Below are 106405 nucleotides of genomic sequence, written 5' to 3'. Positions count from 1 at the left end.
TCGGCAGAAGAAAACTCCACGGCAGTAAATGGTTTCAGATTTGAGCAGTGCGGATCCGGAGCGAGCACGCCCCGGCAATCTCGTGGCATGCTTGCGTCGGCACATGCAAAGGGGACTAAACTGTTACGGCTTTTTCCGCTTTTTCGATTTTTATCGTCTGCGAAAGTTGAGATGTATAAGGATATTTTTCAGCCGCGGGCGTTACTGCGCACGCTCACCCTTCTTTTCTCTGCAAGCGGGATGTTCCACCGGCAATGAAAAATTGAAGGTTGTCCCCTCATCCTCATTTGAAACGAACCAGACTTCACCTTTCAAATACTTCTCGCCAAACAATTTCATGCTGTAGGTGCCGATGCCGCGCCCTTCCCCTTTGGTAGAAAAGGAGCGCTGAAATAACTGCAACTGAACCGATTGCGGAATATGACCGGGGTTATGGACACTAAAGATGACCCGCGACGGTTCGTCCTGGTAACAGGCGAGGCGGATTTCATCGCCCGATGATGTTGCTTCGAGGGCATTCTTCAGCATATTGCCGAGCACCCGCAACAGCAGCGTCCGGTCGGTCAACATCCCGACGATTTCCGAACGTATGTCGACGACAACCTTGCGGTCTTGCCACTGCGCATGTTCACAAAACATCTTCATGGTATCGCCAAGTACCGTCAGCGATTCGATGATTGCAATGTTGAGCGACAGTTCACCTCTTTCCGCCTGCAACAGCCGTCGGTGCGCGGCAATTTCTTCGCACAGTTCCTTGCCCGAAGTCTGAATAATTTTACAATATTCCGCCAGCACAGCGGTATCCTTGACCTCATTGAGAACTTCCGAATAACACATGATGATGTTCAGATGGTTATTGAGATCATGGAAAAAGGTCTGTTCCAGCGCCTCGCGTCTTTTTTTGTCGCTGATGTCATAAAGGCTGAAGACGGTGAAGTTCTTGCCCGAATGTTGATAGGGACTCGCCTGGACGCGAAACTCATAAGCCTCACCGTCCCTGGTCAAGAGTCGGCATTCGTGCCCGGCCGTCGGGGTCTGGCCCTGAAATTCAAGGAGCGTTCTCAGCGCGCCACATTCCTGGCAGTGTGCCGAACTACCACAACCGCCGACGTTACGGTCGGAGTTGACGCAGCCGAAAAGTTCGCCAGGACGTTTGCCGAGGATATCGTCATCACTCGTCACACCGAGCAGGGTGAGCAACCGCCGATTGCTGAAAACAATCTGTCTTTGCTGATTGAGGATCAAAACGATGCAAGGGACAATTTCAGTCAATCGGCTGGAAAATTCGGCATTGGCCAACAGCTCGGCATCGGCGCAGATGCTTTCTATGTCGGCCCGCGCAGTCAGGTCGACCCGGCTTTCTGCTACATTCATCTCAATCTCCATAAGTGCAGCGTTGAACTAAGGGCGGTAAAAGCTCAAATCTGACTCATCGGCGGCAGAGGTGTCAAGACTTTTTCGACCGAAACGTGCCGGTAAGGTTAGCGGTACGAGTGACGGAAACGGGGAAGTTTGCCCCCAACTCTGAATACATTTTGCCAAGTCCGGGCAGACGGTGGTACTATTCATTGCATTCTCCTCGCAGCTGGGTAACGATGCAACGGTACCTTGAGCATCCGGCGTTGCATGACACACTTCTCGTCAAGCGGACTTTGCCGCAAGAGCTTTCAATGATGACGATGACACCCAAAGTCAAATACTGGATTTTTCTGTTCGGGATTACATTGATCCTTTTTGGGGTCATTCTCGGAGCCTTTTATAGTTCGTGGATTTTGCTCGACGCTGAGGAACAGTCTTTGGTCGGGGAACTTTCGGGAAAACTGTTGCGCTTTCCGATTCTCGCCGCATTTCTCCTGGTGTTCCTGATCGGCGGTATGGTCAGCCTGCTTTTTCGTCACTACATTATCCCGATCCTTCAGCTCGGTGAAGAAACCCGCCTGATTTCCGTTGCCAACCCCGGTTACCGCATCAAACCGCGCGGAGCCAAAGAACTCCAGCATCTGACAGCGATCATCAATGAATCAGCCGTCGCCTTCGAAGTCCTGCAAGCGGAAGTCAAAGCCAAGATCGATCGTGGCCGTGCGCAACTGCATGCCGAACGGAACCGTCTGGCGGCGTTGATGACAGAATTGCCCAACGGCGTACTGGTGTGCAACAAGGACGGGCAGGTGCTGCTCTACAATCCGCAGGCGCAGAAACTGTTACAGCAACCTGATAAATTGATCGGGCTGGGGCGTTCGGTCTTTGCCGTAATCGATCGGGAAGCCATTGTTCATGCGCTGAGCACCCTGCAGCAGAATATCGCGAATGAGCAGCAGAATCCGGTCACGACCTTCATGCTGTCGATACGTGACGGTCTCTGTCTGCGGATCATCATGGTTCCGGTCTTTACCGAAGGGGAGATCCGCGAGATTTCCGGTTTTGTCCTCACCCTGGAGAATATGACCCATCAGCTTGATTTGGAGTTGCGCCGCGATTCCATGATACAGACGTTAACCGAATCGATGCGCTTTTCGACCCAGGAAATTCGTGAAGCGATTTCCAGTATCCTGCGGCGGCCAGATATGCCGCCGGAAGAACTGGGCGCGCGGCGTAAAGTCATCGATCGGGCGTCGCTGGCGATCGAGGATCAACTTGAACAGGCACGCAGCGAATATCTGCAAAGCATCCTCGGCGAAACGGCCATCGATGAGGTTCTCGGCGACTACCTGATTGAAATGCTGTCCCGGCAGTTTCGCGGGCGGTTGCGGGTCGATGTCCACACCCAGGTCGATCCGGAACTCTGGTTTCGCGTCGACAGCTTCGCCCTTACCCAAGGGCTGGCGCAATTGGCGAACTGCCTGCAAAGCTGCTCACCCCTGACGGGGGTCAAGCTCGCGCTGGCCGCACGGGGCGAACGCGAGGCTGAACTCAGCATCTTCTGGATCAACTGCCTGCTCGCCGAAGAGACGGTACGCGACTGGCAGTCACGCCCCTTGATCAGTGATGCCCGTGGCCGCCTGGTGTCGATCGGCGAGCTGTTGACCAACAGCGGCGGCACGATCGATATTCTGCTCGACGAAGCCGCCAGTTGCCGTGGGGTTTGTGTCACTTTGCCGCAAGCCGTGCACGACAGCGGTCGGGTGACCGTGGGACGCGGCCCGGAACAACGCCCGGTGAATTACGAGTTCGATCTCTTTCAGGCTGAAACCTGGAAGGAGTACGGGCAGCGACCGCTACGCAAATTGACGTTTGTGGTGTTCGATACCGAGACCACCGGGCTCAACCCGTCCCAGGGGGATGAAATCATCCAGATCGGCGCGGTACGGATCGTCAATGGCCGCATCCTGCATAACGAGAATATCGATCAATTGGTCGATCCACAGCGCCACGTTCCGGCGCAGTCGGTGGCGGTGCACGGCATTCCACCGGAAGCGCTGCGTGGTCAGCCGACGATCGACAAAGTGTTGCCAATCTTTTATTATTTTTGCGAAGATTCTGTGCTGATCGCGCATAACGCGGCGTTCGATATGCGTTTGCTGGAACTGAAGGAGGAGCTGACCGGCATCAAGTTTGACCATCCGGTCCTCGACACCATGCTCCTCGGCTGGGCAGTACAACCGAATCAGGACTCCCAGTCCCTCGACGAAATGGCTCGCCGTCTCAATGTTGAAGTGATCGGTCGCCACACCGCGCTGGGGGACGCACTGGTCACCGCTGAAATTTTCGTCCGTCTTTTGCCCCTGCTCGAAGAACGGGGGATCTTCACTCTTGAGGATGCCATGCAGGCATCACTCAAATCTCCGCTGGCGCGCCTTACCTACTGACGCGCGCCTTTTCCTCCCGCAGCTCAAGCGTATCGTTAAATCCTGATAAAATCTGTTATAGTTTACTTGAACGTTATTACCAACAGTGTGACGCGTGTTGCGTTTTTCCGGAAAGGAGATAGCGATGGACAGATATCTTGCGGGTGGTTTGTTTCTGGCGGTGTTTTTCACCACGCCCGCTGCCGCAGCACTCAAGGTTTTTTCAATTGCCGAAGGAACGTTTGTCATGAGCGAAAAAGTCGTCAAAAGCGAGCAGGAGTGGCGGGCGCAACTGAGCCCGGCGCAGTACCACATCTTACGCGAAAAAGGGACGGAAAAGGCCTTTTCGGGGGCGTATCATGCGCAGCACGAGGAGGGGATTTATCGTTGCGCCGGGTGTGGTCTTGATCTGTTCAGTGCCACACAGAAATATGATTCCGGGACCGGCTGGCCGAGCTATTATGCCCCGGTCGCTGCCGAGAACGTCCGTTTTGCGGAAGATCGCAAGTTTTTCATGGTGCGCACCGAAGTTCTTTGTGCCCGCTGTGACGGCCATCTCGGTCATGTCTTCGGTGACGGACCGGCACCAACCGGAAAACGCTACTGTATTAACGCGGCAGCGTTGACTTTTGTGCCGACACCACGTTGAGTGTCTGTCGCGAAAAGCGAGGTGATCGTTTCACCATCATCTTTCTGCCAGCCATGGAGCACAACAAGGTGCATGTTTTCTCCGCAGGTGAAAGATAAAATATCGTTTAGCGGATAATCAAATTAGGTAATTCGTCAGTGTCGTCTGTTTTGATCGGAAAATGTTCGGCAAGAAGGTCGCCGCACGTTTCAATCGCGGCACAGAGCGCCGCGCACGTTTCCCCGCGATGAATGCCGGCAACGATGGTCTGCACGATCCCGTCCCAGGCGTGAGCCGGAACCACAGCGTTGATGCCGCGATCCGCCAGAACCTGAACGCGACGTTCAAACAGGGAAACAAGGATGAGGATACCGGTTTCATCGCGGGTGCGATGGAGGCCATGTTCAAGAAAAGCAATTGCCGCCATTTCTTCGACTTCCGCGCTGATTTCCTGCGGAAGAACAAGGCGACGACGCAGTGCCGGGAGGTGACGGATCAGCCCTTTGAAGGGGAAATAGCCAAGGGCAAAGAGCCACAGGAAATGCCAGAGCGATTCACCCAAAAAAGCCCAACTGAGGGTGACCGCGGTCGCTAGTGAAAAGAGTCCCGCGCCAAGAATTTCGGCGCGCGGGTAGGTGTAGGATTCAGCGACCACCAGCGGCACAATTTCGCCACTGGTCCGTTTCTCGACTCGCTGGACAGTCGTCTCGATCCGTTCTTGTTCTGCGCGGGTGAAGAAATCTTTTGCTGTCATGATACGAAACCTTTGTCCTTGTGGTTCGTCGGTTGCAAATGCAAGAGGATCTTTCCGACCGATGTTCTCACCAGCCGCCGGAGGCACCGCCGCCGCCGAACCCGCCGCCACCGCCGCTGAAACCACCACCGCCGCCAAAGCCGCCGCCAAAGCCGCCGCCACCGAAACCACCACCCATCCACACGCCGCTGTGACGTCCCCGCCGTCCGCCTCGCCCGCCGCCAAGCAACAGCAAACCGGGCCCGAGAAAGAGGAGCAGAGCCAATGTCCCCCACGGGTTGCGTTTTTTCTTCTGCGCCGCTTTTCCGCTCCCCTGGTATTCACCGCGCACCGCTTCGGCCATACTCGTCACCCCGGCGATGACACCACTCTCAAAATCTCCGGCCTTGAAGTAAGGGGTGATTTCCAGATCAACGATGCGTCCGGCGAGCAGGTCGGTAAGCTTTCCTTCGAGTCCATAGCCGACCTCGATCCGTAGCTGGCGCTCGGCCTTGGCAATCAGCAGCAAGGCACCGTTATCTTTATCCTTTTGTCCGATCTGCCACTTCTCGGCAACGCGCAGACTGTATTCATACAGCGCTTCACCTTCGAGGGATGGAATCGTCAGCACCACCAGTTGGGTCGAGTCACTTGCCTCGAAAGTGCGCAGAAAACGCTCAATCTTCAGCTCCGTTGCTGGAGAAATCAGCTCTGCAAGGTCGTTCACATAGCCGCTATGCGGCGGTACATCAAGGGCCACCGCCGCGAGCGGCACGAGCAGGAAGAGGCCAGCTGACAACAGCGCGTTTCGGGTGAAACGACGCAGCTCCATTTAAAACTTCACCGCAGGCGCTGTTTCGGCCCCTGCCGTCGCCTTGAACGGTTCCTTGCGTTCCAGATGGAGCAGGAAATTATTGGTCAGGTTGTTGGGAAAGGAGCGGATGAAACTGTTAAAGGTTTGCACCGCCTGGTTGTAGCGCTGGCGAGCAACGTTGATCCGGTTTTCAGTCCCTTCAAGCTGGTGTTGCAGATCGAGGAAATTCTGGTTGGCTTTCAGGTCGGGGTAGCGCTCGGCCACCACCAATAGCCGCGAGAGGGCTCCGGAAAGAGCGCCTTGCGCCTGCTGAAACTGCTGCATCTTCGCCGGATCGGAAAGGTCACCCGGATTGATCTGGGTTTGACCGACACTGGCGCGCGCCGTGGTAACCGATTGCAACGTCTCCTGCTCGTGCGCGGCATACCCCTTGACCGTTTCGACCAGATTGGGAATCAGGTCAGCGCGGCGCTGGTAGGTCGCTTCAACATTGGCCCAGGCCGCAAAAACACCCTCCTCGTTCTTCTGGATCTGATTGTAACCGCAGCCGCCAAGGGCGGGCAAGATAACGAGGACGGCGAGCACTAACATGGACAGGCGTTTCAACATGGCGTGATGGCTCCTTCAGGAAAGAAATAGCTCAAGGGAATGATCGATGAAAGGCACCGCTGACAGAGGTCAGTATAGTCACCCCGCCGTGGATTGTAAAGCGGTCTCCCCGGAGGAAAACTTTTCCAGCGTCCGATCTTTCTCTTCCCACAGCTGGTAGATCCAGCTCTGGAGCAGACCGCGAAACTCCTTGTCACTGCCGTAGTTACGTCCGCGCAGCTCCGGCGGAATCTCCCGCTGATTAATGTGTACGCTGACCTGACCGTAATCGCCGCGCAGCAGAGCCAGCATCCCCGGCACTTTCCCCTGGTAGTGGATCGTCAAGTCCACCAGGGAATGGAGTTCTTTCCCCATCACGTCAAGCACCAGTCCGGTGCCGGCCACCTTCGGCTTGAGCAGGTGTGTGAAGGGGGAGTTTTGTTGCTGATGCTTTTCTGCGGTGAAGCGGGTGCCCTCCATAAAATTGAAGATCGCTACCGGTCGGTCGCGAAATTTACGGCAGGCGTTGTGGGCAGTTTCCAGATCTTTGCCGAGTTTTTTCGGATTTTTTTTCAGCTGTTCCCGGTTGTAACGTTTCATGAAAGGGAAATCGAGCGCCCACCAGCACAGCCCGACTACCGGCACCCAGAGCAGTTCCTGTTTGAGAAAAAACTTCATCTGTGGCAGCTGTCGGTTGAGCAACGACTGGACAATAAAGATGTCCGCCCACGCCTGATGATTGCAGGTCACCAGGCACCAGCGATCCTTGCACAGGGGCGCTCCATGATAGCTGACCTTTTCGGGGCCGCGCAGCCACAGGCGGTTGCCGCTGATCCAGGCGCACTGAATGGTGTCAAGGACATGATTGCAAGCGGTGCGCCAGCTGTGCAGTGGAATCAGCAGCTTGAGCAAGGCGAAGAAAAATAACGGCACGCAGATCACAGCAGTATTGAGGACCAGCAGCAGTCCGGCAAACAGACCACGAAGGTAAGAAAGCGTCTTTAGCATGTCACGACAACCTGTCGAGGATAGCCGGGTGGAACCCGCTATGTGCCTCAGTTGAGCGGTTTTTTGCGGACTTCCAGTAATTCAACGTCAAAGTGCAAATCTTTCCCCGCCAGGGGGTGGTTGCCGTCAATCGTCACGGTTTCATCTGACAAACCGGTAATCAGAACCAGAAAAGGGTGCCCTTCTTCCGGCGTCACTTCGAGCTGATGCCCGACCAGCAACGTGACTTCGGCAGGGATAAGGGCGCGATCCACTTCCTCGACCAGCGCGGACTTATGCACCCCGTAGGCCTCTTCCGGAGGGATGGCAAGAGTCTTTTTTTCGCCCTGAAACATGTCGCACACGCCACGTTCAAACCCGGCGATGACTTCGCCTTTGCCAATCTGGAAGAGTAGCGGACGGTCTTCGGGGGATTTATCAAAGATGGTACCGTCGGTCAGTTTTCCGACATAGTGAACCTTGACGGTATCCCCCTCTACAGCTCTAATCATCGGTCAGATCCTTTCTCCCTGAAAGCGGCTTGCCGCTCACCATGCAGGGGCAGCGCAAATTTCTCCCGTTGATACCGTTTTCTGGCGATACTGTCAACCTCTGCCAGATTTTTATTTTAGTGTAGATACGACAAAACCCGCCAGAGCGGGTTTTGTCAGCCAAGATGGATTGAACTCAGTCATTGACGTGCAGTACCGATTGTTGTTTGCCAAGGCAGAGCGGACAGCGAAATACCCTGGTGTCGTGCCACCAGGGCTCGGGTCCCCAGTAGTGCGGGTTTTCAATGCAGTCAAGATGTTCTACAGCGTTAAAGTTGACGGCTGTGTCACATTGAGAACAGAATAACCAAACTTTTCCCGCTGCACAGGTTTGTAAAAATTCGCCAGGATTACCCATCGGTCTCTCTGCTGCTTATTTTGTCAGCCAGTCCGCCAGATTACGGGCCAGTTGCAGGTTATTGCCGGTCAGGTAGCGATTCTGAAAAATCGCGTCATCACCGAAGACGAGGAACTCGCCCGCGCCGATCCGGCCTGAAATGACCACGGCAAAGCTCTGCCGGACATCCTGGGCGTCAAATTGGCCGCTGCGGTTCAGATCGACCCAGGCCTGCGGCCCGGTTTCCGCTTCGGCGCGCGTATTACCGCCGACCGGCAACAGCGGCCATGAGCCGTAAAGATCGAACCATTCAATGGCGGAGAATACCGGATGCGTTCCCAACTGTGCGACTGAAAAGTTCAGCGGGTTGCCGTCAAGCAGCGCCTCATTTTCACGCACCACGCCGTTAGCGACATTCACGCCAAGACGCTCCAGCAGGTGCGCCGCAGGCGGTCCGATATGGAGCATGATGGCCAGACGACCACCCTTTTCAACAAACTTGAAGAGCGTTTCCACTTCGGCATCACTGTAGGGGGAAAACGGACCGGAGATCACCAGTGCCCGTGCTGTGGACAGGGCGGCATCGTCAAACGGGGCTCTTTGTGCGCGCGGCACACCGCGACCGGCCTCATCAAACAGCCGGGCAAACGTTGACAGGTCAAGATCACCTTTACCGGCAATAGTGAACATTTGCCCGTGCCCCTGATCAAATAAAACCTGGGGTTGCGCGGCGCTGACCGGTGTGGTCAGGGAAAAGAGGAGTGTGCCAAGAAGAAGGGTTGCGTGCAGGGTGCGGAAGAAATATAGCATAAAAGTGCCTCCATGTGGATGAATGTTTCTGTATGTGAGATATATAACCGGACAAGTTATAAATGTCCAGTAAAAAGAGGCCGACCAATAAAGTCAGCAGGATCAAAGGTGATGGCGTCGCAAAAAATCCGCCCAGCTGCGTTACGCTGCTTTTTCAGGACCTCGACCTGCCTGATGTAGGTCTTCGCCCCTGAAAAACCATCAGGCATTGTAGGACTAAATTTTTGCTTAGCCATCCCATGAGTTTTTTTGAGGACATCAAAGTTAAGTTGGTAGTGATGTCTTCCCTGGGTTTGAGCAGAAAAAAAGAGCGGGCCTGTACAGCCCGCTCGGTATGCTGAATTTTCAATCAACCGATCAGTCCATCGAATAACCGATGCGGAACCCACCCCAATGGCGCCCCTTGACATAGACCGGGGCAGAGATATCCCACATTTTTTCTCCGGTATCGCGGTGATAAACCTGAGTGAGGATCTCCTCCTTATTTTGTGCCGCCTTGATTCCGACCGGATCGTTAAAGATCCGTTTGGTCCGGTTTGCCAACACATCTTTGGCGCGGTCGCCAGTCAACGGCTGTGTAAATTTTGAATTATGGGTCGGCAGATAACCGTTGCGATCAACCAGGACGGCGTAGACCACATGGTCATCCTTCAGGTAGGCATCCTCAATATCCTGAATCATCTTATCGAGAAACGTGTCGTAACGGGTGTGATACTTTTGCGGATCGGTATGCGGAATCGGCTGATAGTCTGCATCAAACAGATCCTCGATCCGGAACCGTCCTGAATCGATCGCTTGCTCAAGAATCCGCTGCATGACTGTCGCCCCGCCGGCGGCGGCGACCGTCCCTTTGTCCTGGATATCGGTCTCCATCAGGTCGCGTAACGACTCAGCCAGCAGGAGCAACTCGTTTGTTGCCCGCTCCGTCTCCTGGGCTCCGGTGGCCACCTGGGTCGCGACGTCACGCACCTCAAAAATTGTTTCCGCCATCTGCTCACAGGCGGTGGTCTGCTGCTGGGTTGACAGCTTGATTTCACTTGCCGCGCTGGCGGTATCGTGGACCATCTGGGTAATCCGCGCCAGTTCCTCGGCAACATTCGTCACCAGATTGCTGGCCCGGTCAACATCCTTGGTGCCGTCTTCGGTCAACATGATGGTCGCGTTCGTTGCTTTCTGGATTTGTTCGATCAGTCCTTTGATCTGGGTCGTCGCGTCGGCGGTGCGTTCCGCCAGACGTTTAACTTCGTTGGCGACAATAGAGAAGCGCTTGCCTGCTTCCCCGGCTCCGGCGGCTTCGATTGCCGCATTCAGTGACAACAGATTGGTCTGATCGGAAATCTCATCAATAATGTCGACGATGCCACCGATTTTCTGGGAGTTTTCACCGAGCTGCAGCATCGCTGTGGCGATTGCCTGTACCTGATGTTTAAGCTGGTTCATGCCGTCGATGGCATTTTCCGTCGCCACCGTTCCGTTGAGACTGACGGAGGAGGTCTGTTCCGCCAACGCTTCGACGCGCAGAGCATTGTCGGCGACTTGCTTGGCGGTAATCGCGATTTCTTCGGAGGTTGTTGTTGCCTGCTGCACGGCACTGGACTGTTCTGTCGCGCCGGAAGCTTGCTGCGTCGAAATCGCCATCATCTCGTTCGCCCCCGAGGAGAGTTGCTGGATCGCTTCCTTGACGCGCTCGAAAAGACGATTGCTCTTTTCGATTTCCCCCTCAAGGTTTCTGACAATGACCTGCGTCATCTGGTTGAACGATCGTGACAGCTGACCAACCTCGTCAAGTGATGAAATCTCGATGGTCTCACCGAACTGTCCGGTGGCGAACTTGTCGGCAATCATTGTCAGTCGCTTGAGCGGGCGGGTAAATTGCGCGACCACCAGGTAAATCGTCAGCGCGGCGATGAGCAGCATGGCGAGCATGGTCAAGGCAATATCATCGCGCAGGGCGTCGATCGCCAGTTCGGTTTGCTGCATCGAGAAACCGATGCGGAACGCCCCCCAGTGTTGGCCACGAACATAGACCGGTGCGGAAACATCCCACATTTTTTCACCGGTATCACGCTGATAGATTTGCAGCAGGTAGCTGTTGCCATCCTCATTGTTGTAACGCGCTGCTTTCAATCCGACCGGGTCATCGAACATCCGCTTGGTGCGATTGCCGACAACATCTTTCTTCTTGTCGCCCGTCAATGGCTGCGAATATCGGGAGTTGTGCGTTGGCAGATAACCGTTGACGTCGACCAGGACTGCGAAAACAACCATCGAATCTTTTTCGACAAAAGTGTCTTCAAAAGGCAGAATGGTCGTGTCGAACAATTGGTCATAGTCGGTTGAAAATTTGGGGGGGTCGGCATTGGCCAACGGACCACTTTCTATTTTTTGATAGTTGGTATCGAACAGCTCCTCTGTGGACAACCGCTTCGTCTCCAGAAACGATTCCAGATAACCTTCCAGCCCCTTTGCACCGACCATCGCCATCGAACTGGCCTTGACCAGCAGTTCCTTTTCAAGTGCCTGAGCGCGCCGTTGCACGATCAGGTAAGAGGAAACCGCCATAATGATCGCCAGGACAAAAATCAGGGCGATAACAATTTTTGCGGACATCCTCCGTTGAATAATTTTCAGCATATAAACCTCCGCACGCCGGGAAAACCCGCAACGTGAACAATGGGAATATTTAACTTTCGGCGAGATTATAAAACATAGTTTTAGGAAATGCAATTACCATCATGCTGAAAAGCCGCATTCCGGTCGCCCGCCAGCTGGCGGGCGACCGGAATCTTTCCCTTTTGTTCTAAACCCTGCTAAGCTAACATCCGCAGAAAATCATCTGTCTGGACGGAATCGGCATGACGAAACTCGGTCTCATCTACCTGCTGCTGATCGGCGCGATCTATCTGGTCTGCTGGCGTAAATCTCCTGATAAAACCATCTCCAGCCTGCGCACCGGAGCGACCGCACTGGTGAAGTTGCTCCCTTTGTTGCTGGCGATCTTCGCGCTGGTCGGACTGCTCCAGGAATTTGTTCCCCAGCGGTTGATTGAGGAACAGCTCGGCGCTACCGGCGGCTGGCACTCGGTATTGATCGGCGGCGGTCTTGGCGCTATTGCCATGGGACCGCCGGTCGCGGCATTCCCCCTGGCCGGGTCTTTGCTGAACGCGGGAGCCCTGCCGGCAGCGGTTGCGGCCTTTATTGTCGCCTGGGTTTCGGTCGGCATCATTTCTTTGCCGTTCGAGATCACCATCTTCGGTGTCCGCTATGCCTTGCTGCGCAACGGCCTGACTTTTCTGACCGCGCTGCTGATCGGTTGGCTGATCGGGATGGTGATATGAAGCGGGGCCGCCAGCGCCCGGCACTGACCCTTGGTGCATCGGTGCGCGCCCACTGGTTGCCGTTTCTGACCGGTATCCTCTATCTGGGCGCATTGCTGTACGCTCCGCAGCGTGCGCTGCGCGCCCTGACCTCGGGGGGGACGTTGCTGCTGTCGGTGGCGCTGATCATTGTCGCGGTGATCGGCCTGATCGGCCTGCTTCAGGTCTGGATCAGCAAGGACGCTGTTGCGCGTCTGCTCGGTACGGACAGCGGCTGGATGGCGCTGTTGCTTTCGGCTTTTTGCGGTATGATCCTGATCGGGCCCCCGTATCTGATCTTTCCGTTGTTACAAGCGATCCGCAAGGCGGGTGCCCGCTGGGCAGTGATCACGACGGTTCTCTCGACGTACGCCGTCAAGTTGCAGATGATTCCGCTGGAAAGCAGCTTTCTCGGCTGGCGTTTTTCTTTGGCCCGGTCATTATTAACCGTCGCGCTGGCCATTCCGCTGGGACTGTTGATTGAAGCGTTGATGGAGAAAACTCCGAGAACAGCTGTCAAGGCTGAATAAACCGGTAAACCATGCCGCTTCGAGAGCCTGCGCGAAAAAACTTGTGCACAGTAAGCGGCTGGTGTGGTTTGACTTTTACATTCTCCTGATCCGAAATCAATTCACAACAGGAGCTTTTTGTGCCAGCATCGGAAGGATTATGGATCCGCTGAACTTCATTGATACGCATGTCCATCTTGACCGCTGTCAAGGTGACCTGGCAGCGGCTCGTGCCGCCGGAACCGGGCGGTTTGTCGTGCCTGGGGTAACGGCTTCCCGCTGGGCAAAGCTTGATGCTCTGGCACGCCAACACCGTGATGTATCCCTCGCTTTTGGGCTGCATCCCCAGGCGGCAGCGGAATGGAGTCCGGCGATTGCACACCGCCTGACGGAGTTGTTGCAACGACCGCAAACAATTGCGGTCGGAGAGATCGGTCTTGATGCTGAAGCCACGACGTCAACTGCGTTGCAGGAAGAGGTTTTTTGTGTGCAACTGCGGTTGGCGATCAACTTGCGACTGCCGGTCCTGATTCACTGCCGACACCGCAGCGGCCGGATCATCGAAATTTTGACGGAGGAAGGGGCCGAGCGGGTCGGAGGAATCATGCATGCCTTTAGCGGCAGTATTGAAAGCGCACGGCGATTGATCAAGCTCGGGTTTGCCCTCGGCATCGGTGGAGTGTTGACCTGGCCGAACGCCCGGCGGGTTGCAACAGTGGTTGAAATTGTGCCGGATGAAGCGCTGGTGCTTGAAACCGATGCGCCCGATCTCGCGCCTTATCCCCATCGTGGAACCCCGAATCGCCCGGAATATCTGCCGCTGATTGCGGCGCGACTGGCGGTACTGCGTGACTGGAGCCTGGCGCAGACCGCCCGGACGACAACGGCCAATGCCCGCCGCGTTTTACGCCTTGAACACTGAAGGGGAGAAAGCTGGATGACCGATCAACACAGTTTGTCACGGATGCGTCTCTTGACCGGCAAAGAGGGCTTGGCGCAATTACAGGCAGCCTCGGTGGCGGTTTTCGGTATTGGCGGCGTTGGCAGTTACGCTGTCGAGGCGCTGGCCCGCGCCGGGATCGGCAACTTGCAGCTGGTCGATTTCGATGACATCTGCATCACCAACATCAATCGGCAGATTCATGCCTTGTACAACACGATCGGTCGCGCCAAGGTCGAGGTCATGGCGGAACGTTGTCGGGAAATTAATCCGGCGATCAATGTTGTTGCGCGCAAAGCGTTTTATTCCGCTGAAACCGCGGCGGAATTATTGCATCAACGATTTGATTATGTGCTCGACTGCATCGATCACATTACGGCCAAACTCCACCTGATTGCGACCTGCAAGGGCCGCGACTTGCCGATCATTGCTTCGATGGGAGCGGCCAACAAGTTTGATCCGACGGCGATCAAGGTTGCTGATCTGGCGGACACCACCCGCTGTCGCCTGGCGCGAATCATGCGCCGCGAACTGCGCAGGCGCGGGATTGAGTCGGGCGTCCGGGTCGTCTATTCGACAGAAGAATTCCGTCCCTTGGGCAGCGAACCTTCCGCCTGTGGCACGGATTGTGTCTGTCCCAACCGGGAAGAACAGGTCTGGAATTGCGCTGATCGACGCGTGATTCTCGGCAGTTCTTCCTGGGTTCCGCCGATCTTCGGACTGACGATGGCCGGGGCGGTGGTAACCGCGCTCCTCGGCGAGAACGTGCCGTGACGTCTGCCCTGTTATGGCAGGCACCGCTGCTGGTGGTCGTCGGCGCAGTGGCCGGATGTCTCAACGTGATCGCCGGGGGGGGCTCGTTGTTGACTCTTCCGGTGCTGATTTTTCTCGGTCTGCCGGGGGCAACCGCCAACGGGACCAATCGGATCGCAATCTTTTGCCAAAATATTTTTGCGATCAACACCTTTCGCCTGCGCGGGGTGTTCCCGCTCCGCCTGGCGCTGTGGTGTACTTTTCCGGCGTTGGTCGGCAGCTACATTGGAGCCCAGCTGGCGGTCGATATCAGTGATGAGCTGTTCCGTCAAGTGCTGGGTGTCATTATGATCGGCGTGCTGCTCCTGACGACGTTTGATCCGATGAAGCGCTGGAGAACCATCGCCCAGGAGCTGACCCCGCTGCGCTACACGGTCCTCTTTGTGACTTTCTTCGGGGTCGGCATTTATGGTGGTTTTGTGCAGGCCGGAGTCGGCTTTCTGATTATCTCCGCCCTTTTGGTACATGGCCTCGATCTGGTCGAAATCAATGCGATCAAGGTCATCGTGATCTTTGCTTTTACCAGCGTTGCCCTGGTTATTTTCATTGTGCATGGCCAGATCGATTACTCTCTCGGCCTGTCGCTGGCGGTCGGCAATTCGTTCGGTGGCTGGCTTGGTACGCACTTGTCGGTGAGCAAAGGGCACAGCTGGATTCAGCGCGTGGTGAGTGTTACGGTACTGGTCTTCGCCGCCAGGTTGTTACTGGGATAGGTGACTAAAAATGTTATAGTTGATTCTTTTTTTGCAGTAATCTGGTAGAATTGAGGCAGGTTGAATGAACTGAGAATTGACAGTCACTGAAATTTTATGCAAAGGAGAATACCATGCCACAAGAATTCAATATGCAGACGGCGCTCAAAAATGCGGCCCAGACCGAAAAAAATGTGATGGATTTTTACCTTCGGGCGACGCAAATCGTCACCGATCCCGGTGCCAAGAAGGTCTTTTCAACCCTTGCCCGGGAGGAGCGCGAACATGCCGCAAGTTTTTTTCATCTTTGCGCGGGCGAGCTGGGGACTTTCGATGAATTTATCTCCGCACCCTCGGCCAGGCTGGTGATCCACGAAGAACTGGAAACAGTGCTTGATCAAGATGTTCATGAACGACGCGCCATGGAACTGGCACTGCGTGAAGAGGAGGATCTGGCCAGGCAGCTGGAATTTACCGCTTCCCACATTGTCGATCCTGGCGTGCGGCAGGTCTTTGATCGCATGGCAAAAGAGACCCGCAACCATTACGCAATTATCGAATCGGAATATGCCCGCATGATGGGGATGGTCCACGAAACAGATATTGATACGTTTGTCAGGGAGTAGTGAACGATGAAATATCGGTTGTTGTGGAGCGTGCTGTTGAGTGCGTTGTTTGTTTGTCCCGTGATCGCCGCTGAGCCAAGCCGGACCGAGTTTGATGCGGTGGTTGCCGAGCGTTGCGTCAAATGTCATCCACGCGAGCGCATTGATGCGGCGATCTCCAGAGGTGATAACTGGGCGGAGATTGAGAAAAAGATGCTTCGTTTTGGCGCGGTCATTAATCCTCGCGATAGCGAGGTGATGGGGGTTTTCTGGAAGAAGCCGGTTCAACCTCGGGGCAAATAATTTCGTTTTAACCATCCGTTTCACGAGGGCCGGTCATAATCGGCCCTCGTGATTTTTTGTCCGGGGGAGCCGACGCTTGTGCTACAATCGCCGTCAAAATTGCGTCTGCAACATTCAACAGGAGGGGATCATGCGTGGAATCAAGGACTGGCCGGAGAATGAACGCCCACGGGAAAAGTTGCTCCGCTTTGGTGCAAACACCCTCAGTGAAGCAGAATTGCTGGCGTTGATCCTGCGCACCGGTGATGCCGTAAGTGGCAACAGCGCGCTGGATCTGGCTCGCCAGCTGCTCCATCAATTCGGCTCATTGAGAGGTTTGGGCCAGGCCAGTTCCGGTGATTTGTGCAAGATACGCGGTATTGGCCCGGCCAAAGCAGCGGAATTACTGGCAGTTTTTCAGTTAGCGCGGCGGTTCGCTTCTGCCCCGTTACAACCCGGCGCACGCTTTTCCAGCTCGGCTGAAGTTTTCCACCACTACCATGAGATCGTGCGTGAGGCACGACAGGAATCGTTCTACACCCTGTTGCTTGACAGCAAAAACCGCGTTATTCGCGAAGTGCATATTTCACAAGGGAGCCTGAATGCCAGCATTGTGCATCCACGCGAAGTGTTCGCTCCGGCTGTGCGCGAATCGGCGGCAGCCATCCTGCTGGTCCATAATCACCCGTCGGGGGACCCGACGCCAAGCCGCGAAGATATCGAAATCACCACCCGCCTGCGCCAGGCGGGGGAATTAATGGGCGTTCGCGTTCTCGACCATATAATTATCGGCAGCGGTACCTATGTCAGTTTTGCCGATCGGGGACTGCTGGTTTAGCCCCCGCGACAACGAACAAACGGGAAGATAGATAAGACTTGGCTTCTTTAACAAAAAATAAACCCGAATTACTCGCCCCTGCCGGGAACCTGGAAGCCTTTTTTGCGGCGATGGAAGCTGGTGCGGACGCGGTGTATTGTGGACTGAAGGACTTCTCCGCACGCGCCAAAGCCAAGAATATCAATTTTACTGATCTTGGTGGAATGCTGAATTATGCTCACCGTCGGCAGCGGAAAATTTATGTTACCCTCAACACGCTGGTCAAGGAGCGCGAACTCCCGCAACTGATCGATACCCTTGCCACCCTTGTGGAGCTTGGTGTTGATGCGGTGATTCTTCAGGATCTCGCCGTCTGGCGTCTGGCCCGTGAATATTTCCCGGAACTTGAATTGCACGCCTCAACCCAGCTGACAATCCACAATGTCGCCGGGGTGCGGATGCTCGAAGAGTTGAAATTCACGCGCGGCGTGTTGGCGCGCGAACTGAGTCTCGCTGAAATTACGGCGATCCGCGCGGCCACAACGTTGGAACTGGAACACTTTGTTCACGGGGCGCTCTGTTTCTCCTTTTCCGGTCAATGTTTCTTTTCTTCCTGGCTCGGTGGCAAAAGCGGTAATCGGGGGCGCTGCACGCAGCCCTGCAGGCGCCGTTATCGGGATCGTCAACGTGACGGCTACTATTTCTCCCCCAACGATCTTTCCGTCATTGACCTGCTTCCTGAATTGACAAACGCCGGGATTTGCAGTCTCAAGATTGAAGGGCGGATGAAGAGTGCCGAGTACGTTTATAATGTTGTCGGAGCTTATCGCCGTGTTCTTGATGCCCGGCCCGCTGACCGTAACGCAGAACTCACTCGCGCCAAAGGGCAGTTACGCGATTCGTTCGGTCGTCCGCCAACCAAAGGATTTTTGCCCGCCGGTGAAGGACGCGATATCGTCGTGCCACAGGTCAAGGGAGCAACCGGGCGCTATCTCGGGGATGTTGCCGGTGTAAACGGCAAAACGATTCAGTTCAAAACGCGTGACATCCTCCAGGTTGGTGACCGGATTCGCGTACAACCGCGATCTGATCAGGCGGGGACAGCGTTTACTGTGAAGCAGATCCAGTCCGGCAAACGTTCCGTCGCCACCGCCGCCACCCAATCAATCGTCAGTGTCCCCTCTCCCTTTGGTGACAAGTTCAAGGTTGGGGACGCCGTTTTTAAAGTCTCCTCGCGGGAGGCGTTTACGCTGAGCGATGCGGCCTGCCGCCGACAGCTGGCCGCAGCAGGAGCGGTTCCGTTAAGGCTGAAGTTAAATGCCTTGTTGCACGGTGACCGGCTGCATTTGGCAGCGGAATTGCCGGGGGTTGCTCTGGAACGTGAATATCCGCTCGCCACTGTTCCGGCAGCGGAAAGCCCGCTGACGGTGGAAATTTTATCCAAAGTCTTCGCAAAAACCGGCACACACCCCTGGACCCTGGAGTGTTTGACGACAGAGGAACTGCCGACAGTGATCGCTCCCCTCAGTCGGCTGAATGAGATCCGGCGGGATTTTTACGCCGAGCTCGGCACCCTGGTGAAAAACTGCCGGGAGGGGCTGGGTCGCCGCCGCCGGGAGCAGGCGCGGGCGGCGTTACTCCCCTTTGCGAATGGCTGGCAACGAGGCGATTCTGCGTTGGTCGTGGCTATCGAACGGGCACAGGATTTGCGAATTCTCGCTGACCTTGCCGTGGACGAAGTTTTGCTGCCGCTGACTACGGCTAATGTCGATGAACTGGATAAAGCCGGACGCTGGCGGCGGGGGAGCGAAAACAGGATCATCTGGGATCTTCCATTTATCCTCATTGGAGAACGCTGGGATGAATGCCGGGGACTGGTGGAGGAACTTCATACCCGGGGCTTTCGCCGTTTTCGGCTGAATAATCTCGGCCACTTCCCACTCTTTGCAGGATTGCACGGGTTGCGTCTCGCTGGCGGTTATCGTCTATTTACGCTCAACAGCCAGTCCGCCGCAGCCTGGCGTGAACTGGGACTGGTCGATGTCACCCTGTATCTGGAAGATGATCGTGAAAATATCACCGAACTGTTAAGCCGACCGCTGGAACTGAATACGGAGATAACCGTCTATGGAAATGTCCCGCTGTTGACTTCCCGGATTCCCGTGCCGCGTAAAAATGCCGGTCAACCACTGCTATCTGACCGGGGAGAAGGGTATCAGGTTACCGTTCGTCAAGGATTGACGATCGTCCGCCCGGAGGTTGATTTCTCGCTGCTCGGCCACCTGGGACAATTGCGTGCCCTCGGTTGCCAACGTTTTGTCATTGAACTCGGGCATCTCGGCGCATTTTCTCCCGTCGCCAAAAAAATCCTTGACGCCTACCGTCACGATCGACCGGTTCCGCAAACCTCGCTGTTCAATTTTGAACTGGGGATGGAATAGCTTCGTCATCAAGCCTGACGGAGATTTCTTTAACGCCACGCACAACCCTTAGCCCCTGCCCAGCCTTTTCCCGCCGATCTTGAATTAAACAGGTTTTATGGTTAACTGTTATTCAGATAGTTGGAGAAAGAGGTGTGATTATGACGATGCAACCTTTTCACGATCAGGACGTCGTTACCCGCTTGATTTCCTTTTGTCATCGGGATGTTGCAACGGCCTGGATGATGTTTGATCGTTTGATTGCCCATCGCGATCCCTACGTTGACCTGCCGGGCGGCGGTGTCGCCCTGACGGAAGAACAACTCGATGAATTTGTCGAGCGCTTCAATAGCGAGATAGAACCGCACTATTGGAATGCAAAACGGCGCAAGAACTGATGCTCTCTGTTTTCCGCTGGCGAGCCCTGGTTTTACGGCAGGACGAAGCTCTCGGTGCGATTGCGTCCCAGCGCTTTAGCTTGGTAAAGAGCCCGGTCAGCGAAAGAAAGTAACTCTTTGGGATAGCTGGGCAGGTGCGCGAGTCGTGAGGCAACGCCGATACTGCAAGTCAACTGGATTCTGGTCGCACCATATCTGAAAACGTGTTCGGCAATGACATTGCGTAACATTTCTGCAAAAGTTACCGTTCCATCCAGAGAAGTATTGGTCAGCAGGATCGCAAATTCCTCCCCACCGTAGCGCGCGACGAAGTCACTGCTACGGGTGCGATGCAGCAACAACTCACCAAATTCCCGCAAAATACTGTCACCGCACGGGTGACCGTGGGTGTCATTGACTTTTTTAAAAAAATCAAGATCAATAATCAAACAGCCGAGATCTGTGCCATCGCGTCGAGCGAGCAGAAAGTCGCGTTGCAGCATCAGGTGAAAGTGGCGGTGATTGTAGAGTCCGGTCAGGCCATCACGGGTTGCTTTTTCTTTCAATGCCTGGTTGAGCTGCTGTAACTCATCCGTTCGACCAAGAAGCCTTTTTTCGGCAGCACGGCGCATTTCCACCTCGGCACGAGTCCGGCGCAGAGCCAGTTGATGGGTGCTGATTGCTTCCATCAAACTGGTGACATCCTGAATGGAGAAGAGGGCGTAATTGCCATCGCCAGCCGGAAGTGCGGCGATCGTCGTCTGAAATACGCGCAATTTGTTACCGGGCAACGGTGCTGCAAAAAAATGGGGGTGTAATTGCGCCGAGAATGTTTCCGGGAGTCCGTTGGTCAAAACCGACGTGATGCGTGCATGGTATTTGTTGGCAAGTAAGTGGGGAAAATGATCGAAGAGGCTGGTGCCGACGATGGTGTTGCGGGAAATATCGGTCCAGATTTCCAGACAGCGATTCCAGAAGAGGACGGTGTAGTTGCGGTCGAGAACTAATTGGCCGATGGGTACATGATCGAGCATTAAGAAATGTATGTCACGGAAGCGATCGCCAGCCATACCGGGTCAGGAAGCTCCAAGGATGTTGTCGATAGAGTCAAGCAATGCGTCGAAAGAGCCCACCTCGAAGAAAATATAAATGTTCCCGTCAATCTGTTTGTTGCTGGCCAGAAAGTGAGTTTGAATCAACAGAATCGAATATTCGGTGGTCGTATCCGGGGCACGCAACAGATCTTTAATATGCCCTTCGAGATAATTTGGCAGCGAGTATTCAAACGCTTGCTCCAGCAGGTTGCCGATCGAACCGATGACGGCGTTAATCACGATATTACCGACTTCGCTGAGCGTTCCAGCCATCACGGCATTCATCTGCAGCGCATCTTCGTCACTACCCGTTAAGGCGCTAACCAGATTGATGGCGCTCTGCGGTGGGAAGAGCAGGGCGGCAGTCCCGGCAAACGACCCTTCAAAGTTCAAGCGGACACAGGCAACCTGTTCGCTGCCAAGCGATGTTGACTGAAGATCAATGTGTTCCGGATGAAGAATCAATACCGCAGGAACATCAAGCTCAATGTGGGTCTCAAGGAGTTCATTCAGTGATGCCGCCGCTCGTCCGACACCGACATTGACAATTTCTTTCAGCGCATCAAGTTGTGCGTCGTTCGGTACTCGCATCGGTCAAGCCCTTTCTACAGATCAGACAGTTTGGCAACTTCCTCTAAAAGTTTTTCTTTCATGACCGGTTTGTAGAGAAACCCTCTGGCTCCCAGCTCCAGACATTGTTGACGTTTGCTGTCCTGAATGTCAGCGGTCAATACCAGTGTCGGTATCATGCTGCCACGTTCCTTGAGTGCGGCCAGAAAAGCGATACCATCAAGGTTCGGCATCAACAGGTCGGTAATAATGAAATCAGGCCGGTGTTTATCGACTGCGGCCAGGCCCTCAATGCCATCTGTGGCCTCAACAAGGTCATACCCCGCCTCGCGCAGAGGCTTGCAGGTGTGCAAACGAGAGAAGAGTGAATCATCAACAACAAGAATTTTCATCATGACACCAATAATATTCTCCAGGCAAGGCGATGCTTGTGCAAAAATGCATGAAATGGTTTGGATAGCACGGTTATGGAAATGCGCACCCTGGCGAACATACCACAATTCGCGTAAAACCAGAGAGCAGTTTTTAAGCCACCACCACTAAAAATATTTAAGCAGACAAAGCTAATCAGGCCGAAAATGAGTGCCAGCTTACCTGAAACTCGTTAAAACCGCGAATATTCTCGGACGTTTGCAGTCCTGTCTTCAACTGTATTTCTTGCTGGATTGGCACCTCTTCAGGGGAACAACTATCTGATTACACATGGTTTTTGTGTGTCAGTTTTTTGTTGCGCTATGATTTGATTATGGTATTATTCTTCGTCATTTTAACTAGGATTAATGGGCTGAATATGATATATCCACACTAATTTATTGTGCCAATGCTGGCATAGTCAGTTCAGTTTTCCGGACATTTTTTATTTGACGAGCTGACAAGGTCTGTTCTTGGAATTTCGGGCATTTCCGCTAATTCCCGCGACTGTTATTCATATTGAATATATGTATTTTCAATTTCTAACTAAAGGAGATCGTTTGATGAGGATGACCCGGTTGCTTGTTGCGCTATGTATTCCATTTTTGTTGAGTTCTCAGGCACTGGCCGGTCAGCATCTTGCTGCCGGGGCCGAGACCTGCCTTGAATGTCATGGTGATGTGGTTTCTGCTGAGGAGTTCGCGGCTTCGGTTCACGGTTCCAATGGCTGTGTTGCCTGTCACGTTGAACTGATAAATGTTGAGCTGCACCAGGAGGGTGAATTGATGCCCGGCCCGGTGAAGTGCGTGCGTTGCCACAAGAAAGAGACGGCGGAGCACTACTCAAGCGTGCACATGTTGAACGAAATCGGTTGCGCCACCTGCCACGCAACGATTCATTCCCAGCAGCCATGGAAGGGCGACAAACGAATCGCCAGCGCAAAATGCGCCGAATGCCATGATGGGGTGTCCGAGGAGTATCAGCAATCCATTCACGGGAAAGCTGTCAGCGGGGGGAACTTTGATTCAGCGGCCTGCCTCGATTGCCATAACCTTCACGACATCAAAGAAATCGGCAATGCCCAGGACCATCGGGTCCGTGCTTTTCACACGGATGTTTGCCAGAAATGTCATGCTGATGAAAAGTTGATGAAAAAGAATGGCGTTTACGACATCGCGTTTGAAACTTACCTGAAAAGTTACCACGGCAAAAACTTTGAACTCGGTTATCCTGAGCTGGTGGCCGGTTGCGCCGATTGTCACACCGCGCACTCCATTCTTCCGCATAGCGATCCAAAATCAAGCCTCAACGCGGAAAACCTGGTTGCGATCTGTGGCACGTGCCACGAAAATTCCTCTGCTCAATTTATCAAGTTCTACCCGCACGGAGAAATGACCGACAAGGCCAACTATCCGCTCCTTTACTACACCTATGTTTCAATGACCGGGTTGTTGGTGGGGACCTTTGCTGTTTTCTGGATTCATACCTTGTTGTGGATGTTCCGTGGTTTTGTCGAGAACCGTGAAAAGAAAGTGGCCCTCATTGCCGGGCACTGTCACTCCCTTCCTGACGGCCACAAAATCTATCGCCGTTTCACCAAATTACATATTTTCCTCCATCTGCTGGTCATCACCAGCTTCCTGCTGTTGTCACTGACCGGGATCCCGCTCAAATTCGCCGAGCAGGAATGGGCTACGGTCATGATGAATTTTTACGGCGGAGCGCCGGTTGCGGCCTTCTTGCACCGCGTCGGTGCGGTGATCACCTTCGCCTACTTTTTTGCCGCGATAGCGATGAGCATCAAGTTCCTTTTTTACCGACTCGAATCGGTAGCGGACTTCTTCAGACGCCTGTTCGGGCCTGAATCGCTTTGTCCCAACTTGCGTGACGTCCGTGACGTCACGGCCATGATTCGCTGGTTCATGTTCATCGGGCCAAAACCGACCTTCGATCGCTGGACCTACTGGGAAAAATTCGACTTCCTCGCCGTCTTCTGGGGGATGTTTGCCATCGGTGGGTCGGGGTTGATGCTCTGGTTTCCGGAGTTTTTCGGGATGTTCCTGCCCGGTTGGGTTTTCAACGTCGCCACAATCATCCATTCGGACGAAGCCCTGCTGGCGACCGGCTTCATCTTCACCGTCCACTTCTTTAATACTCACGGACGCCCCGAAAAGTTCCCGATGGACTTTGTTATCTTTAATGGCGAACTGCCGAAGGAAGAGTTCGTTGAAGAACGCGGCGATCAGTGGAAACGTTATGAGGAGCAGGGCATTCTTGAACAGTATGCCAAGGAAAAACCGAGCGGTGTCGTTTACGACTTTGTCTTGAAGGGCTTTGGTTTTGCGGCGTTGTTCACCGGGATTGCCCTGCTGATCTTGATGATTTATGCCTTCACTGCCGGCGGACATCATTTCTAGCCTGCGGCAAATGTTGTTATGACTCTGCGGGGGCTACCGAACGGTAGCCCCTTCTTTTTCGCAATCGTTATTGTTGGGGTACCATGAAAGACAAGGAACTGCTCTTTTCAGTCGCCGCAATTGTCGTGTATATTGTCGGTGGAGTTGGAACGTTTTGTGGTATCGCTCTGATTCTGCTGATGAAAGGCAAAGATCTGTGGGGATGGGGTGAAGGACATACCATCGGTTATTTGCTGGTTTGCGTCGGACTCTGTCTGACAATTTTAGGGGTTTTAATCATGCGTATATTACGCAACAGAGTTTAGCCCCCGTTTATTGCGATTCCTGTCCGTGCAACAACCAATTAAACAGGCCGTCAGCCTTTGAGCGGGGCATGCGACGCATTCCTTTTGACTCCTTGACGATCGCAGAAGTTTATTGACAGCCCACCTTGTGCAGTGTTAGCATCCGTTCGTTTTAAGAAAAACTCCTTATAAATTAGATAATTATAATTTTATACTTACTTCCGAAATCCCGCTTCAGAAAATAATTTTAAAGAGGAGAAAATCAAGATGGCGACAACACTCAGCGATATTCCGAAGGCCTTTATCAAGGGCATTGCTCATAGCCGCATTGCCTTACTGGGAGCGATGATTGTAACCGTTATTGCTCCATTTCTGATTGGCGCAGTGCTTTATGATCTGATTCTGCACATTGAAAATCCGTATGTTGCCGGGGCGATTTACATGATCCTCGGTCCTGGCTTTATCGGCGGACTGGTTCTTATTCTGCTCGGACTGTTTTTCTCCAAAGGGCAGGAAGACGTCAAGCTTTTCACCTTGGCCTACTTTCGTGACAAGCTCGCCGACGAAACCGGTTACGAAAAAATTCGCAAACTGGTCTTCCTGGGGGTCTTCCTGACCGGGGTAAACCTGTTCATCGTCAGTCTTTTGGCCTACAGCGGCTACCATTACATGGAATCGAATGCCTTTTGCGGCGAGGTCTGCCATGTGCCGATGACCCCGGAGTACACCGCTTACCAAAATTCGTCTCATTCGCGTGTGCACTGCGTTGAGTGCCATATCGGCTCCGGCGCTTCCTGGTTTGTAAAATCCAAAATTTCTGGTGTCCGGCAACTCTACGCCGTGGTTGCAGATACTTTTGCCCGCCCGATTGAAACTCCGGTTCATGGCTTGCGCCCGGCGCGAGACACCTGTGAGCAATGTCATCGCCCGGAAAAATTTCTGGGCGACAAGCTGGTGATCAAGGACAAGTTTCTTCTTGACGAGAACAACACCCATGTTAAAACTGTCCTCCTCATGAAGGTCGGCAGTGCTGGCGACCAAGCCGCCAAATCGCACGGTATCCACTGGCACGTCGCCCCGGAAAATGAAATCACCTACAAAGCCGCTGACTGGCAGCGAACGATCATTCCTGAAGTTTCACAGCGCACCGAAATGGGCAAACTGGTAACTTATCGCTCTCCCGAAGCGGACGAACAACTGGCCGCAGCGACCCATCTGCAAGAACGAACAATGGATTGTATGGATTGTCATAACCGTCCGAGTCACGTCTTTTTACCGGCAGACAAAGCGATTGACGAGATGCTCCTGAGCAAGGATATTCCGAACTCTCTGCCCTTTATCAAACAACAGGCGATGCAGATTGTCACGAACAAGGAATTTGCTACCCAGGATGAGGCGCGCACAGCGATTGCTAACGGGCTGACCGAGTTCTACAAGAAAAATTATGCCGCTATCTACGCCAATGATCGGGCCAAAGTTGACCAGGCGATTGCCGGGGTGCAGGCAGCTTATCAGCAGAATGTCTTCCCGGAGATGGGTGTGCAGTGGGAATCCTATGCAAGTAATATCGGGCATGCCAATGATCTCGGTTGCTTCCGTTGTCACAATGAAGAGCACGAAGCGCCAAGTGGTGAGGTGATCTCGATGAATTGCGATACCTGTCACACCATTCTTGCCGAGGAGGAGGAAAATCCGGAAATTCTCCGCACTTTGCTGGGCAAATAAAGGGATAACGCAATTCCGGTAGATAAAGTGAAGGCCCTGCTGTCGCAGCGAACAGCAGGGCCTTTTACTAAGTTGAAACTGGCGGTGAGTGTCTACAAACAGCCTACTCCTGCGACGCGGGAAGCGGGAGCAATCGGGAGGAATGATCGACCAGGGGCTCGCGTTCGTCAAGCCAGAGATTCAATTTGGTGAATGTTACCGGTTTGTGCAGGATCTTGCAGCCGAGGCGATCGGCCTGTTCCAGCTCGGAAAGATCAAGGTGAGCTGACATGACCGCACAATTTCCAGGAGGAATTTTGCATTTGATGTGCACAAGGTGTTCGATAAAATCGAGTCCTTTACAACCAGGCAGATTTTGATCGATGACCAGAAAGTTGGCGCAGAGCTCATTGCCAATGCAGTAGCATTCGCCATGACAGAGAACCGGACAGCTATCGGTACTCGCGGCAACGGAAGTCTCATGCCCGCGCTCATGAAGAGCGATTGACAAAGTCGCGCGGATGCTCTGTTCGTCATCGATGATCAGCGTTCGGTTCGGCATCATTGCCTCAATTCAATACGGTACGGACGATGGCTAAAAGCTGTTCCGGGCGAAATGGCTTGACGATCCAACCTGACGCACCGGCGCGTTTGCCCTCATCCTTGATGTGTTGTTGAGATTCGGTTGTCAGCATCACAATGGGCATAAAGCGGTTGCCCGGTTGGCTGCGAACCTTCCTGATCAGGCTGACCCCGTCCATATTCGGCATATTGAGATCTGTCACCACCATGTCAACGGGATTGATGGCCATTTTTTCCAGGGCATCAATCCCGTCAATCGCTTCAACAACGTCATACCCGGCGGCGCTCAATGTCTTGCGCAAAATCTGGCGAACAACCGATGAATCATCAACGGTCATAACACGCTTTGACATATCATCTCCTTTTTCTGTCTGTTTTTGGAATCATTCCACGCACAACATTCTGAAGTTGTTGACGACGAAAAAGTTTAGCCAGGCAGCAAGTGATCCCGAGGGACTTTGCCTCGACAAGATTTTCCGCGGTGAAACAACAGCTAACCAGCGCGACCGGCACTTGCATCCAACGCTGATCTTTGCGTAATAAACGAACCAGCTCCACACCATTCATAACCGGCATGCTGTAATCGGTGAGAATCCCGTCGACGCAATGCTGATCGAGTATTCGCAGCGCCTCGGCAGCTGATGATGCTTCGAATATATCATCGTTGGTCGACATCGCCGCCAGCGTCAAGCTGATCAGTTTTCGTGTCGGCGCGTCATCATCCACGACAAGAATTTTTTTCCCTTTTGACATTTATTCCCTTTTTCAAAGCAACTTGTCCCCTGAGAATATTCCGTTTACAATATCTGTACCAATGCAATTTTTCAAAAATTAAGTAATGATAACATCAAGTTAAGTACCATAGGAACGCGGCCCTTGGCAATCTCCACCTGGCGTTGGCACGCTTCACCAACACAAGAGTGTGCCACTTTGAACAATGGCACACTCTTGCGCCAGGTCGCTTTGGTCGAGGTCGGATAGCAGACCGGTGGGATCGTCATATTCTCATTATGAAAGGTAACCGGCATGTTAATGAACGGGGAGAATTTCTACAGGGGAGGGTTGGGTCGTTAAACAGAGGTTATGTGGATGCGATTCAACCACTCTTCCGGTCGGCGAGCAGATGTAAATAAGCGCTTGCCAATTCCTCCGGGTTGGATATTCGCAACTGGCGAGCGAACTCAATGATAAATCCGCGCAGGTAGACAGGTGCGGGCAACCGTTCGTCGCGTTGCATTTCGATATTTGTCAGATGATCGGGCCCAATTTTTGATTTCACTGCAATGCTCTGCAAAGATACTCCGTCAATTTCGCGGCATTCACGCAAAAAGGCGGCGGGGGAGACCCCGGAGCCACACTCCCAGTGTCGCGCGTCACCCCGTGGTACAGCTGGTTCAGCCTGATTCCTGTCGGTCAAATGTTCTGTCAGCACCAGATAAAACTCTTCTATTTCTGCCAGTTCGCGCAGCCGCTCCTCTTTATTCAATAGCGAGTAAGTCGCCAAACCGTCGGTGCTGTAGAGTAACTTAAGCTCACGATAGGCTTGGGCGACAGCGGCGAAGCCCGCCGTTGGTGGCAAGTTGAAATAACGAAAGGCCTCGTCGATCCGGGATTTAACTGTCATTCCTCATGCTCCCCATGACGATCTTTAAGCAACCGTAACACGATCCCTTCAAGAGCGGTCGCAAAAGGGCAACCGGGGTGGACATCACACACGGGGCGACGCTGTTGCACCGCACTCAGTACACGTTCGTCGGTACGAATATCTCCCAGAAAATCCGCGGTGAGTCCCAAATGGCGCTGACATGCCAGCGTGATCTGTCGCCCGAGACGCAGATCCTCGGCACTGTTGGCGTGGTTGACGATGATCCGTGGCTGGAGCCGCCGCGTCAGCCGCGCCGCCTCGACGGTCAATGCAGTGTCAATATGTGCCAGCTCGTTGAGCAGATCCCACGCGGAGCGCCGCCCGCGTCGGACATCCTCGTCAAGCCCCCGAGGGAGCAGGTGGTCGACATTCAGCCGCTTCAGCGTGCGCGTGATTTTGCGGTACAGAACAGCTTTAAGCAAGTGGTAAGCATTCTCAATGGAGGTCGGAGTTGGCATCATCACCAACAAGGTCTGATCCGCAGCGGCGAGAAAATCGAGGGTCGTAAAGGTGCTTCCCGCCCCCAGATCGATCAGTACATAGTCAAAATCAACCAGGCTGAGGTGGCGCAACAATTTGGCTTTCTGGGCCGCGTAGGGATTTGCCATATCCATTAAAGCGTTGGCACCGCTGATCAGGGACAGTCTGGCAAAGGGGGTCGAAACAATGGTGTCTGAAAGCTCAGCCACATTTCTGGTCAGAAAATCAGTCAGCGTCGGAGTCGGTCGATCAACCCCGAGCAGCGTGTGCAGGTTTGCGCCCCCCAGGTCTGCATCAAGCAGCAATACCCGCTTGCCATGCCGCGCCAGTAATACCGCAAGGTTGGTCAGAATCACCGACTTGCCCACCCCGCCCTTGCCGCTGGCGATCGCCATGATCTCCGCGCGCTTTGCTGATACTGGATCGTTCATGGGTTGCCGACTCTGTTCTTTTTCATTGCAAACAACCGCTACACTCGGGAATCCGCTACCGACGTTTCGTCGCGGACAATCATCACCAGCCCCTGTTCTTGCCCGGACAGGGTCGTCAGTGCCGTCACCGATAAACTCAGAATCCTGTGATCGGCGGCGGCGTTCAGCTCGTAGCGATAGATTTCAGTTTCGCCACGGGCCGCGATCAACTGTTCGAAACGTTTCAGGTAGCCACAATCAGCCTCCGTCAACTCCGCCAACGATTTACCAAGTACCGCTGCGTTACTACCAAAGATGCGATGCGCCGCCGCATTGATTTCGACCACCTGCAGCTCCTGGTTAAAGATGACGATGCCATCATTGACACAACGAAAAACGGCTTCCATCCGCAAACGGAACGTCTCTTTCTGATCGATTACCAACTTGTGTTCAAGCGCCGTCACCGCAACCCGCAGCAGCTCCTGCTGTCTGACCGGTTTAGGAATGTAATCAAATGCGCCGCAACGCACGGCCTCCGCAGCCGTTTCCACCTGGGGGGCGCCGGTAATCATCACCACCGGACAGTTGGGATCTATTTCCTTGACGCGGCGCAGAACTTCCAGCCCGTTGTCGCGGCCCAGGAGGATGTCGAGAAAAAGTAAATCAAAACGATCAGTTTCAAGCGTTTTCATACATTCGGCCAACGATGCCGCAGTGGCAACCTGATATCCCGCATCGCTCAAAAAAGCATCGAATGTAAAGCGAATGTTCTCCTCGTCATCAACTATCAGAATTTTCTGTACCATGCATAACCTCCCTTGCCGCACCAGACATTAGACTTATGAATAGAATCGGAATATGATGATCATTTAACATCATACGTCATAGAAATGAAACTCTCAACGGGGATATTCTTGTCAGAAAATCAATTTCCCTTACAAATTGACCTGATGGCCCTGATAATGTAGTCTTTTTTAAGACTCACCAGCAACTGCGGCTTGAAACCGCTCACCTGAAGTGTAAGCTTATGCCCTCAATTAAACTGGCCTTGTTAATGCGGCCCTTTGAAGATTTTTTTAAACGTCAGGTGTCAGGCGGAATCGTCTTGATTGCCGCAACCCTGCTGGCTCTCTTGCTTGCCAATTCTCCCTGGTCGGCAACGTTCCACCACTTCTGGGAAACCAGTCTTGCCGTCGGCGGAAAATCGTTCGGTCTGACCAAGTCACTCCATCACTGGATCAATGACGGTCTGATGGCCGTCTTTTTTTTCGTTGTCGGACTGGAAATCAAACGTGAATTCCTCGCTGGCGAATTGGCCAGCGCGCGCAAGGCCGCACTCCCGATCGCTGCCGCAGTGGGGGGAATGCTGGTTCCTGCGGCTATCTATGTGATATTTAATTGGCAGCAACCAGCGATGCATGGTTGGGGGGTGCCGATGGCAACAGATATCGCTTTTGCCCTCGGCGTCATTGCCTTGCTCGGCAAGCGTATCCCCCGTTCACTGGCGATTTTTCTGACCGCCCTGGCTATCGTTGACGACCTCGGTGCAGTTCTGGTGATTGCGCTTTTCTATACCAGCGAACTTTCCTGGTTGATGCTGGGTATCGGCGCCGCCCTTTTTGTCGTTTTGTGCAGTGGCAATCGTCTCGGCATTCAGCACCCCAACTTTTATTCCCTGGTCGGTTTTTGCCTCTGGGTAGCGCTGCTGAAGTCGGGAGTTCACGCTTCAATCGCCGGAATCTTGATCGGTGCAACAATCCCGGTCAAACCCCGGCATGAACATAAAGAATTTGTTCATCGCGCGGAACAGTTAATGGAACGTTACAAAACTTACGACGCGGGGACGGGTCCGTTTTATGATGACGAGCGGTTGGGAACCTTGCTGGCGTTGGAGCACAGCTGCCATGACGCCATGAGTCCGTTGCAACGGATGGAACATGCCATGAATCCCTGGGTTATCTTTGGCGTGATGCCGGTGTTCGCTCTCGCCAATGCCGGCATTACGCTCGATCTGTCGGGTTTGAGTAAATTCTTTATTGACCCGGTAACCCTCGGTATCCTTTGCGGGCTGATGATCGGTAAACCACTGGGGATTTTGTCCTTTGCGTGGCTAGCGGTCCGGCTGAAGCTCTGTGACTTGCCGCAGGGTAGCACCTGGAAGGGAATTTTTGGCATCGGCATTCTCGGCGGGATCGGCTTCACCATGTCGATGTTCATCTCAAACCTGGCATTTCTCAGCCCGGAGACAATCCTCAGCGCCAAGGTCGGGATCTTCGCCGCATCGTTGCTGGCTGGCGTAACTGGCTATGCTTTTCTTGCCACGAACGGCAAAAGAAGTGACAACTGAAATGTAGCGCAGCTCTTTACGCCGGAATTTTAATCTTGCGCTCTGGGGGCGGTAGCTTTGCGCCTTCTGCGTCGCCGTCGGGGGGGGCGCGTCGCGCCGGGCTCTGTGGGCGTTCCCTCGGGGGTGTGTGTTGCAACGGTGGCTTGTTGCCAGGCGCTGACAATTTCTGTTTCGACCCCGGTGGTCATGCTGAAAAGCATATAGAGACGGAGGGCTTCGGCGGTGAAGGGGTTACGCAAAAAACGGTTTTCGCCACGCTGACCACGCCCTTGTGCCAAGCGATAATACCCCACCAGCAATTCACGCGCCTGATGGCGGATGCCGTTGGCGATATGAAAATAAGCACAGTGCGGGGTTAACAGCTGTCCGGCGAGCTTCGCCGCAGCGGCAACGGAATGTGCCTCCAACGCGTTACATCGGGCGCGGAAACGGGTCAGAAAGAGGAGCGCCAGAGCGGCCCCTTCAGCAACCGGCTCGGTCGCGGGGCGTCGATCAAGCTGCTCAAAGAGGGCATAGGTTGTTTCATCCCCGTCATAACCATTCAGCAACGGCCCAAGGAGGCCGCATCCGGCAGCGCCCCGTAGCACTTTACCCGCGACCCGGTGCCGAATCAGTTCCAGCAACTCATCCCTGATCCGTGCGGGCGCGGCGGTTTCGATCAATGTTGCCTGTTCACGCAAGGCCGCCTGGGCACGCGGGCCAAGGGTAAAGTCGAGGCGGGCGGCAAACTCCAGGGCGCGCAGCATCCGCACCGGGTCCTCTGCAAAACGTACCCAGGGGTCACCAATTACCCGCAATTTCCGGTCAGCCAGGTCTTGTAACCCGCCGGTGTAATCGATCAGACTGAAGTCAGCAATATCATAAAAGAGGGCGTTGATGGTGAAATCGCGACGGAATGCGTCTTCAGCGGGGGTCCCGAAGACATTTTCGGCGGCGTGACGATGTTCGCTCTCATCGTCGGGGAGGTCGGCGGCGGTCGCTTCGCGGCGAAAGGTCGCCACCTCAATCAGATTCCCCCCGGCAAAACGGATGTGCGCCAGCCGAAAACGGCGCCCGACCAGAAAACAGTTGCGAAACAGTTTTTTTACCTGATTCGGCGTGGCATCGGTGGCAACATCGAAGTCCTTCGGCTGACGACCAAGGAGCAGGTCGCGCACACAGCCGCCGACCAGCAGCGCCCGATAGCCGTGACGATTCAGCCGATAAAGCACCTTGAGGGTGTCGTCGTCGATCTGCTGCCGGGAAATGTTGTGCTCGGAGCGCGGCACAATCACCGGGGGGCTAGCGATTCCAGCGGTGCTATCAACCATCAAACTGCCCGTTGCCGTTCCCTCTGCGAATGACCGTAAGGCTAAAATTCAACAAAGCTTTTCAACCGTTTGGCGCGACTGGGATGGCGCAGTTTACGCAGCGCCTTGGCTTCTATCTGGCGGATACGCTCCCGGGTAACCGCAAAATCCTGCCCAACCTCCTCAAGGGTGTGATCCGATTTCTCGCCGATGCCGAAACGCATCCGCAGCACTTTTTCCTCACGGGGGGTCAGCGTTGACAGCACGCTGGCCGTCTGTTCTGAAAGGTTCCCTTTGATCACTGCTTCGACGGGTGAGATGACGCCCTTATCTTCAATAAAGTCACCCAGTGAGGAATCTTCCTCCTCCCCGATCGGGGTTTCAAGACTGATCGGCTCCTTGGCAATCTTCAGTACCCGCCGTACTTTTTCCAGGGGCAACTCCATCCGTTCGGCAATTTCTTCCGGGGTCGGCTCGTGACCGAGCTCCTGCACCAGTTGGCGACTGGTACGAATCAGTTTGTTGATCGTCTCAATCATGTGTACCGGAATGCGAATAGTCCGCGCCTGGTCGGCGATCGCGCGGGTTATTGCCTGCCGGATCCACCACGTGGCGTAGGTCGAAAATTTGTACCCGCGCTGATACTCAAACTTGTCAACGGCCTTCATCAGACCGATATTCCCCTCCTGAATCAGATCGAGAAACTGAAGGCCGCGATTGGTGTATTTTTTGGCAATAGACACCACCAGCCGCAAATTCGCTTCGACCAGCTCCGATTTCGCCTGTTTCGCTTTCCACTCCCCCTTGTGCACTTCCTTAAGTGATTCGAGCAGCTCTTCCGGTGCAAACCCGGACTCTTCCTCAATCCGCTTGAACTTGCGTTGCGCACTCTTTAAACGTTTTTCGATGACCAGCAATGCATCGACCGTTGTTTTATGTTTTGCGGCAACCTGTCCTGCTTCGTCTTCATTTTTTCGCATGCGCCGTAACAAGCGGCGGATCTCCTTGTGCGGCAGGTCGAGTTCATTTTCACATGCCCGGTTTTCCGCCATGGCGCGCTTGACCAGCTCAGACAACTCCTTGAGCCGATCGACAATCTTGGCGACCTGAAAATCCTTGAGCCGGATTTGTCGCATCAATTCGGAAATCTGTGCTTTGAGCCCCTTGCTCTCTTCGAGCAGTGCGCCCTTGCGCTGGACGTCACCTTCATTGGCAAGTTCCCCGCGCAACGCGGTAAATCGTTCGTCAAGGGTTTTTATCTGATCGATCAACGCAGTGATACGCTGACGCTGTTTTTCTTCCTGCTCGCTACCTTCTTCTTCTTCATAATCCTTGGTAATTTCGGCGACGCGGATTTGATCGCGTGCCAGTCGTTCGCCGAGCTGGATGATTTCTTTGAACGCAATCGGCGTGCGAATCATAACGCTGGTCACCAGTACTTCGCCTTCTTCGATCCGCTTGGCGATTTCAACTTCTCCCTCGCGCGTCAGCAGGGCCACCTGCCCCATTTCACGCAAGTACATCCGCACCGGGTCACTGGTGCGACCGAGTGTCCCGGCATCGTGTTCTTCGTCTTCGTCGTTATCGTCGTGCTTGTCCAGGCTATCTTCGAGCGACCGCTCCTTGAGCAAAATACCCTTCTGCTCCGAATCAACGATTTCAATATCCATCTCGCCGAACATGGTCATAACATCATCAAGCTGTTCCGTTGAAACCATATCGGCAGGCAGGACGTCATTAACCTCATCATAAGTGAGATAGCCCTTTTCCTTGCCGAGATCGATCAATTGCTGGACTTCTTCGGTGCTGGTTTTTTTCGACATGCCGCGTCTTCTCCTCGTGATTTCCGCGTCCGGAAACCGATATAATAAATTTATGCAAACGGCTCAGTCTGCCGTTTCAACTTATCGTTTTTCAAGCAACGACTGATTTCCTGCTGTTCACGCTGTAATTCCATCAGCCGCTCCGCATCCCCCGTATTGAGATTCTTTAGCTGTTCCTTCACGTCATTCAACCGTTGCCGCAAGCGGTATTTTTCTGCCGCATGCCGACAGTCGGCGATGAGCGCATCACGATCGCAATCGGCGACACTCTCCTCAAGTATTAGAATACCTGATAATAACTCTGTTTGCTCAGGAGTCAAGCGATCTTGCAGGCGCTGCTCATCAAAGTTATCGGCATCTGCAGATGCGGCGGCAACCAGGGCCAGAGAGCGATATGGCTCCATGAAAAACAAATTTTCCACCCCCACGGCAAATAATTTGCGTCGCATATCGACGTCAGTCAGCAGCAGACACAGCAGCCACTCCTGCGCCCGTGCCGTTGCGTCGCGCGGGGGTACCACCACCGGACGGGCCTTGAGCGGAGGGGAAACGGTTCGGGAGGACGCTACCGCTGAACGTGCTGGGCTACCGCGTCGACCGAGCTTGCTGTGCAGAAACCGCTCGTCAAGCCCGCTCCGGTCTGCCAACTGACGCAGATAAAGTTGTTGTTCAACGTCACTCGTCAGCAGCTTGATTTTGGCAATGACCGCTTCCACTGCCCGCGCTTTTGCTTCCACGTCGTCGCCACCGGCACCGAACTGCGTGGCAATAAAGTAGTCGAGCGCCGGAACGGCTTGAGCCAGCTGGGCACGTAGCGCATCCGCTCCCCGTTCCTGTAAAAATGAGTCTGGATCAGCATTGTCCGGCAAGGTTGCCACCATCACCGGAAGCCCCCCCGGAAAGAGCGCATCCATTGCCCGAAAGGTTGCCTGTTGTCCCGCTTTGTCTTGATCGAAAAGCAGCACCACCCGCTCCGTATAACGTTTCAGCAGGCGCGCATGATCTGGAGTCAACGCTGTCCCGCAGGTGGCCAGGGCATGACCAAGTCCGGAGCGATTGAGAGCCAGCTGATCGAAATAGCCTTCGACAATAATGACCTCGCCGGTTCGTCGCATCGCCTCTTTGCTCTGGAACAGTCCGAACAGCACGCGCCCTTTGGAGTAGACCGGAGACTCGGGCGAATTGATATATTTTGGCAACGTATCATTGAGCACCCGACCACCAAAGGCGACCACTTTGCCCGTCACGTCGAGAATCGGGAAGAGTAAACGCCCCCGAAACAGATCGTAATCGCCCCGTCCTTCTTTGCCGGGACGGATCAACCCGAGCTGACGGGAAATCCGGGGATCAAACTTGCGCGTGGCCAGATGCCGGGCGAGCATTTCCCATTGCTCCGGAGCATAGCCGAGACGATAGCTTTCAGCGGCGGCCCGGTCGTACCCGCGAGCCTTGAGATAACGGCGCGCCGGTTCCCCCTCGGGCGCATTAAGGAGCAGGTGCTGATAAAAGTTGCACGCCTCTTCATTGACCAGATCAAACAGTTCGCGTTCCTTGCGCCGTGCGATTTCAGCAGGGGTCGCCTCTTCCTGCTCAACCTCTATGCCGACTTGCTCACCGAGGCGGCGAATCGCTTCCGGGAAAGTTAACCCCTCCATCCGCATCAGGAACGTAAAGACGTTGCCCCCCACACCACAACCAAAACAATGAAAGATCTGGCGCGGGGCATTGACATTGAACGACGGCGTTTTTTCACCATGAAACGGACACAGCCCCTGGTGATTTGCTCCCGAGCGTTTGAGGGGCAGATAGGAGGAAATCAGCTCGACAATATCAACCCGCTCACGGATTTCCTGAATTTTGCTTTCAGCGATCCGTCCGCTCATCCGTTGCTTAGCTCCGCAATTGTGATATTATTGCCGCCCGCCTCGACCGGTGCCGCGTAAAAAGAGGTCACACTCCGATGTGCGGAAAGTTGCTCACGCACAACCTTGCGCAGGATCCCTTCGCCCGCCCCGTGAACGATCTCAACAACGCTGTTACCACTTTGCAACGCATCGTCCAGAAATCGTTCCAGGCGCGGCAACGCCTCGTCGACACGCAGCCCGACCAGCAGCAGCCGGGTCGCGTGAATATCGCGTTCGATCCGGCTTTGCACTCGCGGTGGCGCGGTGGTGCCGGTAAAACGTCGCGGTTCAAACTGGCGCAACGCGGCTAAAGGTTGGCGTATCTTTTTACCCCCTATCGAGAGTTCGACCATTTCTCCACTGATGCTGACCACCACACCTTCGACGTTCAACGCCGAAACCAGCAGGCGTTCACCGGTGACCACGGCGCGCGGCTTGCGTCCCCGTGGCACACGGTTCGCTGGTTGCGGCAGAGCGTCTTCGATCTTGCGCAAGGCGTTTGTTAATTCGGTCCGCTGCGCCGCAGCGACCGTCTGCGTAGCGGCGTTGCGCAACAGGGACCGTAAATCCTTTTCCGCTTTGTGGACCGCGTTCTGCCCCTGCTCGCGCGCTTGCGCCAAAATTTCTCGTCGTTGTGCTTCCAGTTCGGTCAGCAACTGGTGCCGTTTGTCCCGTTCCCGTTGTGCCGCCGCGCGCAACTTGCGGGTTTCCTCGACATCCTCGGCCAGCGTTTTTTGCAGGGCATGTAACCGCTCAAGCAAGTGCTGACTTTCGCGCTCATCGCGATGGAGATAGGTTGCCGCGTGATCGAGTAGTGCCGCTGGCAGTCCCAGCCGCGCCGCAATCACAAAAGCACTGCTCGCGCCCGGAACACCGTAATTCAATCGATAGGTTGGGACCAGCGTCTCGGCATCGAAATCGACGGCGGCGTTTTCGACGGCGTCATGCAGCAGGGCGTAACTCTTGACCATCTGCAAGTGTGTGGTGGCAATGGTACGCGCTCCCAATTCACGCAGACGATCGAGGGTTGCCAGCGCCAACGCCCCCCCTTCAGCCGGATCGGTGCCGGTGCCGACTTCATCGAGCAGCACCAAGGTCTCGGCATCAGCGGTAGCGAGGATTTCCCGTAAGCGCACCAAGTGCCCGGAAAAGGTCGACACGTGTTCTTCAATACTCTGTTCATCGCCGATATCGGCAAAAACACGTCTGAACGGGTAGATGCGACTCTCTGCCGCACAGGGGATCGGTAGTCCGGCCTGCACCATCAGAGTCAGCAGCCCCGCCGTTTTCAGTGCTACTGTTTTCCCGCCGGTATTTGGCCCGCTGATAATCAACGCCGCCCCGGCAGCGGTCAACAGCAGATCGACCGGAATAACCGGTGTGCTCCGCAGCGAACAGTCGGGGTTGAAAATCAGCAGGGGATGACGCGCTCGCTTCAATTCAAGCAGCGGTTGCGTTGCCAGCTGTGGTGTCATGCACCCGGCCCGACGTGAAAATTCGCCGCAGGCACTACGCAGATCAAGGTGCGCCAGCAACTGTTGGTTACGCCGCAGCGCCTCTTCTGAATCGTGTACAGCGGTGGTCAAACGTAACAGGATCCGGTCAATTTCGCGCTGTTCGGCGCGCTGCAGGTGGTGTAATTCGTTATTCAGCGCCAGCGTTCCGGCCGGTTCGATAAACAGCGTCTGACCACTCGCTGACTCGTCATGGACAAAACCTTTCAGGTGCCCCCGAAAATCCGCTTTGACCGGTACCACATAACGCCCGTTACGCTCGGTAATCAGGCGTTCCTGAAAGATTGGCGCCAGCTTGTCCGAACTCAGCAACTGGTCAAGGGTCTGGCGGATCCGGCCCCGTAGCGCAATCATCTTGCGCCGGATTTTGTCCAGTTCAAAAGAGGCGCTGTCTTTAATGTCCCCACCCTCGGCAAAACACGCGTCCAGGTCTTCCCGTAACGGTTTGAGCCCCTCAAGTTGAGTGGCTAACGCCGTCAAGCGCGGACTTTTGTCTCCGTCGTTAAAAAAGCGCCGCAGTGCCACCGCCGTTCGCAAACTGTCGCGCACGCCGAGCAGATCGTCCGGGCGCAGACAACTGCCGTCGGCCCGGGCACGCACCAACGTCGGCTGTAGATCACCGCAGCCACCAAGAGGAGGGCGACCGTAGAGTGCCAGTACTGCGACCATCTCCGCGCACTCCGCCAGCGCCTCTGCAATCGCCGCTTGATCGGGCAGCGGTGCCAGTTGCGCTACCCGTCCCTGCCCGAGGGGGGTCAAACAGAAGCCAGCCAGAATTGTCCGCAGCTTGGAAAATTCCAGAACTTCAAAGCTCGTCATACTCATGTATTTTTAATCAATGCGTTATTTCTGACGGCGCTTCGGCCATGGGCAAACATCTTGCCCCCAAGCTCGATAAAGGGTGGCGCCAGTTGCGACGCTTTCAGCATCTCTGGCACCGGTTGTGGTGCCGGTTTGAGGGTCAGGGCATAGAGTACCATCGCGAGCAGAACCACCCCTTGAGTCAACCCAAAAAAACCGCCCAAAACCCGATTGGCACCCCCCAGAAAAAGGAGTCTGATCAATTTTGAAAAAACAGAACCAAAAACCGAAAAGAGCAGCATGGCAGTGCTGAAAATCGTCACAAATGCCACGGCAGTTGCCATCTGGGGTGACAGTGCGAGGAGCTCACCGACAAGTTCTGCTAATGGTGGATGATAATGATAAGCCAGCAGTGCCCCTCCCACCAGCCCGAGCAGAGAACATATTTCCTTGAGCACGCCACGTAACAACCCCTTGGCCAGAAAGGCCGCAAGGATCACAAGAATGCCACTATCGAGAAGATTCACGCCCGGCTATGCTCCTGTCGCGGTTGGTCAGGATGTCAGTTGTGCCTTGACCATCTCGCTGACCACCCGGCCATCGGCCCGCCCGACAGTCTGGGGTGCGACCAGCTTCATCACCGCCCCCATGTCACGCAGCGATGTTGCACCGCTGGCGGCAATCGCCTGAATAACCAGTTCCCGCAACGCATTCGCGTCGAGTTGCGCCGGCAAAAACTCCTGGATTACGAGCAACTCGGCTTCTTCCTTTTCCGCCATTTCAACCCGGTCGTTGTCACGGAAAACCTGCGCTGACTCGCGTCGTTGTTTCATCAGGGTAGAAAGAACGCTGATAACATCGCTGTCACTCAGTTCTCCGCCTGTCTCGATTTCCTTGTTCTTGATCGCAGTCCGCATCATCCGAATGGTATCGAGTCGCAGCTGGGCTTTCGCCTTCATCGCCAACTTCATTTCGGTGACGAGTCGTTCCGGTATCGTTGCCACGTGTTCCTCCTTCAATCATGTGAACATGAGATCGCTCTTTTCAATACCATCAACACGAAGAGGGCGACCGATGACCGGCGCCCTTTTTAACTGAACAAAAAATTATAAAGAGAGTGTCAAATTAACACAAACTATTTTTTTCGCGCACCCTTTTCGGCGATTCCGGAGAGACCAAAGCGGCGGCGTAACTCATCACACACCGTTTCCGGCTGCAGATCGTAGTAGCCCAGCAGCACCAGACAATGAAAAAACAGGTCTGCCATTTCGTAAACCACTTCGCCGCGTTCGCCGCCCTTCCCGGCAATCGCAACCTCGGTGGCTTCTTCACCAATTTTACTGAGAATTTTATCGAGTCCCCTGGCATACAACGAGGCGACGTAGGAATCATCGCTTGCCGCCGCCTTGCGCTGCTGAATCACCGCGTATAGCGCGGCGAGGATATCTTCCCGACTCTGTTCATCGCTCATGACATGCTTCCGTTCATTTCGTTTCACTCACAACCGGGCGGGCCGCGACACCGTGCTGGAGCAGATATTCCTTACATTCACCGATCGTATATTCACGAAAATGAAAGATGCTCGCTGCCAGGGCGGCACTCGCGCCCCCCTCGACCAACCCTTCACGAATATGCTCCAGGTTGCCAACTCCCCCCGAAGCGATTACCGGGATTTCAACCGCATCGCTGACCGCGCGGGTCAGCAGGATATCATAACCATCCCTGGTTCCATCGCAATCCATCGACGTCAGCAGGATCTCGCCACAGCCGTAGCTCTCCATCCGTGTTGCCCACTCAAGTACATCAATCCCGGTGGCGTTACGGCCGCCATGGGTATACACCTCCCAGGCTTGCGGCGCGGAGTTTTTCACCCGGCGCGCATCGATGGCAACCACGATACATTGGGAGCCAAAGCGTTCGGCGGCCTCGCGAACGAATTCGGGGCGTTGCACTGCCGCCGTATTGATCGACACCTTGTCCGCTCCGGCGTTGAGCAGGTTGCGGATATCGGCGATCTCGCGTACCCCGCCGCCGACGGTCAACGGCATGAAAACGCGCTCAGCAGTCCGAGCCACCACGTCGAGGATGATGCTGCGCTTGTCACTGGAGGCGGTGATGTCAAGAAAGGTCAGCTCGTCAGCCCCCTGGGCGCAATACGCCTCAGCGGCCTCGACCGGATCACCGGCGTCGCGCAGGCCGACAAAGTTGACCCCCTTGACGACACGGCCGTCCTTGACGTCAAGGCAGGGGATAATTCGTTTGGTCAGCATGTTATTTTTCCCTGGTTAACGCCACGGCTTCGCGCAGATTAATCGCCCCGGAATAAATCGCCTTGCCGGCAATCACCCCGCTGACGCCGGACGATTCGATCGCCATCAGGTGGCGAATATCATCGAGGCTCGACAGCCCCCCTGAGGCGATGACCGGGATGTTGATCGCTTCGGCCAAGGCCCTGGTCGCCGCGATATTCGGCCCCTGCATCATGCCGTCACGGGCAATGTCGGTGTAGATGATTGCCTCAACGCCGAACCCTTCCATCTCCCTGGCCATGTCGGTGGCCCGTTTGGTGGTGACGTCGGCCCAGCCGCGCACCGCCACCAGACCGTCTTTGGCATCGATACCGACCACGATCCGACCGGGAAACTTGCGGCAGGCAGCTGCGACCAGTGCCGGGTTTTCCTTGGCGATGGTGCCGAGAATGACCCGCTTGATGCCGAGTTTGAGGTAAGCCTCAATCGTCGCCATGTCGCGAATGCCGCCGCCGAGTTCAGCCGGAATATCGATCGCTTTGACAATCGCTTCGATCGCCGCCTTGTTCTTCGGCACCCCGGCGAACGCCCCGTCGAGATCGACGATATGGAGCAGCTCCCCCCCTTGCTCCTGCCAGATACACGCCTGAGCCGCCGGGTCATCGTGGTAGACGGTATCTTTATCCATCAGCCCCTGCTCCAGGCGGACGCAGCGCCCTCCCTTGAGATCGATCGCGGGTAAAATAATCACTTATAACTCTCCGAAATTCTGAAAAATTTTCAGTCCAACCGTCTGGCTCTTTTCAGGATGAAACTGGGTCGCCATGATATTATCGCGCCACAGCGAGGCGCAGAAATCGATTGCGCCGTAACGGCAACTGGCGGCGACATCCTGCGGATTTTCCGCCGCGCAATAATAGGAATGCACAAAATAGACGAAACTGCCATCGTCAACCCCATTAAGCAGCGGGGACGGGCGGCGGAGCTGAATATTATTCCATCCCATATGCGGCACTTTGAGTCGTTCGCCGTTTTCCACCATCCGCGCCGGGAAACGCACCACCTTGCCGGGGATCAGACCCAGCCCCTGATGACAGCCGAATTCCTCGCTTTCATCAAAAAGCATCTGCATGCCGACACAGATACCGAGCAACGGCTTCCCCGCCGCAACATGTGTCAGCAGCGGAGCTACGAACCCACCGGCGCGCAGATTATGAATGCAGTCACGAAACGCCCCGACGCCGGGGAGCACCACCTTGTCGGCGGTCGCGATAGCGGCGGGATCGGCACTGACGCGTACGGCGCAGCCCAGTTTCTCGAACGCCTTGGCGACGCTGCGCAGGTTCCCCATTTCGTAATCAATAATCGTGATCATGATCGCCTATTCCAGCTTACCCTTGGTTGACAATACTCCGCTAATCCGCGGGTCGATGCTGGTTGCCTCGTCGAGAGCCCGGCCAAACGCCTTGAAAATCCCTTCGATGATGTGGTGCAGGTTGTCACCGTAAGCCAGGTTGACGTGAATGTTCGCCCCGGAGTGATTGCAGAACGCAACAAAAAATTCCTCGACCAGTTCGGTGTCAAACTCGCCAACCTTGGCCTTGGGAAGATCAACATTAAAGACCAGAAACGGACGCCCCGAAAAATCGATAATGACGGAGGCCAGCGCCTCATGCATCGGCATCGTTGCCCGACCGAAACGCTTCACCCCGGTTTTGTCGCCGAGCGCCTGTTTGAACGCCTCGCCGAGGACGATGCCGAGATCTTCGACGGTGTGATGGGCATCGATTTCGACATCCCCGCTCGCCTTGACCGACAGATCAAAAAAGCCGTGCCGTGCCAGCGCTGCAAGCATGTGATTGAAAAAATGCACCGGGGTCTCGATATGATGCAAACCGGAACCGTCCAGTTTCAACCCGATACTGATATTGGTCTCTTTGGTTTCGCGAGTAACTGTTGCGGTTCGTGGCATAGTCGATCTCTCCTTTTAGCTCAAACTCTTTTTTACAATTTCAGCTGAGGCAGAATCTGTTACAGCGACTATTTCATCAAGCCGGATCGACACCGACTTGCCGTGCGCTTCCAGCCCTTCAAGCGCGGCGATGCGAATGATCGGCTCGCCGAGCCGCTGCAAACCGGCCTGACTGAACGAAACGATACTCGACTTCTTGACGAAATCATCGAGGGACAGCGGCGAAAAGAAGCGTGCGGTGCCACCGGTCGGCAAGGTATGATTCGGTCCGGCGAGATAATCACCAGCGGCTTCGGGGGTATAGTGGCCCATGAAAATCGCCCCGGCATGACGGATCCGGGGGAGCAGCCCAAAGGGATCGGCGACCGCCAGTTCAAGATGTTCCGGTGCCAGCCGATTGGAAAAATCAACCGCCTCGGCCAGATCCCGCGCGATGATGATCGCCCCGTAATTGTCGATCGACTGGCGGGCGATTGTCTCGCGAGACAATTCGCGGAGTTGCACTTCGACCTCCTGCTGCACCGCACTTGCCAGCGCGGTATCGGTGGTGATCAGGATTGACGAAGCCAGCTCGTCATGCTCCGCCTGTGACAACAGATCGGCGGCGATATGCGCCGGATTGCCGCTGCCGTCGTTAATTACCAGAATTTCGCTCGGGCCGGCGATCATGTCGATATCGACCTGCCCGAAAACCAGTTGTTTGGCGGTGGCGACATAAATATTTCCCGGGCCGGTGATCTTGTCGACCCGGGGGATCGTCGCTGTGCCGTAGGCCAGCGCCGCGATGGCCTGCGCTCCACCGATCTTGAAGATGCGATCGACGCCAGCAATCCGCGCCGCCGCCAGCACATGGGGATTGACGTTGCCGTCCGGCATCGGTACCACCATGATCACTTCGTCCACCCCGGCGACCTTGGCCGGGACGGCATTCATCAGCACCGAGGAGGGATAGGTGGCTTTCCCGCCGGGGACGTAAATGCCGACCCGGTCGAGGGGACGCACCAGTTGACCGACCAACACATCCTCTTCGTCAGTCGAGAGCCAGGTTTCCTGCTTCTGTTTGCGATGGTAGGCACCGATACGCGCGGCGGCCAGTTCCAGATCGGCGTAGGCCTGCGGCTCAAGCTGCGCACAAGCGTGTTCGATCTCGGCGGCAGTCACTTCGACGCTGGCGGCGGTCACTGTTAACCGATCAAACCTGGCGGTCAGCTCAAACACCGCTGCGTCACCGCGCTGTCGCACAGCGGCGATGATCGCCTTGACCGTTTCTTCGACGCCCGTCGGCGCAGTTGCGCCGCGCGCCTCAATGATTGCAAAAGTGCGCGCGAAATCATCATCACTGAAATTGAGAATGCGCATCATCTTTTTCGCCTCCTCGCCAAGGGATTAAACGGAAATGCGGGTTTCGTTGCCAACGACTCTTTCAAGCCCTTCGATAATTCCGAGCACCCGGCGATGTTTGGTTTTGAGACTGGCGCGGTTGACGATCAGGTGGGTGGTGATCTCGGCAATCGTCTCAACCTCGACCATGCCGTTTTCGCGCAACGTCACCCCGGTCGAGACCAGATCGACAATCCGTTCCGCCAGACCGACCAGCGGCGCCAGTTCAATTGAGCCGTAGAGTTTGATCAGCTCAACCTGCACCCCTTTGGCGGCAAAGTAGCGTTCGGTAATATGCGGATATTTGGTCGCGACACGAATATTCGACCAGTTGGCCGGGTCGTCTCCCTTGCGCAGTTCCGCCGGTTCGGCAACGACCAACCGGCAGTAACCGAATTTAAGATCGAGCGGCTCGTACAGATCTTTCCCCTGCTCCAGCAGGGTATCCTTGCCGACCACGCCGATATCAGCGCAGCCATATTCAACGTAGGTCGGCACGTCGGTCGCGCGCACCGCCATGAAACGATATCTATCGACACTGTTTTCAAAGACCAGCTTGCGACTTTCCTCACTGAACTCGGGACAGATGACGCCGATCTCCGCCAGCATCTCCATCGTGTCGCGCATGATCCGCCCCTTCGGCAGAGCAAAAGTAATGTAGTCACTCATTTTTCAACCTTTTATTTTCAGCGACCCGGCGAATATCCGCACCGAGGCCCTGCAACTTTTCTTCGATCCGTTCGTAGCCGCGATCCAGATGATAGATACGCGAAATTTCAGTCGTATTATCCGCTGCCAACCCGGCCAGAATCAGGCTGGCGCTGGCACGCAGATCGGTCGCCATGACCGGCGCACCGAGCAGTTCGCGCACCCCGCGCACCGTCGCACAGCGGCCATCGATGGAAATATTCGCTCCCATCCGTTGCAGCTCGCAGACGTGCATGAAGCGATTTTCGAACACCGTCTCGGTAATTGTGCTCGTCCCCCCGGCCAAACTCATCAGTGCCATAAACTGCGCCTGCATGTCGGTTGGAAAGCCGGGATGAGGCAAGGTTTTGATATTGACCGGCTCAAGCTGCTGCGGTCCGCGCACCCTTACGCCGTCTGCGACCAGCTCGACATTGACCCCCGCCTGGTGCAGCTTGCTGACCAGCGCGTCCTGATGTTCCAGGGTGCAGCCGCGCAGCAGGATATTGCCCCCGGTGATCGCTGCGGCAATCATAAATGTTCCCGCCTCAATCCGGTCGGGCATCACCTGATAATCGAGGGGTGCCAGGGCATCGACCCCCTGAATGTGAATTTTATCACTGCCATCCCCTTCGATCACCGCGCCCATATCGCGCAGTGCGTTAGCCAGGTCAACAATCTCCGGCTCACACGCGGCATTTTCGAGGATCGTTTCCCCCTGCGCGAGGGTCGCCGTCATCAGCAGATTTTCTGTCGCGCCAACCGACGGCATGTCAAGATAGATCGGTGCTCCGCGCAGTTGCGTCGCCTTGGCCTCGACATAGCCATGATCAAGGGTGATTTCCGCGCCGAGGGCTTCCAGCCCCTTCAGGTGCAGATTAATCGGTCGTGCACCGATGGCGCATCCTCCCGGCAGACTGACCCGCGCTCGACCGAAACGGGCCAGCAACGGGCCCAACGCCAGCACCGAGGCGCGCATTGTCCGTACCAGTTCGTACGGCGCTTCGAGGCTCGCAATCGCACCGGCATCGATCTCCAGACTGTTCCGGTCAGCGACAATCTGGGCACCGAAACCGGTCAGCAATTTCTCCACGGTATCGATATCGCGCAGCTGCGGCACATTGCGCAGACGATGGATGCCGGAGGCCAGCAACGTCGCGAAAAGCAGGGGCAAGGCAGAATTTTTTGCACCGCTGATGGCCACCTCCCCGGTCAATGGCCGCCCGCCGTGAATAACTATTTTATCCATTGCACCCTAGTCAAGACAACATCCTGAAATTTCAGTACCGCGATCACTCCCCACCCGGCCACCTATGACCCGGTCAATCCCGGCATAATCAGCACGCATAAAAATATCGGTAAAACCGGCGGCGGTGAACAGTTCGCGTACTGCCGCGGCCTGATCAATCCCGATCTCGACCAGCAGCCAGCCGCCAAAGTTGAGCCGGGCAGGGGCCTGACGGGTCAACGCCCGATACGCATCCAAACCATCCTCGCCCCCGTCGAGAGCCCGGCGGGGCTCAAAATCACGCACCTCCGGCATTAAACCGGCCAGATCGCCACAGCGGATATAGGGCGGATTGGAAACGATCAGATCGAAGCATCCTGCCGCGAGTTGAAATAAATCCCCTTCGGCAAACGCGATCCGCCCGCTGACCGCATGCCGTTCCGCATTGTCCCGCGCGACAGCGAGTGCCGCCGGATCAATATCGATCGCAGTGAAGGACGCTGCGGGACGTTCATGGGCAAGCGCAATCGCAATCGCACCGCTGCCGGTGCCGATATCAAGGCAGTTCCCGCTGGCCGGCAAACGCTGCAACGCTTCTTCTACTAACACCTCGGTGTCGCTGCGCGGAACCAGCACCGCCGGGGTCACCCGCAACGGCAACGACCAGAACTCCGTTTCACCAAGGATATACTGTAATGGCTCGCGCGCCGCGCGGCGGCGCACCAGTTCCCGGTAAGTATCAAGTTCCGCCACCGTTACCGGTCGTTCAAAATTGAGATAGAGGCCAACCCGATCAAGCTTCAGCACCTGACCCAGTAAAAGTTCGGCGTCGCGACGTCCCCCGGCAATGCCGCGCCCGTCCAGATAGCTCGCGGTCGATTTCAGCAGATTCAAAAGCGTCCAGGTTTCGACCAAACCTACTCCCCCTGCTGGCGACTCAATGCTGCGGCTTGATAATGTGTCGCCAGCGCATCGAGGACTTCACCAAGGCTGCCCTGCATGATCTGGTCAAGCTTGTAGAGCGTCAAACCGATGCGATGATCGGTACATCGCCCCTGCGGGAAATTGTAGGTCCGGATGCGCTCGCTGCGGTCGCCACTGCCGACCTGACTTTTGCGATCTGCCGCAGTCGCTGCATCCTGCTCCGCCTGCATCTGCTCGAAGAGCCGTGATTTCAGCACTTTAAGCGCTTGAGCCTTGTTTTTGTGCTGTGACTTCCCATCCTGACAACTAACCACCAGCCCGGACGGCAGATGGGTAATCCGAATCGCCGACTCGGTCTTGTTGACGTGCTGCCCCCCCGACCCGGAGGAACGGAAAACATCAATCCGCAAGTCTGTCATTTCAATGTCGACATCAACATCTTCGGCTTCCGGCAAGACCGCCACGGTACAGGCAGAGGTGTGAATGCGCCCCTGGGTTTCGGTCTCGGGAACCCGCTGCACCCGATGGGTTCCGCTTTCGTATTTCAGGCGTGAGTAGACCCGCACCCCGCTGATCATCGCGATCACTTCCTTGTATCCGCCGGCATCGGCCTCGGAGGTACTTAAGATCTCGACTTTCCAGCGCCGGGTCTCAGCGTAGCGCGAATACATGCGAAACAGATCCGCTGCAAAAAGGGCCGCTTCTTCACCGCCGGTGCCCGCACGGATTTCGAGGATAATATTCTTTTCGTCGTTGGGATCGGTCGGCAAAAGGAGCAATTTGAGGTGTTCTTCGAGCTCCGCCTTGCGTGCCTCCAGCCCCGGCAGTTCCAGTTGCGCCAGCTCGCGCATCTCGGCGTCGCTCTCTTTGAGCAGTTCACGGTTGCCATCGATATCAGCACAAACCTTGCGGTAACGGGCGTAGACCTCGACCATTTCCGCCAGATTGGCGTGTTCCCTGGTCAGTTCGCGAAATTTCTGCTGATTGGCGACCGCCGTCGGATCAGACAACAGCCCCTCCACTTCACGGAACCGATCAACGACTTCTTCCAGTTTGGTAAACATAGATAGACAGGGGCACCAGCACAGCGCAAATGTTAGAGTTTCGAAAATTCCTGGCGTACGGCACCGATTTCACCGCAAGTCATCGTCCCTTCGGGACAGGCACCACGCAAGCAACCTGGTCCCGCCTGGCCGAAAAGCAACGGCGCGACCGGACGGACCGCTCGCAACATCTCAATCGCCAGTGCACGAATCTCCCACTGTGCCCGGCGACAACAACGAAGCGAGAAAAAATGCAGCAGTTCGCGACCATTCATGCTGATCACGATCTTGGTCGCAGCCGCATTTGGCAACACAAAACGGGCATCCTCCGCCGGGATATCCGCCGCCAGCAGTTCCGTGTAAACCGTGTGGATCTCGTCGAGCAGCCGGTGATAACGCTCCGCCAGTTCTGGCCGGGCATTGATGGTCTCCGGGGTGACGGCCTCAAAGCGCTCCTGGTGGGCAACGTAACGCTGACTCTGCTGGGAATATGAGGCAATCCGGTGGCGAACCAACTGGTGGGAGCAGGCACGACTGATCCCTTCGGCCCCGAAGGAAAACGTCGCGTGTTCAAGAACCGAAAGATGCCCGAGCTCAACAATCTTGCGTAACAGAACTTCGCGGTCGTTGCGACTTTTGGCGAGCAATTGATCGATGGAGGAGGCAGAATAACACAGCCGTGCGGCGGCGGCAACCACCTGTTCCGGATCGGGGGTATGGGTCAGCAGCTGAACACGCATCGGATTCCGTCGCTTACGACCGATCCGGCCTGAGCCCGGACCGGGAGAGAGTGCTGCAAAAAAGAAACGGCCATTGCGGCCGTTTCTCGCGCGTGCCTAGTTTTTTGCGTACTTCTTGCGGAAGCGTTCGATCCGGCCAGCGGTATCGAGCAACTTTTGCTTGCCGGTGTAAAACGGGTGGCAGGCGGAACAAACTTCAGTCGTAATCCCATCCATCTTGGTCGAACGAGTGGTAAATGTTTCACCGCAGTGACACTTGACAGTGATTTCCTCATATTTCGGGTGAATTTCCGGTTTCATGATCATTGCTCCTTGCGGTCTGGCTTGGCACAGACCTTAAGTTGGTATCGTCAAGTGCGGACAAATAGCATTTATGTCCGCTTTATGCAAGATTTTTCTTGTTCCCCTATTATTGATTCATCGAGTCAAAAAACTCCTGATTGCTTTTGGTTTCAGAGAGCTTGTCGAGCAGAAACTCCATGCCGTCAACGGCGTTCATCGACGAAAGAATTTTACGCAACAACCAGATCCGTTGCAGGGAGGTCTGATCGAGGAGGAGTTCCTCACGGCGGGTCCCCGATTTATTGATGTCGATCGCGGGGAAGGTTCGCTTGTCGACCAGCCGCCGATCAAGTTGCAATTCCATATTGCCGGTGCCCTTGAATTCCTCAAAGATAACTTCGTCCATCTTGCTGCCGGTATCGATCAGCGCCGTCGCGATAATCGTCAGGCTGCCCCCCTCTTCGATATTACGCGCGGCACCGAAAAAGCGCTTCGGTTTGTGCAGGGCATTTGAATCGACCCCGCCGGAAAGAATCTTGCCGGAAGGGGGCACGACCGTATTATACGCCCGCGCCAGACGCGTGATGGAATCGAGCAGAATCACCACGTCGCGCTTGTGCTCGACCAGCCGCCGCGCTTTTTCGATAACCATCTCGGCCACCTGGACGTGGCGTGAAGCCGGTTCGTCAAAGGTCGAGGAGATCACTTCGCCGTTGACGTTACGCTGCATGTCGGTGACTTCTTCCGGGCGCTCGTCAATCAGCAGGACGATCAGATAAATTTCAGGGTGATTGGCGGTTATCGAGTTGGCAATGTTCTGCATCAGCATCGTCTTGCCGGTGCGTGGTGGCGCAACGATCAGCGCGCGTTGCCCTTTGCCGACCGGCGTTGCCAGGTCGATGACCCGGGCGGACAGATTGTCGGCTGTCGTTTCGAGGATAATTCGTTCTTCGGGATAAAGGGGCGTCAGATTGTCAAACAGGGTCTTGCGTCGTGCCACCGCCGGGTCCTCGTAGTTAACCTCGGACACCTTGAGCAGGGCAAAGTAACGCTCCCCTTCCTTGGGCGGACGGATTTGCCCGGACACCGTATCGCCGGTGCGCAGGTTGAAACGCCGAATCTGCGACGGAGAGACGTAGATATCGTCAGGACCGGGGAGATAGTTGGCATCGGGAGCGCGTAAAAAGCCGAAACCGTCAGGGAGGATTTCCAGCACTCCTTCACCCGAAATTTCGCCGTTCTTGGCCGAAGCGTTGAGGATCGAAAAAATCAGATCCTGCTTGCGCATCCCCGAGGTTCCCTCAACCTTGAGGCTGATGGCCAGTTCCGCCAGTTCCGTCGCTTTTTTCTCTTTCAGTTCTTTCAGGTTCATTCCTGCTCCTTGGTCATCACAGCATCCCGCGCACCGCAAAACGGCATCACGCAAATGACATGACAATATGCCCGGCACCGCCGAACATCGCTAATTCACTTATGTATTTGTCAAACTTTGGTAGTTTTCCTGCTCGATTTGATTTCGGGTATTTAGAAGTTCACTATGGGGTTAACGCGCGTTTACGCGTTGCTCATTGTCACTCGCTTTTCCGGATATTGATTGTCAGATTTTGTGAAAGGGTCTCGTACGTAGGCTTGAAATGTTGTAGCTTCAGCTTTTATGTACCTGCTTTAACAGGCTGTGTCAACTGCTATTGTCGTTTTTTCTTCCTTTTGCCAGAAAAAGCGGCATCCACCGGGGGCGCGTGAATGCCGCTTTTGAAAAATGTCTACTGGGCCGTAGCAGGGGCCACCGGAAGACTCTGCAACTGACCGCCCGGCTTTAATGCACTGGTTAATCGGTCGAACAGCTCCCGGTAACGGCGCGAATAATTGGTGCCACCAAAAATTACCCGATCCGGTTCGGTCAACAGGCGATTGATCCCGTCGACAGAGATATCCTCGATATCAACCCGCGTTGCCAGATTATAATAGGCTTTGTCAAAGTTGGGATACTGCAATGGCAAAAACGGCTCCGTGGCATAACCGGGAAACTCCCAGAGCACGTCACCGCTGACCGTCGCCACCGCCGCAGTCGCCAGCAGCATGTCAAAATCGGCATGCAAATAGCTGAGGTTGGTACGATCCCAACGTTTTTCACCGCGCGTCACGCCGTTGACAATGATGATCAGCAGCCCATCGACGCCGTTGCGATCAGCCAGCTCCCGAACCACCAGCGGATCAAACCGGTAGCTGCGGAAAAACGGTTCCCGGTCGTTCATCGCGCCTCTGGTCACCAGCCGTTGATACAGCGCCGCCGGATCGCCGACAATTTCACGGATATCAAAATAGCCTTTAACCTTGCGCAACATCTCGACCAGTCGTGCTTCCTTGCCCAGATTGTTTTTCATCAGCACCTTCGCCAGTTCCCCGGCTTCGGGATAAATCTTCAGCGAGTCGGTATCGATCAATAACGGCAGCACCCCAAGGGTCTGGACACGCACCCGGTATTCATCCTTGGATACTTTGTAAAATTTTTCCGCGCACCCACTCAGCAGCAAAGCGGAACTCAGCAGCGCAATCAACATCCAACGCATGGCAATCCTCCTGTTATTCAATCGGGTTCCTTGTAGTCTAGCGGAAAAGCCGCCCAAGGGAAACGGTTATGATGCCGATTCCGGCGGTACTCCCCATACCCGCGCCAGCGCAGGGATCGTAGAAATTTGAAAGTTGGCGCAGCCCCACGCCAGCACTTCGGCAGCGGATGCTCCGGTTAGCTCTGGCGCCGGTTCCTGGCCAAGGAAAAGAAGTGTGTCGCGAATCAGCACCCCTCCCGAGTGCAGCGCCAGATCGGCAACATCTCCATGACGTTTGCTGAGTTTTTCGCCGTTAACTGCCAGCGCCAGTGGCAGATGAAGATAGGCGGGGGGAGTCAGGCCGAGACATTTGTACAGATAAATCTGGCGGGGCGTCGAACCGAGCAGATCTGCGCCACGCACCACTTGATTGATCCCGGCGGCGGCATCGTCGACCACACAGGCGAGCTGATAGGAAAAAATCCCGTCTGCGCGACGCATCACAAAATCACCCACTTCCGCAGCCAGATTCTGAACGCAACGCCCGAACACCCCGTCGACAAAGACCACCGGGCTGCTCGTAACCCGCAGACGCAACGCCCGCTCCACATGCCCCGGCGGCAGCCCGGCGCGGCATGTCCCTGGGTAGACCGGTCCTTCTTCACTCGCTTGCGGCGCACTGGCAAGGATTTCCTTGCGTGAACAGCCACAAGCAAAAACCATCCCCTGCGCACGCAGCTCTTCCACCGCCGCCGCATACGCCCCCGTCCGCCGACTTTGCCAGACGATTTCTCCGTCCCACTCCATGCCGAGTCGTTCCAGCGTCCGCAAAATCTCGTCCGCCGCCCCCGTTACCACCCGCGGCGTATCGAGGTCGTCGATCCGCACCAGCCAGCGCCCGCCGCCGCGCCGCGCCAGACAATAACTCCCCACCGCCGCCACCAGCGAACCCCAGTGCAGGGGTCCGCTGGGGCTGGGGGCGAAGCGCCCGACTGTCGGATGTGGGTCACGGGCAGATGTCATTGCAACAGGCATTTCTCACGATTCAGATCAGCACGGATGGTTGAACATTGCTTCGCCATGATGGCGGATGAAACGACGTGTTGTCAATCCACGATTGATGCATTCGCAAAAACGAATTGGATGGTTAAGCAAACCGCGTGGGCCGAGCGTCGAATCGTCGGCGAATGAATATTCTCTCCCTTGACCGGCCCGCCATTTTTGCTTGAAAGAATGAAAGGGGTTGCAGGGTACTAGACTGCGTTGAACCTGGCGCCAGAGGGGTATGATCTTTTGCATTTTATGTTGAAGCAATAAAAAAGCCGCACCGACTGTTAATGACAGTCGGTGCGGCTTTTTGCGTAGGTGCAGGCAGAGGATCAAGGAAGGGGGAAGTCTGCGGAATGAGATCGACTCTCAGGATTTAATCAGTCACCTTACTCTTTCGACAGTAGTCTTGATTATTATTAACATGACATGTTAACTTTTGTCTTGAGTCTATAGCCGATGCTGATATACTTCAGAACAAAGAAATTACAGAAACTATGCTCCGAACAGCGCGAGATGCAGAAGCAGCTGGGTCAGGCAATGACTCGCAAGCTTCAGCAACTGATGGCGGAATTGAGGGCAGCAGAAGCATTGCCGGATATTTCACACCTTCCTCCACCGCGATGCCATGAACTGACCGGGAATCGTGCCGATCAATTTTCGGTAGATCTGGAGCATCCCTATCGGCTGCTCTTCATCCCCGCTGACGATTCGACCCCCTACCGTAACAACGAAGGAATCGATCTGGCGCTGGTCAAAGAAATAGAAATCATTGATATCGAAGATACGCACTGAAACGAGGTGCACAATGAACAAAATGAAAGCAAAAAAGAAGTACTCGTTCGAACCTGATTACGCAGTAGCGCCTGGAGAAACACTCTCCGAGGTAATGACATCACTGGACATGAACCAGAAGGAACTCGCTCGGCGGCTTGAGCTGACCGAGCAGACCCTGATCCGTATTTTCAAGGGCGAGCAGCCGATCTCCTACACGACAGCCAATCGACTGGAATTGGTGACCAGGGTCCCGGCGCGATTCTGGAACAATCTTGAGGCGGAGTACCGGGAGCAACTTGCGAAGACAGAAGAACGGCAGCGTTTGGTAGACAGTATCAAATGGCTGAGAACGATTCCGGTCAAGGAGTTGATTGATCGCGGTTGCCTGGAATCTCAACCAGACAAGGTTTCTATGCTCCGGGAAGTCCTGAAATTCTACGGGGTCGGCACTGTCAAGGCGTGGTCCAAGGTCTGGGCCGTCCCTGCCGTTGCGGCACGCCGCTCGCCCTGTTTCGAAACTCGGCCAGGCGATGCTTCTGCCTGGATTCGGCAGGGGGAACTACAGGCCCATGACATTGAATGCCAACCCTTCGACAAAGCGCGGTTCAAGCTGGCCTTGCAGCATATCCGCGAGCTGACTCGCGAATCTGCGGAGGTTTTCGAGCCTGAGATGAAGCGACTGTGCGCGGAAGCCGGCGTTGCCGTTGCGCCGGTGCGCGAGATGAAAAAGGTGCCTTGGAGCGGAGCGACCAAGTGGCTGACACCAGACAAAGCGATGATCCTGCTGTGCCTGAGGGGGAAGGGGGAAGACAAGTTCTGGTTTTCTTTCTTCCACGAGGCCGGCCATGTGCTGCACGACAGCAAAAAGGATTTGCTGATCAATGACGGGAGCCATGACGATCCACGCGAAGAGCGAGCGAACCAATATGCTGCGGAGATCCTGATCCCGGCCAAATACAACGTGACCATCCCCACCCTGGGATCAAGGGCAGAAATTATCCAGCTCGCTACGGAACTCGGGATTGCTCCTGGAATCGTTGCCGGGCGTTACCAGCATCTTACGGGGAAGTGGAACTTTTTCAAGGACTTGATACGGCCACTGCAGTGGGCAGAAAACAATGAGGCGACTGATGAAAGCAAACCCTCTGTGTGAATTGCGTATCGTGCCCTGAATTTTCCATCTTATAACGAGGTGCATGATGAAAAATCAACTGCCAGCTTCGAAGACTACAAAATTCGCCGGGTTTACGATGAGAAAGCCGAAACCTGGTATTTTTCAGTCGTCGATATCATTCAGGCGCTGCTGCAAAACCACGATTTTCAAGCAGCGCGCAATTACTGAAAGGTTCTCAAGAACCGACTGAACAAAGAAGGAAACGAGTCGGTTACAAAATGTAACCGACTGAAGCTGGAGGCCGCCGACGAGAAGAAATATCTCACCGACGTTGCCAGCCCCGAGACCCTGCTGCGGCTGATCCGGACCGTTCCCTCGACCGTGCCAGAGAGTACTGGCAGCAACACGGTCGCAGCGAAAAGTGGATTCAGCAGCGGATGATGGGGCAGGAAACCCGCAACAAGCTGACCGATTACTGGAATAATGCTTGCCTGTTCCAAATACGAGGTATATATTTTTTAAGATCGACACTTTGTAACAAGAGACGGTGACCATGAATCTCACGGCACAGCAAAGACTCCTTGATCTATTCGGCAGGCAAAGCGTGGTCCGCTCCCGCGATCTTGAACAACATGAAATCCCTCGGGTTGAGATCAGCCGTCTGTGCAAGCGAGGTGTGGTTCAGCGCGTCGGGCGCGGGATCTATCGGCTGACAGATGCACAGGTAACAGAGCATCAGACCCTGGCCGAGGTTTGCAAAGCAATCCCTAACGGTGTGGTCTGCCTCCTTTCCGCACTTCGCTTTCACGATCTGACAACACAAGCACCATTCGAGATCTGGATGGCGATTGACGTCAAAGCTCATCTCCCCAAAACCACCCTGCCAATAAAATTTGTCAGATTTTCAGGACCTGCGCTCAGTGAGGGTGTAGAAACTCACCGGATTGATGGCGTGGAGATAAAAGTTTACTGCCTTGCGAAGACCGTCGCCGACTGTTTCAAATATCGTCATAAAATCGGGCTGGATGTTGCCCTGGAAGCACTTCGTGAAAGCCGGAAAAGTGGCCGGTGTACAATCGATGACCTCTGGCGTTACGCCAAGGTCTGCCGGGTGAGCAATGTCATGATGCCGTATATAGAGGTGATGGCCATATGACTCAAATTCGGGGAGCAAATATCGCAGCTTCGGTTCGTCGGCGATTGCTTGACCAGGCAAGATCAAAGCGGGTCGATTTCAATCTGCTGCTCACCCGTTACGGGCTGGAAAGGTTTCTCTATCGCCTGGGCCGCTCAGAATACCGGGAACGCTTTGTTCTGAAAGGTGCCATGCTTTTTCCGTTGTGGGGAGTTGTCAGTTACCGTTCGACACGGGACGTTGATCTGCTCGGTTATGGAGATAGTGAGATCGAAGCGCTGGTTACGGTATTTCGTTCAATCTGCCAAACAGATGTGGCCGAGGACGGGATCACTTTTGATACGGCCAGTGTCCAGGCTGAAGACATCAGGGACCAGATGGAATACGGCGGCACGAGGCTCAAACTCAATGCCGACCTTGCCGGTGCCCGCATTCATCTGCAAGTGGATATCGGTTTCGGCGACGTAATAACACCCTCAGCAGATTCTGCCGAATACCCGACGTTACTTGATCACCCTGCTCCGCATCTGCGGGTCTATCCTCGTGAAACGGTCATTGCTGAAAAATTCCAGGCAATGGTTCACCTGGGTATAGCCAACAGCCGCATGAAGGATTTTCATGATCTGTGGGTCCTCGGCAGTCAGTTCGATTTCGACGGCATGACGCTGGCGACGGCACTGGCGAGAACTTTTGAGCAGAGAAATACACCATTGCCGGTTGAACTGCCTCTGGCATTAACCCCGGAGTTCTTTGCTGACGTTCAGAAAATCAGGCAATGGAAAGCATTCCTCAATCGGGCTGATCTGACTGTAGAAGTGGAATTGGCAGAGGTTGCGACCTTTATTGCCGGTTTTGTTATGCCACCAATAGAAAAGAGCACGCACGGAGAAGAATTCAAAGGGTCATGGCTTGCTGGCGGACCTTGGCAGGAAGCCAAAAATAACAAACCGCTCTAAGTTGATCCAAGCAGGGGGCGGCATTGCGCACAAGGCGTGGCGGGAGCTGGAGGATCAGACCGGCAAGAGTGTCGTGACCGGGGAGAGTTTTTTGCCGCCGGGGGGCGAGGAGAAGTTGGTGGGGGAGTGAGGGCGCCAGATTTTTATTGAGGATAGTGACCCTGTGTGCCGTATGGAATTAATCGGTATTGTGCCCCCAGAATTCAGAATTTTCTTATCTTTCAGCTTCGTGAGTCTGTTCATTTGGCTGACTGTCATTCAAAATGCGTTGGATGGAACACGGATCAAATCGGAAGCTTCGGATCAAGCCTTAACCTTTAAAACCCTTTTGTCTTTAAATCTCAATCCGCCTTTTCCGCAGTTATCTGCGTCCTATTTTTTTAGATTTTCCCTGAGTTCTCTGTGCTCTCTGTGGTGTTGTCCACCTCCGGATCGATCATCTTCACCGATCCACCTTCCAGATAGAAGATGCCCCCGACAATCACCAGCAGCACCGGCAGCCATTTTTTTATGTTCCATTTATCCAATCGCTGCCCCCGCAGTCAGTCAAAGCTGATTCCGCAACGCCTTAACCAGTCGTCCATTGTCCTCCGGCGTTTTCACCGCCACGCGCACCATCCGTTCATCGAGGGGGTAAAAATTTCCGCAGTTGCGGATCAGGATCCCCTGGTCGCGCAGGCGGGCGGCAACGATGGACGCGGCGGGTGCAGCGGTGGGCAGCCGCACCAGCAGATAGTTGGCTGCTGACGGATAGACCGTCGCGCCCAGTGCCGTCAGCCCTTTTGCCAGGGCCTCCCGCCACTGCGGCATCATCGCCAGCGTGCGTAGCCGATAATCAGCGTCCCGCAAACAGGCCTTCGCCGCCGCCAGCGCCGGAGTCGACAGACTCCAGGGGGGCTGGGCGTCACGCAGGGTCGCGATCAGCTCTGGCGCGGCAAGGAGATAGCCGACCCGCAAGCCGGGGATGGCGTAAAATTTGGTCATCGAACGCAGCATCATCAGTTGCGGATATTTGGCGGCCTGAGCGACAAATGAGGCGTTCGGGGCAAAGTCGATAAACGCTTCGTCGAGCACCACCCGGACGCCCTCCGGCAGCAACACCAACAGCCGTCGGATCGTATCAAGATCAAGCAACGCGCCGCTCGGGTTGCCGGGATTCGCCAGCCACACAAGGTCAACATCGTCCGCCAACGCCGCCACGATCCGCTCTGGATCGCACTGGAAATCATCATCAGCCAAGAGCGGGATCGAATCGACCGGACAGTCGACCTGCGCCAAGGCTTTGGCATATTCACTGAACGCCGGGGTGACGAGCGCCGCCCGGCGCGGGCGCAGGACACGGGACAGCAGATAGATCAGTTCCGTCGAGCCGTTGCCGACCAGCAGCCGCTGCGCCGCCACCGCGTGAAAATCAGCCAGCGCCTCAATCAGCGAGGCCCCGTGCGCCTCGGGATAATGAATGCATTCGTCGAGCGCGGCCAGCGCCGCTGGTCGCACCCCCGCCGGCATTCCGAGAGGATTGATACTGGCGGAGAAATCGAGAACGTCCGCGAGCGGAATGCCCGATTCACGCGCCACCCGCAACGCCTCGCCACCGTGGGAGGGGAGAGTCAGATCAGCCATTGCACCACCATCCCTCCTGCCAACGCGTAGCTCGCGGCCAGGTAAAGCAGCTTGACCATGCCCCGATATGATGCCACTGTCACCGGTTGATCCGGGTCGCCAAGAGTGGCTTTGTCAACCTTCTTGCCGAAATAGTTCGCTGCGCCCCCGAGTTGAATCCCGAGGGCACCCGCTGCCGCTGCTTCGGGCCACCCGGCATTGGGGCTGGCGTGTTTGCGGGCATCACGCAGCAGACAGCGGAAACTTGCCCCGCCATTCAGACCGGCAGTCGCTGCCGCCACGACGATCAACATTCCCGTCAATCGCGCGGGAAGCCAGTTGGCCAGATCGTCGAGCCGCGCCGCACAGCGTCCGAACTCACGGTATTTTTCGTTCTTGTAACCGACCATCGAATCCATCGTGTTGATCGCTTTATAAAGGAGCGCCAGCACCGGGCCACCGAGAAAGAGATAGAAGAGTGGGGCGATGACGCCGTCCGAGGCATTTTCCGCCACGGTTTCGATACACGCCGTGAGGATTTGTTCCTCATTCAGTTGCGCGGTGTCACGCCCGACGATGTGAGAAAGAGCCGTACGCGCTGCCGCAAGATCACCGTGCTCAACACAGTCCACCACCGTGCGACTCTGGCGATGCAGTTCACGCAATGCCAACGTTGTATACGCCAACCACGCCGCTGCTATCCAGCCGAGCAGGGTTGAGAGCAGGCCAAGGAGGGTCAACCCAAGCCAGGCGAGGAGACCGGTGATGATCAATGTTCCGGTCACCAGCTGGACACCGCCCAAAGCGGGAGCCGAACCGGTGTTCAGCTTATTGTCGAAGAAAGCGATCAATTTGCCGATGCCGACCACCGGGTGTGGCATTTTGCGCGGGTCGCCACAGAGCAGATCAAGCCCGAAGGCGGTGGCGACCAACCAACTCATTTCTCTGGCTCCACATTGAGCAGGGAAAAGATTTTTTGCAGATCGAGATGTGTCGCGAGATGGTCGGCCCAGCGGTCAAGCTCGGCATCAACGGAGGTGCCGTTGGCACCGTCTCCCGCCGGGAGGATCACGTTTAGGTCGGCAGCGATCCGGGTTAACAGGTCACGGGTCAGCTCGGCGTTGTCGAACAGTCCGTGCAGATAACTCCCCCAGACCCGCCCGTCAGCACTGATCGCGCCCTCGTTGAGGGCCACGCGCTGCTGCGACCGCTCGCTGAGTTGCAGTAGCGGAGCGACACTCGCTGTCAGGAGGGTTTCCCCCATGTGGATTTCATAGCCGGTGATCTCGCCGCGCATGGTCAGTCCGGCGCGCCGGGCAGCGGGCAACAACTCGCCGCGCACCAGGTGGGTCTGTTTGTCGGGAAAGAGGGTCGTCGTCACGTCGAGCAGCCCCAGCCCTGCCACGCTGTCCAGGGCGGATTCCACGCCGTCGGGATCGGCGATGCTGTGACCGAGCATCTGATAGCCACCGCAGATCCCGATGACCCGCCCACCGGCGGCGTGATAGGCGCTGATGGCCGTTGCCATCCCGGTCTCCTGCAACCAGATCAGATCGGCCAGAGTGCTTTTGCTGCCGGGGAGAATAATCAGATCAAGGGCCGCGATTGCGCGCGGCTCGTCAAAATAACTCAGACCGACGCCGGGTGATTGCTCAAGGGGATCGAAATCGGTGTAGTTGGACAGGTGCGGCAACCGCACCACGCCGATCCGCACCAACGCCTCCGGAGCTGTCATGACTTTGCGCGTCAGCGCAACAGAATCCTCTTCCGGCAGCCGCAACTTCAGCCACGGAATGACGCCGAGGACCGGCACGCCGGTGCGGTCTTCAATCTCCCGTAGCCCCGATTCAAGCAGGGCGGGATCGCCACGGAACTTGTTAATGATCACTCCAGCAACAGCTGCTCGCTCTTCCTGCGTCAATAGTTCCAGCGTGCCGACAATGGCGGCGAAGACCCCGCCGCGATCGATGTCCGCAACCAGCAGTACCGGCGCGTCGGCGATTGCCGCCGCGCGCAGATTGGTGATGTCGGTCGCCTTGAGATTGATCTCGGCAATACTCCCGGCCCCTTCCATGATTACCAGGTCGTACTGCGTCGCCAACCGTTTGAACGACTCCCGCACTTTGACGAAGGCCTGATCCTTATAGGCATGATACTCAGTGACACTCATGTTGCCGATCGGTTTGCCATGGACGATGACCTGCGAGCCGGTCGCCGAATTCGGCTTCAGCAGCACCGGGTTCATGTCGGTATGCGGCGCGAGTCCACAGGCCGCTGCCTGCAACGCCTGCGCCCGGCCGATCTCTCCCCCTTCCGGGGTCACCGCCGAGTTAAGCGCCATGTTCTGCGCCTTGAACGGTGCGACCGACTTCCCTTGACGCTTTAGTAAGCGGCAGAGTCCCGCCACCACCAGACTCTTGCCGACATCGCTGCCGGTGCCACCGACAAAAAGGGTCTGCACCCGTTTTGTCGGAAGGGGGGCGGAGGCCTTATCGGTGCACAGATAACGTGCCGCATAGCCGCGCGGGGTAATCATCCGCCCGGTTGTATCGATAAAAGTCGCACTGTTACCGATCATCACCAGCGAAAACATGTTGATCTCTTCGTCCGTGAAGGTCGCCAGAGTGCTGAGGGTGACACTCTCGCCAACCCGACAGGCATTGCGCACGATCCCGACCGGAGTATCCGGGGAACGATGCCGCAACAGAATGTCGCGCCCCTCTTCGATCTGGGTGACGCGGGATTTGCTGCGCGGATTGTAGAGGGCAATGACAAAATCGGCGCGTCCGGCGGCATCGAGTCGACGTCTGATCAACGGCCAGGGGGTGAGCAGGTCGGAGAGGGAGATCACCGCAAAATCGTGCATCAGCGGTGCACCCAAGCGGGACGCCGCCGCCTGCACCGCCGAAACGCCGGGGATCATTTCAACCGCGACCGCTTCGAGCGCACGGCCCGGTTCGTTCACCAGTTCGAGAACCAGCCCCGCCATGCCGTAAATCCCGGCATCCCCCGATGACACCAGAGCCACAATCTTTCCGGTCGCGGCAATCTCCAGCGCCTGCCGACAGCGGTCAACCTCTTTCATCATCCCCGAGGAGATGACCTCTTTCCCGACCAAAAGCGGCGCGATCAGGTCAAGGTAGGTCTGGTAGCCGACGATCACCGCAGCCTCTTCCAGCGCCGCGTTGCAGGCCGGGGTCATATGTTGCAAATCGCCGGGACCGAGACCGACGACGTATAATTTTCCACTCATATTTATAGCAAGACTTTCTTTTTCAACGCGCGGTTCTAAAATCACTCACCACCCGTTCACTTTGTTCACTGGAGAACACGAAGGGCACGGAGATAAACATACATGGTTATGTGGTTTTCTTCGTGCTCTTCGTGCTCTTCGTGCTCTTCGTGCTCTTCGTGCTCTTCGTGGTGAAATCGAATTCAGGGTTTCTCGGCAACCGCCACCGTCACATTGCCATTCTTCCGTTTACGCAGAATGATCCGGCCCCCCGCTCCGGCGGACAGCAGCGCCGCCGGTTCGCAGACCCCTTTGGCACCGACCGCCGCAAGCACATAGTCAGAGGGAACCGTCGGTACGTCAACCGCATTGAGGGCAGCGGCGGAATGAAATTCCAGTCGCAACTGCCACTGCCGGGCGAAGTCGAGAAGCCCGGGTTCGTCGTCTTTGGCGTCGATAGTGGCGAGGGCGGCGACGCTGTCCAGTGACAACCGCGCCCGTTGCAACTCCTCGTCGACCGCCGCCGCGATCTCGACACGCGACGTATGGCGATTACAGCCGATGCCGACGATCAGATCACGCGGACGCAGCAGCAGATTGTTTCCCTGTTCTTTTTGCGACAGCAGCCGGTGCGTAACCACAACCCTGGCGACGCCGGGAAACGCATCGGCGGCCATAAAGGTGTCACACCAGGTAATTCCCGGCAGATCAAGGTAGCGCTCAGCGATTCGCCGCCGGGGATCGACCAGGACGATCGGCTCCCCGCGCAGCAACCTCCCGTTGAGTTCCCGGATCTGTTCCAATGGTTCGACAACCATCCCGGTCAGACGGGCGATCTCGTCCCAGGCGGGAAGGTTGTTGACATCGGTCGCGGTGGTAATCACCGCCTGTCCGTCCAGCAGCCCGGCGATTTCTTCCGCCAGCGCGTTGGCGCCCCCCAGATGGCCGGAAAGAAGACTGATCGCAAACTGCCCCTTTTCATCGCACACCACCACCGCCGGATCGAGCGCCTTGCCGCGCAGCTGCGGCGCCAGCACCCGCACTACGATCCCGGTGGCCATGATGCAGATCAGCCCGGCATATTCGGTGAACAGTCGTGGCAGCAGGTGTGCCACGGGTTCGGCAAAATATCGGCTGCTATCATCCTCCCGGAAACGTTCGGGGAGGTAAAGATCCGCGTCAGTTAACCCGGAAGAGAGGCGACGGGCGAGCATGGCACCGCCGTCGGTGATGGCGACAATCGCGAGTTTCATTTTTTCCTTTTAAAGAAATCTCACCACGGAGGGCACGAAGATCACGGAGAAAATCATCTACTTCTTCTCTCGATAGCCGTGGCTAAAGCCAGCATCGTACAGTTTCGATTTGACCGGCACGCCCCCTTTTCGTGCCCTTAATGTTTCTCCCACGATGATCAAGGCCTGTTTCTTGATCCCGGCGGCAGTCACTTTTCCCGCAATATCGGCCAGTGTTCCCTCGACCATTTGTTCGTCCGCCCAGCTTGCCTTACTAACGACCGCAACCGGCGTCTGCTCAGTATAAACACCTCCAGCGAGAAGCTCTGTAACGACTTTTTCCATCATCCCAACGGAGAGATAAAGGCAAAGAGTGCCGCCGATCGCCGCGAGTTTTTCCAGCTTTTCATTCTCCGGCACCGGGGTGCGCCCTTCGCGGCGCGAAAGGATCACCGTCTGCGACACCTCCGGCAGGGTCAGTTCCTGACGCAGGCTGGCCGCAGCGGCAAACGCCGCAGTGACGCCGGGGATCACCCGACAGGGAATCTTTTCCTGTTCCAGTACCTCGAGCTGCTCCTGAATCGCGCCGTAGATCGCCGGGTCACCGGTATGCAGGCGCACCACCATCTTCCCTGCCCTGACCGCCGGAATCATGATGGCGAGGACTTCATCGAGGGTCAGTGGCGCGCTGTCGTAGGCCTGCGCGCCGGGTTTCAGTTCAGCCAGATGCGCGGTGCTGACCAGTGAACCGGCGTAAACGACGATATCGGCGGACTGGAGGGCTTTCAGCCCTTTAACGGTGATAAGTTCGGGATCGCCGGGACCGGCGCCGACGAAAATGATTTCTGCGGGCATCGATATAACCTTACGGCTGCTATTTTTTGACAATAATCAGTGACAAATAGTCGAGGTCGTCATCACGCACCTGGTCGAGATCGGTCACCACCGTTTCGTCCGGCAAACCGACCCGTTTCAGATAGACCGCCCTGGCGAGCAGATCGAGTTCCCGCAGCAGCTCACGCACCTGATCGAAGACCCGAAAGACCTTCATCAACACCACGGTGTCGAAATCGGCCAGGGCGCGGCGCAGACGCTCATCTTCAAAAGTCGCCGGGAGGATCGCGATGCGCTCATCGGCGAGGCCGAGGGGCAGATCGGCGCGGGCCGCGGCGGCATGGATCGACGACACCCCGGAGACGACTTCGACCGGGGTGGCGGGGAACTCTTCGCGCAGATAATGGTAGACATAAAGAAAGGTGCTGTAGAGGAACGGGTCGCCAAGGGTGACGAAAGCGACGGTGCGTCCGGCGGCGACATGCGCGGCCATCATCCGTGCCGAGGCGCGGCGGATTTCCGCCAAACCGTCGCGGTCACGACGCATTGGGAAGACCTGTTCGACAATCTCCTGGCGGGCGGGATCGACCAGACCGGCGACAATCGCGCGCGCGATCGAGCCGTCCCCCTTGTCGCCGACCGGGGTGATCACGACATCGGCTTCGCCAAGGAGGCGGGCACCTTTCAGCGTCACCAGTTCCGGGTCGCCGGGACCGACGCCAACGGCGATGACGCGTGGACCGGTTGTTGTCCGGTTACTGTTTAAGCTCATATATAACCCTTTTCACCACCAGGACACGAAGTTCACGAAGGAAAAGATTTAAAACAGGATCTCTTCTCAACGATCCTCATCGTGCTCTCCGTGAACTTTGCGGTGAATAATAATGTATAAATCAATCCATTTCACCACGGAGGACACGGAGGAAAAGATTTAAAACGGTATCTTTTCTTAAAGGTTCTCTTCGTGCTTCGTGAACTTCGTGGTGAATACAAAATGTTTAAATCTTCTCGGCCACAATGACGTAAACGGGATTGAACGCTTCGAACAGCTTATAGTCGGTCAGCGGCTTGGTGCGGGCGATATTGACTGCTGTGACTTCGACGTTGTAACCGGCATTTTCAAAATACTCGTTGGCGGCGGTCAGGGTGTCGAGGGTCACCGCGTTGACGACCACGCGCCCGTCGGACGACAGGCGTCCGTCGACCGCTTCCAGGATTTCCCACAGGTTGCCGCCGGAGCCGCCGATAAAGACCCGGTCGGGATCGGGGAGGTCATCAAAGCAGTAGGGTGCGTCCCCTTCGATGAGGGTGACGTTACGGCTGTTGAACTTTTTCAGGTTCTCCTTGAGAAAGGCGATATACTCGGTGTTGCGCTCAATCGCCATCACCGTACCGTTGACGAGCAGGTTGTCTGCCTCAATACTGACCGAACCGGAACCGGCACCGACATCCCACAGCACCATGTCGTGACGCAGACGTAATTTGGCCAGGGTAATCGCCCGTACTTCCTCTTTGGTGATCAGTTTTTTGTGGGTGATAAATTCATCGTCGCTGATTCCCAGCGCACTATGCGATGCTTCCCCTTCGGCGTCGTATTCCTTGATCAGAATCAGCACGTTGAGCGGCGCGGCCTGGATATCGAGCAGCCCCTTGACATCGGTGGCGACAATCCGTTCGTCGTCGCGCCCCAGATTTTCACACAGCCAGGCGGCGTACCCGTCGCGTCCCCGGTCGATCAGTTCGGCGGCAATCACCGCCGGGGTGTGGAGCTCATCGGTCAGCACCGCTGCCTTGTCATTGGCGACGATCCGGTCGACCGCCTCTTTCAGTCCGCGCCCGTGCGCAGAAATAAAAACCGCGTCATCCCACGGTTCCTTGATCGCAGCAAAGGCGTACTGAATCGACGAGACGTTGGAGATGAATTCGAGTCGCTCTGCCGACAGGTTGCGCAGCAGGTAGCGACCGATGCCGAAGAAGAGCGGATCGCCCGAGGCGATCACCACCGCGGCCTTGGCGGTCGTTTTCAGCACCTCGGCAACCTCACCGAGATTGCTGCCGATTGCCAGCTTCTCCCCGCTGAAGTCGGGGAAAAGCGCCAGCTGCCGTTCTCCGGCAACCATCAGTTCGGCTTGCGCGATGATTTCTAACGCCCGTTGACTGAAACCTTCCTGCCCTTCGACGCCGCCGCCGATTACATGAATTGTTCGTCCCATCGTCTCACCCGTTTCGTTGCGGGGGCAGTTCCCCGAAGGTTCCTGCCACCTGTTTATCGTAATCAACCAGAATTATTCCTGTTGCCAGATTCTCGCTCCAGTCCCGCAGCTGCGTCAGCGCCCGCTGCGCGGTCGCAGCCACCAGTCGGTGGTCGGGACCAAACGTCTGAAAGAGCTCGCGGGCGGTATTGGCCGTGCGGATGAAAGCGTGGTCCTCGCCACCGACCCAGCCTGCCATCTCCGCCAGATCGAGCCGTGAGGAATCGACATGGGTCTGCGGATGACCACAGGCGATCTTGACCAGTTTGGCGAACTGCGCTGCCAGCACGATTTTTTTGAACCCCTTGCGCCGGGCCGCCTGTACCGCATAGCGCACGTGATCACCCATCATCACGTAGGCTTCTTCCTTGAAATTGAGGAAGCCTTGGGCAGCAGCTTCGCTGCTGCGTCCGGTAGCAAAAACCGGACAGTCGCAGCCGACGGCGGCGGCCACCGCGAGCGCCACATCAAGGGTATCGGTCCAGGCCTGGTGCGACAGCGGATGTACGATCCCGGTGGTACCCAGGAGCGACAGCCCGCCGACGATGCCGAGGCGCGCGTTCAGCGTCTTTTTTGCCCGCTCCTCACCGTCCGGAATCGACAGTGTAACCTGAATCGGGCGATTCGCAAAGACCGATTGAATGGCGGCGGTAATCATCTGGCGCGGCACCGGATTAATCGCCCAGTCACCGACCGGGACCGCCAGTCCCGGCTTGGTGATGTGCCCAATCCCGGTCCCGCCGATAATACAAATCCCCCCTGACCCCCCTTTGCTAAAGGGGAGAATGTTATTGCCACCCTCTGCACTATCTGGTTCTTCTTCGCCCCCACCCTTGAAAAAGGGGGGCTGGGGGGGATTTAAAACCACTTCGGCATGAACCTCGACGCCGTTGGTGATATCGGGGTCGTCCCCGGCGTCCTTGATCACCAAGCAATGCGCCGTTCCGTCAGCAAACGTCTGTCCGTGTAACGTAAATGTCGCCGTTTCACCCGCAGGCAGCTCCAACGTCACCTCATCGAGCGAGCGTTGCTCGCGCAACATGCGCGCCGCACCCAGCGCGGCGGCGGCGGCGCAGGCACCGGTGGTGTAGCCGCTACGGAGACGGCGCGCCATCAGACCCGCGCGATCACGTCCTCAACCGACAGCAGGCGCAGAATTTCACGCCGCGCTTCACCGACGGTGAGGGGGATATGGTGCAGATTAACCTGATCGCGGGTCTTGAGAATATTCATCAGCTCCGCTACCAGCGGCAGATGCAGCTTCGCTTTCTTGAGCGCTTCGGCGTCGCCGAACACGTCACGAGGAGTACCGCAACGCAATAATTTGCCTTTGCTGAGGATGGCAATTTTGCTCATAAAGAGCGGCACCAGATCGACGACATGGGTCGCCATGATCATGGTGATCCCCTCCCGGTGATTGAGTTCTTCGAGCAGATGCATCAACGCATGCACCCCCATCGGATCGAGTCCGGCGGTCGGTTCATCGAGAATCATGACACTCGGCTGCATCGCCAGAATCCCCGCGATACAGACGCGTTTTTTCTGCCCGTGGGACAAAGCGTGGATCGATTTTTCGGCCAGCTTGATGATCCCGACCTGGTGCAGGGCGGCGCTGACCCGCCGGCCGACTTCGGCTTCCGTCAGCCCCAGGTTGGCCGGGCCAAAAGCGACATCCTCGGCGACGGTGGCGGCAAAGAGTTGATCGTTCGGATCCTGAAAAACGATCCCGATGCGACTGAAGATTTCGCGGTCCTCGACCTGGGTCACCGGTTTTCCGCCAAACAGAACCCGTCCCGCCGTTGGTTGCAACAGACCGTTGAGATGCTTGATCAGGGTGGTCTTGCCACTGCCGTTCGATCCGAGGATAGCGAGGAAGTCTCCCCGTTCGATCTCCAGATCGATCCCGTTCAACGCCAGCGTACCGTCGTTATAGGTATGCTGTAATGCTTCAATCTTCAGCATCAGTTGGTGTCATCCGATCAGATAAAGGCCACCGAGCATCGCCACCCCGACCCCCAGTGCCCGCCAGTTGCCGCGCGAAATTCCGCTTTCGGGCGGGGCCAACAGCGCACCCCGGTAACCGCGACAGAGCATCGCTTCAAAACTGCGCTCGGCCCGGTCGTAGGTACGTAACAGCAGCATCCCGCCGAGCATCGAGGATGACCGCAGTCCGCTGCGAAAGGTGCTGTACCCGGCGCGCGCGCGCTGGGCAGTGCGAATCCGCTCTCCTTCTTCAAGTAGCAGGAAAATATAACGATACATGATCAGCGTCAGTTCGACCAGTACTGACGGACACCGAAAGGATCGGGCCGCGCGCATCAACTCCGGCAGCGGGGTGGTCAGGACAAAAAAGAGGATCACGGCCATGCCGCCGAGAATCCGGGACGCCAGCGCCAAACCACTCCACAGCGCATCGGCGTGGATCGCCATACCGGAGAAGACGACCCGGTCACCACTTTTGATCCAGAACAGCTGGGTGATGAACGCCACGCTGGCCAGCAGCAGCGGAATCGCCAGCCGCCGCCAGAACTGCTTTTGGCGAACCCCGGCGAACAGCGTCAACAGCCAGGCGAGCAGTGCCAATCCGCACGAAACCCGCCAGCTCGCGGCGGCCAGGTTGACCGTCAGCGCACCGGCGACCAGGATCACCTTGATCCGCCCGTCAAGGGCGGTGAGCGCGGAATGCTGGCTGATGTCGATCAAAGGGTGCATGGAAGGGTCAATCCTCCCCGTCTTTAAGGCAGAGGTCCTGTTTGACGATGAAGACTTTATGCCAGTAATACCCCATAATGAAGCCGCCGATCCCTCCCGCCAGGGCAAAGACAAAGAGGAGCAGATCCCCCTGATCGGTATTGAGGTATGGCTCGCGGGCGGTGCGCCCGAGCTGCGCCGCGAATTTTTCCACCACCGCTTCATCAACCCCCGGCCACTTGCTTTCTGCGGCGTCGGCGGGCAGGGTCAAAAACACCAAAAACAGTGCCAGCAGGAATCGTTTCATCTCTCCTCCGCAGTGATAATCTTCAATTTGCGTAGAATGTCAGGGCGGTGTTTGCGGACATAAACCAGCATCCCGCCAATGACCACTCCTTCGAGGATCGAGATCGGCACCTGAGTCGGCATGAAGGCAAGGTAAATCTGTCCGAGCACCGTCAGGAGCGGGGTGTCGCCATGCAGTGCCAGCGCCATCTCGGTCGCGGTTCCCAGATAGGTTAACAGATCGGAGGCGACCCCGGCGGCAAACCCTGACCAGAAGAGGTTGCCCCGGCACAGGCGGGCCAGTTTGAACGCGGCCAGACCGCTGAACGAACCGACAACGCCCATCGAAAAAGTATTCCCGCCAAGGGTGGTCAGCCCCCCGTGGGCCAGAAACAACGCCTGAAGAAGGAGAGAGATGAAGGCCACCACCACGCTCGCCGGACCACCGAGCAGAATCGCGCTCAGACCGGTTCCCGCTGGATGGGCGGTACTCCCCGCCACCGGTACTGGCAGCGGAAAACAACTGAAGACGAAAACCGCCGCCCCGAAGATGCCAACCAGTGAAATGTAGCCGGGATCGATAGCGCGGCGCTGGCTGATTCGCCACCCCCCCCAGACGACGAAAGGGGCCGCGACCACAAACCAGAGAATCGCCCACCCGCCTGGCAAAATTCCCTCACTGATATGCATCGCGGCAGCCGGTAGCGGGAAAAACCCGAGCATCAACGCGAGCAAAACGAGCGGTTTCATGCGGACTCCGCGTGGGCGAGAATGGTCAGGGCGTTGAAGATTGCGGCAGCAATCGCCGAACCACCCTTGCGCCCGCGACAGACGATGTAAGGCAGATCACTGGCGAAGAGCGCCTCCTTCGATTCCGCCGCGCCGACAAAACCGACCGGGCAGCCGACCACCAGCGCCGGAGTCACCCTGCCGGCCTGGGCCAGGGCGAGCAGTTCATAGAGGGCGGTCGGCGCATTGCCGATCAGGAAGATGGTGCACCCTGCCGCAACGCCCTTGCGCAGGGCGACGATCGAACGGGTAATCCCGGCTTCTTTTGCCTCCCCGGCAACATCGGCATCGGCGACATGACAGCTGGCGCTGCCACCAAATGCGTGCAGGCGCGGCTTGCTGACCCCGGCGACGACCATATTGGTATCACACAGGATTTTGGCTCCGGCGCGGATCGCGGTCAGAGCCGAATCAAGCACGCCGGGGGCAAAGACAGTATTGGCGATAAATTCAAAATCGGCGGTGGTATGCACGATCCGTCGCACCACCGGCCATTCCTGTGCCGAAAAGGGATGTGCGCCCGCTTCCGCATCGATAAGTTCAAAACTGCGGCTTTCAATCGCTTGCGGGTCAAGCATAATGGCGTCGTTCATACGTCGTCTCTCCCGTGCTGCCGGCACCTTACCATCCCGCCTCGGTCAGCGATTCAGTCACGCGCTCGGTAACGATCTCGGCCAGCTTGGGGTGAACGCCGAGCGGCTTGCCGAGTTTCATTTCCAGACCGGGATGGCGCTTGATCGCCGCTGCTATTTCCGCTGGCAGATCCTCCAGCACATGCGCCCCGGCAAAGAGGAAGTAGGGATAGAGCAGGATACGCTGCGCACCCTGGGCGACACAGCGGTCGATACCGTCCTGAATCGAGGGGGGATGCATCTCCCGGAACGACACCTCGACGATTTCATAACCGGTCTGTTCCTTGACAAGTACGGCGATCGCATCGAGGGCACGGTTGGCTTCGGCGATACGGGAACCGTGCCCCATCAGCAGTATGGCGGTCTTCATGAATGTTGATCTCCTTCTGTTGGGGCATTAAAAAATCCCCCGGTATGCGACCGGGGGATAGACGACTACCCACCGACCGCCTTTACCTTCAGCGCTCGATTCCATTTCCAGACAGGCTTTCCGGCTCCGGGATCGTCCCTTCCTCCCGCCTTCCCGTCCGGCTTGAAAACCGGCAGTGGCATAATGAGAGGTCAGTCCCCCGTCACGGCGGCGGGTCCGCGGGAGTCTTGCACTCCACTTTCCTGCGCCTGGAAACGTAAAAAATCGATTTTGAATATTCTCATATACCACGGAGGACACGGAGAACACGGAGATTCAACTCATTACTGAAAAGCTTTCTCCGTGATCTCCGTGCTCTCTGTGGTAAATAATTCAGATCTTGTCGCCTTTCAAATCACCGGCGAAAAGTTTCCCCGCGCCGCGGGAGGCGCAGAACTCACCACACATCGTGCAGGTGTCTTCGTCTTCCGGCGTCCGGCTGGCGCGGATCGCCCTGGCATCGGCGGGGAAGAGGGCCAGCTCGAACTGTTTTTCCCAGTTGAGATCGCGACGGGCCTTGCTCATCTCTTTGTCGCGCGCACGCCCTTTTTCCGGATATTTGTTCATGTCGCCGATGTAGGCGGCGATCTTCGCGGTCTTGACGCCATCGATGACATCCTGCTCGTTCGGCAACGCCAGATGCTCGGCCGGAGTGATATAGCAGATCAGGTCGGCGCCGTAGCGACTCGACTGCGCCGAACCGATGGCGGCGGTGATATGATCGTAGCCGGGGGCGACATCGCAGGTGATCGGTCCGAGCATGTAGTACGGCGCGCCGCCGCTCATCCGTTTTTGCAGCTGGATATTCCCTTCGATCTCGTCGAGCGGGACATGCCCCGGCCCCTCGACCAGCATCTGACACCCCATCTCGCGACCGAGTTCGGCCAGCTCGCAGTTGATCAGCAACTCCTGAATCTGTGCCCGGTCGGACGAATCGTGAATCGCCCCGGCGCGCAGACCATTGCCGAGGGACAGGACAGTATCGTATTTTTTCAGGATGTCGACCACCCGGTCGAATTTTTCGTAAAGTGGATTTTCCCGGTTGTTGGCGATCATCCAGGCGACCATCGACACGCCCCCTTTGGAGACCAGCCCGCCGTAGCGGTAGCCCTGCTTGCGCAGCCGCTCCAGGGTATAGAGGTTGATCCCGCAATGGACCGCCATGAACGCCATGCCGTCGGCGCATTGCTGCTCGATGATGTCGAAGAGCATCTCCTCGTCAAGCTTGTTCGGATCGCCGTACTTGCGCGCCGCCTCGCAGAAGGCCTGATAGAGCGGCACGTTGCCGACCGGCAGATCGACGGCGGCGATGACTTCGCGCCGCACCCGGTCGAGATCGCCGCCGACCGAGAGTTCCATCAGCGTATCCGCCCCGGCAGCCTGTGCGGCCTTGGCTTTGCGCACTTCGGCGTCGTAATCGACAATGTCGGAAGAGGTGCCGATCGACGCGTTGATCTTGGTGCTCAGCCCCTTGCCGATGCCGACCGCCTGCGGCTCGCGGTTGTGGTTCCACGGAATGACAATCTTCCCTTCCGCGACCATCTGCCGCACATATTCGGATTCGATATTCTCGCGCTCGGCGATCGTCGTCATCTGCGTCGTGGTCACGCCCTGTCGGGCCAATTCAATCTGGGTTGCCAATGTACTGCCTCCTGAAAATTTTTTATCACCACGGAGGACACAGAGAGCACGGAGAGTTATAAAATCAAAACAAAGACAATTTTTATTCTCCGTGCTCTCTGTGTCCTCCGTGCTCTCCGTGCTCTCCGTGCTCTCCGTGGTAAAATCAGCCTCTTTGTTTACGACAAAAATCTACAAAATTCGCCGCCACTGCCGGATTGCTGCCAAAATGCAGATGAACGTACGAACCGAGGACGTTGTTGATGCGATAGCCTTCACTGCCGAGTGGCTCGCCGTCGCGGCGTTGCATCCGATAGCAGCGCGCGACCTCATCCGGCAGCTTAAGTTCGGTGTAGTGGAACTCATGCCCACGCGCCACACTTCCCGCCGGACCAAGCGGGGTGTCGGCGGTAAAGACAACTTCCCGATAACCGAGCGCTTTGCGCCGGTGCAGCAATCTGGCCTGGCCAGGGAAGATGCCGCACAAGTTATGCTCAGCAACGGCGGCGGCGAGATAGATGAAACCGCCACATTCGGCGTAAATCGGCAGGCCGGTCTTCGCCGCACGACGGATCTCGTTGCGCAACGAAGTGTTCTTCGCCAACTGCTCCGCATACAGTTCCGGGTATCCTCCCCCGAGATAGAGTCCCGCGAGCTTTTCCGGCAGGTGCGCATCGCTGAGCGGTGAAAATTCCACCAGCTCGGCCCCCGCTGCCGCCAGCAATTCCAGATTCTCCGGATAGTAGAAGCAGAACGCGGCGTCACGTGCGACGCCGATGCGGAGTCTAGCCTCCCCCTTTAACAAAGGGGGATTGAGGGGGATTGCTTCCTTTACTGCAAGTCCCCTCGCCCCCCCCTTTTCAAAGGGGGGTAAGTGCAAGGCATCCACATCAACGTGCGCCTCCACCCAATCCGCCAGCTGTTCGTAAAAAACGTTATTGTTCCCGCCGTCCTCCGCCGTCACCAACCCCAAATGACGTTCCGCCATAGCAACTGCGTCACGGCGGGGCAGACAGCCGAGGACTGCTGGCAGGTCCACCGTTGAAGCCATCGCCTCACCCAGCAGCTGCGCGTGCCGTGTGCTGCCGACGCGATTGAACAGAACACCGGCAAAGCGCAACGCCGGATCAAAATCGACGAACCCTTTGACCAGCGCCGCCGCACTGCGCGCCTGCGAACGCGCGTCGACGATCAGCAGAACCGGCAGATTGAGCCACTTGGCAATCTCCGCCGTGCTGCCGACCTCGCTGTCCCCGGCAGCGCCGTCGAACAGCCCCATCACCCCTTCAATGAGGGCGATATCGGCCCCCTCGCACCCGCGTCCAAAGGTCTCGCGCACCTGCTGCTCGCCGCACATCCAGCCGTCGAGATTGCGTGACGGGCGTCCGCAGACGCGGGCATGATGCCCCGGATCGATAAAGTCGGGGCCGACCTTGAACGGGGCCACGGTCAGCCCGCGCCGGTTGAGCGCCGCCAGCAGACCGAGGGTCACGGTCGTCTTGCCGCTGCCGCTGGCCGGTGCGGCGATCACCAGGGCGGGGATGTTAGCCATTGAGCAACTTCACCACGCTGATTCCATCGGGATAGTAATCGATGATATTAAGGCAACCGTAGTCTTGTTCGAGCGAAAACAGTTTTTCCAGTGGCGCGCCGAGCGCATCGAGCAAAATGGCCCGGTTGACACCACCGTGGGCGACCACGACCAGCTCTTTCCCCCGGTGCCGCTCGATAATTTGCCGCAGCGCCGCACGCACCCGCAGTGCCATGGTGTGCAGACTTTCACCGCCGGGCGCGGGGTAATGGACGATGTCATCAAGCCGTGCCTGCCACTGTGCGGGGTATTCCGTCATCAACTGCTGCCACGGTTTCCCCTCCCACTCCCCGATATGCAATTCGCGCAGATGCAAAACGCTGACTGGCGCATGGCCGTGAGGCGCGGCAATCTGCCGGGCGGCATAGACGCAGCGACTGAGATCGCTGCTGTAGGTGGCAACGATATGTTCAGCTGCCAGCCGCGCCGCGAGTCGCTGGGACTGCTCACGACCGAGAGCGGTCAGTGCGACGTCGTTCTGCCCGTTATAGCGTTTCTGCTGATGTCCCTCGACCTGACCGTGACGGGCGAGATAGAGGCGGGTTCTGGTTGCTATCATCAGTACAGCGCCAACAGTGCGATCAGGGCAAAGACTTCGGTGATCTCGGTTGCCGCGCCAAGTACATCCCCTGTGACCCCGCCAAGTCGCCGCCGAAAGTAGGCCATCAGCACCCAGGCGCAGCCGGCCACCAGGAAACAGAATACCACCCCTTTGGCACCGCACAGAATCAGCGTGGCAAGCACCAGCGTGCCGCTGGCAATGAGCAGTTCGCGTTCGCCGACGTTGTCGACAAATGCCCCGCCGGTGCCCCCCTCGGAGCGAATGTAGGGGCAATTGACCGCCATCACCACCTGCATCCAGCGCCCGGCGGCAGGCATCAGCAACAGCGCCGCAGATTTTATTTCCAGCGGCAGGTTAAAGAGGGACAGGTACTTGAGCAGCAAGATCATGACCAGCCCAACGGCGCCGATCGCGCCAACCCGGCTGTCCTTCATGATCCGCAGGATGTCGGCCCGATCGCGTCCCCCGGCCAGGCCATCGATCAGATCGGCGATGCCGTCAAGGTGCAGCGCTCCGGTGATGATAATCAGGCCAAGGAGTAACAGACAGTCGAGAACCGGACGCGGGATCAATCCGCCGAGGACCCAATCGATCACCACCAGCGCCAGACCGAGGACCAGACCGACTGCCGGGAAAAACGCCATACTCCGCGCCAGTTCTTCGGCCTTGAATTCTTTGTCGTCTCGATTTCGAGCCACGGGAAAGACGGTCAGGAACGCACCGGCCAACCGCAAATCGTCCCAGTCCCTCTTGCTCACAGGTTGCCGCCCTTGGTAACGCCGGCTTGATCAAATGTTTTGATGTCACGATAAGCGCTCAAAGACGCCTCGATCAGCCCCATCGCCAGGGCGGCTCCAGTCCCTTCACCAAGACGCATCTCCAGGTCAAGCATCGGTTTTTGTTTAATTCGTTCGAGGGCATGGCTGTGACCGATTTCAACCGATTTATGCGCGGCGAAGATGTAGTCACGAACATGCATATGCAGCTCTGAGGCGAGCAGCGCTCCGGCGGTCGAGATAAAACCATCGATCGCCACCGGAATGCCAACTGCGGCGCACCCAATCACCAGCCCGGTAATTCCGCCGATTTCGAAGCCACCTACCTTCGCCAGCACATCGACCGGATCATTTGCATCGGGCTGATTGACTTCGAGACCCTTTTCGATCACCGCAATTTTATGTGCCAACATCTCGTCGTTGATTCCGGTGCCGCGATCGGTCACCTTGCGTACGGGCAGTCCGGTAATGGCGGCCACAATCGCTGCCGAGGAGGTGGTGTTGCCGATCCCCATATCCCCCGTACCGACCAGCGTCACCCCGGCCTCCTTGCAGAAGACCGCCAGTTCAATCCCGGTTTCGAGGCACTGGATTGCCTGCTGGCGGGTCATCGCCGGGCCCTTGGTAAAGTTGGCGGTGCCAGGGGCGACTTTTTTGATCATCAAGCCGCTGAGGGGTTTGAACTCGTGGTCAACCCCCATGTCGACCGCAATGACTTCGGCACCGACCTGGCGGGCCAACGCATTGATCCCGGCCCCGCCGTCAATAAAAGTGTAAACCATCTGCGGGGTCACTTCTTTAGGGAAGGCACTGATCCCTTCTTCAACCACCCCGTGATCACCGGCGAAAGTGAAAATGACCTTTTTCCCAACCGTATCCTGGCCGGTGATCGCAACGTAACGGCGCGCGAACTCTTCCAGCCGTCCAAGTGACCCTTTTGGTTTACATTGACAATTGATTTGTGCCTGAATTTCGGCCAGCTTTACCGCCGAGACGCCCTTGATCTTGTCCAGCGCGGTATGCAGAGTCATTTGTTGCATAGACCACCTCGTGCAAAAATGCGGTTGCCCGCAGTGAGTTTATTACTTCAGGCGCAGCGGCAAACCCGCCACCACCAGCCAGGCTTCATCGGCCATCGCGCCCAGTTGCTGATTGACTTCACCGGCCAGATCACGAAAGATCCGCGCCAGGCGATTGTCCGGGACGATCCCGGAACCCACTTCGTTGGTCACCAGCAAAACCGGGACATCGAGTGGCTTCAGCAACGTCAGTCCCCGTGTCACTTCGTGGCGCACGCGGTCAACATCTTCTTCGTAGCGAAAAAAGAGATTACTCAGCCACAGGGTGATGCAATCGACCAGCACCGCGCCCTGCTTGTCGACCACTGGCAAGAGCTGCTCCGGCCACCGATACGGCTCTTCGAGCGTTTCCCAGCGTGCCCCGCGCGCGGTCTGGTGCAATCGCACCCGTTCACGCATTTCATCGTCGTGAGTCCCGGCGGTCGCCACATAGAGCAGTCTTCCCGCGCACTTTTCCGCCTGCATCTGTGCGAAGTGGCTCTTTCCCGAACGCGTCCCACCGGTGATCAGGATCAGTTTGCCCATCTCAGTATTCAATTCCCCGCCGCGCCGGGATCCCGGCAGCGTACGGATGTTTAAGTTTTTCCATCTGTGTCACCAGCTCGGCGCGGTCGATCAGGGCGGCAGGGGCATGTCGTCCGGTAAGCACGACTTCAAGCTGATCCGGGCGACCGTCGAGAAAAGACAGTACTTCGTCCAGATCAAGATAGCTACGATGCAGCGCATTGTTGATCTCGTCGATCACCAGCAGGTCAAACGATTCGGCGGTGATCCGCGCCACCGCTGCCCGAAACGCCTGTTCAACGTTGTCCCGTACCTCGTCTAGCGGCACTTTGCGACCGATGATACCGACGCCGGCGGTAATGATTTCCAGTCCCGCCGTCCCCTCCAGAAAGATCACCTCGCCGCTCGGCGGCGCGACCGGTTTCAGCAATCTCACCCACAGCACCCGCAGTCCCTGTCCCAGGGCGCGCACAATCAGCCCGACTGAAGCGGTCGTTTTACCCTTTCCGTCTCCGCTATAGATCTGGAGGAGGCCCTTCTGCATCGTATCTCCTGGGGGCTTTCAGCAATTAAAAAACCCCGGACTTCTGGAGGAAGTTCGGGGTTGATGACGGAGTCGTCAGCGACCCGAACCTCTCCCGCGAAAGATTCGTATCTGGCGTCCGGGCAGGTCTCCTGGCTCGTGGGTCATCTGCACCGGCGCGCCTTCCCATCCGAAATCGGACAGTGGCTGGTTGCGACGGGCATCACCACACACAGTTGCGGGGCAGCGAGGGAGTCACACCCTCTTCCCTATTCTCCTTGCAGGTCGATTGGCAAGGCACCTGGACGTTCAATTGTTCTTCGCTTTTAGCAGAAAGAACCAAAGCAAGTCAATCGAATAGCAGATTTCCGGGTGGGACGCGATGATTATCCCGGTTTATGGACATAACCGGAGAGGGTTAACGTTAATAACATCTCAAAAGAGCTTGATTTGTCAGCCCCTTGCTGCTAATTTTCGCAGTTGTTCACCCTGATGACAACCGGCCTGCGGCTTACTGCAAATACTTCCGATTGAATAAAACCCGATGAAAACCTGTTTTTCTGCCAGCGTTTTTCCTCATTTTGATTTCCGCGCCATGCGCCGTCCGCTGCTCCTCAGTATCCTGGTCGGGTTCGTCTCGGGTTTGGGGGCCGTGGTTTTTTACTATTGTGCCAATGCTGTCGACGCTTTTTTCCTGAAAGGGATGGGCGGGTTTCACCCGCCTGAAGAAGGGGCGCCAATCAGCCATTTCGGCGCAGGAATAATTAATTCGCTGCACATGGAACACAGCTGGTTCCTCTTTCTGGTTCCGGTCATCGGCGGGCTCGTATCGGGTTTTCTGGTCTACAAGTTTGCTCCCGAAGCGGAAGGGCACGGCACCGATGCCGCTATCGACGCCTTTCACAACAAGGGGGGCTATATTCGCGGTCGCGTCCCGTTTATCAAGGCGTTTGCATCGATTGCAACGATCGGCACCGGCGGTTCCGCTGGACGCGAGGGGCCGATTGCACACATCGGCGCAAGTTTCGGTTCTTTTCTCAGTAGTAAATTGAAATTGACTTCGGCGGAACGCCGCATTCTGCTCCTCGCCGGGATGGCGGGCGGTATCGGGGCCACCTTTCGCGCCCCTCTGGGCGGTGCCCTCTTTGCCGTCGAAGTCCTCTATCGCAAGTCGGAGTTTGAACATGAGGGACTGATCCCCTGTATCATCTCCTCAATTGTCGCCTACTCCCTCTTCGGTGCTGTCACCGGCTGGCAGCCGTTGCTGGCCACGCCGCGCTTCAGCTTCGATCACCCTCCGGAACTCCTGCTCTTTCTGGCCCTCGGCGTCCTTTGCGCGCTTTTCGGGAAAGCTTACGTCAAGTTTTTCTACGGAATGCGCGATCTTTTCAAGCGTATCCCGCTTGACCCGTGCTACCGACCGGCCCTCGGCGGCCTGCTCCTTGGCATCCTCGCCCTCTTTATCCCCCAGGTTCTCGGCTCCGGCTATGGCATGGTGCAGGCTGCACTTTACGGCAAAGTTGCCATCTGGATCATGATCGTCGTCGCCGTGGCAAAGATCCTCGCCACCAGCCTGACGATTTCTTCCGGCGGTTCCGGCGGCGTTTTCGCCCCCAGTCTGGTGATCGGCGCGATGCTCGGCGGCGCGTTCGGCGCCAGTGCCGATCTGTTCTTCCCGGTTCTGGTCGATGACCCCCGTGCCTACGTCCTGATCGGCATGGCCGGGTTCTTCTCCGGCGTCTCCAAAACGCCGATTGCCACCCTGATCATGGTCAGCGAACTGACCGGTAACTATGGCCTGCTGGCCCCGCTGATGCTGGTCTGCGTCATCGCCATGATCATTTTTCCGAAGAACTCGATTTACGCCAAGCAGGTTGACAGTCGTCTCGACTCCCCCGCCCACCTCGGTGATTTCGTTATCGATGTTCTCGAAGGCATCCGTATCCGTGATCTGGCAGAACATGGCCGAAAACCGACCTTTATTCCGGAACATCTGCCGCTGCCCGAGGTCATGAAGCGCATCGCTCAGGCTGATGGTGCCTACTATCTGACGGTCAACGCGGAGAATCAAATGACCGGCATCTTTTCAATCAATGATATCCGGCGCATTCTTCACGAAGATATTCCTCCCGGGCTGATTCTCGCCCGTGATATTGCCACCGCACAAATCGTTTCCTGCACCCCGAACGAAACGCTCAGCGAGGCACTGCGCAAGTTTACCAGTCGCGGCCTCGAAGAGATCCCGGTCGTTGCCGATGATGACGCGCAAAAAGTCCTCTTCATGCTCTCCCGTCGGGTTCTGCTGGCGCAGTATGCGACCAAACTGGAGCAGACCAAGGGAGCTTACGCAGTCGATTAAACAGGCTGGCGTCGCAAAAAATCCACCCTGCTGCGTTGCGCCGGTTTTTCAGGACCTCGACCTGTCTGATGCAGGTTTTCGCCCCTGAAAAACCTTTCATCCTCACTGTCTTTATGCCCGTCCCGCCTCCAAAAATTCAGCCATCAGTAAATTGGCGTAAAAAAATCGTTCTATATCTGTTTGACGTGTACGTAAAAGAAAGATATTATTAAGCCAATAATTGAAGAAATGGTGCGGTCAATCGCCGCCACACCCCGTCAATCGGTACCCGAAATTCCCACAGGTGTAAATGGAGGCAAAGGATGAGACAAATCAATCGGGCCGCTGTTCTCGGCTCAGGCGTCATGGGCGCAACTATCGCCGCTCATCTGGCCAATGCAGGGCTTGACGTGCTGTTACTTGCCATCGTTCCGCGTGAATTGACCGCAACGGAAGAGGGGGCAGGACTGACGTTGGAGAGTCCGCAGGTTCGCAACCGGATCGGGGTCTACGCCATCTATAACGGGATGCAACATATGGTCGAGACGGGATTGAGTGTTGAGGATGTTGATATGGTCGCCGGACCGGCAACCGCGCGTCCCCAAAGTGCTGTTTTCAAGACCGCTGACCTGGTCGGCATCGATACCCTGGCACATGTCGGCAACAATGCGTACGAACTTTTGACCGATGATGAGGAACGCGATATTTTCAGGGTTCCTGAATTTGTTACCGCCATGATTGCTACCGGTCAAGACCCTGTTCCTGATCCTCTCCGGTGCAGCGGTGCAGAAGTTCATGGACAAGTTGGCTGATCAGCAGGAAATACTCCTCACCGCCGCCGATATCTCGATGCAGATCTTTGCCCTCGAAAGTGCCGTTCTACGAGCTGAGAAAGGTTACCCGGCAGCCAGTGAGGCAAAACGTGAATGGCTTCAGGCCGCAGTCAAGGTATGTGCCTTCAGCGCCACTGAAATTATCAGCACCGCCGCAAAGAAGGGGGCCTGCTATGTTGAAGAAGGGGACACCCTGACGATGATCCTCAGTGGTATCCGCCGTTTTGCCAAGTACGATGCGCGAGGTCTGTTGCAGGCCAAGCACACCCTGGCAAATGCGGCCCTGGAATCGGAAAAATATCTGTTTTAGGGGCGTGGGAAGATCCTTCAGGGCGCCGTTTAGCCGGTCATCGGCGTAAAAAATCCGCGCAAAAAGGTTGACTCAGCGCAGAAGTTACTATATATAAGATAAAATAACAATAATGTGATTGTTAAACAGACGATTCACGCTCTCGTTGAAAGGAAGAACCAAATGGAAGCTCATCATTACGATCACGCAGTCCCGTGCCGATGCGGCGGTCAGGCAAAAATTTTTGGTCCCAGCGGCTACGCGCCAGGCAGTCAATGGGGCGTTTACTGCTCAAATGACGATTGTGAAAAGATGGCAACCGGAGCAAGTATCGAGCAGAGCATCGAAGCCTGGAACGAAGAGCAGATGTTTCCGGTCTACTGAAAAACAGCATAAAAACAGTGAAGAAACGGGCGACCTTATGGTCGCCTTTTCTTTTTACCTTGCATGGTATGCCGGTGAAGAAGATAAGCGACAGACGCTGTAATACTCTGATAATACGGCACAAAAATTGAGAATGACTGATGACGAAAGACTAAACCACTGTGCAAATGGAAGATCCGTCCGGGTTCAACCTGGCCCTGGCAGGAGTGCTGGACCGCCTCCGCTGACCTGCCGGGGGAAATTTCAATGCTGCCTGGACGATCCCGACCGGGCAGCGAATGGGCAGGGGGAATGCCTGGCTGCCTGCTTCTGGCCGAGGCCGAACTCTGTTTTTCAGCGCACCACCGACTGTTCGCACCCCGTACCGATTCAGAGTGCGCTGTCGGTCCGTATGCGCAGGAAGACCGGGAACTTTGGTAAGCCTGAAGCGTAGCGGCCATAATATTTGAACGTGACCAGGCTGCCGACCGGCGGCGGGTTGTTGCGTTGCTCGTCACTGAAACCGGTGCCGATTCTGAAAGCAGCGCCGTTCTTTTCTTCCACCAGCAGCGCCCCCAGACGACCGGCGTTGCGCCCCTGACCGGGAAGGTGTGCGACAACCTTCGCTTCGGCATCCAGACAGGTTTTAACTTTGAGGATTTCGGCGCTGCGCCCGCCACGGTAAAGGCTGTCGGGCCGCCGCACGATGAGACCTTCCCCGCCGATATTTTCCAGCCGCTGCAGCTCCATCTGCACCTGTGCCCGATCACGCACCGGAATCTGTTCTATCACAAAGGCATAGTCCGTGGGATGCTCTGCCAACCAGGAGCGTGCTTGTTCAATCCGCTGGCTAAAGCCGCCCGCAGCGTCCGGAAGATCGAAAATTCCCAGTTTCAGCCCCAGCCAGCCCCCATGCGCTTGCTGGCTGCTGACAATCGAAACCGTCTGCTCAAAGGTCCCCCTCCCGCCCCAGAGTTCGCCCTCAACGGCAAAGGGGGGCAGGTTGCGGGTAAATTCTGCAGGCGGAAAAAATTTTCTGCCATTTTTCGACCAAAGCTGACGACCATCCCAGCGCGCCCGTACCCCGTCAAGTTTTTCACTCATCAACCACCCCCGAAGATCACTGTCGCCTGGGTCGGTCTGGGGCAGCATCGGCTCGAAAGCCTGCGCCAGAGTGGCGCTCAACACTAACAGCAACAGACTGAACAGCACCCGGTTTATAAATTTTTTCGGATTTGATGTTGCAGCAACGAGCATGGGTGTTTCCCCTCACTGGTTCGTTGATGTCCCGGTTTTCGGAATTCGACCCGAGTTCAGAACAGGGTGCAAGTATTTTTGCAATCCTGGACAATCAACAGCGTGCCTGCTTCTGACATTATTGCGGACCAATCACTCATCGATTTTGGTGACAACTTGAGAATTCATCGCTGCTTTTCCAGAGAACCTTTTACCAGGGATAAATTCGAGTTTGCATTGGAAGCGGTTTTCAGAGCTTCAGGCGTAATAAACATCACGGGTCATAACGTGCTTCTCAAGACTGAAGCAACAGGGGTTGCGGTTGTGCAGTAGAACGATCATTCCTCTTCGGCAATCGGCTTGCGCAGGTGCACCGGCACTGTCGGTTTGCGCAGGCGCATGTTGAGCAGTTCGACGCCGATGGAGAAGGCCATGGAGAAGTAGATGTAGCCTTTGGGGATGTGGAAGCCGAGTCCGTCGGCGATGAGGGTGACGCCGATGAGGATGAGGAAACTTAGGGCGAGCATCTTGAAGGTCGGGTGGGTGTCGACAAACTCGCCAATACTTTTGGCGGCGACCATCATTACCAGCACCGCCGTGACGACGGCGGTGATCATCACCCAGAGATCGCGGGCAAGACCAACGGCGGTGATGACTGAATCGAGAGAGAAGATGATGTCGAGCAGGGCGATCTGCATCAGCGTAATGCCGAAACCGGCGGCGGTGGATGGCGGTGCGTTAGCGGTCGATCCTTCGAGGCTGCTGTGAATTTCATGGGTGCTTTTAAAGAGCAAAAACAGGCCGCCGCCGATCAGGATCAGGTCGCGACCGGAGACGTTATGCTCAACAACGGCGAACAACGGTGCGGTTAGCCCCATCACCCAGGTCAACGACAGTAACAACAGGATGCGGGTCAGCATCGCCAGACCAAGGCCGATGAAACGGGCTTTTTGGCGTTGCGCTTCCGGCAGGCGGCCGACGAGGATGGAGATGAAGACGATGTTGTCGATGCCGAGAACAATTTCCAGGGCAGTCAGGGTCAGCAGGGCCAACAATATTTCAGCGGTAAACAGTTCGGGCATGTTGTCAGCTCCTTCGGGGAATAGCATCGGCGCGGCAAAAGGATTCCTGCCTCTCTTGGCTGTTGATCAGTGCGACAGCAGGTGCTCACCAAGAATCTTTATTCCGATCAGACACAACAGGATTCCGCCGCCAATCTCCACCGGCTTGCCGAACTTGCCGCCGATCCGGCGTCCCAACAGCAGGCCGATGACGGTTAATCCTCCGGCGGTGATGCCGATGACAAACGCCGGAAACCAGATCGAGACGCCGATCAGCGCCAGTGACAGGCCGACGGCGAGGGCGTCGATGCTGGTGGCGACGGAGAGCATGACGAGCGACATACCGCGGGTCGGGTCGCGCGGGTCGACCTCTTCAGCGTCTGCAGTCAGTGCTTCGCGAATCATCCGCACGCCGATCAGGGTCAGCAGGCCGAAGGCGATCCAGTGGTCATAGGCGGCGATGATGTCCTTGACCGTCAGCCCTGCCGCCCAGCCGATGATCGGCATCAGCGCCTGAAACAGGCCGAAATGAAAGCCGAGGCGAAAGTGGTGGCGACCGGTCAGCTGCGGCAGAATCAGACCGACGCCGAGGGCGACGGCGAAAGCGTCCATGGCCAGCGCCACGGCAATGACGGCGAGGGTGACGAGGTCCATCAGGCGTAGTTCTCAATTCTGGCTGAAAGTTGTTGATACAGCGTCCCGCGGTGCAGGGCGCCCCCCTGCCAGCGGGCAATCGGGAGCAGGCCGACCAGACTGTTGCAGATAAACGCCTCCTCCGCACCAGCCAGTGCAGCGACGCTGATAGCGTTTTCGACGCAGGGAATATCCAACTCGGCGGCAGCGCGCAGCACTTGGGCACGGACGATGCCGGCCAGCACCAGTTCGCCGGGGGGCGGGGTGATCAGCGTCTCGTTGTGAACGATAAAGAGGTTGCTGGTGGCACCTTCGAGCACATGTCCTGTTTGCGTTACAAAGAGCGCTTCAAACGCTCCCCGACGGCGCGCGTGGTGCAGGGCGTAGAGGCAGTCCTGATAATTGCCGCGTTTCATCTGCGGCAGCGGTGCCAGCGGGTTGACGCGGCGGTTGGGGGCGGCAATACAGTCGACACCAAGCTGACATTCCGCACTGAAGTCCGTGGTCGTTTCACTGGCGGTGATCACCACGCGTCCGCTGGTTACCGGCGGTCGGAGCGGGCCGTGATAATCGCCGCGTGACAAGGTCAGCCGCAACCTCCCGGCCCTGGTGCCGAAGCGCTCCAGCACGGCGTCGAGAGTTGTCTTGATCAGTGCGTGCGGACAGGAAAATTCACAAAGCTGCGCGGCATGGTACAGCCGCTCAAGATGCTCGCGGCGAAAATGCAGGCGACCGTCACCGATGGCGATGGTTTCAAAAAGGGTGTCGCCGTAGAGAAAACCGCCGTCGCTGACCGGTATTCGCGCCTCGGCTTGGGTTACAAAGTTGCCATCGATAGTGACGATCATGGTGTCTCCCCACGGAGAGATAATTGCATCGCCCGTCCTTTGGCCAGACATTCGTCCCATTCGCGCTGCGGGTCGGAATCGGCGACGATTCCGGCACCGACCTGATAGCTGAGCTGGTCAGCGGTTTGTTGAAAGGTACGGATCAGAATATTCAGGTCGATGCGCCCGTTGGCACCGATATATCCGGCGCTGCCGGTATAGACGCCGCGTCCCGCCGGTTCCAGCTCCTCGATAATCTCCATGCAGCGTTTTTTGGGGACGCCGGTGATCGTCCCGCCGGGGAAAGTCGCGTGCAGCAGGTCAAACGGCCCGCAATCGGGGCGCAGTTCGCCGCGCACATTTGAGACGATGTGGGTGACATGCGAGTAGCGCTCCAGCGTCATCAGCTCATCGACTGCGACGCTGCCGGTGCGGCAGACCTTGCCGAGATCGTTGCGTTCCAGGTCGACGAGCATCACATGCTCGGCACATTCCTTGGCATTCCCGAGCAGTTCCACGCCGAGGCGGAGATCCTCGGGCGGGGTGTAGCCGCGTGGCCGCGTTCCGGCGATCGGTCGGGTTTCAGCAACCCCGTCGTGCAGCGAGACCAGTCGTTCAGGAGAGGATGAGATAATTGTCACCTGCGGAGTTTGCAGGTAGCACGCAAAGGGGGATGGATTGATCGAGCGCAAGGCGCGATAAAGATCGGTCGGGGTAGCGATCGGCGGGCCGCTAAAACGGCATGATAAATTGGCCTGATAAATATCCCCGGCGGCAATATAATCGCGCGCGCGGCGGACACTGTCGGCGTAGATGGTGGCAGATATCAGCGGTTGCAAGGGGGGGTGGTTCACCGCTGTTGCCGGTCGCGACGGCGCTGCTACGGCAGCACGAATGCGTCTTTTAAGTGCATCAAGATCAACCTGCGGGTCGAGACTGGTCAGATGCAGCCGCTTTTCAAGGTGGTCGTAACAGGCGACAGTCTCCACCCACGACAGCCACAGCCGCGGCAGGGATAGATCGCGTTCGGCGTGCAATGGCAGAACTTCAATATCGCGGGACAGGTCGTAACCGAAGTAGCCGAAGAACCCGCCGCAAAACGGAGGCAGCCCCGGCCGGTCGGGAATCGCACGGGCGGTGAGAATTTCCGCCAAGCGCCCGAAGACATCCCCCGCCAGCTGCTCTGTGCGGCCGTTCTCTTGCCGGAGCAGGCCGCTGTCGGTGAGCGTAAATGTGTCGCGGATTTGCAGCGGAACGATACTGTAGCGACCGATCCGGTTGTGCGGCGGGCAACTTTCCAGGAAACCGGGACCATGCGGATTCAACTTCAGATACAAATCAAGGGGGTCACAGTGACCGAGATTGAAGCTACGCTGCATCGTCTGTACAATCCGTTGTCTCGCAGGGTGAACCGTTTTGAAAAAGACGCACGCGGCGGGCAATTCCCGTATCCGCTCTGCCCGGATAAAGTTACCTTTTAATCGTCATGAACAGACCGGCGACGACACAGGACGCAGCGCCGATATACATCATCATCACTTTGTCAGTCGGTGATCCGGTCAACGTTTTGGACAGCTGTCCACTGAGTGAACCAGCTAATTGGTACCCCCAGAAAGCGATGCCGACGCCGATGACCAGAAGAACGATGCCGATCAGTTTGTTGTTACCCGATTTTACTGCCATGATTTTTCTCCCGGAAAGAATAGTTTGCATTGCATGAATCGGTCAGTCATTCTATGGCTTGCTGTAACGCTTGTCAATTCGGTTGACGTTGGCGTAATTAGCGTAACCAGGAACTTCAGATAGTGTGCTTCCAACGGAAAATGACGATGAACTGGCAAGTGTATATCATTCTCTGCGTGGATGATTCCCTTTACACCGGGATCACCACCGACGTTGACCGGCGCTTTGCCGAGCATGCCGTCGGCACCGGGGCAAAATATTTTCGCGGTCGAACACCGCTGCGGGTGGTTTACCGGGAGGATGGTCACGACCGAAGGACTGCCGCGCGTCGCGAAGCGGAGATCAAGAGGTTGCGCCCGGACGATAAACGGCGGTTAATTGCGTCGCCGTGTAACCTGGTCAAAGGTGCCTTGGAGGTGTAGCTTCTGCTCCAGACGGCAACCGGCGCGGCTGTCATTGCCGCGCCGGTTGCCGGTCCCTGTGCATCAATATTGTTTATTCTGTCTCGACACCACTCAACGCATCCAGCTCATCTTCTGCCAGCAGCTTGTTGACATCGAGCAGAATCTTCACTTCGTCTCCGACCTTGCCCATCCCCTGCACATAGCGCCCGCGTTCATTCCCGGAGCGTGGCGGCGGTTCGATCTGACTGTCGGGGATGTCGCTGACTTCGTTCATCCGGTCGACCACCAACCCCATCGCGCGACCGTCGATATCGACGACGACGATGCAGGTGCGATCGTCATAGTCACGTCCGGGCAGGTTGAAGCGGATGCGCACATCCATCACCGGAATGACCTTGCCGCGCAGGTTGATCACCCCTTTGAGAAACTCGGGCATGTCGGGGATTTCGGTGATGCGCTGCATGCCGATGATCTCGGTGACATATTTGATTTCGATGCCGTAATCTTCTTTGGCGAGTTTGAAGGTGAGGTATTTCCCCTTCTGGGTATCTTCTTCCTCCTCACTCGCGTCAAAGAGTTCAAAGTCGGGCTTTTGCGCTTTGCTCATGGCGACCTCCTTAGTATTTGCCGAATTCGTTGTCGTCCAGAGCGATGACCGGTTTGGTGCCGGACGCCGGTGCGCTGGTGTTCCAGTGCAGGGCGATCTGCTGTTTCTTCCCGCTGCCGGTGGGAGCGGCGGCGTAGGCGGAAAGACCCTGTTGCTTGAGCTTGAATCGTGACAGCATCTGCCGTAGTTCAGCGGCTTGGCCGGAGAGTTCTTCGGCGGCGGCGGCGCTTTCTTCAGCGTTGGCGGTGTTCTGCTGGGTGACCTGATCGATCTGCCCAAGCCCTTGCGAGATCTGCGAGATCCCCTGCGCCTGTTCGTTGCTGGCGGCGGCAATTTCAGCGACCAGATCGGTGACCTTGACGACGCTTTGCGAAATCTCGCTTAAGGCTTCGGCGGTCTGCTCAGCGATCTGCGCGCCGTTGGCGGTCTTGGCAACGGAGCCTTCGATCAGTTCGGCGGTCTCCCGCGCGGCGGTGGCGCTGCGCGCCGCGAGGTTGCGCACCTCTTCGGCGACGACGGCGAAGCCTTTGCCGTGCTGCCCGGCGCGGGCCGCTTCGACGGCAGCGTTGAGCGCCAGCAGGTTGGTCTGAAAGGCGATCTCGTCGATGGTCTTGATGATGCGCGAAATGCTTTTGCCGGAGGCATTGATGTCGTTCATCGCCGCGACCATCTCCTGCATCTGGTGATTGCCGCGTTCGGCGGAAGCTTTGGTCTCGCCGGAAAGGGTGTTGGCCTGTCCGGCATTCTCGGCGTTCTGCTTGGTCTGGCTACCCATCTCGGTCATCGAGCTGGTGACTTCTTCCAGCGAGCTGGCCTGCTCGGCGGCTCCTTGCGAAAGGGACTGACTCGAATCGGAAACCTGCGCACTCCCCGAGGCGATCTGCTCGGCAGCCACATGGACCTGGCCGAGAATGCCATTGAGATCCTGCCCCAGCTTCTGCAATGCGCCGCGCAGGCTGTCGCGCTCATCTCGGGGGGTGACCTCAAAGGTCAGATCGCCGTCGGCGAGGCGTTGCAGGGGATGGACCACTTCGTTTTCAAGGCTGTCGGCAAAGGCGTCCATGGTGGCCCCCATCTGGCCGATCTCATCGGAGCGATTGAGGTTGAGACGCATGCCGAGGCGACCGCGTTCCATCTCGCGGATCATGACAACCAGTTGTTGGACCGGACCTTGAATACCGCGAGCGATAATCAGCGCGAGAATGATGCCGAGGGGCAGGGCGACGAGAAGAATGATCAGCACGCCGACGCGTGTGGTTGAGGCTTCGGCGAGCATCTCTTCGTCGCTCATGATATTGGCGGTCGTTGTGTCCATAACTTCCTTGAGCAGTTTCTGGATTTCTATCAGACTCGGCGCGGTTTCGCTCGCGTAAACCTGGCGGGCCGCAGTGACCCCGGCAATCAACTCGTCAGCGCGTTGCTGAAGCTGCTCAATCACCTTCCGGGTGCTGCTGAGCGCGGGGATAGTCTGGTCACGGAATAATTGTTGGGCACGTTCGTAATTGGTTCCCGCTTGCTCAATGACGATTGCGGAGTCGTGGAGCTGCCGGTGGGGTTCCTTGATTTGTTCGAGCAGACTGGCAAGTTGCGCATCTGTGTTGCTCAACTCTTTACCTTTTTCGCCGTAGATAAATTTCCCCAGACCACAAAGATGATCATCCGTTTGTATGCCGATGCGCGCTTTTTTCAAAAGCAGGTAATCATAGATATTATTGACCCAAATGAGGTGATCGACCTCTTTCTGGGCGAGAAAGGTGCTGATTGCCGGGTCAATGGCGCGGTTGAGTTTTTCAATCTTGATTGCCGAAGCGTGCAGTTGCTTATGCGGTTCTTCGATCCGCTCCAGCGTACCGCGCAGTTCGGGGATTAATTGCTGCGCCCTGGTACGTTCCTCGCCGTAATACCACTGGCCGAAGCCGCATTTGTGCTCATCCGTTTCAATGTCCAGTTTGGTAACGTGTTCGTCGTTGAGAAAATCGTTGAGTTTTTTTAACCAGTTGAGATGGTCGACCTCACGCTGGGCAATCATCCCGCGTAGCTGATTGCCGGCAATCACCTGCCCGGCATCGTCAACAATATTGTTGACCCCAAAAAATGACCACGCACCGATGGCACTCATCAATAGCAGCAGTGAACCGAAACCGGCGGTGAACTTTAGTCCCAGACGCAAATCTTTCCAAACCATAAAATTCTCCTTTGGCGCTTGAAGCCTGTGCGTTGATGTGACCATCTGAAGCGATGGACTTGCTGGCGCGAAAAATTATCTATTGAAACACTCTACTTCCCGGTTGAAAAACAGCAGATTGCTGTAAGTTTCTGATAACTTTAGTTCTTTGATATAGCTGTTCCGTTTTCGATGTGAATTCGTCTCACCGATGTAAGGTGACCCCTCTCTACTCTTTCCTGGAGGGGGCTATGAATTCAGGGCAAACGGTGTTCCGACAATTATTGCAGTTTCTGCCACGACACGATTTCAATCTGTGTGTCCGTCGGTATCAAGGCGATTACAAGGCCAGAAGCTTTGCGACCTTTGAACTTTTTCTGTGTCTGGTCTACGCACACATAGCTGGTCGTGAAAACTTCCGCAATATTGGAACCTGCCTGAACTCTCATCGGGAGAAGCTGTCTCCCCTTGGCTTGCGTGGGGCTGTTTCACGCTCCACGCTCCACTTTGGCCGATGCCAACAAACGCAAGGATTAGCGCATCGTCCAGGCCTTTGGCCTGGTTCTGATTCGGATCGCCCAAAAACCCTATCAACAATTTTACCGTGTCAGCGACCACCGTTGCCGAAATTGACAAACAACGCTGGCAGGTCGAACTGTTTTTTAAGTGGATCAAAGGCCACCTGCGGATCAAGTCGTTTTATGACACATCTACCAACGCCGCAAAAAGCCTGATATGGGGCGCCTTGAGCATTGCTGATGCGGTATAGCAATGAACGTTCCAGATATTGATACATCGGATTTAAATTATCCAACAGTGTGATTCGTGTGACGTAACCGGCTGACTTATAATGATAATCTCTTGTGCAATTTTTAATTGCGGAGTTCAATAACAAGTGCAGAGTTCCCGTGGATTGTAATAAGTTCAACGTTTTACGGTTGTCTGGTTCATCTGCACTGTCACAGTTATGTGCCATCGGTGTGACATATGTGCTCATCGGGATGTTGATGAATGCTTGACCGGGCCAGTGATTTGGGCGATATTCAGAAAAAATTCGAAAGGTGAACCGATTATGCTTAAACATCTGGTGTTTTTTAAATTTAATGACACGGTCAGTGAAAGCGACATTTGCGGCCTGCAACAAAGCCTCAGTGCCCTGCCTGGTGTTATCGAGGAAATTCGCGCGTTTGAAGTCGGGCGCGATATCGTTCGTTCCGAGCGCTCGTACGATCTGGCGCTGGTTTCAGCTTTTGCCGACCGCGACGCCTTGCATCGTTATCAGCTGCATCCCGCCCATCAAGCAGTCATCGTCAAAGTCAAGCAGCTGTGCAGCAGCGTCGTCGCGGTTGACTACGCGTGCTGAGCTGGCCTTCTGCGGAACAAGTGGCGGCATGACAATTCTTCTGGTCGATGAATCGAAATTTTTTCTGACCATTGAAGCGCAAATGCTCAAGAATACTCCGTGCAAGCTGATTGAGGCGGGAGGGGTGGAAGAGATGTTTGCGGTTTGTCGGCAGCAGCGCCCGGAACTGATCTATCTCGCGGCAAGCCTCACTGCGGTTGACGGGATTGAAGGATGCCGACGGCTGAAGGCTGATGCGCAGCTGCGGTCGATTCCGGTCGTGCTGATTTGCGAACCCGGCAAGCCGGAGCAGCTGGCGACGGCACAGGCGGCCGGGTGTGACGCCACGCTGGCCAAACCCCTTGACCGGAACAGTTTTCTCGATGTCGGCAGTCGTTTTGTCGCGCAGATTCGTGAACCGCGCCGGTCTTGTCTCTTTGAGGTTGACTACCGTTGGCGTGATTTACATCTGTGCGGAAAATGTCTTGATATTAACAGTGGTGGATTATTTTTGCAGGGGCCGGATGCAGTTACGGCAGGAGACATGCTCAGTATCGAATTTTCATTACCGAAAGACGGCGGCGCCCCGATTGGCTGTTCGGCGCAGGTGGCCTGGGTTAACCTGCGCGAAAAACCGTTAAAAGCACACTATCCTCTTGGTTTCGGTATAAAATTTACAAATATAACGCCGCACGATATGAAGCGTATCCGTGCTTTCCTGAAAGGGTGATACGCCGTTGTTGCCATCTAATTCTTTTTTGCGAGTGCCTCTTGCTTGATTTCCGGCAAGAATTTAATAGAAATAGTGACGATGGCGAATCAGTCGGCTGAGGCTTTCGGAACACATGATTTTTGCGTTGAGACAACCAACGCGCTGGCAGATGCCGACACATTCAGAAAAATCCGCCTTGCGGCTGGTAAAGATCGCGACCAGATCCGCCCCGCAGGAGCAGGTGTCGTAGACAGGCAGCGGTTCCAGACAGGTCGGACAGCAGATCTTGATCAGTTCGTCGGCAACATAATTGAAGTTGAAAAAAGTACGACTCAGGTCGCCAATGACCGGACTGAGCGTCAGCTGCCCCTTCGACAGGCTGCTGACAAGTTTAAGTGAAATCCCCTTGTAATCACCGAATTTTGACAGATTATCGATCAGGCTGTGTTTATTGTGACAGAAACACTCGGTGATCACGCGCGGTTCCGGAGCGCCCTTTTCCCCGGGGTTTTTCACTGGTGCACCGGTTTTATCGCTACTCTTTTTCAGTAATCCCATCGCTCACAGCCTCCTCTGGACGCCTCAAACAGAACGTGAAATCAGCCTCTACATGATAACATGATCTGCCACTAATGCTAGCAGCCTGTCGGACTATCCATGAGCCGGCTGCAAATCCGGCTGTTTGGCCCATATTTCAGCTCCTTTTTGGTCCATAGCTACGGCTATGCACCTGCAAATGAGCTAAAATCTGTTCTCAAATATCCAAATTTTCGCTTCGGTCCGTATAGTCCGACAGGCTGCTAGAAAATTCTTAAATATTGCGATGTTACAAAAAATAATTTTACTCGGAATAAAACCGGGGAAGGCTGATGGCAGATTCTGTGATCAAACGGGTTTTTGGATGGGTGCGGAAACTGGACAGCTCAGTCCCCGGCACAGCAGTGATTGGGTCAACAGTCCGGCGATTTTTTTGTCCTGATCCAGCACAACGAGGTGACGAAACTCTTCACGAGCCATCAGCTTAACCGCCTCGCGTGGAGATGCGGTTGTGGCAATGGTGGTCACCGGAATGCTCATGATGTCATCAACCCGCGTCGACCATAATTCCGGTTTTTCGGTCACCAGCCAAACCAGATCACGCTCGGTAATGATGCCCAGCGGCTCGTTGTTTTTCTGAATAACAACACAACTGAAATCATGCTCTGCCATTTCGTGCAGAACGCGCATGACGGAGGTGCCACGCTCAACAGTATAGACTGTTTTCGTCATAACCTTACTGACCGTGTCTGTCCCGAAGAAACAATCGTCATTAAAAACTACTTTAAGCAGGTCCGTCAACGACAGCATGCCAACCACATGGCAACCGTCATCGGAAACGACGAGGTGACGAATTTTATTATTACGCATGATTGCCAGAGCATCGCCCGGCGCCCGGTGTTGCTCAATGGTCAACACCGGTTGACTCATCAGGTCTCGCACCTCAAGCTTGCGTCCCGCAAGGATTTTGTCAGTGGCACGCAGGATATCTCGCTCGGTCAGGATCCCCACCGGAGTTTCACTCAAAAAAACGGGCACGCAACTGATTTTTTCATCACGCATCAGTTTCAGAACATCGAAAATCGGCGCATCGGGGACGACACCGCGAATATTGGTCGACAACAATTCATGGATTTGATGATGTGGCATTTTGCAAAAAAATTCCCGGAAAATTAGGTGGCGACAATGTTTATATAACAACGTTTTATTATTTGTCGTGTATAGTCCAGGATTATGACCGAGTCAACAGAAATATCACAAACTGCTCATAGGTGGTTTTTTGTAACAATTATGTTTTTTTAAAACTTGAATTCAGCTGTCACTTGCAATAAATTATCCTGCAAGTCGCCTTGTCAAATCATTACGCTCTCGCAAAAACTCATGGGATGGCTAAGCAAAAATTTCGTCCTACAAGGCCTGGTGGTTTTTCGGGGGCGAAGACCTACATCAGGTAGGTCGAGGTTCTGGATAATCAGTGTAACGCAGCAGGGCGGACTTTTTGCGACGCCATCAAATCATTACGCTATTCCTTTTGATCAGGGGGGTCATTTATGCAGCGAGCCAGATTTATTCGTCACGATGGACAAGAGATATTCGTGCTCGATTGCAGTGGTTGCGAGCCGCACGAAATAGAGCAGATTATTGACGAATGTGCCCGCCAGGTGAGAGCGCGCCCGGAAAAATCTGTGTTGACGATGACGATCGCCGGGGGCGCATCGTTTGACGGCAAAACCATTGAACGCATGAAAGAGTTGACGCAAGTGAATGCGCCCTACGTCAGAGCGGCAGCGGTGGTCGGCATTACCGGCCTGTACCGGGTGGTGCTCAATGCCGTGGTGATGTTCAGTCGGCGGAAATTTCACCTCTGCGACTCTGTCGAGGAAGCAAAGGCCTATTTGGCCAGCCAGTAAATTCGGGCGATGAAAAGCACTGCTTCCCTGGTGCCACCCCCCCCCACCCAAAAATGGAGTTTTAGCACCAGGGAAGGCGCCAGACAAAAGGACAAGAACTATCTCCGCCCGAAGCACGGTTCGCAATCAGCCCTTTTCTCGGGGCCGCGCCGCCCCTTTTTCCCCTCTTTCATCTTTGGTCGTAATTTTTTCGCCAGATCACGTTGTTCCGGAGTCAGGAGCGCATTAAGTGCGTGCCGAGTGCCGGCATGTGACACCATCAGCTCAATCCGTTGTTGCGCTTTTTCTGCGGCAACGGCACGGATTGCCTCTTCGTCGAAGGTGTCACCTTCGGTCAGAGTGCGCAATTTGTCGCGGTTTGCCGCCAGCTGCCGGTGGATATCGCGATTCGCATCCCGTTCCTTTGCAACGATCTGTTCAACCTCGGCGCGTTGTGCATCAGTCAAGTCCAGAACCTCGGCGAGGCGTTCAAAGCGCTGACCGGGGCCACGATCATTAAAGTTTTCGTCATCGATCGGCCTGTCGCAACCATCTTCACCGTGTTCAGCAGAATCGGCCTGCGCCGGAGACAGCGACGCAAAAGCCAAAAAACTGAACGCAACAACGAGCAATAACGCGGACCAGGGACGTACCAAAAAACGCTTGTTCATGTGAAGTCTCCTTTTGGCTTCGGGGATTGTTTATTTCCGTTTCATCAGCATACCCTGCCTCGGGGAAAATTGCTGTAAAGTTGCCGACCATAAGCGTAAAGTTTTGTTAAGCTGAAGCCGTCCCCTTTACGTTTCTTTACCGCACTTTCTGGCCGGATCGGTTAGTATGGGGAGCAACCGGAGAAGGTAAAAATGCTCAACAATCTACTGATAATCGATGACGATCACGAGCTCTGCGGCCTGCTGCGCGACTATCTGAGCGCCGAAGGGTTCAGCGTTGACGCGTGCCACAGCGGTCCCCTCGGTGTACGTCAGGCGCTGGAAAAATCATATGCGTTGATTATTCTTGATGTGATGTTGCCGGAGCTGAACGGTTTTGACGTGTTGCGGCGCATTCGTGAGAAATTGCACGTTCCGGTATTGATGCTCACCGCGCGGGGTGATGATATTGATCGCATTGTCGGACTGGAACTCGGTGCCGACGACTATCTGGCAAAACCGTTCAACCCTCGCGAACTGTTGGCCCGTATTCGCGCCATCCAGCGGCGGGCGGCGGGTGGCACCCCCCCTTTGTCGCCGACGCAGCTGTTGATTGTTGACGACATCTGTCTGGATCGCGCCACCCGCACGGTTCGGCGCAACCGACTTGAACTGTCACTCACCTCGGTAGAATTTGATTTGCTCGGCGAGTTGCTGGAGCACGCCGGAACGGTAGTAACGCGGGAGATGTTGACACGCAAAGTTCTCAATCGAGAGCTGAATCCTTTTGATCGCAGCGTCGATGTTCACGTCAGCAGCTTACGCAAAAAACTCGCGCGTCACGCCGACGGCAGAGAACGGATCCAGGCGATTCGTGGCAGCGGTTATCAGTATACCCGCTGCCACCAAACGCTCCCGGATCAGCCGTAAAAGCCCCGCCCATGCGCTCACTCTTCCTGAAAATATTCCTTTACTTCTGGCTGGCGATGACCCTGATCGGGGCAATCGGTATTTTGATCGCCCTTAACAGTGACCCCAACGCCATGCTTAATTTCCGGCAAGAGCAATTGTCGGCGGCTGGACAGACCTTGATCGACAGCTACCGGACAGAGGGAGTCAAGGCTCTTCACGACCAGCATCGGCGGGCACGCGATGAAAATCTGCCGCGCATGCTGCTGCTCAGTCGGGATGGGAAAAACCTGCTCCCCGGACGAACCCTGCCGCGCCATTTAGAGCAACTTGCCAGCAGAGCCATCGATCAGGGCGGCCCGGTGACTGATCGGGGACCGAGGGGAGCATGGGTTGTCATGCCGGTGGATAATTATCTGCTGGCCGCAGAACTCCCGCGCCGATCACGACTTGAACACCTGCTCAACCCCCGGCGGTTGGGCATACGCTTGTTGATTGCTTTTCTGGTCGCAGGTGGCGTCTGCTGGATGCTGGCGCGCTCGCTGACTGCACCATTAAGACGCTTGCGCGAAGCAACCAGAGAGATCGCTGCCGGGCAGTTGCAAACCCGCGTTGCCCCGGAGCTGAGAAAATGGGGGGGGGAAACCGGTGACCTGGCGATCGATTTCGATCACATGACCGAGCGCGTCGCAACACTGCTCAACAATCAGCAACGATTGTTGCGTGACATTTCGCATGAACTCCGTTCCCCCCTGGCGCGCCTCAACGTCGCCCTCGAACTGGCCCGTCGGCAAACCGCGGAGCTGGCGATTGCGCCGTTGAACCGGATCGAACTTGAAGCGGAACGCCTCAACATAATGATCGGACAACTGCTCACCCTGACGCAACTGGAAAGCGGTCAGGGGATTGGTCGGACAGAACCGGTTGCACTCGACATCCTGCTCGGTGAAATCGTTGCCGACGCGGCTTTCGAGGGACAGCACCTGACGCTCGATTGCAAAGCAGAACCGGCAACCGTCAACGGTTCGCTGGAGCTCCTCAGACAAGCACTGGAGAATATCGTGCGCAATGCTCTGCACCATGCCCCGGCGGGCAGTGAAGTTACAGTGCAACTGAAAGTCCGGCAAACGGATATCCACATCAGCATTCGCGATCAGGGGCCTGGTGTTCCCCCCGCCGCCCTGGGACGACTTTTTGATCCATTCTATCGGGTTGAGGAGGATCGCGCCCGACGCAGCGGCGGAAGTGGCATCGGCCTGGCGATCACGGAGCGCGCCGTAAAACTTCACGGCGGAAGCGTGACCGCGGAAAACATCCCCGGTGGGGGTTTTGAGGTGGTAGTCCTTCTTCCCCGTGCCTGACAATGAGCTGGTTTGCAAGGGAATTCCTTCGCGTGTCAGCCTCCTTGACGTAGCACAAATTGTTGGCTCCTGCCCGGCAAAAGATGATTATTAAGGTCTTGAATGTTCGTTGTGGAGGTGATATAAGGAACGTTCAATAATCAATCCATAAGGAGACCAGCATGCTGGGCCCGCAATCTTCATTCGTCATGTATGACGAAGAGCTCCAAAGAATTAATATCGTCATTGAACGATTGTTACGTGAAGCAAACGCCAAGGTTATTTTTCTGGTCGACAAGAACGGCCAGATGATTTCCGGCGTGGGTGAAACTGAACACCTCGACACCACCAGTCTGGCTTCTTTGACTGCAGGAAATATCGCGGCGACCGGGGGACTGGCAAAACTGATCGGTGAAAAGGAATTCTCGATCCTCTTTCACGAAGGAGAAAAAGACAATCTCCATATTTCGATCGTTGCACAGCGAGTGATTCTTGTCGTCATTTTTGATCAGCGCAGCTCACTCGGGCTGGTTCGTTTGCGGGTTCGCAAAGCAAGTGATGAATTGACCACGATTTTTGAAGATCTTGCTAAAAAGACTGCGGAAATTCAGGCATCTGGTGGGCACAACAGTCCCTTTGCCGAAATCACTGACGACGATATCGACAGTCTTTTCAGTTGACGGGGTAGAGCATGTCTTTCATCAATTACGCCTCACGCGAAATCAATTGCAAGATTGTTTATTACGGTCCTGGTCTGTGCGGTAAAACAACCAACCTTCAGCACATCTACCAAATGACCGATCCGGATGCCAAGGGGAAGATGATTTCTCTCGCGACCGAGACCGAACGGACCCTGTTCTTTGATTTCTTGCCGTTGGCGCTCGGTGAAATACGTGGATTTAAAACCCGATTTCACCTCTACACTGTTCCTGGTCAGGTTTTTTACGACGCTTCGCGAAAACTGATCCTCAAGGGGGTTGACGGCGTTGTTTTCGTCGCCGATGCGCAGGAAGAGCGACTTGACGCCAATATCGAGAGCATGGAAAACCTCAAGGTCAACCTGGAGGAGCAGGGGTATCAGCTTGAGAACCTGCCGTTCGTCATTCAATACAACAAATACGATCTGCCCAACGTCACACCCATCGAAGAATTACGCGAGCTGCTTAACCCGAACGGTGTCCCCGAATTCAAAGGGTGTGCAGTGACGGGTGAAGGGGTATTTGAAACGCTCAAGGAAGTTGCCAAACTGATTCTGATGGAACTTAAAAAAGGCGGTTAAAAAAGCTTGACACCACAAAGTGAATCTCCTATATTCCCTCCCTGTAAAATCTATTCCCTGATAGCTCAGTCGGTAGAGCAGCGGACTGTTAATCCGCGTGTCGTTGGTTCGAGTCCAACTCGGGGAGCCAAATATAAAAAGGAGTTAGCTTAATTGCTGACTCCTTTTTTATTTCACTTGAAGCAATTCCTTCATTTCTATCATTTCAGTGACTTAGAGGTTCGAGTCTAAGTCGGTCTAAAATTTATTAGCCGATCGCCACCTGCCTCAAGTTTTTGATGTCGCGCAATGGCGGCGCGCCGAACATGCGATTGTATTCTCGACTCTTCTGATCCGTTTTTTGTGGGAATCAACAGGCGGGCACTCAAGTCCCGCCTTGACATTCTTGGCTATTTGGCTATATTGCCAAATACTGAAAGGACATTCCTTATGGACCCAAACCGGAAAAACCACCTTGGCGCCCGCGCCCGGGTGCTGAAAGCCATGGCTCATCCGACCCGCCTCTTCATCATTGAGGAGCTGGAAAAGGAAGAACGCTGCGTCTGTGACCTGACCGAACAGATCGGGGCGGATGTTTCAACCGTTTCGAAACATCTCTCGGTTCTCAAGAAGGCGGGAATCGTCATCGACGACAAACGCGGGAACCAGGTCTTTTACCGCCTGCGTGTCCCCTGCATACTGAATTTTTTCGGTTGCGTGGAATCGGTGCTGGAATCGAGCGCCCGTGATCAGGCGGCATTGCTCAACGCTGTTTGTAAATAATTTTTTTTGCCTTACTATTTGGCGATGCAACCAAACAGTTTTCGTGGAGAAGTTTCATGATCTGGAAAAATGAGTGGAAACCTTTGCTGGGGATCATGGTTGTTTTCGTCACCTTCTATTATCTGCCGCTGGATTGGTTGCAGGAATCTCAGCGAGTCGAGAATGCTCTCTGGGAAGCGCTCCATTTGGCCACATGGTATGCCCAGGAACATGTTCTTCTCTGTCTGGTACCGGCTTTTTTTATTGCCGGTGCGGTCGGGGTTTTCGTCAGCCAGGCGGCGGTAATGAAATACCTTGGCCCGAAGGCGAACAAGCTGCTGGCTTACGGGGTCGCCGCGGTGTCGGGCAGCATTCTGGCGGTTTGTTCGTGCACCATCCTGCCATTGTTCGCCGGGATCTACCGCATGGGCGCAGGACTTGGCCCGGCGAGCGCATTCCTCTACTCCGGCCCGGCGATCAATATCCTCGCGATTGTTCTGACCGCCACCGTTCTCGGGCCTGAGATGGGGATCGCGCGTGCGGTTGGTGCGGTCAGTTTTTCGATCATCATCGGCCTGCTTATGCATCTGTTCTTCCGTAAGGAAGAGTTGGCCAAGGTCGCGGCGGCCGCAGCGATGCCGGAGCCGGAAGTGAAGCGCCCGCTCTGGCAGAATGCGCTGTTCTTCGCGTCGATGGTCGGGATTCTGGTCTTTGCCAACTGGGGAAAACCGGCAGACCCAAGCGGTCTCTGGCAGACGATTTACACCTCGAAGTGGGTGATGACCGGACTGTTTGCCCTGGCCCTGGCCGTTATTCTGGTCCTCTGGTTCAAGGTCAACCCGTGGTGGATGGGGGGTGTTGCCGCGCCGCCCCTGATTCTGGCCCTGCTCTTGCCCAGCCATCCCGAAGTGGCTTTTGTGGCGGCGACTATCGGCTTGACCGTTCTGCTGACATTCAGCCACGATGCTGACGGCGAATTGGAAGAGTGGTTCGATACCAGTTGGGATTTCGCTAAAAAGATCCTGCCGCTGCTGCTCTGGGGGGTGCTGATTGCCGGTGCCCTGCTCGGCAGACCCGACCACGAAGCACTGATCCCCTCGGGGTGGATTGCCGGACTGGTCGGCGGCAACTCCCTGTCGGCCAACCTGTTCGCTTCGGCGGTCGGTGCGTTCATGTATTTCGCCACCCTGACCGAGGTGCCGATCCTGCAAGGGCTCATCGGCGCTGGCATGGGCAAGGGCCCGGCGCTGGCGCTGCTACTCGCCGGTCCGGCGCTGAGTCTGCCGAACATGCTGGTCATCCGCAGCGTGATGGGGACGAAAAAGACGGTGGTTTTCGTTGTCCTGGTCATCGTCATGGCGACGATATCGGGGGTGATCTATGGCGCACTATTTTAGCCCGTAGGGGCGCCCCTTGCGGGTGCCCTGGGAAAACGTTCCGGGCAGGCGCAAGGCCTGCCCCGACAAATTCGACCCGAATCGAAGGAGGAAACGCATGAAAAAGATTCAGATTCTCGGCACCGGTTGTGCCAAATGTCAGAAGTTGGCGGAAAACACCAAACAGGCCGCCGACAACCTTGGACTTGATTATGAGCTGGAGAAGATCACCGAAATCAGCCAGATCATGGAATTTGGGATCATGACCACGCCCGGACTGGCGGTCGACGGCAAGGTGCTGATCGTTGGTAAGGTGCCAGGCCCTGCCGACATTGAAAAGCTGCTGAGGTAAGCGATGAAATTATTGTCGATCAATGCAATCGCTCTGTTGCTGCTGTTGTCGACCACCCACGCCTTCGCCGGAAACCTGCCCAAACTGGTCGATGTCGGCGCTGACAAGTGCATCCCCTGCATCAAAATGGCGCCGATTCTGGATCAGCTGCGAGAGGATTTCCGTGGCCAAATGGACGTGGTCTTCGTCGATGTCTGGAAGCAGCGCGAAGATGCCGCCAGCTATGGCGTGCGGATGATCCCGACACAGATTTTTTATGCGGCTGACGGCAGCGAGCTGTTCCGCCACACCGGGTTCTTCAGTCGCGCGGAGATTCTCGCTAAATGGCAGGAGTTGGGCTTCAAGTTCGGCACGCGCAAACCATGATCGAAACACTGATGGGTCAATTGAGCCAGGCGGTCTCCGGCGCACCGCTGGTCGCCCTGGCGGCAGCGGTCGGCTGGGGGGTGCTGAGCATCCTCCTCTCGCCATGCCATCTGGCGAGCATCCCGTTGATCGTCGGTTTTATCGATGAGCAGGGGCAGATGAGTAGCCGACGGGCGTTTGTTATCTCCAGCCTGTTTGCCGTCGGCATCCTGCTCTCGATTGCCCTGATCGGACTGCTCACCGCGCTGGCCGGGCGCATGCTCGGCGATCTCGGCCCCTGGGGGAACTGGCTGGTCGCGGGGATCTTTTTCCTCTTCGGCCTGCACCTCTGGGGGGTGATTCCCATCCCCTGGTCAGTACCGGGGCAGCTCGGCATGCAACGAAAAGGGCGGCTCGCCGCGCTGCTCCTCGGCCTGATTTTCGGCATCGCCCTGGGCCCCTGCACCTTCGCCTTTATGGGGCCGGTGATTGGCGTCGCCTTTGCCACGGCGAACGAAAGCCTGCTCTTCGCTACCAGCCTGATGCTCGCCTACGGGGTGGGACATTGCGCGGTGATCGTCTTTGCCGGGACTTTCACCGAAAAGGTTCAGCAGTATCTCAACTGGAACAAGAACTCACGCGGAGCGCTGGTTCTGAAGAAGGTCTGCGCCATGCTGGTCATCGCTGGTGGCATCTGGTTGATCTACACGGCAGTTTGAATCTTCATGAATCCAGGCCAGAATGATCCCCTTTGATGATTGATGTACTCGCAAAAACGAATTCATGTGCTTTGGCCTGTCACTTTATCCACGTTTGAACACAATCATTGAACCACATTCAAAGCGGCTTTTAAAGCTGACATATCGTTATTATTGCCTTTGTTTTCACTGATTATGAAGACTCCGAAGTGCTGTCGAAACCTAAACCGGCGGGTTTCGTCCCGCCAGCCGACATTCTTTTGCCCGGCAGCAAAAGGATGCAAAAGTGCCTGCGCTCGCAGCGGGCATGGTGGTCGCGTATCGCTGTGATTTTAATCAGGGGAGAACGAATGTCCAGATTTTACGGGTCTGCACCGGGACGGGGCCTTTCTTAAGCGGCCCCGTTGGCGTTGAAAATTGTTATAGCCGGGTTTCATGGCGGCTTCAATTCAGCACTCCCCGTTCACTACGAAGACGCCGACAGGCACGGGGCGAAAAGAACAGCCCCGTTAGACGCGGCAGATGTGCACCGACCGCGCCCCTCGTACACAGTTTCTTGAATTTCTCACTCTACGAACCCGACATGCTCCATGCAATGGCAGGCCCTTTTCTGCTTACTCTTTTGGGCCAGCAAAAGAGTGAGGCGGCAGCGGGCCGCGACCCGCGAAGTTGCTTTTAAGATTTCATTGAAGATTGAAACAAAAACCGGCGGGTTTCGTCCCGCCAGCCGACATCCAGAGACGCCAGCCTACGCCTCTCCCCTCTCAGAGCAACATTCCCCTTCGTCTCAAGAAATCAATACCCTTACTTCAAAGATCGACTTGCGACAATTGATGCAATGCGCTACAATTGCTGCAAGTTGATCGCAAAAAAAGGAGGTTCATATGTCTACAGCCAGTGTACGGCTTGACCAAGATTTAATTGAGAAAGCCACTATTATGGCAAAAGCGTTAAACCGTACAACGCCAAAGCAAATTGAGCACTGGGCTAAAATCGGTAAAATGATGGAAGATAATCCAGACCTGCCATATGAGTTCGTCAGACAGGCCATCATTGCAAAAGCCGAAAAAGAAGCCGGTAAGCTCGAGGAATACAACTTTGGCTAAAATTACCCAGGTCCTTCAAACACCAACCTTCAAAAAAGCGGTCAAGAAGCTCTACCAGAACCAAAAGAAGGATCTGGACAAGGCTGTTAAGGAGCTTATTGAAGATCCTCTTTTAGGTGAGCAGAAAAAGGGGGATTTGTCATTTCTGCGAGTTTACAAATTTAAAATGAATAAAAATCTCACCCTTCTCGGTTACAGTTACCAAGACGGAAAAATCACCCTTGAGTTAATGGCTATTGGTTCTCATGAAAATTTTTACCGAGATATCAAGAGCATTTACTGAACCCAACGTCGCTAATCAGGCGCGCGGTTTTTTGCGTCGGCTGAATTAGCCTTGTTATGTTTCTTTGACCATGCTAGAGTGTGTACAGTCTGAACCTAAATACACATAGGTGGCCTATGAGAACCAACATTGTTATTGATGATACGTTAATGGCTGATGCCCTCAAGGCCTCTGGGCTCAGCACAAAAAAAGAGGTAGTAGAACAAGGGCTTAAGCTTCTTGTACGACGAAGCCAACAGCAGGAAATTCGCAACCTGCGCGGCCGGATTAAATGGGAAGGCGATCTGGACGAAATGCGAGGCGGCAAATGATACTGGTCGATACCAGTGTTTGGATCGACTATCTTAATGGCGTTCTGAGCAAACATACCGACACGCTCGATTCCGGGATCGTCGAAGGAACTGTTGCTATGGGTGATCTGATTTTTCTCGAAATTCTTCAAGGCATACGGGACGACCGGGAGTACCGTAAGACTAAACAAACATTGATGATGCTGGACCGATTCCAGATGTTTGGCCAAGGCATGCCAGAGAAGTGTGCAGAGAACTACCGAGCGCTTCGCAAGAAGGGAATCACCATCCGCAAAACAATGGATGTCATCATCGCTACTTTCTGCATTGAGCGCCGGATGCCCCTGCTTTTCACAGACCGAGATTTCATTCCGTTTGTTGATCATCTGGGTCTGCTCTCAGCTCTACCGGAGACATAACACTGTTGATAAGTGAAAAATTCCCCCCTAATCTTTCCTATAGACTGGGCTGCTTTCTACTTACCACTCTATTAACAGTGAAAAAATAGAAACCAAAATCCATTTTTCATCCTTTTGATATTTTTCATGTTTTTTCATATTGACGACCAATCATGGCAAATCACCCTGGTATTTATCCGGGGTTGCCTGATTGCTTTAACGACAGCCCAAACAAAAAGAAATGGGACGTTGAACGTTAAGTTAGTTAGTTATTTAAGAGCGTCCCCCCTTCAAGAGCGTCCCCCCTTCACGGGTTAGGCTTACGCTGGCTGCGCGACGGGTTGAGGTTGTCCATTACTCTCTTGCGTGTCGACGAAAGCACGACGGAACTGAAGCGGGCTAGAGATGCCAGGGATTGGTGCTTGAGGAGTGCCTGCGCCAGAAACCACGATAGAGCCAAAATTAAAGATTCGACCAAGGATGCCTTGGTTGACCTGAATGCTTTCGATCTTATGGAGATTGATTTCTATTGTTGAGCGGCTAATCAAGCCAAACTTGGCGATAACTCGCTTGTTGGTGATTGCAAGCTCCGTTGTGAAATATTTGATTGCGGCGGCAATCCAGAACAGGAGGCCAAACCCGTATAACGCTAAAAATATTAGCCCGAGCAGCAGCAACGGCACAAGAGACCAGATACTGATCTTTCCCTGATGAACCACTTGCTCGCCTTTTGTCAGTGCGCCTTCAACGTAACTACCCATTTTTATTTCTCCTTGGTTGATGAAACGATTTGTGAAGCCTAACATTGTTGATAGATGGAAAATTTTCCACCTAATTCTTCCTATAGACTGGACTACTTTCTATTTACCACTCTATTAACAGTGAAAAATAGAAACCAAAATCCATTTTTTATTCTTTTGATATTTTCCATGTTTTCTCATATTGACGACCAATCATGGAAAATCACTCTGGTATTTGCCCGGGGTTGTCTGATTGCTTTAACAACATCCCCAACAAAAAAAACCGCCCATCGGTGCAGCCCGATAGAGCGGTTAGAAATACAATTTATGATCTCTGTCGAAAAGCTCTTGATTCATTTTGATTCCCCCTACCTGATTCCAAAAAATTAAAACATACCTTACGCTTATGCCCCTACCGTGTCAACAAACGTTCACACCTCTATTGCTTCGGTGGCAAAACAGTTCCGGGGTGAATCGTTACCCGCGCCTTATCATCTTAACAGCTGCTTTTACCAGAATCATCTGCTCCGGCGGCAAGCTTTTGCTCGGCCAGCTCGCGCAATTTATATTTTTGCACCTTGCCGCTGGCGGTCATCGGGAAGGCCTCGACAAAAAAGACATGTTTGGGGCGCTTGTACGAGGCGATGCGCGTCCGGGCGAAGTCCTGAACATCTTCTTCTCTCAGATCGGCGCCGGCTTTGCGAATCACAAACGCGGCGACCACCTCGCCGTATTTCTCATCCGGGAGACCGACCACCTGTGCGTCGAGCACCCCATCCAGAGTATACAAAAACTCTTCGATCTCACGCGGGTAGATATTCTCTCCGCCGCGGATGATCATGTCCTTGATCCGGCCGGTGATCCGGTAGTAGCCATCAGCGTCGACCACGGCCTGATCGCCTGAATGCAGCCAGCCGTCGGCATCGATTGCCTCGGCCGTCTGCTCAGGCATGTTGTAGTACCCC

General features: G+C 55.7%; 115 protein-coding genes, 1 tRNA gene, 2 pseudogenes and 2 riboswitches. Of the genes and pseudogenes, 45 read left to right on the top strand and 73 right to left on the bottom strand.

Going from position 1 to position 106405, the window contains the following annotated elements; all coding sequences use genetic code 11:
* Window positions 1-201: 201 nt before the first annotated feature.
* Entirely contained in the window at window positions 202-1374 is a 1173-nt protein-coding gene (locus tag K0A93_04680) for a PAS domain-containing sensor histidine kinase (protein MBW6511402.1), read from the bottom strand.
* A gap of 221 nt (window positions 1375-1595) precedes the next feature.
* Between K0A93_04680 and K0A93_04675 the strand changes: the two genes are divergently transcribed.
* Both K0A93_04675 and msrB read left to right on the top strand, forming a co-directional pair.
* Entirely contained in the window at window positions 1596-3806 is a 2211-nt protein-coding gene (locus tag K0A93_04675) for a hypothetical protein (GenBank protein MBW6511401.1), read from the top strand.
* 226 nt (window positions 3807-4032) lie between these two features.
* Complete coding sequence (gene msrB, locus K0A93_04670; protein MBW6511400.1) at window positions 4033-4434, top strand: peptide-methionine (R)-S-oxide reductase MsrB; 402 nt, start codon at window positions 4033-4035, stop codon at window positions 4432-4434.
* A gap of 106 nt (window positions 4435-4540) precedes the next feature.
* Here the strand turns inward: msrB and K0A93_04665 are convergent, their stop codons facing one another.
* From K0A93_04665 to K0A93_04630, 8 genes are all read right to left on the bottom strand, one after another.
* Complete coding sequence (locus K0A93_04665; protein ID MBW6511399.1) at window positions 4541-5167, bottom strand: TPM domain-containing protein; 627 nt, start codon at window positions 5165-5167, stop codon at window positions 4541-4543.
* 67 nt (window positions 5168-5234) lie between these two features.
* The gene (locus tag K0A93_04660; protein ID MBW6511398.1) at window positions 5235-5978 is read right to left on the bottom strand and encodes a TPM domain-containing protein; all 744 of its coding nucleotides are present in this window, start codon (window positions 5976-5978) and stop codon (window positions 5235-5237) included.
* On the bottom strand, window positions 5979-6566 hold the full coding sequence (locus K0A93_04655; GenBank protein MBW6511397.1) for a LemA family protein: 588 nt from the start codon (window positions 6564-6566) through the stop codon (window positions 5979-5981).
* An 81-nt stretch (window positions 6567-6647) separates the two neighbouring features.
* Window positions 6648-7556 (bottom strand): acyltransferase, encoded by a 909-nt coding sequence (locus tag K0A93_04650; protein ID MBW6511396.1) that lies wholly within the window; start codon window positions 7554-7556, stop codon window positions 6648-6650.
* A gap of 47 nt (window positions 7557-7603) precedes the next feature.
* A complete protein-coding gene (locus K0A93_04645) occupies window positions 7604-8047 on the bottom strand; it encodes an FKBP-type peptidyl-prolyl cis-trans isomerase (protein ID MBW6511395.1) in 444 nt (147 codons plus the stop codon).
* A gap of 412 nt (window positions 8048-8459) precedes the next feature.
* Entirely contained in the window at window positions 8460-9233 is a 774-nt protein-coding gene (locus K0A93_04640) for a DUF4350 domain-containing protein (protein MBW6511394.1), read from the bottom strand.
* Window positions 9234-9289: 56 nt separating this feature from the next.
* Entirely contained in the window at window positions 9290-9586 is a 297-nt protein-coding gene (locus tag K0A93_04635; protein ID MBW6511393.1) for a hypothetical protein, read from the bottom strand.
* A 4-nt stretch (window positions 9587-9590) separates the two neighbouring features.
* The gene (locus K0A93_04630) at window positions 9591-11855 is read right to left on the bottom strand and encodes a methyl-accepting chemotaxis protein (protein MBW6511392.1); all 2265 of its coding nucleotides are present in this window, start codon (window positions 11853-11855) and stop codon (window positions 9591-9593) included.
* Window positions 11856-12088: 233 nt separating this feature from the next.
* Here K0A93_04630 and K0A93_04625 point away from each other — a divergent pair, with 233 nt between their 5' ends.
* From K0A93_04625 to K0A93_04580, 10 genes are all read left to right on the top strand, one after another.
* Complete coding sequence (locus K0A93_04625; protein MBW6511391.1) at window positions 12089-12571, top strand: permease; 483 nt, start codon at window positions 12089-12091, stop codon at window positions 12569-12571.
* Window positions 12568-13119: a permease gene (locus K0A93_04620; GenBank protein ID MBW6511390.1), complete on the top strand. Its 552-nt coding sequence runs from the start codon at window positions 12568-12570 to the stop codon at window positions 13117-13119. The genes K0A93_04625 and K0A93_04620 overlap by 4 nt, the downstream gene beginning before the upstream one ends.
* A gap of 139 nt (window positions 13120-13258) precedes the next feature.
* Window positions 13259-14020, top strand: coding sequence for a TatD family hydrolase (locus K0A93_04615; GenBank protein MBW6511389.1), 762 nt, complete (start codon window positions 13259-13261; stop codon window positions 14018-14020).
* A gap of 15 nt (window positions 14021-14035) precedes the next feature.
* The gene (locus K0A93_04610; protein ID MBW6511388.1) at window positions 14036-14812 is read left to right on the top strand and encodes a tRNA threonylcarbamoyladenosine dehydratase; all 777 of its coding nucleotides are present in this window, start codon (window positions 14036-14038) and stop codon (window positions 14810-14812) included.
* A complete protein-coding gene (locus K0A93_04605) occupies window positions 14809-15564 on the top strand; it encodes a sulfite exporter TauE/SafE family protein (GenBank protein ID MBW6511387.1) in 756 nt (251 codons plus the stop codon). Before K0A93_04610 ends, K0A93_04605 begins: the two co-directional genes overlap by 4 nt.
* Before the next feature lie 113 nt (window positions 15565-15677).
* A complete protein-coding gene (locus tag K0A93_04600) occupies window positions 15678-16169 on the top strand; it encodes a ferritin family protein (protein ID MBW6511386.1) in 492 nt (163 codons plus the stop codon).
* A 6-nt stretch (window positions 16170-16175) separates the two neighbouring features.
* Window positions 16176-16451, top strand: a complete 276-nt coding sequence (locus K0A93_04595; protein MBW6511385.1) for a hypothetical protein — start codon at window positions 16176-16178, stop codon at window positions 16449-16451.
* 127 nt (window positions 16452-16578) lie between these two features.
* A complete protein-coding gene (gene radC, locus K0A93_04590; GenBank protein ID MBW6511384.1) occupies window positions 16579-17268 on the top strand; it encodes a DNA repair protein RadC in 690 nt (229 codons plus the stop codon).
* 110 nt (window positions 17269-17378) lie between these two features.
* Window positions 17379-19688 (top strand): U32 family peptidase, encoded by a 2310-nt coding sequence (locus K0A93_04585; GenBank protein ID MBW6511383.1) that lies wholly within the window; start codon window positions 17379-17381, stop codon window positions 19686-19688.
* 140 nt (window positions 19689-19828) lie between these two features.
* Window positions 19829-20065, top strand: coding sequence for a hypothetical protein (locus tag K0A93_04580; protein MBW6511382.1), 237 nt, complete (start codon window positions 19829-19831; stop codon window positions 20063-20065).
* 32 nt (window positions 20066-20097) lie between these two features.
* Here the strand turns inward: K0A93_04580 and K0A93_04575 are convergent, their stop codons facing one another.
* From K0A93_04575 to K0A93_04565, 3 genes are read right to left on the bottom strand one after another with little or no spacing between them, the layout of a single operon-like run.
* Window positions 20098-21078: a GGDEF domain-containing protein gene (locus K0A93_04575; protein MBW6511381.1), complete on the bottom strand. Its 981-nt coding sequence runs from the start codon at window positions 21076-21078 to the stop codon at window positions 20098-20100.
* A 42-nt stretch (window positions 21079-21120) separates the two neighbouring features.
* The gene (locus K0A93_04570) at window positions 21121-21729 is read right to left on the bottom strand and encodes a chemotaxis protein CheX (protein ID MBW6511380.1); all 609 of its coding nucleotides are present in this window, start codon (window positions 21727-21729) and stop codon (window positions 21121-21123) included.
* Between the two features lie 14 nt (window positions 21730-21743).
* Window positions 21744-22103, bottom strand: a complete 360-nt coding sequence (locus K0A93_04565; GenBank protein MBW6511379.1) for a response regulator — start codon at window positions 22101-22103, stop codon at window positions 21744-21746.
* A 579-nt stretch (window positions 22104-22682) separates the two neighbouring features.
* On the opposite strand from K0A93_04565, the gene K0A93_04560 reads away from it, so the two are divergent.
* From K0A93_04560 to K0A93_04550, 3 genes are all read left to right on the top strand, one after another.
* The gene (locus tag K0A93_04560) at window positions 22683-24536 is read left to right on the top strand and encodes a cytochrome c3 family protein (protein MBW6511378.1); all 1854 of its coding nucleotides are present in this window, start codon (window positions 22683-22685) and stop codon (window positions 24534-24536) included.
* An 83-nt stretch (window positions 24537-24619) separates the two neighbouring features.
* Window positions 24620-24841: a hypothetical protein gene (locus K0A93_04555; protein ID MBW6511377.1), complete on the top strand. Its 222-nt coding sequence runs from the start codon at window positions 24620-24622 to the stop codon at window positions 24839-24841.
* A gap of 246 nt (window positions 24842-25087) precedes the next feature.
* The gene (locus tag K0A93_04550; protein ID MBW6511376.1) at window positions 25088-26545 is read left to right on the top strand and encodes a NapC/NirT family cytochrome c; all 1458 of its coding nucleotides are present in this window, start codon (window positions 25088-25090) and stop codon (window positions 26543-26545) included.
* A 103-nt stretch (window positions 26546-26648) separates the two neighbouring features.
* On the opposite strand, the gene K0A93_04545 is transcribed toward K0A93_04550, so the two are convergent.
* The 6 genes from K0A93_04545 to K0A93_04520 all read right to left on the bottom strand — a co-directional run bounded on the left by K0A93_04545 (window position 26649) and on the right by K0A93_04520 (window position 30447).
* Window positions 26649-27086 carry a response regulator gene (locus K0A93_04545; protein ID MBW6511375.1) on the bottom strand — a complete coding sequence of 146 codons (438 nt, stop codon included), beginning with the start codon at window positions 27084-27086 and terminating at the stop codon, window positions 26649-26651.
* 7 nt (window positions 27087-27093) lie between these two features.
* Window positions 27094-27459, bottom strand: a complete 366-nt coding sequence (locus K0A93_04540; GenBank protein ID MBW6511374.1) for a response regulator — start codon at window positions 27457-27459, stop codon at window positions 27094-27096.
* Window position 27460: 1 nt separating this feature from the next.
* Entirely contained in the window at window positions 27461-27859 is a 399-nt protein-coding gene (locus K0A93_04535) for a response regulator (GenBank protein ID MBW6511373.1), read from the bottom strand.
* A 343-nt stretch (window positions 27860-28202) separates the two neighbouring features.
* On the bottom strand, window positions 28203-28730 hold the full coding sequence (locus K0A93_04530; protein ID MBW6511372.1) for a helix-turn-helix domain-containing protein: 528 nt from the start codon (window positions 28728-28730) through the stop codon (window positions 28203-28205).
* The gene (locus tag K0A93_04525; GenBank protein ID MBW6511371.1) at window positions 28727-29662 is read right to left on the bottom strand and encodes a P-loop NTPase; all 936 of its coding nucleotides are present in this window, start codon (window positions 29660-29662) and stop codon (window positions 28727-28729) included. The genes K0A93_04530 and K0A93_04525 overlap by 4 nt, the downstream gene beginning before the upstream one ends.
* A 38-nt stretch (window positions 29663-29700) precedes the next feature.
* Entirely contained in the window at window positions 29701-30447 is a 747-nt protein-coding gene (locus K0A93_04520) for a response regulator (GenBank protein MBW6511370.1), read from the bottom strand.
* A gap of 221 nt (window positions 30448-30668) precedes the next feature.
* Here K0A93_04520 and nhaA point away from each other — a divergent pair, with 221 nt between their 5' ends.
* Window positions 30669-31988, top strand: a complete 1320-nt coding sequence (gene nhaA / locus K0A93_04515; protein ID MBW6511369.1) for a Na+/H+ antiporter NhaA — start codon at window positions 30669-30671, stop codon at window positions 31986-31988.
* A 29-nt stretch (window positions 31989-32017) separates the two neighbouring features.
* Here the strand turns inward: nhaA and pcnB are convergent, their stop codons facing one another.
* The 21 genes from pcnB to gluQRS form a co-directional block, all read right to left on the bottom strand.
* Window positions 32018-33298 carry a polynucleotide adenylyltransferase PcnB gene (pcnB, locus tag K0A93_04510; GenBank protein MBW6511368.1) on the bottom strand — a complete coding sequence of 427 codons (1281 nt, stop codon included), beginning with the start codon at window positions 33296-33298 and terminating at the stop codon, window positions 32018-32020.
* 41 nt (window positions 33299-33339) lie between these two features.
* Window positions 33340-35100, bottom strand: a complete 1761-nt coding sequence (rpoD, locus tag K0A93_04505) for an RNA polymerase sigma factor RpoD (GenBank protein ID MBW6511367.1) — start codon at window positions 35098-35100, stop codon at window positions 33340-33342.
* A 50-nt stretch (window positions 35101-35150) separates the two neighbouring features.
* Complete coding sequence (gene dnaG, locus K0A93_04500; protein MBW6511366.1) at window positions 35151-36983, bottom strand: DNA primase; 1833 nt, start codon at window positions 36981-36983, stop codon at window positions 35151-35153.
* Window positions 36980-39343: an endonuclease MutS2 gene (locus tag K0A93_04495; GenBank protein ID MBW6511365.1), complete on the bottom strand. Its 2364-nt coding sequence runs from the start codon at window positions 39341-39343 to the stop codon at window positions 36980-36982. The genes dnaG and K0A93_04495 overlap by 4 nt, the downstream gene beginning before the upstream one ends.
* Window positions 39340-39846 carry a CvpA family protein gene (locus tag K0A93_04490; protein ID MBW6511364.1) on the bottom strand — a complete coding sequence of 169 codons (507 nt, stop codon included), beginning with the start codon at window positions 39844-39846 and terminating at the stop codon, window positions 39340-39342. The genes K0A93_04495 and K0A93_04490 overlap by 4 nt, the downstream gene beginning before the upstream one ends.
* Window positions 39847-39873: 27 nt before the next feature.
* Complete coding sequence (locus K0A93_04485) at window positions 39874-40290, bottom strand: GatB/YqeY domain-containing protein (GenBank protein ID MBW6511363.1); 417 nt, start codon at window positions 40288-40290, stop codon at window positions 39874-39876.
* 164 nt (window positions 40291-40454) lie between these two features.
* Entirely contained in the window at window positions 40455-40790 is a 336-nt protein-coding gene (locus K0A93_04480) for a phosphoribosyl-ATP diphosphatase (protein ID MBW6511362.1), read from the bottom strand.
* Window positions 40791-40803: 13 nt separating this feature from the next.
* Entirely contained in the window at window positions 40804-41589 is a 786-nt protein-coding gene (gene hisF / locus K0A93_04475; GenBank protein MBW6511361.1) for an imidazole glycerol phosphate synthase subunit HisF, read from the bottom strand.
* A 1-nt stretch (window position 41590) separates the two neighbouring features.
* On the bottom strand, window positions 41591-42319 hold the full coding sequence (hisA, locus tag K0A93_04470; protein ID MBW6511360.1) for a 1-(5-phosphoribosyl)-5-[(5-phosphoribosylamino)methylideneamino]imidazole-4-carboxamide isomerase: 729 nt from the start codon (window positions 42317-42319) through the stop codon (window positions 41591-41593).
* The gene (gene hisH, locus K0A93_04465) at window positions 42320-42943 is read right to left on the bottom strand and encodes an imidazole glycerol phosphate synthase subunit HisH (protein ID MBW6511359.1); all 624 of its coding nucleotides are present in this window, start codon (window positions 42941-42943) and stop codon (window positions 42320-42322) included.
* A 6-nt stretch (window positions 42944-42949) separates the two neighbouring features.
* Window positions 42950-43540 carry an imidazoleglycerol-phosphate dehydratase HisB gene (gene hisB, locus K0A93_04460; protein MBW6511358.1) on the bottom strand — a complete coding sequence of 197 codons (591 nt, stop codon included), beginning with the start codon at window positions 43538-43540 and terminating at the stop codon, window positions 42950-42952.
* A 15-nt stretch (window positions 43541-43555) separates the two neighbouring features.
* Window positions 43556-44899, bottom strand: a complete 1344-nt coding sequence (gene hisD, locus K0A93_04455) for a histidinol dehydrogenase (GenBank protein MBW6511357.1) — start codon at window positions 44897-44899, stop codon at window positions 43556-43558.
* A gap of 27 nt (window positions 44900-44926) precedes the next feature.
* Entirely contained in the window at window positions 44927-45589 is a 663-nt protein-coding gene (gene hisG / locus K0A93_04450) for an ATP phosphoribosyltransferase (protein ID MBW6511356.1), read from the bottom strand.
* The gene (gene murA, locus K0A93_04445; GenBank protein MBW6511355.1) at window positions 45582-46856 is read right to left on the bottom strand and encodes a UDP-N-acetylglucosamine 1-carboxyvinyltransferase; all 1275 of its coding nucleotides are present in this window, start codon (window positions 46854-46856) and stop codon (window positions 45582-45584) included. Before murA ends, hisG begins: the two co-directional genes overlap by 8 nt.
* A 6-nt stretch (window positions 46857-46862) precedes the next feature.
* Window positions 46863-47750: a peptide chain release factor N(5)-glutamine methyltransferase gene (gene prmC, locus K0A93_04440; GenBank protein ID MBW6511354.1), complete on the bottom strand. Its 888-nt coding sequence runs from the start codon at window positions 47748-47750 to the stop codon at window positions 46863-46865.
* A gap of 2 nt (window positions 47751-47752) precedes the next feature.
* Entirely contained in the window at window positions 47753-48823 is a 1071-nt protein-coding gene (prfA, locus tag K0A93_04435) for a peptide chain release factor 1 (protein ID MBW6511353.1), read from the bottom strand.
* Window positions 48824-48855: 32 nt separating this feature from the next.
* Window positions 48856-49542, bottom strand: a complete 687-nt coding sequence (gene thyX, locus K0A93_04430; GenBank protein ID MBW6511352.1) for an FAD-dependent thymidylate synthase — start codon at window positions 49540-49542, stop codon at window positions 48856-48858.
* Between the two features lie 96 nt (window positions 49543-49638).
* Complete coding sequence (rpmE, locus tag K0A93_04425; protein MBW6511351.1) at window positions 49639-49842, bottom strand: 50S ribosomal protein L31; 204 nt, start codon at window positions 49840-49842, stop codon at window positions 49639-49641.
* A gap of 109 nt (window positions 49843-49951) precedes the next feature.
* Entirely contained in the window at window positions 49952-51196 is a 1245-nt protein-coding gene (gene rho, locus K0A93_04420; protein MBW6511350.1) for a transcription termination factor Rho, read from the bottom strand.
* A 391-nt stretch (window positions 51197-51587) separates the two neighbouring features.
* Complete coding sequence (locus tag K0A93_04415; protein ID MBW6511349.1) at window positions 51588-52394, bottom strand: hypothetical protein; 807 nt, start codon at window positions 52392-52394, stop codon at window positions 51588-51590.
* A gap of 66 nt (window positions 52395-52460) precedes the next feature.
* Window positions 52461-53396 carry a tRNA glutamyl-Q(34) synthetase GluQRS gene (gene gluQRS / locus K0A93_04410; protein ID MBW6511348.1) on the bottom strand — a complete coding sequence of 312 codons (936 nt, stop codon included), beginning with the start codon at window positions 53394-53396 and terminating at the stop codon, window positions 52461-52463.
* A gap of 564 nt (window positions 53397-53960) precedes the next feature.
* On the opposite strand from gluQRS, the gene K0A93_04405 reads away from it, so the two are divergent.
* From K0A93_04405 to K0A93_04385, 5 genes are all read left to right on the top strand, one after another.
* The gene (locus K0A93_04405) at window positions 53961-54215 is read left to right on the top strand and encodes a hypothetical protein (GenBank protein MBW6511347.1); all 255 of its coding nucleotides are present in this window, start codon (window positions 53961-53963) and stop codon (window positions 54213-54215) included.
* 13 nt (window positions 54216-54228) lie between these two features.
* Window positions 54229-55350 carry a helix-turn-helix domain-containing protein gene (locus tag K0A93_04400; GenBank protein MBW6511346.1) on the top strand — a complete coding sequence of 374 codons (1122 nt, stop codon included), beginning with the start codon at window positions 54229-54231 and terminating at the stop codon, window positions 55348-55350.
* 39 nt (window positions 55351-55389) lie between these two features.
* Window positions 55390-55539, top strand: coding sequence for a hypothetical protein (locus K0A93_04395; GenBank protein MBW6511345.1), 150 nt, complete (start codon window positions 55390-55392; stop codon window positions 55537-55539).
* A 325-nt stretch (window positions 55540-55864) separates the two neighbouring features.
* On the top strand, window positions 55865-56467 hold the full coding sequence (locus tag K0A93_04390; protein MBW6511344.1) for a type IV toxin-antitoxin system AbiEi family antitoxin domain-containing protein: 603 nt from the start codon (window positions 55865-55867) through the stop codon (window positions 56465-56467).
* Window positions 56464-57402, top strand: a complete 939-nt coding sequence (locus tag K0A93_04385) for a nucleotidyl transferase AbiEii/AbiGii toxin family protein (GenBank protein MBW6511343.1) — start codon at window positions 56464-56466, stop codon at window positions 57400-57402. Before K0A93_04390 ends, K0A93_04385 begins: the two co-directional genes overlap by 4 nt.
* Before the next feature lie 380 nt (window positions 57403-57782).
* Here the strand turns inward: K0A93_04385 and K0A93_04380 are convergent, their stop codons facing one another.
* From K0A93_04380 to K0A93_04280, 21 genes and pseudogenes are all read right to left on the bottom strand, one after another.
* Window positions 57783-57929 (bottom strand): hypothetical protein, encoded by a 147-nt coding sequence (locus K0A93_04380; protein MBW6511342.1) that lies wholly within the window; start codon window positions 57927-57929, stop codon window positions 57783-57785.
* 19 nt (window positions 57930-57948) lie between these two features.
* Window positions 57949-59025, bottom strand: a complete 1077-nt coding sequence (gene cobD, locus K0A93_04375) for a threonine-phosphate decarboxylase CobD (protein MBW6511341.1) — start codon at window positions 59023-59025, stop codon at window positions 57949-57951.
* Window positions 59013-59945, bottom strand: a complete 933-nt coding sequence (gene cbiB, locus K0A93_04370; GenBank protein MBW6511340.1) for an adenosylcobinamide-phosphate synthase CbiB — start codon at window positions 59943-59945, stop codon at window positions 59013-59015. Before cbiB ends, cobD begins: the two co-directional genes overlap by 13 nt.
* Window positions 59942-62257: a cobyric acid synthase gene (locus tag K0A93_04365; protein MBW6511339.1), complete on the bottom strand. Its 2316-nt coding sequence runs from the start codon at window positions 62255-62257 to the stop codon at window positions 59942-59944. Before K0A93_04365 ends, cbiB begins: the two co-directional genes overlap by 4 nt.
* A 182-nt stretch (window positions 62258-62439) precedes the next feature.
* Window positions 62440-63489: a cobalt-precorrin 5A hydrolase gene (locus K0A93_04360; protein MBW6511338.1), complete on the bottom strand. Its 1050-nt coding sequence runs from the start codon at window positions 63487-63489 to the stop codon at window positions 62440-62442.
* A 57-nt stretch (window positions 63490-63546) separates the two neighbouring features.
* Window positions 63547-64323: a precorrin-4 C(11)-methyltransferase gene (cobM, locus tag K0A93_04355; protein ID MBW6511337.1), complete on the bottom strand. Its 777-nt coding sequence runs from the start codon at window positions 64321-64323 to the stop codon at window positions 63547-63549.
* 19 nt (window positions 64324-64342) lie between these two features.
* Window positions 64343-65074 carry a precorrin-2 C(20)-methyltransferase gene (gene cobI, locus K0A93_04350; GenBank protein MBW6511336.1) on the bottom strand — a complete coding sequence of 244 codons (732 nt, stop codon included), beginning with the start codon at window positions 65072-65074 and terminating at the stop codon, window positions 64343-64345.
* A 226-nt stretch (window positions 65075-65300) separates the two neighbouring features.
* On the bottom strand, window positions 65301-66515 hold the full coding sequence (gene cbiE / locus K0A93_04345; protein MBW6511335.1) for a precorrin-6y C5,15-methyltransferase (decarboxylating) subunit CbiE: 1215 nt from the start codon (window positions 66513-66515) through the stop codon (window positions 65301-65303).
* Window positions 66516-66519: 4 nt separating this feature from the next.
* On the bottom strand, window positions 66520-67671 hold the full coding sequence (gene cbiD / locus K0A93_04340) for a cobalt-precorrin-5B (C(1))-methyltransferase CbiD (protein ID MBW6511334.1): 1152 nt from the start codon (window positions 67669-67671) through the stop codon (window positions 66520-66522).
* Window positions 67668-68516 carry an ATP-binding cassette domain-containing protein gene (locus tag K0A93_04335; GenBank protein MBW6511333.1) on the bottom strand — a complete coding sequence of 283 codons (849 nt, stop codon included), beginning with the start codon at window positions 68514-68516 and terminating at the stop codon, window positions 67668-67670. Before K0A93_04335 ends, cbiD begins: the two co-directional genes overlap by 4 nt.
* Window positions 68517-68525: 9 nt before the next feature.
* Window positions 68526-69266 (bottom strand): cobalt ECF transporter T component CbiQ, encoded by a 741-nt coding sequence (cbiQ, locus tag K0A93_04330; GenBank protein MBW6511332.1) that lies wholly within the window; start codon window positions 69264-69266, stop codon window positions 68526-68528.
* 7 nt (window positions 69267-69273) lie between these two features.
* A pseudogene (locus K0A93_04325) lies at window positions 69274-70280 on the bottom strand (energy-coupling factor ABC transporter permease).
* Window positions 70277-70912, bottom strand: a complete 636-nt coding sequence (locus tag K0A93_04320; GenBank protein MBW6511331.1) for a precorrin-8X methylmutase — start codon at window positions 70910-70912, stop codon at window positions 70277-70279. The pseudogene K0A93_04325 and the gene K0A93_04320 overlap by 4 nt, the downstream one beginning before the upstream one ends.
* Before the next feature lie 28 nt (window positions 70913-70940).
* Window positions 70941-71321 (bottom strand): sirohydrochlorin cobaltochelatase, encoded by a 381-nt coding sequence (locus K0A93_04315; protein ID MBW6511330.1) that lies wholly within the window; start codon window positions 71319-71321, stop codon window positions 70941-70943.
* Window positions 71322-71413: 92 nt separating this feature from the next.
* Window positions 71414-71588: riboswitch (cobalamin riboswitch) on the bottom strand.
* A 105-nt stretch (window positions 71589-71693) separates the two neighbouring features.
* The gene (gene thiC / locus K0A93_04310) at window positions 71694-73001 is read right to left on the bottom strand and encodes a phosphomethylpyrimidine synthase ThiC (GenBank protein MBW6511329.1); all 1308 of its coding nucleotides are present in this window, start codon (window positions 72999-73001) and stop codon (window positions 71694-71696) included.
* A 145-nt stretch (window positions 73002-73146) separates the two neighbouring features.
* Window positions 73147-74523, bottom strand: a complete 1377-nt coding sequence (locus K0A93_04305) for a cobyrinate a,c-diamide synthase (GenBank protein ID MBW6511328.1) — start codon at window positions 74521-74523, stop codon at window positions 73147-73149.
* A gap of 1 nt (window position 74524) precedes the next feature.
* Window positions 74525-75127: an alpha-ribazole phosphatase gene (gene cobC, locus K0A93_04300; protein ID MBW6511327.1), complete on the bottom strand. Its 603-nt coding sequence runs from the start codon at window positions 75125-75127 to the stop codon at window positions 74525-74527.
* 2 nt (window positions 75128-75129) lie between these two features.
* The gene (gene cobS / locus K0A93_04295) at window positions 75130-75891 is read right to left on the bottom strand and encodes an adenosylcobinamide-GDP ribazoletransferase (GenBank protein MBW6511326.1); all 762 of its coding nucleotides are present in this window, start codon (window positions 75889-75891) and stop codon (window positions 75130-75132) included.
* Window positions 75888-76940, bottom strand: coding sequence for a nicotinate-nucleotide--dimethylbenzimidazole phosphoribosyltransferase (cobT, locus tag K0A93_04290; protein ID MBW6511325.1), 1053 nt, complete (start codon window positions 76938-76940; stop codon window positions 75888-75890). The genes cobS and cobT overlap by 4 nt, the downstream gene beginning before the upstream one ends.
* A 51-nt stretch (window positions 76941-76991) precedes the next feature.
* Entirely contained in the window at window positions 76992-77513 is a 522-nt protein-coding gene (cobU, locus tag K0A93_04285; GenBank protein MBW6511324.1) for a bifunctional adenosylcobinamide kinase/adenosylcobinamide-phosphate guanylyltransferase, read from the bottom strand.
* A gap of 1 nt (window position 77514) precedes the next feature.
* Window positions 77515-78036 (bottom strand): cob(I)yrinic acid a,c-diamide adenosyltransferase, encoded by a 522-nt coding sequence (locus tag K0A93_04280; GenBank protein MBW6511323.1) that lies wholly within the window; start codon window positions 78034-78036, stop codon window positions 77515-77517.
* Window positions 78037-78139: 103 nt separating this feature from the next.
* A riboswitch (cobalamin riboswitch) is annotated at window positions 78140-78335 on the bottom strand.
* Window positions 78336-78559: 224 nt separating this feature from the next.
* Here K0A93_04280 and K0A93_04275 point away from each other — a divergent pair.
* From K0A93_04275 to K0A93_04260, 4 genes are all read left to right on the top strand, one after another.
* Window positions 78560-80374 (top strand): chloride channel protein, encoded by a 1815-nt coding sequence (locus K0A93_04275; protein MBW6511322.1) that lies wholly within the window; start codon window positions 78560-78562, stop codon window positions 80372-80374.
* Between the two features lie 302 nt (window positions 80375-80676).
* Window positions 80677-81165 (top strand): hypothetical protein, encoded by a 489-nt coding sequence (locus K0A93_04270; protein ID MBW6511321.1) that lies wholly within the window; start codon window positions 80677-80679, stop codon window positions 81163-81165.
* Window positions 81149-81496 carry a hypothetical protein gene (locus K0A93_04265; protein MBW6511320.1) on the top strand — a complete coding sequence of 116 codons (348 nt, stop codon included), beginning with the start codon at window positions 81149-81151 and terminating at the stop codon, window positions 81494-81496. The genes K0A93_04270 and K0A93_04265 overlap by 17 nt, the downstream gene beginning before the upstream one ends.
* Window positions 81497-81658: 162 nt before the next feature.
* On the top strand, window positions 81659-81859 hold the full coding sequence (locus tag K0A93_04260) for a hypothetical protein (protein MBW6511319.1): 201 nt from the start codon (window positions 81659-81661) through the stop codon (window positions 81857-81859).
* A 369-nt stretch (window positions 81860-82228) separates the two neighbouring features.
* Here the strand turns inward: K0A93_04260 and K0A93_04255 are convergent, their stop codons facing one another.
* A complete protein-coding gene (locus tag K0A93_04255) occupies window positions 82229-83095 on the bottom strand; it encodes a DNA ligase (GenBank protein MBW6511318.1) in 867 nt (288 codons plus the stop codon).
* Window positions 83096-83173: 78 nt separating this feature from the next.
* On the opposite strand from K0A93_04255, the gene K0A93_04250 reads away from it, so the two are divergent.
* Window positions 83174-83407: a hypothetical protein gene (locus K0A93_04250; GenBank protein MBW6511317.1), complete on the top strand. Its 234-nt coding sequence runs from the start codon at window positions 83174-83176 to the stop codon at window positions 83405-83407.
* A gap of 5 nt (window positions 83408-83412) precedes the next feature.
* Here K0A93_04250 and K0A93_04245 read toward each other — a convergent pair whose 3' ends face one another.
* The 5 genes from K0A93_04245 to K0A93_04225 form a co-directional block, all read right to left on the bottom strand.
* A complete protein-coding gene (locus tag K0A93_04245) occupies window positions 83413-84156 on the bottom strand; it encodes a TerC family protein (protein MBW6511316.1) in 744 nt (247 codons plus the stop codon).
* A 66-nt stretch (window positions 84157-84222) separates the two neighbouring features.
* Window positions 84223-84789, bottom strand: a complete 567-nt coding sequence (locus K0A93_04240; GenBank protein ID MBW6511315.1) for a manganese efflux pump MntP family protein — start codon at window positions 84787-84789, stop codon at window positions 84223-84225.
* Entirely contained in the window at window positions 84789-85616 is an 828-nt protein-coding gene (locus tag K0A93_04235; protein MBW6511314.1) for an aminotransferase class IV, read from the bottom strand. Before K0A93_04235 ends, K0A93_04240 begins: the two co-directional genes overlap by 1 nt.
* Complete coding sequence (locus K0A93_04230; GenBank protein ID MBW6511313.1) at window positions 85613-86974, bottom strand: anthranilate synthase component I family protein; 1362 nt, start codon at window positions 86972-86974, stop codon at window positions 85613-85615. Before K0A93_04230 ends, K0A93_04235 begins: the two co-directional genes overlap by 4 nt.
* Window positions 86975-87065: 91 nt before the next feature.
* Window positions 87066-87278 carry a DUF3185 family protein gene (locus tag K0A93_04225; protein MBW6511312.1) on the bottom strand — a complete coding sequence of 71 codons (213 nt, stop codon included), beginning with the start codon at window positions 87276-87278 and terminating at the stop codon, window positions 87066-87068.
* Between the two features lie 146 nt (window positions 87279-87424).
* Between K0A93_04225 and K0A93_04220 the strand changes: the two genes are divergently transcribed.
* Entirely contained in the window at window positions 87425-87700 is a 276-nt protein-coding gene (locus K0A93_04220) for a GIY-YIG nuclease family protein (GenBank protein MBW6511311.1), read from the top strand.
* A gap of 73 nt (window positions 87701-87773) precedes the next feature.
* Here the strand turns inward: K0A93_04220 and K0A93_04215 are convergent, their stop codons facing one another.
* A complete protein-coding gene (locus K0A93_04215; protein MBW6511310.1) occupies window positions 87774-88289 on the bottom strand; it encodes a chemotaxis protein CheW in 516 nt (171 codons plus the stop codon).
* Between the two features lie 10 nt (window positions 88290-88299).
* On the bottom strand, window positions 88300-90474 hold the full coding sequence (locus K0A93_04210; GenBank protein MBW6511309.1) for a CZB domain-containing protein: 2175 nt from the start codon (window positions 90472-90474) through the stop codon (window positions 88300-88302).
* A 230-nt stretch (window positions 90475-90704) separates the two neighbouring features.
* Here K0A93_04210 and K0A93_04205 point away from each other — a divergent pair.
* The 3 genes and pseudogenes from K0A93_04205 to K0A93_04195 all read left to right on the top strand — a co-directional run bounded on the left by K0A93_04205 (window position 90705) and on the right by K0A93_04195 (window position 92525).
* Window positions 90705-91207 (top strand): annotated as a pseudogene (locus K0A93_04205) (DUF4372 domain-containing protein).
* Window positions 91208-91525: 318 nt separating this feature from the next.
* Entirely contained in the window at window positions 91526-91816 is a 291-nt protein-coding gene (locus K0A93_04200) for a Dabb family protein (GenBank protein MBW6511308.1), read from the top strand.
* The gene (locus K0A93_04195) at window positions 91800-92525 is read left to right on the top strand and encodes a PilZ domain-containing protein (GenBank protein ID MBW6511307.1); all 726 of its coding nucleotides are present in this window, start codon (window positions 91800-91802) and stop codon (window positions 92523-92525) included. Before K0A93_04200 ends, K0A93_04195 begins: the two co-directional genes overlap by 17 nt.
* 63 nt (window positions 92526-92588) lie before the next feature.
* On the opposite strand, the gene K0A93_04190 is transcribed toward K0A93_04195, so the two are convergent.
* Both K0A93_04190 and K0A93_04185 read right to left on the bottom strand, forming a co-directional pair.
* Window positions 92589-93065, bottom strand: coding sequence for a hypothetical protein (locus K0A93_04190; protein MBW6511306.1), 477 nt, complete (start codon window positions 93063-93065; stop codon window positions 92589-92591).
* A 327-nt stretch (window positions 93066-93392) separates the two neighbouring features.
* Window positions 93393-94193: a CBS domain-containing protein gene (locus tag K0A93_04185; GenBank protein ID MBW6511305.1), complete on the bottom strand. Its 801-nt coding sequence runs from the start codon at window positions 94191-94193 to the stop codon at window positions 93393-93395.
* A 401-nt stretch (window positions 94194-94594) separates the two neighbouring features.
* Between K0A93_04185 and K0A93_04180 the strand changes: the two genes are divergently transcribed.
* On the top strand, window positions 94595-94954 hold the full coding sequence (locus tag K0A93_04180; GenBank protein MBW6511304.1) for a hypothetical protein: 360 nt from the start codon (window positions 94595-94597) through the stop codon (window positions 94952-94954).
* Window positions 94955-95052: 98 nt separating this feature from the next.
* On the opposite strand, the gene K0A93_04175 is transcribed toward K0A93_04180, so the two are convergent.
* On the bottom strand, window positions 95053-95604 hold the full coding sequence (locus K0A93_04175) for a Spy/CpxP family protein refolding chaperone (protein MBW6511303.1): 552 nt from the start codon (window positions 95602-95604) through the stop codon (window positions 95053-95055).
* Window positions 95605-95796: 192 nt separating this feature from the next.
* Here K0A93_04175 and K0A93_04170 point away from each other — a divergent pair, with 192 nt between their 5' ends.
* From K0A93_04170 to K0A93_04105, 14 genes are all read left to right on the top strand, one after another.
* Complete coding sequence (locus K0A93_04170; protein ID MBW6511302.1) at window positions 95797-96513, top strand: response regulator transcription factor; 717 nt, start codon at window positions 95797-95799, stop codon at window positions 96511-96513.
* A gap of 11 nt (window positions 96514-96524) precedes the next feature.
* The gene (locus K0A93_04165; protein ID MBW6511301.1) at window positions 96525-97853 is read left to right on the top strand and encodes a HAMP domain-containing protein; all 1329 of its coding nucleotides are present in this window, start codon (window positions 96525-96527) and stop codon (window positions 97851-97853) included.
* A 161-nt stretch (window positions 97854-98014) separates the two neighbouring features.
* Entirely contained in the window at window positions 98015-98512 is a 498-nt protein-coding gene (locus K0A93_04160; GenBank protein MBW6511300.1) for a roadblock/LC7 domain-containing protein, read from the top strand.
* A gap of 11 nt (window positions 98513-98523) precedes the next feature.
* Entirely contained in the window at window positions 98524-99111 is a 588-nt protein-coding gene (locus K0A93_04155; protein MBW6511299.1) for a gliding-motility protein MglA, read from the top strand.
* A 54-nt stretch (window positions 99112-99165) separates the two neighbouring features.
* Window positions 99166-99241: transfer RNA gene (locus tag K0A93_04150), tRNA-Asn, on the top strand.
* 299 nt (window positions 99242-99540) lie between these two features.
* A complete protein-coding gene (locus tag K0A93_04145) occupies window positions 99541-99873 on the top strand; it encodes a metalloregulator ArsR/SmtB family transcription factor (GenBank protein ID MBW6511298.1) in 333 nt (110 codons plus the stop codon).
* A 56-nt stretch (window positions 99874-99929) separates the two neighbouring features.
* Window positions 99930-101249: a permease gene (locus K0A93_04140; GenBank protein ID MBW6511297.1), complete on the top strand. Its 1320-nt coding sequence runs from the start codon at window positions 99930-99932 to the stop codon at window positions 101247-101249.
* A gap of 97 nt (window positions 101250-101346) precedes the next feature.
* Window positions 101347-101580, top strand: coding sequence for a TM0996/MTH895 family glutaredoxin-like protein (locus K0A93_04135; protein MBW6511296.1), 234 nt, complete (start codon window positions 101347-101349; stop codon window positions 101578-101580).
* Window positions 101581-101583: 3 nt separating this feature from the next.
* Window positions 101584-101946: a thioredoxin family protein gene (locus K0A93_04130; protein ID MBW6511295.1), complete on the top strand. Its 363-nt coding sequence runs from the start codon at window positions 101584-101586 to the stop codon at window positions 101944-101946.
* The gene (locus tag K0A93_04125) at window positions 101943-102644 is read left to right on the top strand and encodes a cytochrome c biogenesis protein CcdA (protein ID MBW6511294.1); all 702 of its coding nucleotides are present in this window, start codon (window positions 101943-101945) and stop codon (window positions 102642-102644) included. The genes K0A93_04130 and K0A93_04125 overlap by 4 nt, the downstream gene beginning before the upstream one ends.
* Before the next feature lie 863 nt (window positions 102645-103507).
* Window positions 103508-103729, top strand: a complete 222-nt coding sequence (locus K0A93_04120; GenBank protein MBW6511293.1) for a ParD-like family protein — start codon at window positions 103508-103510, stop codon at window positions 103727-103729.
* Window positions 103722-104012 (top strand): type II toxin-antitoxin system RelE/ParE family toxin, encoded by a 291-nt coding sequence (locus K0A93_04115; GenBank protein ID MBW6511292.1) that lies wholly within the window; start codon window positions 103722-103724, stop codon window positions 104010-104012. The genes K0A93_04120 and K0A93_04115 overlap by 8 nt, the downstream gene beginning before the upstream one ends.
* A gap of 116 nt (window positions 104013-104128) precedes the next feature.
* A complete protein-coding gene (locus K0A93_04110; protein MBW6511291.1) occupies window positions 104129-104323 on the top strand; it encodes a type II toxin-antitoxin system VapB family antitoxin in 195 nt (64 codons plus the stop codon).
* Complete coding sequence (locus K0A93_04105) at window positions 104320-104721, top strand: PIN domain nuclease (protein MBW6511290.1); 402 nt, start codon at window positions 104320-104322, stop codon at window positions 104719-104721. The genes K0A93_04110 and K0A93_04105 overlap by 4 nt, the downstream gene beginning before the upstream one ends.
* Before the next feature lie 299 nt (window positions 104722-105020).
* Here the strand turns inward: K0A93_04105 and K0A93_04100 are convergent, their stop codons facing one another.
* Complete coding sequence (locus tag K0A93_04100; GenBank protein ID MBW6511289.1) at window positions 105021-105461, bottom strand: PH domain-containing protein; 441 nt, start codon at window positions 105459-105461, stop codon at window positions 105021-105023.
* Window positions 105462-105936: 475 nt separating this feature from the next.
* Window positions 105937-106405: AMP-binding protein (locus tag K0A93_04095; protein MBW6511288.1), on the bottom strand; the 469-nt coding region annotated here is incomplete at its 5' end.

The sequence above is a fragment of the Desulfuromonadaceae bacterium genome, assembly GCA_019429445.1.
In the GTDB taxonomy this organism is placed as follows: Bacteria; Desulfobacterota; Desulfuromonadia; order Desulfuromonadales; family JAHYIW01; genus JAHYIW01.
This window is presented reverse-complemented; position numbering and strand designations above follow the sequence as displayed.

Coding starts and splice junctions, on each gene's coding strand:
- K0A93_04680 (MBW6511402.1), bottom strand. CDS start 1,374: ATGAATGTAGCAGAAAGCCGGGTCGACCTGACTGCGCGGGCCGACATA.
- K0A93_04675 (MBW6511401.1), top strand. CDS start 1,596: ATGCAACGGTACCTTGAGCATCCGGCGTTGCATGACACACTTCTCGTC.
- msrB (MBW6511400.1), top strand. CDS start 4,033: ATGAGCGAAAAAGTCGTCAAAAGCGAGCAGGAGTGGCGGGCGCAACTG.
- K0A93_04665 (MBW6511399.1), bottom strand. CDS start 5,167: ATGACAGCAAAAGATTTCTTCACCCGCGCAGAACAAGAACGGATCGAG.
- K0A93_04660 (MBW6511398.1), bottom strand. CDS start 5,978: ATGGAGCTGCGTCGTTTCACCCGAAACGCGCTGTTGTCAGCTGGCCTC.
- K0A93_04650 (MBW6511396.1), bottom strand. CDS start 7,556: ATGCTAAAGACGCTTTCTTACCTTCGTGGTCTGTTTGCCGGACTGCTG.
- K0A93_04645 (MBW6511395.1), bottom strand. CDS start 8,047: ATGATTAGAGCTGTAGAGGGGGATACCGTCAAGGTTCACTATGTCGGA.
- K0A93_04640 (MBW6511394.1), bottom strand. CDS start 9,233: ATGCTATATTTCTTCCGCACCCTGCACGCAACCCTTCTTCTTGGCACA.
- K0A93_04625 (MBW6511391.1), top strand. CDS start 12,089: ATGACGAAACTCGGTCTCATCTACCTGCTGCTGATCGGCGCGATCTAT.
- K0A93_04620 (MBW6511390.1), top strand. CDS start 12,568: ATGAAGCGGGGCCGCCAGCGCCCGGCACTGACCCTTGGTGCATCGGTG.
- K0A93_04615 (MBW6511389.1), top strand. CDS start 13,259: ATGGATCCGCTGAACTTCATTGATACGCATGTCCATCTTGACCGCTGT.
- K0A93_04610 (MBW6511388.1), top strand. CDS start 14,036: ATGACCGATCAACACAGTTTGTCACGGATGCGTCTCTTGACCGGCAAA.
- K0A93_04600 (MBW6511386.1), top strand. CDS start 15,678: ATGCCACAAGAATTCAATATGCAGACGGCGCTCAAAAATGCGGCCCAG.
- K0A93_04595 (MBW6511385.1), top strand. CDS start 16,176: ATGAAATATCGGTTGTTGTGGAGCGTGCTGTTGAGTGCGTTGTTTGTT.
- K0A93_04585 (MBW6511383.1), top strand. CDS start 17,379: ATGGAAGCTGGTGCGGACGCGGTGTATTGTGGACTGAAGGACTTCTCC.
- K0A93_04580 (MBW6511382.1), top strand. CDS start 19,829: ATGACGATGCAACCTTTTCACGATCAGGACGTCGTTACCCGCTTGATT.
- K0A93_04575 (MBW6511381.1), bottom strand. CDS start 21,078: ATGCTCGATCATGTACCCATCGGCCAATTAGTTCTCGACCGCAACTAC.
- K0A93_04570 (MBW6511380.1), bottom strand. CDS start 21,729: ATGCGAGTACCGAACGACGCACAACTTGATGCGCTGAAAGAAATTGTC.
- K0A93_04565 (MBW6511379.1), bottom strand. CDS start 22,103: ATGATGAAAATTCTTGTTGTTGATGATTCACTCTTCTCTCGTTTGCAC.
- K0A93_04560 (MBW6511378.1), top strand. CDS start 22,683: ATGAGGATGACCCGGTTGCTTGTTGCGCTATGTATTCCATTTTTGTTG.
- K0A93_04555 (MBW6511377.1), top strand. CDS start 24,620: ATGAAAGACAAGGAACTGCTCTTTTCAGTCGCCGCAATTGTCGTGTAT.
- K0A93_04550 (MBW6511376.1), top strand. CDS start 25,088: ATGGCGACAACACTCAGCGATATTCCGAAGGCCTTTATCAAGGGCATT.
- K0A93_04545 (MBW6511375.1), bottom strand. CDS start 27,086: ATGCCGAACCGAACGCTGATCATCGATGACGAACAGAGCATCCGCGCG.
- K0A93_04540 (MBW6511374.1), bottom strand. CDS start 27,459: ATGTCAAAGCGTGTTATGACCGTTGATGATTCATCGGTTGTTCGCCAG.
- K0A93_04535 (MBW6511373.1), bottom strand. CDS start 27,859: ATGTCAAAAGGGAAAAAAATTCTTGTCGTGGATGATGACGCGCCGACA.
- K0A93_04530 (MBW6511372.1), bottom strand. CDS start 28,730: ATGACAGTTAAATCCCGGATCGACGAGGCCTTTCGTTATTTCAACTTG.
- K0A93_04525 (MBW6511371.1), bottom strand. CDS start 29,662: ATGAACGATCCAGTATCAGCAAAGCGCGCGGAGATCATGGCGATCGCC.
- K0A93_04520 (MBW6511370.1), bottom strand. CDS start 30,447: ATGGTACAGAAAATTCTGATAGTTGATGACGAGGAGAACATTCGCTTT.
- nhaA (MBW6511369.1), top strand. CDS start 30,669: ATGCCCTCAATTAAACTGGCCTTGTTAATGCGGCCCTTTGAAGATTTT.
- pcnB (MBW6511368.1), bottom strand. CDS start 33,298: ATGGTTGATAGCACCGCTGGAATCGCTAGCCCCCCGGTGATTGTGCCG.
- rpoD (MBW6511367.1), bottom strand. CDS start 35,100: ATGTCGAAAAAAACCAGCACCGAAGAAGTCCAGCAATTGATCGATCTC.
- dnaG (MBW6511366.1), bottom strand. CDS start 36,983: ATGAGCGGACGGATCGCTGAAAGCAAAATTCAGGAAATCCGTGAGCGG.
- K0A93_04495 (MBW6511365.1), bottom strand. CDS start 39,343: ATGAGTATGACGAGCTTTGAAGTTCTGGAATTTTCCAAGCTGCGGACA.
- K0A93_04485 (MBW6511363.1), bottom strand. CDS start 40,290: ATGAAGTTGGCGATGAAGGCGAAAGCCCAGCTGCGACTCGATACCATT.
- K0A93_04480 (MBW6511362.1), bottom strand. CDS start 40,790: ATGAGCGATGAACAGAGTCGGGAAGATATCCTCGCCGCGCTATACGCG.
- hisF (MBW6511361.1), bottom strand. CDS start 41,589: ATGCTGACCAAACGAATTATCCCCTGCCTTGACGTCAAGGACGGCCGT.
- hisH (MBW6511359.1), bottom strand. CDS start 42,943: ATGATCACGATTATTGATTACGAAATGGGGAACCTGCGCAGCGTCGCC.
- hisB (MBW6511358.1), bottom strand. CDS start 43,540: ATGCCACGAACCGCAACAGTTACTCGCGAAACCAAAGAGACCAATATC.
- hisD (MBW6511357.1), bottom strand. CDS start 44,899: ATGCGCATTCTCAATTTCAGTGATGATGATTTCGCGCGCACTTTTGCA.
- hisG (MBW6511356.1), bottom strand. CDS start 45,589: ATGAGTGACTACATTACTTTTGCTCTGCCGAAGGGGCGGATCATGCGC.
- murA (MBW6511355.1), bottom strand. CDS start 46,856: ATGGATAAAATAGTTATTCACGGCGGGCGGCCATTGACCGGGGAGGTG.
- prfA (MBW6511353.1), bottom strand. CDS start 48,823: ATGTTTACCAAACTGGAAGAAGTCGTTGATCGGTTCCGTGAAGTGGAG.
- thyX (MBW6511352.1), bottom strand. CDS start 49,542: ATGCGTGTTCAGCTGCTGACCCATACCCCCGATCCGGAACAGGTGGTT.
- rpmE (MBW6511351.1), bottom strand. CDS start 49,842: ATGAAACCGGAAATTCACCCGAAATATGAGGAAATCACTGTCAAGTGT.
- rho (MBW6511350.1), bottom strand. CDS start 51,196: ATGAACCTGAAAGAACTGAAAGAGAAAAAAGCGACGGAACTGGCGGAA.
- K0A93_04415 (MBW6511349.1), bottom strand. CDS start 52,394: ATGCGTTGGATGTTGATTGCGCTGCTGAGTTCCGCTTTGCTGCTGAGT.
- gluQRS (MBW6511348.1), bottom strand. CDS start 53,396: ATGACATCTGCCCGTGACCCACATCCGACAGTCGGGCGCTTCGCCCCC.
- K0A93_04405 (MBW6511347.1), top strand. CDS start 53,961: ATGACTCGCAAGCTTCAGCAACTGATGGCGGAATTGAGGGCAGCAGAA.
- K0A93_04400 (MBW6511346.1), top strand. CDS start 54,229: ATGAACAAAATGAAAGCAAAAAAGAAGTACTCGTTCGAACCTGATTAC.
- K0A93_04390 (MBW6511344.1), top strand. CDS start 55,865: ATGAATCTCACGGCACAGCAAAGACTCCTTGATCTATTCGGCAGGCAA.
- K0A93_04385 (MBW6511343.1), top strand. CDS start 56,464: ATGACTCAAATTCGGGGAGCAAATATCGCAGCTTCGGTTCGTCGGCGA.
- cobD (MBW6511341.1), bottom strand. CDS start 59,025: ATGGCTGATCTGACTCTCCCCTCCCACGGTGGCGAGGCGTTGCGGGTG.
- cbiB (MBW6511340.1), bottom strand. CDS start 59,945: ATGAGTTGGTTGGTCGCCACCGCCTTCGGGCTTGATCTGCTCTGTGGC.
- K0A93_04365 (MBW6511339.1), bottom strand. CDS start 62,257: ATGAGTGGAAAATTATACGTCGTCGGTCTCGGTCCCGGCGATTTGCAA.
- K0A93_04360 (MBW6511338.1), bottom strand. CDS start 63,489: ATGAAACTCGCGATTGTCGCCATCACCGACGGCGGTGCCATGCTCGCC.
- cobM (MBW6511337.1), bottom strand. CDS start 64,323: ATGCCCGCAGAAATCATTTTCGTCGGCGCCGGTCCCGGCGATCCCGAA.
- cobI (MBW6511336.1), bottom strand. CDS start 65,074: ATGAGCTTAAACAGTAACCGGACAACAACCGGTCCACGCGTCATCGCC.
- cbiE (MBW6511335.1), bottom strand. CDS start 66,515: ATGGGACGAACAATTCATGTAATCGGCGGCGGCGTCGAAGGGCAGGAA.
- K0A93_04335 (MBW6511333.1), bottom strand. CDS start 68,516: ATGCTGAAGATTGAAGCATTACAGCATACCTATAACGACGGTACGCTG.
- cbiQ (MBW6511332.1), bottom strand. CDS start 69,266: ATGCACCCTTTGATCGACATCAGCCAGCATTCCGCGCTCACCGCCCTT.
- K0A93_04320 (MBW6511331.1), bottom strand. CDS start 70,912: ATGAACGACGCCATTATGCTTGACCCGCAAGCGATTGAAAGCCGCAGT.
- K0A93_04315 (MBW6511330.1), bottom strand. CDS start 71,321: ATGAAGACCGCCATACTGCTGATGGGGCACGGTTCCCGTATCGCCGAA.
- cobT (MBW6511325.1), bottom strand. CDS start 76,940: ATGACTCTGCATACCGCGCTGGACAAGATCAAGGGCGTCTCGGCGGTA.
- cobU (MBW6511324.1), bottom strand. CDS start 77,513: ATGGGCAAACTGATCCTGATCACCGGTGGGACGCGTTCGGGAAAGAGC.
- K0A93_04280 (MBW6511323.1), bottom strand. CDS start 78,036: ATGCAGAAGGGCCTCCTCCAGATCTATAGCGGAGACGGAAAGGGTAAA.
- K0A93_04275 (MBW6511322.1), top strand. CDS start 78,560: ATGAAAACCTGTTTTTCTGCCAGCGTTTTTCCTCATTTTGATTTCCGC.
- K0A93_04270 (MBW6511321.1), top strand. CDS start 80,677: ATGAGACAAATCAATCGGGCCGCTGTTCTCGGCTCAGGCGTCATGGGC.
- K0A93_04265 (MBW6511320.1), top strand. CDS start 81,149: ATGGACAAGTTGGCTGATCAGCAGGAAATACTCCTCACCGCCGCCGAT.
- K0A93_04260 (MBW6511319.1), top strand. CDS start 81,659: ATGGAAGCTCATCATTACGATCACGCAGTCCCGTGCCGATGCGGCGGT.
- K0A93_04255 (MBW6511318.1), bottom strand. CDS start 83,095: ATGCTCGTTGCTGCAACATCAAATCCGAAAAAATTTATAAACCGGGTG.
- K0A93_04245 (MBW6511316.1), bottom strand. CDS start 84,156: ATGCCCGAACTGTTTACCGCTGAAATATTGTTGGCCCTGCTGACCCTG.
- K0A93_04240 (MBW6511315.1), bottom strand. CDS start 84,789: ATGGACCTCGTCACCCTCGCCGTCATTGCCGTGGCGCTGGCCATGGAC.
- K0A93_04235 (MBW6511314.1), bottom strand. CDS start 85,616: ATGATCGTCACTATCGATGGCAACTTTGTAACCCAAGCCGAGGCGCGA.
- K0A93_04230 (MBW6511313.1), bottom strand. CDS start 86,974: ATGCAGCGTAGCTTCAATCTCGGTCACTGTGACCCCCTTGATTTGTAT.
- K0A93_04225 (MBW6511312.1), bottom strand. CDS start 87,278: ATGGCAGTAAAATCGGGTAACAACAAACTGATCGGCATCGTTCTTCTG.
- K0A93_04220 (MBW6511311.1), top strand. CDS start 87,425: ATGAACTGGCAAGTGTATATCATTCTCTGCGTGGATGATTCCCTTTAC.
- K0A93_04215 (MBW6511310.1), bottom strand. CDS start 88,289: ATGAGCAAAGCGCAAAAGCCCGACTTTGAACTCTTTGACGCGAGTGAG.
- K0A93_04210 (MBW6511309.1), bottom strand. CDS start 90,474: ATGGTTTGGAAAGATTTGCGTCTGGGACTAAAGTTCACCGCCGGTTTC.
- K0A93_04200 (MBW6511308.1), top strand. CDS start 91,526: ATGCTTAAACATCTGGTGTTTTTTAAATTTAATGACACGGTCAGTGAA.
- K0A93_04190 (MBW6511306.1), bottom strand. CDS start 93,065: ATGGGATTACTGAAAAAGAGTAGCGATAAAACCGGTGCACCAGTGAAA.
- K0A93_04185 (MBW6511305.1), bottom strand. CDS start 94,193: ATGCCACATCATCAAATCCATGAATTGTTGTCGACCAATATTCGCGGT.
- K0A93_04180 (MBW6511304.1), top strand. CDS start 94,595: ATGCAGCGAGCCAGATTTATTCGTCACGATGGACAAGAGATATTCGTG.
- K0A93_04175 (MBW6511303.1), bottom strand. CDS start 95,604: ATGAACAAGCGTTTTTTGGTACGTCCCTGGTCCGCGTTATTGCTCGTT.
- K0A93_04170 (MBW6511302.1), top strand. CDS start 95,797: ATGCTCAACAATCTACTGATAATCGATGACGATCACGAGCTCTGCGGC.
- K0A93_04165 (MBW6511301.1), top strand. CDS start 96,525: ATGCGCTCACTCTTCCTGAAAATATTCCTTTACTTCTGGCTGGCGATG.
- K0A93_04160 (MBW6511300.1), top strand. CDS start 98,015: ATGCTGGGCCCGCAATCTTCATTCGTCATGTATGACGAAGAGCTCCAA.
- K0A93_04155 (MBW6511299.1), top strand. CDS start 98,524: ATGTCTTTCATCAATTACGCCTCACGCGAAATCAATTGCAAGATTGTT.
- K0A93_04145 (MBW6511298.1), top strand. CDS start 99,541: ATGGACCCAAACCGGAAAAACCACCTTGGCGCCCGCGCCCGGGTGCTG.
- K0A93_04140 (MBW6511297.1), top strand. CDS start 99,930: ATGATCTGGAAAAATGAGTGGAAACCTTTGCTGGGGATCATGGTTGTT.
- K0A93_04135 (MBW6511296.1), top strand. CDS start 101,347: ATGAAAAAGATTCAGATTCTCGGCACCGGTTGTGCCAAATGTCAGAAG.
- K0A93_04130 (MBW6511295.1), top strand. CDS start 101,584: ATGAAATTATTGTCGATCAATGCAATCGCTCTGTTGCTGCTGTTGTCG.
- K0A93_04125 (MBW6511294.1), top strand. CDS start 101,943: ATGATCGAAACACTGATGGGTCAATTGAGCCAGGCGGTCTCCGGCGCA.
- K0A93_04120 (MBW6511293.1), top strand. CDS start 103,508: ATGTCTACAGCCAGTGTACGGCTTGACCAAGATTTAATTGAGAAAGCC.
- K0A93_04110 (MBW6511291.1), top strand. CDS start 104,129: ATGAGAACCAACATTGTTATTGATGATACGTTAATGGCTGATGCCCTC.
- K0A93_04105 (MBW6511290.1), top strand. CDS start 104,320: ATGATACTGGTCGATACCAGTGTTTGGATCGACTATCTTAATGGCGTT.
- K0A93_04100 (MBW6511289.1), bottom strand. CDS start 105,461: ATGGGTAGTTACGTTGAAGGCGCACTGACAAAAGGCGAGCAAGTGGTT.